Genomic DNA, 115,343 nt, shown 5'->3' on the forward strand with positions numbered 1-115,343 from the left:
GAGCAGGTCGGCGCTGCTGCGGCGGGACGACCCGGTTGTGTTGGTCGCCTTCGAAAATCTGACCGAACAACTCTGGACGGACGAGCGATAACTGTCCCCGACGCTCAACCCCGTTCGGCGCAGCCGGCCCGGGCGCCTCGTCGTCCGACCCTAGGCGGCCGCCCGGTCGCAGATCGGCTGGTTGGGCCCCCGACGCCCGGCTTGCAGCCGGTGCGTCCAAGCCCTGATTTCCTTGCAACGCGCCGAACGGCGGCCTGAACGCGGCAGGTGGTGCCCTCGCGTGAACCGCGCCGGGTGTCGAAAGGCTTGGCCGGCGTGCACCACCAATGGCCGGGCCGGACGCGGCGACACGGTACCGGGTCGTGCCCAGATCGCTGTTGCTTGCGGCCCCTTGCCCGTGTCGAGGCGCGGCCGCCGAGCGGCCCTTCGCCGCGGCGCCGTGTCGGCAGTCTGTTCTACGGGCCTCGTCCCGGACTTCCGCATGCCTTATGCCCTAAAAGAGACCACAAGTCACCAGATCGGTTTACGATATGACAAAGAGTATGTATTATTGCCCTCAAGGTGCATAGTCAGTATACGCACCGGAGTGGCGCCCTGGACCGCGGTAGTCGCGGCCGCCTCTTAGGGGCCTGCTTCCGTTAGGAGGAGGAGAACATGTCGTTCGTGACCACCCTGCCGGCGATGCTGGCGTCGGCGGCCGGAGAGCTGCAAAGCATCGGCGCTGCAGTGGCCGCCGGGAATACGGCGGCAGCAGCCCCCACGACCGGTGTAGTCCCGGCTGCCGCCGACGAAGTGTCGGCACTGACGGCGGCGCAGTTCGCCGCGCACGGTGTCATGTACCAAGAAGTGAGCGCCCAGGCCACCGCGATTCACGAATTGTTCGTCAGCACCCTGGCGACCAGCGCGGGTTCCTACGCGGCCACCGAGGCTGCCAACGCAGCCGCGGTCCTCTGAGGTCGCAGGGGTTTCAGCATGGATTACGGGGCGTTACCGCCGGAGATCAACTCCGGTCGGATGTATGCCGGTCCAGGCGCGGGGTCGATGCTGGCCGCCGCAGGCGCCTGGAACGGGTTGGCCGCCGAATTGGAGTCCGCCGCATCGTCTTTCGGGTCGGTGGTCTTGGCGCTCACCAGTGGCCCCTGGGTGGGTCCGTCGGCGACGGCGATGGCGGCTGCAGCCGCACCCTACGTGGCGTGGATGGGCGCGACCGCCCAGCAGGCTGAGCTGGCGGCCAGCCAGGCACTCGCCGCGGCGGCCGCCTACGCGGCAGCGTTTGCGATGACGGTGCCGCCGCCGGAGATCGCGGCCAACCGCGCACTGCTGATGATGTTGGTCGCGACGAACTTTTTCGGTCAGAACACGCCGGCGATCGCGGCCACGGAGGCCCAATATGCCGAAATGTGGGCCCAGGACGCCGTGGCGATGTACGGCTACGCCGCGAATTCGGCGGCAGCCACCGCACAAGTGGTGCCCTTCACCGCGGCGCCGGACACCACCAACCTCGGTGGGTTGGCCGCCCAGGGGGCCGCGAGCGCCCAGGCCGTCGGTTCTTCGACGGGCACCGGGGTGCAGTCCGTCCTGTCCCAGCTGATTTCCAGCCTCTCCGGGGCGCTACAGAGCCTCACCTCGCCCCTCGCGTCGACATCGGGAGTTTCGGGCATCCTGGGTGATCTCTTGGGCGGGTCATCCGCGTCGTCCTCGACCGGGGGGTTCCTGGGCGGGCTTTCGTCGTCCGGTTTCTCGCTCGGAGGCATCGCGTCAAGCTACGCCACCGTCCCGGCGTGGTTTGGCATGTTCGTGGCGGAAGGCGCACTCGGACCCCTCATGGGTACGCCGATAAGTAATGCACTGTCCGGCGCCGCCGGCCCCGCCGGCGCGGGCGCAGCCGACGCTGCGGCGGCGGCCGCCGACAGCGCGGCCGCGGCAGCACAGGGTGCGTTGGGCTCCGGTGTCGGCGACATTGCAGGCCTGGGCGGCCTGGCCGGCCTGGGGCAAGCGGCTGAGGTCGGGGGGCTGTCGGTGCCGGCGAGCTGGGGCTGGGCCACGGCGGGTCTGCCGGCGGCGTTGGGATCGGTTCCGCTGGGGATGCCGGCCGCCGCGGCTGTGCCGTTGGATGTCGGCGCCGGGCTGGGTTTCCCATTCATGTTCCCAGGGCTACCGCGGGAGGCCGTAGCGGCCGGCGCCGGCGCGGTCGCGGGCGCTGCTGCGGCGAAATACGGGTCGCGCCTCAGGGTGGTGGCGCGCCCGCCGGCCGCCGGATACCCCGCCGCCGACCCGGCAGTTGCCGCGTCAAAACCGAAATATCCGCCGATACCCGCCGGATTTCCGACAAACGGAAGCACGCCGCCCGGATACCAGGCGGCCGTCATCTACGTGCCGACCAACGGGCACGCGCCGGCCGACGCGTGACACGCAGGGGACGCGTCAATGTACCGGATGTCTATCGGCCTTGCGCGACAAGCGGATTGAAAACTCTCGAGATGTGTAGCTACGAGTGCGATCGCGTTCCTGGTGTGAGCGATCTCGCCGCCGAGCAACAAGTGACGGCTTGATGGCGAGCATCGAGCTGGCCGGGCCTCCCCCTGGTGCCGGTGATGTTGATGCCCTTCGGCCCGGCGGAAGCCCATTGGACCCGGGCCGCAAAGAGGCCCGCAACGGCATCCCCGACGCCCTGCTTGTCGTTTCGATCGGCGTCTTCCTCGTAGCTCTGGCCTATGCCCGCTCGAGGACGAGTTCCAGTTTTGGCACCCCCTTGTTCTGGACCGGCCAGGTGCTCATATTCGCTTTCGTCGTCTATCGCGTACTGAAAGCGTCTACGTCGGCTCGCGAGCGCGAAGTCTTGGTGCTCCTGTACGCCGGTGCCCAGTCCGCGATCAGGTGGGCATACAGCCCAGTGATGTTCCAGTGGTGCGATGAGCTGCAGCATTTGGGATCGCTTCTCAACGCCCTGCGGACGCATCATCTCTTCCACACGAATCATGACCTGCCGATCAGCCCTTGGTACCCGGGCATGGAGAATGTCACTGCCGAGCTGGTCCAGGTGTCGTCGGCAAGCACATTCGTCGCCGGTGTCGTCATCGCCAGTGCTTCGCACGTATTGCTCGCAGCGGCTGTCCTACTTCTCTTTCGCGAGGTTTCTCGGTCGTCGCGCGTGGCGTGCATCGGCGTAATACTGTATTTGCTCAGCCCGCAGATCCACTATTTCGACACATCATTCATCTACGAAAATGTGGCGTTGCCGTTCCTGGCCCTGTCGATTTTCTTTGCAATCCGTTTCGCGGCGCATGAGCGCCGACGCCATCAGAGCCTCGCCGGCATGTTGGCTTGCGTCGCGATCGCCGTGATGACGCATCACGCGACGGCGCTGGCAACGGTCGCCATTCTGGCCGGCATTGCACTGGCGACATCGCTGTTCGCCAGTACCCGCGACCTGGCACGGCGTCTTGCGGTCTCTGCCGGGGCGGGGGCGCTCGTCGTTGGATGCTGGATGTTCTTCGTCGCACCCGCCACCGCCGACTACCTCGGGGATGCGGGGCCGCAAATCCTCAATGGCCTGGCGCAGCTCGGGAAGGCCGACGGAAAGAGCAAGCTGCCGACAAGCCTCGCGATCCCGCTCGTCGACCGCCTGTGCAACCCGGGCGGCGTCGCGCTGATGCTGGTACTGCTCGCGGTGAGCGTTCGTCTTGCGCGCCCCCTGCCGCCGTTGCAGCGGCTATTCATCTGCTTGGCGCCCGGTTTGTATGCGCTGATGATTGTGATACGCCTCTTTGTCGGTTCCCCGCCCAACGGAGAGCACCCGGACGGCGCCGAGCTGGCGATCCGTTCGCTCACGTACTTTTCGATCTTCACCGCCCTGGCGGTGGCCGTGGTTTTGGACCGTCTCGTCACAACTGCGGCCACCCGCCGCGGTAGGTCAGTGCCGATGCCGAGCGGCCAGGTAACCGCAACGGCGATTGCCATCGTGCTGCTGCTGCACTCGATCACCACCGGCCTGCCGCAGTGGTGGCAGCGGCTTCCGGGTCCGTTCCTGGTCGACGGTTACGTAAGTGGAATAGACAGCGTCGGCACGGCCAGGGGCGAATGGGCGGCAAAGAATCTGCCGGCAGGTGCCCGTTACTTCGGCGACGTCACGTCGCTTGTTCTGGTGTCCTCATTGTCCGAGCTGGATCCCATCGCCGGCCCGGGCTCGCTTTATGACACCACCCGCCTCACCCCGGAGGACTCTGCGCTTATCGGTGGCCTGCTGGCCACGTACCTGGACGTGGACACGCGAATGGCCCAACAGGCTCCTGTTACTCGATACCTGTTCAAATCGGATGTCATGGCCGGAACGAGGGAATCGCCCCTATACGCGGGCAATCTGGCCAAGTTCGACAATCTTGCCGGAATATCTCGAATCTATGATTCGGGCTACGACCATTTCTACGACCTACGAGCGATGCAGAATATTTATGGACACTAAATTGCGTAAGATCGACTGCGTCCTGTTGGGGGCGCTGGTGTGCTACGGCGTGTCCGTGTTGCCATTCATTCCTCGTGAATTTTCGAATGCGGCGGGCACAGTTCTGTGTTTCATTCTGACCGGGGTCGCCGGCGCGAGCGCGATCTTGCCTAGCCGGGTGAACGGCGTCGCGCGATTGACCGCCATCGTCGCCTGCTCGTTGGGGACGGGGATCGTCGGTGGCCTGATCATCAATATCCTTCCCTCAGGGCTGGTGCGGTTCAATTGGCTCACGTACGCATTCGCAACGACGCTCATCGCCTATGCGGTGGCGCGTGTGCGTGGCGCAGGCGGTCCGCTGGAGTGGAAGCCCGGCGATTTTCCGAGCCTGAGCCTGAGCCGGGCCTCGGCCGTCAAAGTTTGCGCTTCGGTGGTCGCGCTGGGCGCGGCTGTCGTCGTGTCGATCAGCAGTTCGCATCACGGGCAAACGCCTTTCACCGAGGTGTGGTTCCTCCCCGACGGCCCCGAACATTCTCCGGTTGGTGCGACCGGTGCTGTGCTTGGTATGAAAAGTCATGAGACCTCGAGTGAGGAATTCGTCGTCGTCGTCAACACCGGTTTGCAGGTGACGACGCATCACGTCACGCTCGCTCCGAACCAGACGTGGACCCGGGACTTCTCCGTGGGCGGCGAGAAACCACTGGCCACCGTGTATCGAGGCCGCGTGGCCGACCCTCCGTACAGGACGGTGTGGTTTGTCCGGCGGTGACGGCGTGGGCGCGCTCCGTCGCGCGGCGCAGATCCCACACAAGCGGTGGCTTGGTCCTCTGCTCGAGCGTGGCAACGCTTCGAAGTCCGGTGGACATCGCGTCATCTCGATTGCGCTGGCGCTCTTCAGCACGACCGTCTTGACCGCGGGACTGGGCTTCGCGTTCTGGGCCCTCGCAGCCCACATCACCACCACCGAGGTCGTCGGCCGCGCGTCCGCAGTGCTCTCTGCGATGCAGCTCATCGGAACCTTCTGCACGCTGGGCTTTCACATCCTGCTGATCGCCGAACTTCCGAGGCGCGACGGTGCCGAGGTGAAGCGTCTGGTCGTCACCAGCCTGGGAATCGCCGGCGCTTTGGCGTTCGCGATCGCGGCGGCATACGCCGTCGTCAATCACGTCGCGACCAAGACCGGTGAATGGCTCTACGCCACGCCGGGCGGCATAGCGCTCTTCGGTGTCGGCACAGCCCTGACGACGGTGACGATCATCCTGGATGGCGCGCTGGTCGGAGTCCAACGAGCCGGGCGGCAGACGTCACGCAATCTGGTGTTCTCACTCGTCAAACTCGTCGCGCTGCCCATCGCGGCTTTTGCCGTCGGCCTGTCGCCGCAAATCGTGTTCTCGGTCTGGCTGCTGGGAAACCTCGTCTCGTTGCTGGCCCTCGGGCTGCGAACCAAGGCTCCGCAAGAATGGCTGAAGACGGCGCCGTCCCTGCGGGGATTCTTCCCGCTGTGGCGTTCGGGGGCGGGTTATCACTGGATCAACGTCGCCACCCACACCCCGGCGCTCGTTCTGCCGATCATGGTCACCGCCCAGCTGGGCGCCGACGTCAACGCGGGTTTTTATGCGGCTCTTCTCTTGGTGAGCGTCGTCTGGATCGTTCCGTGCCATCTGTCCACCGCCATGTTGACCCTCGACCATGGCAACAGCGACCACTTCGGGCGTGGGCTCGGCACCGCGCTGCGGCTGTCAGGGGTGGTATCCGTTCTCGCTGCCGCGGGAGCTGCCGCCTTGGCAGGTCCGCTCCTGGCAATCTTCGGTCCCGGGTACGCACAGGCCCGCGATTGCTTTATCGCCCTCGCGGCTTGCACGTTCCCCCTCGCAATCAAGTTCATCTACATCCCCGTACGCCGGGCGCAGGGTGCCCTGGGCAAGGCCGCCCTGGCGGTGACCCTCGGCGCGGTCCTGGAACTCGGCGGTGCCGAGCTCGGACTCAAGCTTGGTGCCGTGACCGGCCTCGGCATCGCGTTCGGCGTGGCGACGCTGCTGGAGGCGGCATGCTTCTGGCCGACCATCCAGAAGGCGCGGAAGTCGTCGGATCGGCAGGCCGCGGACGCGGAGCAAAGTCGCCGCGGCCAACAACCAGAGATCCCTGAGATAGTCTGTGCCCTTGGGAATTACGGTGCCTAAGGGAAAGCATCGCGCTCGCTCTCCACGCCGCCGATGGAACGTGCCGCACCTGCGCCCGATCATCGCCGGTTTCGTCATCGCTGCGCTTGCGCTGCCGTTTGCCGATGCGGTTATGGTGACAGTCGGCGAGCGGAGCGGGGCGTTCGAACAGCGCGGGGTGGTGTTGCCGACATGGAAAGTTCAAGGCTATGAGGGGCCGGCCGCGACGCAAGCGACCGGCGACATCGCCGGCCTCGGCGCCACCTGGATTCAGTTCACCCCGACATGGCGGATGGCCACAGCGACGTCGAGCAATGTCGACGTTGCGTACAGCGTCACCGACGCCGCTTTGCTGACAGAGATCGACCTCGCCCGCAGCAAAGGCCTGAAGATCTTGTTGAAGCCGCATGTCGACCCCCAGGACGGCACAAACCGCTGGGCGATCAAACCGTCTGACCGCGCGGCCTGGTTCAGCTCCTACCAATCGATGATCACCCACTACGCCGCTATCGCCCAGCAGAAAGGCATCGACGAGTTCTCGGTGGGCTGCGAGCTGGCCACCATGACGGGTTCCGCGGATCAGAGCGCGTGGCTGACGGTCATCAAGGCCGTGAAAGCCTTGTACAGCGGTCCGCTCGTCTATGCGGCCACCGTCGACGAATACCGCAACGTGTCATTTTGGGATCAGCTCAATCTCGTTGGGGTCGACGCCTATTTCCCGTTGAGCACCAGGCCGACGACGGATGTCTCGGCGCTGGAGGCGGCGTGGATTCCGATTCGGGACCAAATGTCGGCGTTCGCCGTCCAAGTCGGGCGCCCGATCCTGTTCACCGAGGCGGGCTATCCCAGCCTGGTGGGTGCGGCGGTGGAGCCCTGGAACAACGAATACAGCACAACACCCTCCCAGCCGGAGCAGGCCGCCGCTTATGAGGCGTTGCTCTCGACGTTCAGCGGCCAGCCCTGGTGGGCCGGGGCATTCTGGTGGTCGTGGTGGACAGACAATGGGATTTACGGCCCGCTTGATCACGCGTTACGGGGAAAGCTCGCCGAATCGGTTCTGCGGAATTGGTGGGCTTCGGTCCCGTATCGGGGAACCGCCAAGACGTGTGAGGCGGACGCATCCGGGGACGGGGGTGCCCCCCACATCTGCGGCTCATCGGCCAAGAACACACCGCGGCCCTCTGCCGGGATGCGCAATTGGGCAGGACCAGAACAATGACCGATTCTCCCTCGACCGAACCGTCGACCGCGTCGCGGGGCCATGCGGTCGGATTCGGCTGCGCAAGCCTGTACGGCCTGCCCGGAAGGCGGGAGCGCCGTGCGGTCTTGGAATCTGCCTACGACCTCGGGATCAGACATTTCGACGTGGCGCCCATCTACGGCCTCGGCCTGGCGGAAACCGAGTTGGCGGATTTTGCCCAAACACATCCCGATATCCGGATCGCGACGAAGTTCGGCATGAGGCCGACGGTGATCGGCCACCTCGCCGGTTTGGTCCAGCCCCCGATCCGCCGAATACTGCAGACGTCCTCCGCGGTGAAATCCAAAGTCAAGCAATCCGGTGCCGCGCCCGAAGCCGGCGCTGTCGGCCGCGTTCTCTACACCCGCCGGAATTACTCGGTGACGACCGCCCGGCGCGCGCTCGTGTCGAGCCTGCGGGCCCTGCGCGTCGAGCGAATCGACTACTTCCTGCTGCACGAACCGGCCGGCGTGCTGGGCCATGACTACAACGAGGTCGTCGACTACTTGGAGACTGAACGCAGCCGGGGCGTGATCGGATACTGGGGACCGGCCGGTGACCTGTCACGCGGGGACGACGCGTTGTTGGCCGACCTCAGCGCGCGGGCGTCCGCGCTTCAGTTTCCTTACGATCTGATCGCCGGATATTGGGGACCGCCGCCGGAGCAGACTCGGCCACTGATAACTTTCGGCTTCCTTTCCGGAACGCTACCGCGCGTACAGGGTGTTCTGCGTCGCGAGCCGGAGTTCCGGCAGCAGTGCAGCGAGCTGCTCGATGCGGACCTTGCGGATCCGCAAAGCGTGCTCAGGCTGCTCGTGCGTGACGCGGTGAGGCACAACCGGGGCGGAACGGTGCTGCTCTCGTCGACCAAGATCAAACACCTCGAAATGGCTTACGCGAGCGCGCATGTCCCCCTCCGCAACGAGGCCCAGGTGGCGTGCATGATCCGCAATGAATGCCTCGGTACCCGGGCGGCGCGATGATCGTCTCCGCGAGAGAGATTCCGGACGGCGGGTGCCTGGAAGCGGGCCTGGTCGTGATCGGGGCAGGGCCGGCGGGCATCGTCTGTGCGCTCGAGGCGGCGAGGAGGGGTGTCGACGTTGTCCTCCTCGAGACCGGGAACAGCAAACCAAGCCCCGAGTATCAGAAGCTGTCGGTTGCTCATCGACGGCACCCCGACGTGCATGCACCGGTCGAGCTGGCGATCAGCCGCCAGCTCGGCGGTACGTCTTCGATCTGGGGTGGGCGGTGCGTTCCCTATGACCGCATCGACTTCGCCGAGCGCGACATCGTGCCGGGCTCTACCTGGCCCGTCACCTACGAGGATCTGCAGTGCTATTTCGAACCGGCCTGCCAATGGATGCTCTGCGGTCGCTCGATCTTCAACGTCAGCGAGCTCGACCACCTGCCCCGGCACATGATCGCGGGTCTCGAGGACGGCGCAGTTTGCACGTCGTCGCTCGAACGCTGGTCGCTTCCAACCAATTTCGGCAAGGTGTACTTCGACGATCTCCGCGATGCGGCCGGCCTCAAGGTCATTACCGACGCGACCTGTGTGCGGATCAACCTCGATGACGACGAAGATCGTGCCAAAGACATTGAATGCAAGACGCTTTGGGGGCACTCGTTCACCGTCGCCGCCGAGAACGTGATCGTGGCGGCGGGCGGATTGGAAAGTGCTCGATTGCTGATGTGCTCGCCGGGCCGGGGAGGCCGAAGCATCGGTGACCATTCCGGTCAGCTGGGTCACTGGTACATGGCCCATCTCGAGGGTGTGATCGCAGATCTGGTGTTGACGACGCCCGTCGACGACACGATCTATTGGTACGAGCGCGATGTCGACGGTTCTTACGTCCGGCGCAGATTCAGTTTCACCGAAAGCTATCTGCTCGAACACGGCTTACCGAATATCTCGGGATGGATCGCCAATCCGGAGCTGGCCGACGCGTCGCACCGCAATGCGCACCTGTCGTTGACGTATCTGGCGCTGATCTCGCCCCTGGGATTCTTGTTCGCACCTACCGCGCAACGGCTTTCACTGACCGGTTCCAACATCCCGGGGACGCCGTACGGGATGGCAACGCGATCGTCGGTGTGGGCGCATCTTGGTAATGTGCTGCGGCAACCGATCCAAACGATAAAGTTCTTCGTCGACTTCGGCATCAAGCGGGTGTTCGCCAGGGGCCGCAAGCCGCCGGGCTTCTTCGTCGGCAACGCCGCGAACCGCTACCCCTTTCAGTACCACGCCGAACATCTGCCGCACTACGAGAGTTGCGTAACGCTCGCCGATGACGTTGATGACCTCGGCATGCCGAAACTCGACATCGATATCCGATTCACGGACGAAGACATCCAAGGCGTACTGGCGGCGCACAGGCACTGGGACGATTACCTGCGCGCCAGCGGCGTCGGGCGGCTCGAGTATCTGGCGGACGACCTCGCCGCGGCGGTGCGCGCGCGTACCGGCGGCGGTTTCCACCAGGTCGGAACCACCCGCATGTCAAAGGATCCGGAGAAGGGCGTGGTCGACGAAAATCTCGCCGTCCACGGTGTCCCGAATGTCCACGTTGTGAGCAGCTCGGTGTTCGTGACATCCGGCCAGGCCAACTCCACCTTCATGATTGTCGTACTCGCCCTTCGCCTCATCGAACGGCTGTACGGAGCCCGCTAGATCGTCGGCCCGGGCCCACCCCATTCCCCATTTTGCGGGGTGAGTGGTTGGTGGGGTGGGGTTAGTTCCAGATTTTCCAGGGTGGGTTGCCGGTGTTCCAGAGGTTGTTGAGGGCTTGGGATTCGCGGTAGGTGTCCATGGGTTGCCAGAATCCGTGGTGGGCGTAGGCGGCGATTTGGCCGTCTTTGGCGAGTCGGAGGAGTGGTTGGTCTTCGAGGACGGTGTCGTCGCCGTCGAGGTAGTCGAAGATTTCGGGTTCGAAGATGAAGTAGCCGATGTTGATCCAGTCTTCGGTTTTGGGTTTTTCGCGGAAGGTGGCGACGACGCCGTCTTGGTGGAGGTCGATGACGCCGAATCGGCTCATGGGTTGGGTGGCGGTGACGGTGGCGAGTTTGCCGTGGTTGCGGTGGAATTCGAGGAGGGCGTTGATGTTGACGTCGGCGATGCCGTCGCCGTAGGTGCATAGGAAGGTTTCGTTGCCGACGTATTTGTGGATGCGTTTGATGCGGCCGCCGGTCATGGTGGTCAGGCCGGTGTCGGCGACGGTGACTTGCCAGTTGAATTCGTCGTGTGAGCCGTGGTGGCGGATGCTGGATTGGTCGCCGAGGGTGATGGTGAAGTCGAGGTTGGCTACGCCGTAGTTGGCGAAGTAGCTTTTGATGTGTTCGCTTTTGTAGCCGGTGCACACGATGAAGTCGTTGATGCCGTGGTGGCCAAGGATTTTCATGATGTGCCAGAGCACGGGTCGGCCGCCGACTTCGACCATGGGTTTGGGGCGGAATTCGGTTTCTTCGCGCATGCGGGTGCCCAGGCCGCCGGCCAGCAGTACGGCTTTCATGACTGGTGGTTCCGTGGTGTCGGTGTCGGTGTCGGTGTCGGTGGGGTGGTCATGGTGGGCTGCCTATCTGTGGGTGGGCCGGCGGTGCGCGCGGCGGCGGAGACCGGGTGGTGGTTGTAGGGCGCAGTATCCTGCTGCTCTGCGGTAATGCCCGGGATTGTCATATCGTGTACCCTCCTGGACTAGGTTATCACGTACTTTATGGATGTATAGGGCTCATTTGAGCAACTTCTGGTTTACTATGTGAAAGTCAGCCACACACGTGAGGAGATCCCTGTGCACTACCTGGTCACCGGACACACCGGGTTCAAAGGGTCCTGGCTTACGCTGCTCCTGCTCAGCCGCGGGCACCGGGTATCCGGTGTGGCCGCTGTGGAGCCGCCCGAGGGCGGCCTGTTCAAGCGGGCGGCGCTCGCGGACCAGCTTGCCTGCGACTTCCGGCTGGACATCCGTGACGCGGAGGAGACCGCGGCGGCGTTGTCGGCGGCGGCTCCGGATGTCGTGGTGCACATGGCCGCCCAGCCGTTGGTCCGGGAGTCGTACCGCAAGCCGCGGGACACCTACGAGATCAACGCCATGGGCACGCTCAGCGTGCTGGAGGCCGTCGCGGCCACGCCGTCGGTGCGTGCGCACGTCGTGGTGACCACCGACAAGGTCTACCGCAACAACAACCAGAAGGCCGGTTACGTCGAAACCGACCCTCTCGGTGGCGACGATCCTTACAGCGCGTCGAAGGCGATGGCCGATCTGCTGGTCCAGTCCTGGACCCGCAGCTTCCCCGGCGTTCCCACCGCTATTGCCCGCGCCGGCAACGTCATCGGCGGCGGCGACTCCAGTCGAGACCGGCTCCTGCCAGACCTGACGGCCGCCTTCGCGCGCGGCGAGGCGCCTCGGTTACGGTTTCCGCACGCGGTGCGGCCGTGGCAGCACGTGCTGGATTGCCTCAACGGCTACCTCACCGTCGCCGATGCGCTGCTGGCCGGTTCCGGCCTGGGACAGTGGAACATCGGGCCGGGCCCCGACAGCTTCGTCGAGGTCGGCGAAGTGGCCACGCTGGCGGCCGAGCTTTGGGGCGGCGGCGCGCACTGGGACCTCGACGGTGACAATCACCCGCACGAGGCGAACCTGCTCGCTCTCGATACCTCCAAGACACAGCGCGAACTGGGCTGGCACGGCCGGCTCAGCTTCCGCGATGCCGTGGCATGGACGATCGACTGGGAGCGGCGCGTGCACGCGGGGGCCGACGTGCTCACGGTGACCCGCGAGCAGATCGACGCGTTCGAAAGCCTGCAGTGAGCGACTTCGACCCGCCCCCCGAATCGGTGCCGCCGGGGCTGCCGATCCGGCCCGTTCACGACGGGCCCGTTGCGTTCCCGGTGGCCCGAGCATTCAACGCGGTCATCGCGTAGAGGGATCATGGTGGGCATCGCGTTTTTGCCGAGTCGATGGTTGCGCTGTGCGTGAGGTCGGGCGGGGTGGGTTGCGGGCGCCGGCGTGGGTGGTCGACGTTGAGTTGGGGCGTGGGTATGGGGATGAGGTCGTCGATGTGGGGCGGTTTGCGGCGGCGTGGTGTTTGGTGCGCAGGGACGGTGTTCCGGTGGCGACGCGGTTTTTGGACTTGGCGGGCGAGTCGTCGATCGTGTTGGCCGAGTTGCGGGATCGTTTTGGCGCGCTGAGGCTGCCGCGGCCGGTGGAGGTGTTCGACGGTGGTGCGGTGTCGCTGACGGTGGTGATCTGCACGCGTGATCGGCGTGCGGGTTTGGTGCAGACGTTGGCCAGCTTGGCCCGGCAGTCCGATCCGGGTTTTGAGGTGTTGGTGGTCGACAATTCGGGTGAGGGTGCGGTGGCGCGCACGTTGGGTGAGTTCGAGGGTCTGCGGCTGCGGTGTTGTCATGAGCCGGCGCCGGGTTTGTCGCGGGCCCGCAACCGCGCGCTGGCCGAGGTGGGCAGTGAGTTCGTCGCCTGGATCGACGATGACGAGGTGGCCGATCCGGACTGGGTGGCCTGGATCAAGCGGGGGTTTGGGTGTCCCGAGCGCCCCGATGCGGTGGTGGGGTTGATGCTGCCGGCGGAGTTGGAGACCGACGCCCAGGTCAATTTCGAACGCTACGGGGGGTTCAACAAGGGCCGTGGCGTGGAGCCGGTGGTGCTGCGTGCGGGCACCGCGTCGGTCTGGGATCCGCTTTATCCGCTGCCCAATTTCGGCGCCGGGGGCAATATGGCCTTTCGGACCGACACGCTGCGCGCCATCGGCGGCTTCGACAATCGACTCGGCGCCGGGACCCTCACCCATGGTGGGGAGGAGACGCGGGCGTTGTCGCTGCTGCTCGAGAACGGCTCGACGATCCTGCACTGGCCGCCGGCCATCACCTGGCACTACCACCGCCGCACCGACGAAGCCCTGGAAAAGCAGTTCTTCGGGTACTCGGCGGGCCTGACCGCGTTCTACATGAGCATGATCTTGACCTCCCCGCACTATCTGTGGCGGATCCTGCGGTTCGTCCCGCGCGGCCTCAAACGCATGCTGGCCAACCGCGGCTCCGGACAGCCCGAGCTGACCGGGGGCGTCCCGGAAAACCTCCTGCGGGCCGGCAGAAAGGGCCTCCTGCAAGGCGCCTGGCTCTACCTCCAAGAAACCCGCCATCAACACCGCACCGAATCCGGTGTCCGGTGAAGATCTCGGTGATCGGCTCCGGCTACGTCGGCCTCGTCACGGGCGCCTGCCTCGCCGACAGCGGCAATGACGTCGTCTGCGTCGACATCGACCACGCCAAGATCGACCAGCTCCGTTCGGGAAGGGTGCCCATCTACGAGCCCGGCCTGGCCGAGCTGATCGACAGGAACCGCGAGAACGGATCCATCGACTTCACCACCGACACGCGGCGCGGGGTCGAACACGGGGACGTGATATTCATCGCCGTCGCGACGCCCATGGGTCGCAGCGGCGCGGCCGACCTCTCCCACGTCTATTCCGTGGCCGATGACATCGGCTCGCACATGGATCGCTACAAGGTCGTGGTCGACAAGTCGACCGTCCCGGTCGGCACGGCCGACGAGGTTCGGGCGATCATCGACAAGAACGCGAAGCACGAGTTCGACGTCGTGTCGAATCCCGAATTCCTGAAGGAAGGCACGGCTATTGCCGACTTCATGAAGCCCGACCGCGTGGTGATCGGCTGCGACTCCAAGCGCGCCCTCGACATCATGCGCGAGCTCTACGAGCCGTACCTGCGCACTTTCAATCCGCTGATCACGATGGACGTCCGGAGCGCCGAGATGGCCAAATACGCGGCCAACTGCTTTCTGGCGACCAAGATCTCCTTCATCAACGAGATTTCGAACCTGTGTGAGCGGGCCGGCGCTGATATCTCGGCCGTGCGCGAGGCCATCGGGGCGGACAAGCGCATCCGCTATGAGTTCCTGTTCCCCGGCGTGGGCTACGGCGGCTCCTGCTTGCCGAAAGACGTTCAGGCCCTGATACATACCGGCGTCGGCCTGGGCGCGGACATGCGTTTGCTGCGTGCGGTCGACCACGTCAACAGCGGGCAGAAGATCGCCCTGGTATCAAAGATCCTTTCCCACTTCGGGGACCGCCACGGTCCCGCGACGAATCTGGACGGCCTGCGCTTCGGGCTCTGGGGCCTCAGTTTCAAGCCCCAGACCGACGATATGCGCGAAGCGCCGTCCGTCGTCACCGCGCGCAGGCTGGTCGAGCTCGGTGCCACCGTGCGGGCCTACGATCCCGAAGCGGCCGTGCAGGCGAAGAGGGCGCTGGGGGATTCGATCGAGTATGCCGGGAGCATGTACGAGGCCGTCGACGGCGCCGATGCGCTGCTCCTGGTCACCGAGTGGAAGCAGTTCCAGCGGCCATCCTGGCAGCGCCTCAAGTCGGTGATGCGCGGTTTCGTCGTGTTCGACGGCCGGAACATCTACGAGCCAAAGCGCGTGCGGGCCGAGGGATTTGACTACTACGGCATGGGCCGGAACTAGGACTGAGGAGAAGCACATGAGAGCCCTCGTCGCGGGCGCCGCCGGTTTCCTGGGATCCCACCTCTGCGACCGTCTGCGCCGCGACGGTGTCGAGGTTCTCGGGCTCGACAACTTCTACAGCGGCAGCCGGGAAAACCTCAGTCACCTCGAGAACGACCCGGGCTTCGGCTTCCTCGAGCACGACATCACACGACCGTTGGACGCGGCGGCGGCCGGCCCGCTGGACGTCATCTTCAACATGGCCTGCCCGGCGGCGCCGCTCACATACCAGCGCGATCCCCTGTTCACCCTCGAGACGAACTATGCCGGGGTCAAGAACCTCCTCGAACTGGCCCGCGACAAGGACGCGATCATGCTCCAATCCTCGACCAGCGAGGTCTATGGGGATCCCACGGTTCATCCCCAGGTCGAGAGCTACTGGGGCAACGTCAACTGTTTCGGTGTGCGGAGTTGTTATGACGAGGGCAAGCGGATCGCCGAGACGCTGATGCTGGAATACGCCCACCGCTACCGGGTCCGAATCAAAGTCGTCCGCATCTTCAACACCTACGGCCCGAGGATGGATCCGGAGGACGGCCGCATCATCGGCACCTTCATCGCCCAGGCGCTGCGGGATGAACCGATCACGGTGTTCGGGGACGGCAACCAGACCCGCTCCTTCTGCTACGTCGACGACCTGGTCGACGGACTGGTCAGGATGGCCGCGAGCGCACCGTCGTTCATCGGACCCGTCAACCTTGGCGGCACGGCGGAATTCACCGCCCTGGCGGCCGCGAACATCATCAAGGAGATGACCGGATCCCGCTCGGCGATCGTCTTCACGGCCCTGCGGCAGGACGACCCCAAGCAACGGAAGCCCGACATCAGCCTCGCCGAATCCAGGCTCGGTTGGCGTCCCCAAGTCCCTTTCGAGCAAGGGGTCGCGCGAACTATCGAATACTTCAGTGGCACCAGCGGGATGGAGCGCTGCGTACTGCCCACAGTGACCGCAGGCACGGGACTGTGACGACGACGCCCGGATCGTGTTCGTCATCGTCGCCCGGCCGGGGCCAGGCTTCGGGCCATCCTGCGCTGAGGAGTTCGGTTCTGGCTGACGGCGACCTGAGTCCGCGCGAGGCCGAGCGCATCGAGTGGGACGTTATCGTCGTGGGTACCGGCATGGGGGGCGGGATGCTGGGCCATTGGCTGGCCCGCGCGGGCCGCAAGGTGCTGTTCGTCGAGAAAGGACGCTCGACGCTGCCCGGAACACCGGGAACGATTCGCTCCGCGATTCCCGAACTTGCCGAGCCGCGCGCCTACCGTTCCGCCGCAACCTATTTCGACGCCCTGGCCCGGTCCGGGCGCTCCACCGACGAGGTCGAAGACATCAGCGGGCGGCGCCCGAAGCGGTTCGTGCCGTTCATCGGCAGCGGCACCGGCGGGTCCTCGGCCCTCTACGGTATGGTCTGCGAACGCTTTTTCGTCCGCGATTTCACGCCCCGGCAAGACTTCACCGACCCCGGCGATTCCACCGTGCCCGAGGCCTGGCCGATCAGCTACGACGAGCTGCGGCCCTGGTACGCCGAGGCCGAAAAGCTGCTGGGGGTGCGCGGCCAGCCCGATCCACTGCGCCCGGAAGCCGCCGAGATCGGATTGCCTGCGGCGCCGCCGTTTTCACCCGACAACGAGCCGCTGGTCAACCATTTGGCAGGCCGCGGCCTGCATCCCTACCGCCTGCCGATGGCCTGCGACTACACCGACGGGTGTGCCACCTGTCAGGACCATCTGTGCGAGAAGTTGTGCAAAAACGACGCCGGCCGCAACGGGGTGCTGCCCGCCGTCGCCGAGTACGGCGCCCAGCTGCTGACCGAATGCCGGGTGGTGCGTCTGGAGGCGGACTCCGCCCGGGTGCGGCGGGTGATCTGCCGGCATCGCTCCGATCTGCTGGCCCTGAAGGCGAAGGTTGTGGTGCTGGCCGCCGGCGCGCTGGCCAGCCCGGTGCTGTTGCTCAATTCCCGGTCGGGTGATTGGCCGCGTGGACTGGCCAATGGGTCGGACTGGGTGGGGCGCAATTTGATGCGCCATCTGTTGGACCCGATCGAGATCTGGCCACACCGCGACTACAAGACCACAGCGGCAAACAAAGAGATCGGGCTCAACGACTTCTATTTCTGGGAGGGGCAGAAATACGGCACCGTGCAATCCTTCGGGCCGCTGCCGCCGATGGAATGGCTGACCAATCGGCCAGACTGGCGAAGCAGGGCGCTGCGCCTCGCGAGCCCTGCGGTGCGCCAGGTCTACCAGAGAATCTTGACCGGCGGACTGGTGCTGGTCGCGATGACCGAAGACCTGCCCTATCTGGACAACCGAGTCCTGCCGTGCGACCGGCCCAGCCCGGACGGGCGCCAACGACTGCGCTTTCAGTACCGCTTACACCCCAGTGAGATCCGGCGCCGCGCGGCGTTTTTGCGCCAACTCAAAGAGGTGCTGCAACCGTTTCGGACGATGTCGCTGGTGAGCGGCGAGGGCAACTCGAACCTGGGCCACGTCTGCGGGACGTGCCGCTTCGGCACCGATCCGAAAACCAGCGTGCTGGACCCCCACAACCGGGCGCACGAAGTCGACAACCTCTACGTGGTGGACAGCTCGTTCTTCCCCTCCAGCGCAGGTTTGAACCCCAGTCTGACGGTCGCTGCCAACGCGTTGCGGGTGGCCGCATACGTCGACCAAGTGCATTTTGCGGGGTGATTGGGTTGGTGGGGTGGGGTTAGTTCCAGATTTTCCAGGGTGGGTTGCCGGTGTTCCAGAGGTTGTTGAGGGCTTGGGATTCGCGGTAGGTGTCCATGGGTTGCCAGAATCCGTGGTGGGCGTAGGCGGCGATTTGGCCGTCTTTGGCGAGTCGGAGGAGTGGTTGGTCTTCGAGGACGGTGTCGTCGCCGTCGAGGTAGTCGAAGATTTCGGGTTCGAAGATGAAGTAGCCGATGTTGATCCAGTCTTCGGTTTTGGGTTTTTCGCGGAAGGTGGCGACGACGCCGTCTTGGTGGAGGTCGATGACGCCGAATCGGCTCATGGGTTGGGTGGCGGTGACGGTGGCGAGTTTGCCGTGGTTGCGGTGGAATTCGAGGAGGGCGTTGATGTTGACGTCGGCGATGCCGTCGCCGTAGGTGCATAGGAAGGTTTCGTTGCCGACGTATTTGTGGATGCGTTTGATGCGGCCGCCGGTCATGGTGGTCAGGCCGGTGTCGGCGACGGTGACTTGCCAGTTGAATTCGTCGTGTGAGCCGTGGTGGCGGATGCTGGATTGGTCGCCGAGGGTGATGGTGAAGTCGAGGTTGGCTACGCCGTAGTTGGCGAAGTAGCTTTTGATGTGTTCGCTTTTGTAGCCGGTGCACACGATGAAGTCGTTGATGCCGTGGTGGCCAAGGATTTTCATGATGTGCCAGAGCACGGGTCGGCCGCCGACTTCGACCATGGGTTTGGGGCGGAATTCGGTTTCTTCGCGCATGCGGGTGCCCAGGCCGCCGGCCAGCAGTACGGCTTTCATGACTGGTGGTTCCGTGGTGTCGGTGTCGGTGTCGGTGTCGGTGGGGTGGTCATGGTGGGCTGCCTATCTGTGGGTGGGCCGGCGGTGCGCGCGGCGGCGGAGACCGGGTGGTGGTTGTAGGGCGCAGTATCCTGCTGCTCTGCGGTAATGCCCGGGATTGTCATATCGTGTACCCTCCTGGACTAGGTTATCACGTACTTTATGGATGTATAGGGCTCATTTGAGCAACTTCTGGTTTACTATGTGAAAGTCAGCCACACACGTGAGGAGATCCCTGTGCACTACCTGGTCACCGGACACACCGGGTTCAAAGGGTCCTGGCTTACGCTGCTCCTGCTCAGCCGCGGGCACCGGGTATCCGGTGTGGCCGCTGTGGAGCCGCCCGAGGGCGGCCTGTTCAAGCGGGCGGCGCTCGCGGACCAGCTTGCCTGCGACTTCCGGCTGGACATCCGTGACGCGGAGGAGACCGCGGCGGCGTTGTCGGCGGCGGCTCCGGATGTCGTGGTGCACATGGCCGCCCAGCCGTTGGTCCGGGAGTCGTACCGCAAGCCGCGGGACACCTACGAGATCAACGCCATGGGCACGCTCAGCGTGCTGGAGGCCGTCGCGGCCACGCCGTCGGTGCGTGCGCACGTCGTGGTGACCACCGACAAGGTCTACCGCAACAACAACCAGAAGGCCGGTTACGTCGAAACCGACCCTCTCGGTGGCGACGATCCTTACAGCGCGTCGAAGGCGATGGCCGATCTGCTGGTCCAGTCCTGGACCCGCAGCTTCCCCGGCGTTCCCACCGCTATTGCCCGCGCCGGCAACGTCATCGGCGGCGGCGACTCCAGTCGAGACCGGCTCCTGCCAGACCTGACGGCCGCCTTCGCGCGCGGCGAGGCGCCTCGGTTACGGTTTCCGCACGCGGTGCGGCCGTGGCAGCACGTGCTGGATTGCCTCAACGGCTACCTCACCGTCGCCGATGCGCTGCTGGCCGGTTCCGGCCTGGGACAGTGGAACATCGGGCCGGGCCCCGACAGCTTCGTCGAGGTCGGCGAAGTGGCCACGCTGGCGGCCGAGCTTTGGGGCGGCGGCGCGCACTGGGACCTCGACGGTGACAATCACCCGCACGAGGCGAACCTGCTCGCTCTCGATACCTCCAAGACACAGCGCGAACTGGGCTGGCACGGCCGGCTCAGCTTCCGCGATGCCGTGGCATGGACGATCGACTGGGAGCGGCGCGTGCACGCGGGGGCCGACGTGCTCACGGTGACCCGCGAGCAGATCGACGCGTTCGAAAGCCTGCAGTGAGCGACTTCGACCCGCCCCCCGAATCGGTGCCGCCGGGGCTGCCGATCCGGCCCGTTCACGACGGGCCCGTTGCGTTCCCGGTGGCCCGAGCATTCAACGCGGTCATCGCGTAGAGGGATCATGGTGGGCATCGCGTTTTTGCCGAGTCGATGGTTGCGCTGTGCGTGAGGTCGGGCGGGGTGGGTTGCGGGCGCCGGCGTGGGTGGTCGACGTTGAGTTGGGGCGTGGGTATGGGGATGAGGTCGTCGATGTGGGGCGGTTTGCGGCGGCGTGGTGTTTGGTGCGCAGGGACGGTGTTCCGGTGGCGACGCGGTTTTTGGACTTGGCGGGCGAGTCGTCGATCGTGTTGGCCGAGTTGCGGGATCGTTTTGGCGCGCTGAGGCTGCCGCGGCCGGTGGAGGTGTTCGACGGTGGTGCGGTGTCGCTGACGGTGGTGATCTGCACGCGTGATCGGCGTGCGGGTTTGGTGCAGACGTTGGCCAGCTTGGCCCGGCAGTCCGATCCGGGTTTTGAGGTGTTGGTGGTCGACAATTCGGGTGAGGGTGCGGTGGCGCGCACGTTGGGTGAGTTCGAGGGTCTGCGGCTGCGGTGTTGTCATGAGCCGGCGCCGGGTTTGTCGCGGGCCCGCAACCGCGCGCTGGCCGAGGTGGGCAGTGAGTTCGTCGCCTGGATCGACGATGACGAGGTGGCCGATCCGGACTGGGTGGCCTGGATCAAGCGGGGGTTTGGGTGTCCCGAGCGTCCCGATGCGGTGGTGGGGTTGATGCTGCCGGCGGAGTTGGAGACCGACGCCCAGGTCAATTTCGAACGCTACGGGGGGTTCAACAAGGGCCGTGGCGTGGAGCCGGTGGTGCTGCGTGCGGGCACCGCGTCGGTCTGGGATCCGCTTTATCCGCTGCCCAATTTCGGCGCCGGGGGCAATATGGCCTTTCGGACCGACACGCTGCGCGCCATCGGCGGCTTCGACAATCGACTCGGCGCCGGGACCCTCACCCATGGTGGGGAGGAGACGCGGGCGTTGTCGCTGCTGCTCGAGAACGGCTCGACGATCCTGCACTGGCCGCCGGCCATCACCTGGCACTACCACCGCCGCACCGACGAAGCCCTGGAAAAGCAGTTCTTCGGGTACTCGGCGGGCCTGACCGCGTTCTACATGAGCATGATCTTGACCTCCCCGCACTATCTGTGGCGGATCCTGCGGTTCGTCCCGCGCGGCCTCAAACGCATGCTGGCCAACCGCGGCTCCGGACAGCCCGAGCTGACCGGGGGCGTCCCGGAAAACCTCCTGCGGGCCGGCAGAAAGGGCCTCCTGCAAGGCGCCTGGCTCTACCTCCAAGAAACCCGCCATCAACGCCGCACCGAACCGGCCCGTGGAGTTCGGTGGCCGGCGCAATCACGTGACAGTCGGCTGGCCGGATAGCAGGAATGATCGCAGGCAACGTAGTGGCACAGGACGCGGACCGGGCGCGAATATCTCCGTCGTTCCACGATGGCGTGCTGACCTGGACCGAACACAGGACTCGCCCGCCGGCCAGTCCGACCCGATACGAACCCCGCCCGCCGGCCGGTCCGCGCGCGCCCAAACCGTCGCGGCAACGGCAAAAAGCCGCCGAGAAGCCGAAGCGGACCCCGAAACCCCCGCGCGCGCGACTGGCCGCCATGCATCCTGCCCAACTCGAGGCGATGATGGGGCTCGTACTCGCGGTCTTCGTCGCCGGCCTGTTCGGCATGATCAATTTGGTCAACCGGCCTGTGCACACGAACGCCGTGTTCGTCGGCACGGCCCCGAACGCGGTGGCGGTGGACCCGGTCACCAATACCGTCTATGTCACCAACAACCTCACCGAGACGATGTCGGTGATCGACGGGTCGAAACGCGCGGTCATCGCCACCGTGCCGGTCGGCCACCACCCGGACGGCGTGGCGGTGGATCCGGGCACCCACACGGTCTACGTGGCCAACTCCGACTCCCACACCGTGTCGGTGATCGACGGGTTGACCCGCAAGGTCACAGCCACCGTGCCCGTCGGCAACACCCCGTTCGGGGTGGCGGTGGATCCGGGCACCCACACCGTCTTCGTCGCCAACTACGGCCACCCCACGGTGTCGGTGATCGACGGGTCGACGCACACGGTCATCGCCACCGTGCCCGTGGGCAACGGCCCGTTCGGGATAGCGGTGGATCCGGCCACCCACGTTGTCTACGCCACCAATTCCGGTGACCACACGGTCTCCGTGATCGACGGGTTGACGTACGCCGTCACCGACACCGTGCCCCTTGGCAACACCGCCGGCGGGGTGGCGGTGGACCCCGACACCCACACCGTGTACGTCGCCAACTACGGCCACCCCACCGTGTCGGTGATCGACGCCTCCAGGCGCATCGTCATCGACAGCATCCGCGTCGGCAACAACCCGTTCGGGGTGGCGGTGGATCGAGACACCCACACCGTCTACGTCACCAACTTCGCTGACAGCACGCTGTCGGTGATTGACGGCTCGACGCACGCCGTCACCGAAACCGTGCCCGTCGGCAACAACCCGGACGCGGTGGCGCTGGATCCGGACAGCCGCACCGTCTACGTCACCAACTACGCCGACCACATGCTGTCAGTGCTCGCGGCGCGATAGTCAGCCACAATCCGCAAGAAAACCGAAGGGTTAGATATTGTCGTCATTCTATGCTAAAAGTATGTATAGAGCTGGTTTAGGTCGATTATCGGTATCTCAAGGGCGTACCGAGCGGCGCGGTTACCGCGGCCGCCTCCGGGACGGCCTCCGTTAGGAGGAGCACACAGCCGTGGCAGCAGCGCCCGACCTACCGATGGCTCAACATGACCTCGTGAGAAGGCCGGCCCGTCGTCGTCAGCTGGGCTGGAATCCGCCAGTGCCGCCGAATGTTTCGTCACTCTGTGTCCACGAGCTAATCCGGGCGCAGACCGAACGAACGCCCGACTCGGTAGCCGTCGAGCTCGGCCACGAGGCACTGACCTATCGCCAACTCGACGACCGCGCCGAACACATCGCCGCGCGACTGCGGGCCGCGGGCGCCGGGCGTGGCACGGTGGTGGCCGTGCTGCTTGACCGCAAGCTCGATCTGGTGGCGGCGCTTCTCGGAATCCTCAAGTCCGGCGCGGCATTCCTGGCGCTGGATCCCCGCCAACCGGGTCACCGCAACGCCTTCAGCGTCAATGACGCCGGTGCGGCCGTCATTCTCACCGATCGTCAGCAGCCGACCGGCGGAGCATCGTCGACGGCCAAGGTGATCAATCTCGACGATCCGTGGCCGCTGCGCCCGGCACTGAACTCCGATCCGTTTGTCGAGGTGTCCCCCGGCGACCTCGCCTACGTGACCTACACGTCTGGGTCCACCGGCCGCCCCAAGGGGGTGCTCGTCGAACATCGCGGCCTGGCCAACGTGATGCTGACGATGTTTGCCGAGTTCGGTGTCACCGCTTGCGACACCGTATTGTCGTCGTCGTCCTTCAGCTTCGACGCCGGGCTCGCCGACGTTTTCTGTGCGCTGGCGTGCGGGGCGCGACTAGTGCTGGCCACCGTTGAGCAGGCGACGAATCCGGATGCGCTGAGCCGGCTTATCGCGGGCACCGGCGCGACGTACATGATGGCCACACCAACTCTTTGGGAAGCGCTCATCGCCGGCGGCTGGAACGGAAAGGCTGACTTAACGGTGGTGTCCGTCGGCGAAACGCTGACCGAGGCGCTCGCCGAAGCGCTGTTGCACCGCTGCCGGGCGGTCTGGAACGGCTACGGCCCCACGGAGGCCACGATAGGCTCGAACTTCTCCCGGGTCGCCCGGGGGGACATGGTGACGGTTGGCAGACCACTTCCGAATGTTCTTGTCTACGTTATGGATTCACGCGGACGGATGCAACCGGTCGGCGTTCCCGGGGAGATCGTGATCGGCGGCGTCGGTGTGGCTCGTGGATATCTCAACCGTCCTGACGAGCAGGCGCGCCGATTCGGAGACGATCCATTCCACGCCGGCGGGCGGATCTATCGGACGGGCGATCGTGGCCGGCTGCTGCCCGACGGCCGAATTCAATTCCTGGGTCGCTACGACGACCAGGTGAAGATCCGCGGGATTCGCGTCGAGCCGGACGAGATCGCGTCAACGCTGGCCGAGCACCCGGACGTGGGCCCCTGCGCCGTCGTCGCTCGCGAGGCGCCCAGCGGGGGCCGGCAGTTGGTTGCCTACATCGTCGGCAAGCCGGGGGTGCCGAGCGATGCCGAAGCCCGTCGATGGCTACGCGACCGGCTGCCCGATTACATGGTCCCGAGCGCGTTCGTGCATCTGAGCGCGTTCCCGATGACCCCGAGCGGGAAACTCGACAAGGCCGCGCTACCCGCGCCGCCGCCGCCGGGAGCCGGGCAGCCCGAGGCTGTGCGGCCCCGTAACGAACTGGAAAGAAGCGTCGCCAAGTTGTGGGCCGACGTGCTCGGCGTGCCGGTGGCTGACGTCAACTCCGACTTTTTTGATGTGGGGGGCCACTCGTTGCTGGCGCACCGGCTGATCGCGAAGATTCGTCGGACATGGGGAGTGCCACTGCCGCTCGAGGCGTTCCTCGACAGCGGCAGGACCATTGCGGGACTCGCCGAGTTACTGAGCGCCGAAACCCCGGGCCGCACCGGCCAAGTGACCTCCCGCCCACCGCTGCACTTCATCTTCGCGGACGATCCGTCAGCCATGAGCCTGAGACATTTCACGGCGATTTGGGGAGCCGCCCAGCCGGTGCACGCGGTGATACCCGAACAGCCAGGTGGGCGTTTTGACCGATCCCTGAGCATCGAAGAGCATGCCAGCCAGGCCCTTTCGGCGATCCGCGAGCGGCAGCCGGATGGCCCGCTTGCGCTGGTCGGCTACTCGATCGGGGGGCTCGTCGCATACGAAGTTGCCCGCCAGGCCGTCGATTCCGGCCAGCAGGTCGAGTGGCTGGCCATCCTCGACACCGAGGCGCCATCGATGGCGCAGCTGCTGCGGGCGCAGCTGACGCTGCGCTGGCAGCTCCGTCAGTTACGCGAACAGCCGGCGCGTCAGCGGTGGGCCAAATGCGCCGAGGTCGCGCTTCGGGTGCTTCGGGGCGGCCCCCGCGCGCTGTGGCCACAAATCGACTTCGACTATCGCGGAGCCACCGAGATCGTATGCCGCTATCAGCAGCCCGGTCACGAGGTGCCGATGCACCTGTTCGTCAGCGAGGCCTCCGCGGCGGTTGCGGACGCAGACCTGTTGGGCTGGGACGAATTCCACAACGGAACCTTGACGGTGCATCGTGTTGCCGGTGACCACGGCACCCTGCTCGACCTGCCCGACGTGGAGCGGCTCGCGCGGATGATGCTCGAGTCGCTCGGCACAGCGAAGGCATCGCCGACAACCGCCGCGTTGCCCGCAACGACCCCGGAGAACCCCACCCGACGGGAGCGCTCACGAACATGTGGCACCGCTTGACGACGACCGCGGGAGCGCGACCGATCCGGCCGCGCGACGCCCGCCACCCGAGAGCACGCCTATCCGCCGGCGGCGGAAGCCGGCCGTGGGACCGGCGCACCATGCCGTCGGCGACGACGGAGGTGCCGACCTTTTTCGGACCGTCGGATTCGCCATTGTTCGGCGTGCTCCACCTGCCGGTCGACAACCAGATCAGGGGTGGGGTGGTGATCTGCGGCTCGCTCGGCAAGGAGGGGATGGACAGCGTTCGACTGCATCGGATCCTGGGCGACAGCCTGGCGCGCCGCGGTTTCGGCGTGTTGCGTTTCGACTACCTGGGCACGGGTGATTCCGCCTACGCTCAGGGCCGCGATGACGCGCTGGCCGACTGGGTGGCAAGCGTGGGCCACGCGCTCGACTACCTCAACCTGATCGGCGCCGAGTCGGCGACCGCCATCGGCGTCCGTGCCGGATGCCTGATCCTCGACGAGTACCTGTCGCAATCCCGCAGAGTCAACCGCGCGGTCTACCTCGATCCCCCCGGAACGGGCAGGCGCTACCTTCGGGAACACGTTGCGCTGTACCGGTTGTCGGTGGGCGAGGACGCCGTTACGGCCGGCGAGGTGTCAATCATGGGCGCGCGGTTCAGCGACCGCACCGCCGCGGAATTCTCGGCGCTGAGGCTGGGCGCCGATCCGGTCGGCGCCTATGGCGTCGACAACCTACTGCTGGTGGGACGCCCAGCCGAGACCGACAAGCGCATCACTGCCCTCGCGGCGGCAGAGGGGGTCGACGCGGTCGTCGCCGGCGGACTGCCTGAATGCGCCCATCCGTTGCCGGTGCCGTTGCCGATCCCTTTCGCCGCGGTCGATTCGATCGTCGACTGGATTGACGGAAACGTCCCCGCCCGCACCCATCGTGCCGCGCCCCGATACCTGACAACGGTGACGATGCCGGCCGAAGGGCCGGACGGGGCAGACGTTTTCGAGAAAATCGAACGGATCGGGCCGAGCGGGCTGTTCGCCATCCGCACGCTGCCTCGACGCCGTAGTTCCGCACCCACGAAGACCGTACTGTTCTTCACGACGTCTCACGACCTGCATGTGGGACCCGTCCGCGAGTGGGTCGAATTGTCACGTCGCATCGCAGCGGGCGGGTCACAGGCGGTGCGCTGGGACAAGCTGGGGGAGGGCTTGTCCGGCCGAATTCGTTGGGCACCTTGGCAAAGGGTTTATACCCGGGCGGACGTCACCGACTCGGTTGCGGTGGCCAGACACGCGCGCCGAGACGCCGGGGAACTCGAGCTCGTCGGTATCTGCTCAGGGTCTTGGTACGCCGCTCAGGCCGCCCGCAGCATCGGTGCTCAGTCGGTGATCCTGGTCAACCTGGTGGTGTGGAATTGGCGAGTCACCCCGACCCTGGCGGAGCAGTTGTACTTCCGGAACCAGGCGCACAACGCCAACGCGGCCCGAGAAGCGGCTGGCGGGTCCTTTGGTTCCGGCTGGACAGCGCGGCTGGGGGCACTTGTCCGCTCGGGTAGAAAGCGGTCGAAAAGCTTTGTGCACAACCATTTCCCGAGATATCTCTTGCGGGTGTTGAGCTGGGTCGGCTTGGTGTTCCTGCCGGAGAACGTACTGGCAACGCTTGCCCGCCGTGGAACCGGCGTGACACTGATCGCCTCGCCCGAGGATGCGGAGCAGTTCAGTGCCAGAGGCGGCCGGGCGGCCCTTGACCGGCTGCAAGGGACGTTGCGGCCGCCCCGCCTGATCGCGGTACCCACCGGCGATCATTCCGCCCATCACCCGGCGATATTGGCGGCGATCCGCACCACGGTCTTGCCGGTCGCCGCCGTTCGCCCGTCGGGGCGCCCGCCCGTGTCGGCCGTACTCTCGACCGGCCACGCCGTCTAGTCCTGAGCGCGATCATCACCAGAGAGGAGGTGGGGCATGGCCGAAGACGCGATCAGCATCGGTGGTGTCGACCTCGCCGATCCGAACACATACGTGTCGGGAATCCCCTTCGATGCCTTCCGGAAGCTCCGTGAGTGCGCGCCCGTGGCATGGCACCCGTACAAGGATGGGCCCGGGTTCCTCGCGCTCACCGGCTACGACGAGGTCTACGCCGTGTCGCGCGACAGCGCCACGTGGTCGTCGGAGGCGACGGGGGTGTACTTCGACGTGCCCCGCCCCGACGACATCGCCGACCAGCGGGGCGTGCTGATGTTGACGATGGACCCGCCGCGACACACCGCGCTGCGCGCTCTGGTCAGCAAGGGTTTCACGCCGCGGCAGGTCGCGAAGCTCAACGCACGCATCGCGGAGATGGCGCGCGATGTGGTCGACAGCGTCATCGAGCGGGGCGAGTGCGACTTCGTCACCGACGTCGCCGGGGCGCTGCCCTCATACGTCATCGCCGAACTGCTCGGCATTCCACTGGAAGACGGCTACCGGCTTTACGAGCTGACCGAAATCATGAACACCGGTCAGATAGGCGACAAGCGCGCCATGAAAGCCGGCGCCGAGATGTTCAAATACTCAACGGAACTCGTGGCCAGCAAGCGTGCGGATCCTCGCGATGACATCGCGACATCGCTGCTGCATGCCGAGGTCGACGGACAGCGCCTCACCGAAAGCGAGTTCAACTTCTTTTTCATGCTGCTGATCAATGCCGGCGGCGACACCACCCGCAACCTCGTCGCCGGAGGCACGGGCGTGCTGATGGACCATCCGGAGGAGCGGGCCAAGCTGGAGGCGGACCCGTCGCTGCTGCCGACTGCGGTTGAAGAAATGCTTCGCTACGTCGCCACGTTCATCGCGTTCTTCCGCACGGCCACGAAGGACACCGAACTACGCGGGGTGCCCGTGCGGGAGGGCGACCGCGTGGCGATGTTCTACCCGTCGGCCAATCGGGACGAGGGCCACTTCGTCGATCCCGACCGATTCGACGTGGCTCGAAAGCCCAACCCGCACCTGGCATTCGGCGGCGGAGGCACCCATTTCTGCCTCGGTGCGAACCTGGCCCGAGTGGAGGCGGCCGCCCTCGTCTCCGAGGTGCTGTCCCGGATGAAGAATCTGGAGTTGGCGGGTCCGGTCGAGCGCATGCCGTCCACATTGATCAACAACATCCACTCGATGCCGGTCCGCTTCACGCCGGCTCGACGTATGGGGGCGTGACGGACGACGCGACAGTTCCTTGCGTTCGGCGGCTATAGCGAGGTCTTTGCCGGGTCCTGCGAGAGCGAGAGGTGGTCGGCGTGGGCGACGGAGCTGTGCTTCGACCCGTCCGCCCCCGGTGACGTCGCCGACCGGTCGAAGCGCCGGCAAACAAACGCGGCAACGCGCAGCGGGACTGCGACGAGGCTCAACAGGGCGAACGGCACGTATTCGGCGGCGTAGAGCCAGTGCCGGGTCTTCGGGTCGACCGCGCCCAGCACAAAGTCGCGGCCGAAGGCGACCAGAATGTACGTCGTGCCCACCAGGAGCAGTGGCCGCCACAGACGCCCCAGGTTGCGCGTCCCGATTCCGAAGGACAGCAGCACCAGCGCGTAGGTGAAGAACAGCGCGACCACGAAGAACCACAACAACCCGCCGTGCAGCGGAATCTGGCCGATGGCGACGCCCAGCCAGACGACCAATCCGACGTGAACCTGGAGCGCGGCGGCGAAGGCCAGTCCGAAAGCTCGTGCTCTGCGTGTCAGGCCGGCCAGGGCCGGGCCGAGCAGGATGGCCATCGCGCCACCGGCATACGAAAGCCAGAAGAAAAGAAACGACCAGCGCGCCGTCGAGCGCACCGCCAGCCTGAGGCCATCGGGACCGGTGCCGTAACCGGCCAGAATTGCCGCCGCAAGCGTGAGCGCGCCGCCGAACGCCCCGACCATCCAGACCCATGCCGGATCATGTCTGCGAGACATCGCGCGCCTACTCGAATTCGTGCGGAGCACAGACCACGAGAACGACAGCCATCGCGTGGCAGTCGGTATGCGACAGGGACAACGACGAGCTGAGCCAACCTTGGCGCCGTGCCCGCTCGGCGAGCGTTCCGCGTAGCCGAAGCACGGGCAGCGGACCGTCTCGTGTCACCTCGATCTCGCGCCAGGGATATGGGACGTCGGGGTCGGGTTCCGCGAACGCCTTGATCACCGCCTCCTTGGCCGCGAACCGGGCCGCCAAGCGCTGCACCTGGTTGCGGCCTCGGCAGTCGTCGATTTCGCCCGCCGTAAAAACCTTGTCCAGGTAGGCGTCCCCGAACGCCGCCAACGAGCCCTCGACATCCTCGATGGCCACGACATCGCAACCGATGCGCACGCGGTGGCCGACAACTCCACCCGGCACCGTGATCCACGGGGCCGAGTGCGGATCGACTGCTACCGCGCCTGGCATCACGCAGCCGACGTGACCAGGCTTTCGACCACCTGCTCGATATTGCGTACCGACGCGAAGGTGGACTTCTTGAGCACTTCCTCGGGGAACTCGATGTCGAAAGCGTCCTCGAGCGCAAGCATGACGTCGACCGACGCGTGCGACGTCATGCCCAGGTCGTAGAGGTCGGCCTGATCGTCCACCTCCCGTGGATCGACCGCCATGCGGCCATGGGCAGCTAAAACCTCACGAATTCGATTCTGCATTGCGCCTTCCCTCATATCTGTGTCGTAGCTCGACTCAATTAGCCGGTATTTCCGGGCTAAGCATTTCTGGCGGAACGTAGCTCCCGGTGGCCCTGAGCCGCTTACGAGCGGCGCGGCGGTAACCGTAGAAGTCCGAGATATACGCCCGGCTGCCGTACAGCCAGTCCAGGGGTTCTCGCATGTCGTCCACGTAGCCGATCGAGTAGGCGCCGCGCTGGTAGCCCATCAGCCTGAGCAGCCCCTCGGGGAGGGTGCGGGCGATCTCGGGCGGGCAGGCGAGGTATTGGTTCTCCTCCTGGCGCAGCCACCCGACGGAGTAGCCCACGTTCATCCCGATCCGGCTGGTCTGGGTGGTGTTGGCGCCTCCGCCGTGGAACACCGAGCCCGTGTACATGAGGACCGAACCCTTGCTCATGACCGCCGGGGAGGACAGGGCGGGGTCCACCTCGTCGGGATCGTCCTCCCATCGGTGGCTGCCCACTACCATTCGTGTCGCGCCCATCTCTTCGGTGAAGTCGGTCACGGCCCACATGGTGCCGACTTCGGCTTCGAAGCCCGTCGGAAAGCGGTAGCGATCGAACGACCACTGGTCCCGGTGGATCATCTGCGCCGGCTCACCGGGTCCGATGGTGACGAGCTGGGTCAGATCGATCTGGAAGGTGCTCGCGTGGTCGCCCAACACGAGGTCGAGCGTTTCGATGATCGTCGGGTGGGTCATGAGTGTGCGGGCGGTCGGCGAACGCGCGATCAGGGCGCCGGTGCGCCGGGTGGTTGCGCCCAGGAAGTCGGTGTTGCCACCGCTGGTGGCGGCGAGGTACGGCTCGAGCTCGCCCCGTATCTGATCCATCGTTTCCCCTGATGCGAGGTTGGCGATGACCACGCACCCGTCCTCATTGAGGACCTTCGCGATGTCCGTCGGCGAGGAATCGGCACAAACTGACCGTACAGCTATTGGCATGTCCAGTACTATACGGGATGATATAAGGATGATTCAATGACTATCGGTTTGTTAGACCCCGACTTTCATGATGGAGGTGGCACGACAGATGCTCCCGTTCCGATTTGGCGTGCAGGCCGCGGTCGCACCGACCATGGCGGCGTGGCGTGACCAGGCCCGGATGGCCGAGGATCTCGGGTACTCCACCCTGTACGTCCCTGACCACCTTGACGCCCAGTTCGAGCCTCTGGTCGCCATGACCGTGGCCGCCGAAGCGACCTCCACCCTGAATGTGGGGTCCGGCGTGTTGAACAACGACTTCCGCAACCCCGTGGTCCTGGCCAAGCAGATCGCGACGCTCGGTTTGGCGGCCGAGGGGCGGGTCGAGGTCGGCCTCGGAGCGGGCTGGCTCCGCAGCGATTACGAGCAAGCGGGGATCGAACTCGACGAACCGGCCGTCCGCGTCGACCGGCTGGCCGAGAGCCTGGCGATCATGAAGAGGCTGTGGAGCGACGGGGAGGCGACGGTCGCGGGGCGGTATTACACGGTGCGCGACGCCCGCTGCGATCCTCGCCCGGCTTCGCCGCCTCGCGTCATGGTCGGGGGTGGGAGTAGGCGGATACTCATGGTTGCCGCCGAACACGCCGATACCGTCGGGGTGAATACCAGCCTGGCCTCGGGCGTGAAAGGTGGCGACCTGGCGGGCCAAGCCACCTTCGACCACTTCGATCGCTGCTTGGCGTGGGTGCGCGCGGGGGCCGGTGACCGCTTCGGTTCGATCGAGCTCCAGGTCGTCTCCTTCGCCACCAAAGTCGTCGCCAGCCGCCGCCTGGCGGCGCGCACCGCAACCATGCTCGGACTTCCGGGCGAGGACGCGCTCGAGCTTCCGATCGTCCTGCTCGGCACGACGGACGAATTGTGTGAACAACTTCTCAAGCGCCGTGAGAGATGGGGCTTCAACAACATCGTGGTGCAGAGCGATGCGATGGAGTCCTTCGCACCTGTGGTCGCCGAACTCTCGGGCACCTAGCGTGCGGCGCGTTTCGACGCCGGTCTCGATCGGTCCCACGGCATGATCGGGCGCACCCCGATGGAGTTGCGTCGGGACCTCGGTGCGGGCGCCCGCCTGTGGTCCGCACCGGGTCATCACGCCGTGGAACCGGAGTGGTGGACCGCCTTCAGCTGCGCGCCGCGAGTCGATTACAACGTGGCGTGCTGCCTGTCGTCCGACAACGACGTGCTTGTCGAGCACTGCATCCAGCCGCTGCTGGACCTCGAGAAGCCCGGCATCATCATGCTGGCCGGACCCGGCCTGGCCACCGGCCAGAAGCTGGCCGACTCCGGTTGGGTTGTCGTCGGCGCCGTGCCCCTCATGGCGCTCGACAGTTCGGACCTGCCCGCCGCGGACGGGGCCGGTGTGCGGGCCCTCACCGAAGAGGACCTGCCTGAGGCCCGCGCCCTGCTCGCAGACACCTACAACATGTCCGACGAGGCCGCCGCGGCGGCCGTCCCCCTGGCGGCCGTCGAGACCCCCGATCTCGGTGTGTGGGGTCTGTTCGACGACAACCGCATGGTGGCCTCGTTCACCGCGGCCACCGTGGACGGGCTGGTGGTCGTGTGGTCCATGGTCACCGGGCGGCACGACCAGAAGAAGGGCTACGGGCGGCGGCTGCTGGCTACCGCCCTGCGGTCCCGGTTCGAAGCGGGGGCCGAGGGCTCACTGCTCCAGTCGTCGGCGAGGGCCGAGCACCTCTACCTCGGGCTGGGCTATGAGGTCGTCGAGTACTGGCAGCTGTGGTCCCGGCCCCGCTGGGCCATGGGGCGCGCCTGATCCGCGAGCGAGAAGAGTGAGCGTGCAGCACCTGCGAGAAGTCGTGACGGACCACGGTGTCCTCGGCGCGGTACTGGAGCATGCCGACCGGGCGCCGGATCGGCCCGCCGTCAAGGACCTGGATCGCGCGTTGACCCGGGGCGAGTTGCGCGCCGCGGCCGGCCGAGTCGCCGCCGGCTTGCTGCAGAACGGCGTCGAGCCGGGGGATCGGGTGGCGCTGCTGATCGGCAACTCCGTCGACTTCGTGGTGGCGGCACTGGGCTGTCTGTGGGCGGGGGCCACGTTCGTTCCGTTGGCGATCACCGACCCGGATCTCCGCCGCGCGCAGATCGTGAATGACTGCCGGCCCGCGCTGGTGGTCACCGCGGGCTCCGATCAAACGGCGCCGTCGGGACTTCCGGCCGGCACCGCCTGGACCTGCCTTTCGGCGTTGAGCGCCGCAGACGGGCGCACACCACCACCCGCACCGGGCCCCATCTCGTACATCGTCTACACGTCCGGGACGACGGGCATCCCCAAGGGGGTCCAGATTTCCCCGGCGGCCTTCTTCGCGGCGGTCCAGGCATGCGCGGACGCCGTGGGTCTCACCGCGGACGACCGGGCCCTGTGCGTGTCGCCGGTGCATTTCGACGGGTCCTTCTCCGCCATCTTTCCTCCCCTCGTGCGCGGCGTTCCCCTGGTCATCCCCGACCGGGAAGCCCTCCTGTTCCCACGCAGGTTCTTCTCGATCGTCGCCGGCGAGGGGATCACGGCGACCAGCTTCTCTCCCAGCTATCTCCGGTTGCTCCGGTCCAGCGGCCGTCTGGCGCGGTTGGCTGACACCCCGTTGAGAGTGCTGGCCCTGGGCGGCGAAGCGCCGTCCACGGCCGATATCAGGGCGGTGTGGGCCGCCAGTCCGGGACTGCGGGTGGTGAACCGATACGGCCCGACCGAGACCACCATCGCCGTCGCCCACCTGGCACTGACGCCCGACTTGCTCGACGCGGGGCCGGTACCGATCGGTCATCCTCATCCCGGGAGCTCGTTCCACCTCGTCGACGAGCACGGGGGGCTGGTGGAACGCCCGGGCGTGGTCGGCGAGTTGCACATCGGCGGACGGCAGCTCATGGCCGGATACCTGAACGACCCGGCGCTGAGCGCAGCCGTGCTGCGGACGGACATCGTCGAAGGAGCCACCGTCTACCGCACCGGTGACCTCGTCTTTCGCGACGACCGAGGCAACTATGTGTACATCGGGCGGTCGGACCGGGTCATCAAGCGACACGGTGTGAGGATGTCGCTGGTCGAGGTGACCGAGGCGCTGGGCGGGCTCGAGGGGGTCGCGTCGGCGGCGTGCACGACCTTCGACCGGGAGGGCGACCTGGGAGTCGTCGCGTTCGTGGTGCCCGACGGCGAGGCCACCCCTGTCGCGATCCGCCGGGCCGCCGGCGAACGGCTCCCCGAAACCATGCTGCCCGATCAATTCGTCCTGGTGGCCGACCTGCCCTTGACGTCTTCCAGCAAGGTCGACGAGCGACGGCTGCTGCAGGAGGCCGGCTTGTCTCCGCCGAACGAAGGGGCCTGAGCGTTGGAGCGGCAAATGTCGACTGTGCCTTCCGGAAGGGCATCGCGGATGCGAAGCCCGGCTTCATCCGCCTTCCCCGATGCGAGCAAAGACAACTTGTGGATCAAGCTGCAGCCGAGCGTTGCGCGCCTGTTCGGCGCCTTCTCGATGCTTCGCACCAAGACGATCAACGCCGGCCAGCTCGCCGACTTCGTCGATTGGCAACAGCGTGTGTTCGGTGCTCGGCCAACGATTCTCGGGCGGCGCGAACGGCTGTGGGAACGGCTGGTGCAGCGGCTCGATCCGGATCGCCCCCTCGTGGTGCTGGAGTTCGGCGTCGCCTGGGGCTATGCGACCAACTGGTGGCTGCGTCGACTGGGCGGGCGTGACGTGGTCTGGCACGGGTTCGACCGTTTCACGGGACTGCCCCGCGCCTGGCGCGAATACGAGCAAGGCGCGTTCGATGCCGGCGGCAAGCCGCCGGCGATCGACGATGCCCGCGTACGTTGGCACGTCGGCGACGTCGAGGACACCCTCGGGGCCGTGGACCTGGCCGCCGCGCGCGACGCGCAGTGGCTGGTGCTCTTCGACCTGGACCTCTACGAACCGACGGTCTTCGCCTGGGAAGCGGTCAGTGCCCACCTCCGACCCGGGGACGTCATCTACCTCGACGAAGCGGTGGACCGCGACGAACGACGCGTCCTGGACGAGATGATCCTGCCGTCGATCGGTTGCGAGTCCGTCGCCGCCACGCCGTTCGCGCTGGGTCTGGTGGTCACCCACCGAGTCGACTCGGTATGTGAATAGCCGATGAGCCGTAGTGCCGATCTACCGGGCCGACATACTGGACACCGTGTACATCCCCGCCCATTTCGCCGCCGACGAGCGGGCCGTCGATGACCTGCTCACTCACCACGGCGCCGCCGAATTGATCACGGCGACAGCCGAAGGCGTGGTCGCCACCATGCTGCCGTTCGTCTATGACCCGGGCGCGAGGACCCTGCGCGGGCATCTCGCCCGCAGCAATGACCAGTGGCGGCGCCCGGCGGTCGGCGAGGCCCTGGTCATCGTGCGCGGACCGGATGCGTATGTTTCCCCGGCCTGGTATCCGAGCAAGGCCGAACACGGACGGGTGGTGCCCACGTGGAACTACGTCACCGCCCACGTTTACGGGCGGCTCGCGGTGCACGATGACCGGGCCTGGGTCGAACAGAACGTGCGTGACCTGACCGGACGCCATGAGGCCGGGCGACCGCGGCCGTGGTCCGTCGACGACGCGCCGCGAGAATTCATCGAGGGTCAACTGCGCGCCATCGTCGGGGTGGAACTGCTGATCACCCGCATCGAGGCCAAGTTCAAGCTCAGCCAGAATCGACCGGCCGCCGACATCGATGGCGTGATTTCGGGATTGATCACCGACGGACACGAAGACGTTGCCCAAGCGGTGCAACGAGCCCGAACGGCATGACATCGGCATCGCTTGGCGTTTGACACGCAATTTGCGGCGGACACTGTCGCGGCGCGGTGCCTGGGCTACGATCGCCGGGTGCAAGAGAGGGCAACCGCCCCTGCGTCGGGGGGACATTACGAGCAGTTAGTCCGGCGCCAGCGTGCTCAATTGCAAGACACCTACATGCAGGGCGTGCGCCGGCTGCGATGGGACGCAGAGCGCCTCGCCGCGGAACGCCAACGGCGTCTGCGGGAGTTGCTGGTGCACGCAGCCGACCGCTCCCCGTTCTGGCGCGAAAGGCTGGCGGGCCACGATCTGGCGAATTTCACCGAAGCGGACCTGCCGTCCCTGCCGGTCCTGACCAAGCCCGAGATGATGGAGGAGTTCGACCGGCTGGTCACCGTTCCCGGGTTGACACGTTCCCGGGTCGAACAGCACCTCGATCAGTTGAGCGGCGACGGCTACCTCGACGACGAGTACCGCGCCATCATCACGTCCGGATACGTCGGACGCCCGTCATTGCATGTCTACGGCTGGGACGCGTTCGTCACCTTCGTGATGCAGGGCTCGCGCTGGACCGGACGACGCGGCGAGGACCCGGACGCGGTGCTGGCGCAGTGCTTCAGCTGCAGTCCCAAGCACGAATCGGGAATCTTCTACGCCTTCAGCACCTTCGAGAGCGGAGGCCCCACCTCGCACTGTGTCGATGCCACGCTCCCGTTGGACACGGTTGTCGAACGTCTCAACAACGCCCGCCCCGCGGTGCAGGCGCTGCAGGGATGGCCGAGCCTGATCTGGGAGCTTGCTCAGGAGGCGATGCGGGGACGACTCACCATCAAACCGACCTGGGTGAGCGTCGCGGGAGAGCTCTGCAGACCGCCCGTGCGAGAAGCGGTTCGGGCCGCGTGGGGGATCGAGGCGTCGGAGTTCTGGGGCTGCTCGGAGGGCACTTACGCCTTTCCGTGCGGCGTCGGGGAAGGCATGCACGTCGCCGACGATCTCGTCATTCTCGAGCCGGCCGACGCCGACGGCAACCTGGTGCCGTATGGGCAACCCGCGGATCGGATGCTGCTCACCAACCTGTTCAACCTGGACCAGCCGCTGATCCGCTATGACCTCGTCGACGCGGTGACGATGTCGGACGAGCCCTGTCCGTGCGGCTGCGCTCATCGCCGCATCCTCTCGGTCAACGGTCGGATCAACGGCGCCTTCGAGTACGACGGCGGTGCCCGCGTGCCGCGCGCCGCCGTCGAGCAGGCTGTCGTCGCCACCCCCGGCCTCGTCAACTTCTCGGTCGGCAAGACGCAAGGTGGTCTCGACGTGTCCGTCGTGACCGACGGCTCATCCGATCTGCCGCGCCTGCAGGCCGAGCTGGTCGACGTGCTGCGCCGGCACGGGGGTCCGGTGTCGGACGTCAGCGTGCACGAGGTCGCCTCCATAGAGCGCCTGTCGCGGGGCAAGTGCAGGCAGTTCGACGCGAGCTGAGCCGGACCGTCCTAGACGGTCGTGGCCTTGTCCAGGGCCTGGTCGATGTCGTCGATGATGTCGTCGATGTGCTCGATCCCGATGGACAGCCGGATCGTCTCCGGCCGGATGCCGGCCTTCACCAGCTCCTCGTCGGACAGCTGGCGGTGGGTGGTGGAGGCGGGGTGGATCGCCAGGGTCTTGGCGTCCCCTAGATTGAGCAGCCGCTTGACGAGCTGGAGCGCATCGAAGAAGGCCAGTCCGGCGTCGTAGCCGCCCGCGACACCGAAGGTGACGATCGACGGCACGCGCCCGTGCAGGTAACGGTCGACCAGGCGGTGGTAGGGATGGTCGGGAAAACCGGCGAAGCTCACCCAGGCCACCCGCGGGTCGGCGGCCAGGTAGGCGGCCACGGCCCGCGCGTTGGCCTCGTGGCGCTCGAGCCGCAGGGCCATCGTCTCGAGGCCCTGCAGCAGCAGGAAGGCGTTGAAGGGGGAGAGGGTGGCGCCGCTGTTGCGCAGCTGGGTGGACCGGGCCCGCACGGTGAAGGGCCGCTCGGGGAAGTCGCGGGCGAAGACGACGCCGTGGAAGGCGGGTTCGGGCTCGTTGAACATGGGGAAGCGGTCGGGATGGTCGGCCCACGGGAACCGGCCGCCGTCCACGATGGCCCCACCCAGGGTGGTGCCGTGGCCGCCCACGAATTTGGTCAGCGAGTGCACGACAACATCGGCCCCGTGCTCGAACGGCTTGAGCACCAGCGGTGTGGCCACCGTGTTGTCGACGATGAGGGGCACGCCGGCCGCGTGGGCCACGGCGGCCACGGCCTCGAGGTCCACGATGTTGCCGGCCGGGTTGCCGATGGTCTCGCAGAACACGGCGCGGGTGTTCTCGTCGATGAGGGGGGCGATGGACTCGGCCCGGTCGTCGGCGGCGAAGCGGGCCTCGATGCCCAGCGTGGGCAGCACGTGGGCGAAGTATGTGAAGGTGGCCCCGTAGAGCTGGGGGGCCACCACGAAGTTGGTGCCCGCGCTGGCCACCGTCAGGATCGCATAGCTGACGGCGGCCATGCCGGAGGCCACGACCAACGCCGCCGTTCCCCCTTCGAGGGCGCAGATGCGCTGCTCGAGGACGTCCAACGTCGGGTTGTTGAGCCGGTTGTAGTGGAAGCCGGGCGTCTCCAGGTCGAGCACGGCGCCGGCGTGGGCGGCGTTGATGAAGTCGTGGGCGACCGTCTGGTAGATGGGCACGGCGACAGCCCGCGTTCCGTCGGGTGTGTAGCCACCGTGAATGGCGATGGTCTCGTCGTGCATGGCCTCAGGCGCTCCTCTTCGGGATCGTGCTCAGCAGGTTGGCGTACAGACGCTGGGCCGCGTCCCGCCACGGCCAGGGTGCGCGGGCCCCTACCTCGTCGAAGGGGAAGGCGGTCACCAGGGCCGGGTCCCGCTCGCCGCCCAGCACCCGCTCGTGCAGCACGCGCAGCCCGTCCCAGTCCGGGCCTGCCACGCAGTCCCGGGGGAGGCAGGGCGGAACGTCGCTCTCGTGGCTGGCATAGCGCCGCACGTCCCGGTGGTACTCGCGCACCAGGCTCGAGGGGTCGTACTCGGGATGACCCTGGACCAACACGACCTCGGACCGGCCCAGCTTCTTCGTGACCACGCTCCATCCGACCTCGTCGGACTGCAGGGCGACCGCGTAGCCGGCGGCGGCCACCGCTGCCACGGGCACGGTGTTGAGCCGCGAGTGCGGCAGGACGACGGGACCGCGGAATTCGGCGAAACCAGCGGTCAGGGGGTGGGTCGGGTCGGCCTCCTGGGCGAAGACGCCGGTGCACTTGACCGGCAGGGTGGTCCGTCCGACGCCGTCGAAGACGGCGAGGGCCGCGTGGGCCGCCAGGCAGGACAGCACCATGACCGGCACGTTCGCGGTACCCCACCGCAGCAGGCCGCACAGATCGGACCAGTAGGGCTCGTCCTCGAGGCGGGACTCGACCGGGTTGCAGCCGGTCACCACCAGCAGGTCGGGCGGGTCCGAGATGAGGTCGTCGAGCGGACGGTACTCGTCGGCGATCCGGGCCCGGATCCGCTCGCCCCGCGGCACTCCGGTCATGGTGTGACGGGTGACGGCGACCGCCTCGCTGCCGGCCTCCAGCAGGCCCACGAACTGCCGCTCGGTGGCGCCGAAGGCGGCGTCGGGCATGTTGTTGACCAGGGCGCACCGCACCGGCGTCGATTCGTCGGCCCGGTCCGGCGCCGCCAGGTCGAGGTCGAAGGACAGTTGGACGCTCACCGCTCAATGCCTCACGTCGGTGTAGGTGACCGTGACCTCCTGGTGGAGGAGCCGGTAGGCCGCCTGCAACTGCTGCTCGTCCTCGGTCGAGCCGACCACGGCCACGATGTGGTTGCCGGAGCCGTCCCGCCAGTCGAGGGCCGCCCCCGGGCCCTGGTGGACGCTGACCGTGTCCACCTCGGCGCGGTCGGTGAAGTCGTTGATGCCCTCGATCGCCGTCACCGTGGCCGACACGGTCGGCGGCTGGAGGAAGAAGCGATAGCCGATGCGTTGTGTCGCCAGCGGCCCGTCGAGGGACACCGGCTCGCCCAAGGCCACCCGCAAGGTGAGATCGAGCAGGCTGACGCCGGCGGCTCGCTCCAGCATCTCGGGCACGCCGCCGCCCACGCGTCCGTTGACCTCGATGATGCGGGGCCCGTCGGGGGTGAACTTGACCTCGGTGTGCAGGCACCCGGTGCGCACCCCCAGGGCGTCGATGGCCCGGGTGGCCAGGTCCAGGACCGCCGAGCGGCTCTCGACATCGAGGGCGGCGGGGATGAAGAACCCGGTCTCACGGAAGTTTTCGGCCGGCGGGAAGCGGCCGGTCAGGGCCAGGTGGCTGATGTTGCCCTCGGCCACCACGCTCTCGACCGACACGTAGCCGGCGTAGGGGCCACCGGCGCGGGCCGGGTCGTCGGCCAGGTAACCCTCGAGGACCATGTCGGGCCGGCCCGGGCCGAGGGCGCCGAGCAGCTTCTCGAGCTCGGCACGGTCGCGGACCAGGAAGGTGCAGCGGCTGCCCTGCGCCGAGCGGGGCTTGAGGATGGCGGGCCATCCGACCTGGGCCTCGACGGCCGACAGCTCGGGCTCGGACTGGTGGGGGCGGATGAGGTGGCACGGGGGGATGTCGACGCCGCCGTCGGCCAGGGCCCGGCGCTGGCGGGCCTTGTCGGTGAGGGCGGCGGCGGTGGCCGGGCTGTGGAAGGGCAGGCCCAGTTTCTCGGCCATCCGGGCCAGCTCGACCATCCCGGCGTCGAGGTAGGTGGTCATGCCGTCGGGCTCCCAGTCGGCCAGGGTCCTGACCGCCTGCTCGGCGCTCATGTCCGCGAGGTCGACGACGGGGCCGAAGCGGTTGAGAAGATCGGCCATCTCGCCCATCCCCGGCACGCCCGTGTCGATCAGCCACAGCAGGTCGCAGAGGCCGGCGGCCGCCTCGGCCAGCTGCATCACCGGAACGCAGCGCGGCCCGTAGCCGACCGCCACCAGCGGCCGCGCCCGTCCGGTCGCTGAAGAATCCGTATCCGTCATGGGCTCAGCCGATCACGGCCTCGACGCAGTCCTGGGCGTCGTAGACGGCCCGCAGGCGGCTGCGGGGCGAGGGCAGGTAGTGGGTGAAGTAGCGCACTCCCTCGGTGAGGACGCCCAGCAGGGAGATGTTGGGCTGGAGCCGGCCCTCGGTGTCGTAGGGGTGGAAGTCCTCGTTGATGGCCACGCTGCCCACGGGCGTGTCACCGTAGCTGAGCTGGGTCAGCCTTCCCTTGGCATAGAGACGGTTGAGTAGGGGGGAGCCCGACCGGGCCAGCGACGGCATGTCGAGATAGCCCCGCAGCACCCCGTCGGCGGTGACGGTCGCCGGCTCGTCGAGCGCCGTGGAGCGCAGGCGGACGCCGTCGGGACCGGCCGCCAACTCCGGGTCAGGTCCGAGCGGGATGCGCACCACCCCGGCGTCGAGCAGCCCCAGCAGCTGCTGGGACCGCATGGGTGGCACGCCCGCTTCCAGGCGATTGATGCGGCCGCGGACGTTCGACTGGAACTCGACGTAGGAGTCGAGCGACAGACCGCCGAACTCGATGACCGAGCGCAGCTGGTCGCGAAGGATGCGCAGCACCTCCTGCGCCGCCTTGACCGGGCTCCCCCCGGGCCGCAGGGCCTCGGTGAGGTCGTCCTCGATCATGTCGTAGACCTGGCCCTGGTAGTCGGCGGCCGACGTGTAGTGGCGGTCCGACCCGGCGAAGAGGTGGGTGGCCGGGTCGAAGCGCCCGTACCGCGGCTCGAGACCGTCGACGACCTTCTCGTAGTGCCCGTCGACCCAGCCTTGGCGGAGGACGGTGCGGACCTCCTTCGACTCCACGTCGCCCCCGCCGAGCAGGGCGGCTTGGATGTAGTAGCGCGCCTGCATCTCGGCGAAGATGAGCGGCAGCAGCTCGGCCCGGAAGTCCACGTGTCGCCGCACCGGCGACCCGCCCGGGTTGGTCAGCGCCGCGAACTCCTCGGGGGTGCACACCACCGGCTCGTACTGGCCGTAGGGGTCGACGCCGGTGGCCGACTTGGCACAGTACGGCGCTCCCGAGCGCGAATAGAGGGTGATGGTCGGCTCCCGGCCCGAGGGCACGTACCGCAACCGGTCGGCCCGATCGCACCGGTCGACGAAGGTCCCGCCGCGTCCGATGGTGAGGGCGGTCAGGACGTCGAAGCAGACCAGGCCCATGCCGGCCACGGCCAGCGACGATCCGGCCGGGGCGCTCTGGTCGAGGCACTCGACGGGGTAGGGCGGCAGGTAGCGCACGCCCCCGTCGGCCCCGCGCTCGTGATTCCAGGTGTGCCCCGAGGTCAGCACCACGTGGTCGACCGTCAGGGTGGTGCCGTTGTCGAGCAGCACCGCCTCGCGCCCCTGCAGGGCCTGCGAGATGTCGACGGCCGCCGCGTAGTGCCGGACGATCTCGAGGTTGGGCGGGGCATAGGACACCAGGGTGTCGTAGAACCAGACCAGGTACTCGCCCATCAACCGCCGGGGCAGGTAGTCGGTGGGCAGGATGGGGTCACCCCCGGCGCCGATGCGGCACTCATGACCCACCCAGCGGTAGCCGCGGACCACCGCCCACGGATGCAGTCCCACGGCGTAGGGCGGCAGGGTGTCCCCGTCGGGGGCGACGTAGAGGGAGAGCTGACCGCAGGCGTTGTTGAGTACGAGGAAGTCGGGCTGCTCGGCGGAGTAAACCCCACCGCCGAGCTGAGACGGCTCGATCAGGTGTACCCGCACCGGCGTCCCCAGCTGCCGGGCCCGGTTCACCGTCCGCTCCAGGACGCACAGGCCCCACGAGCCGAGCCCCACGATGGCCATCTCGATCATCGGACGCCTCCCATGCACGCCCCGTCGGATCGGCGGGGGCGGACTGATCTGTGCCTTCGAGCCCGTTTGGGCCGGCTTTCCTCGATCGCACCCGCGCTGAGGCGGCGGACCGCGCACACCAGGTCGTCGACTTCGTGGGTCGTGGTGGCGAAGGAGGTGACGAAACGGACGACACCCGGCTCCCAGCGGCGGTGGTAAAAGCCGTAGCCCCGGTCCAGAAGCCCGTAGACGACGTGCTGGGGCAGGTGGCAGAAGACGATGTTGGCCTCCGGGCTGCCGACGATGCGAACGCCGGGAACGGACTTCAGCCCCTTTTCGAGCCGGGCGGTCATGGCGTTGGCGTGCCGGGCGTTGCGCAGCCACAGATCGTCGGCGAGGTAGGCGTCGAGTTGGGCGGCGGCGAAACGCATCTTGGCGGCGAGTTGCCCGGCGCGCTTGGCCCGGAAGCTCAGCTCGGTGGTCACGGAACGGTCGAAGACGACGATCGCGTCGGCGGTGATGCTCCCGTTCTTGATCGCGCCGAACGACAGCACGTCCACGCCGGCGCGCCAGGTCAGCTCGGCGGGGTGGCAGCCCAGCGCGGCGACGGCGTTGGCGAGGCGGGCGCCGTCCAGGTGAACGCGCAGGCCGGCGTGCTTCGCGATGGAGGCCAGGTATCCGATCTCGGCGGGGGTGTACACCGCACCGGCCTCGGTTGCCTGGGTCAGGCTCAACACGGAGGGTTGCACGCTGTGCACGTCTCCGACCTTGCGGCCCACCGCCGCCCGCAGCTCGTCGGCGTCGATCTTGGCGTTTTCCCCTTCGAGAGCAACGAGTTTGGCGCCCCCGGTGAAGAACTCCGGCGCGCCGCACTCGTCGTTGTTGACGTGGCTGTCGCGGTGGCATAACACGCTGCCCCACGGTGGGGTCAGCGCGGCGAGGCTCAAGGCGTTGGCGGCCGAGCCGGTCGACACGGGAAGCAGATCGACGTCGCAATCAAAGATCTCGCTCAAGCGCCGTCGTGCGCTCGAAGTCCAACTGTCGGCGCCGTAGGGCGGTGCCTGCCCCGAGGCTGCCGCTGCGACGGCGGCGACGATCTCGGGCGCGCCGCCGGCCGTGTTGTCGCTGGTGAAATCACCGGCCGTCGACACGAGCGTTTCTGGCTGCGTGGTCACCAACGACATGTGCTCTCCTAACGGAAGCGGCCCGACGCGGGCTGCTACGCCGACACTTGAGTGCGAGGTATGCCTATACCGATGGTGCACCTGAATGCCATCTTACATACCATTAGACGACAATGGAAGGTTATAACCGACAAACAGTTTCGCATAGACGGTTGAAAGCGTCGGCGAAAACGGTAGGCGGGCTATCAACAGACCGGACGGTCTCGTCAGCCGGCCCCTCGCTCGACATGCCGGAGATCCGCGGCGTCGTTCGAGAAGTCCCGCAACTTGACGCTCCGCTCCGCCCAGTAGCCGACGTGCGGGACGTCCGGCGCGGGATGCATGAGCCCGAGCAGCGAGTCGGCGCGAAAACCGATTCGCAGGCCAACCGCCTCGCCCGCGCGCAATGTCCGGTAAAGCAGCGCGGAGGACACCGGGACAGGACGGAGGGGCTTCGACGTGGCCGCCGCCCGCAGGGTGCGAATGATCTCGCTGAACGGCACCCGTCGCGGCGCGGCCACACCGAGGACGCGGTGCGGCGGAGGCTGCTTGACGGTCGCGAGCACGCAGTTCGCCATGTCTTCGGCGTGGATGGCGTACTGGTAGGAGTCGGGGCGCAAGATCGGCACGACGGGGAGCGCGGCCACTTTGCGTAACGCGCCGATCATGCCGCCGTCGCCGCAGCCGTGGACGAGCCCGAGGCGAAGTGACGTCCCGCCGTGCGCGGCGACGAGGTCCTCGCAGGCCAGCTTGGTCATGCCGTAGATCTGCCGCGTGCCCGAGTATGCCGACATCGACGAGATGAAGACGATCGGGACGTCACCGACGGCGGTTATCAGCTTTTCAGTCCCGCGCAGGTTGATGCGTTCGATCTCGGCGCGGTCGCGCGCGCGCAGGTCGTAGGCGCAATGGACGACCGCTTCCAGGCCCTCGGGCAGCGCCGCCGCGGGTCCGTTCTCGAGGGTGTAGGGCACGTGCTCCCATGCCTTGTCCACGGGAGCCGACCGCTGCAGCGCGATCACGTGGTAGCCCGCTGCGGCGAAGGCGGCGCACAGTGTGCTGCCGACATACCCGTTCGCGCCGGTGATCGCGACGGCCCGGGAGCCCGCGTCAGACATGCCGGCTCGCCGACACGATTCGGTGGGCGTTGGCCATCACCGTGAGCGTGAACGTGGTCGACGGCACCGAAGGCAGGACCGAGCCGTCGATGAGATGCACGTTGCGGAAATCACCGATGCGACCGAGCGCATCCGAGCCATTGGGGCCGCCGCCGTGCGGGAACGTGGAGCCGAAGTGGTAGCTCTTGCCCGGGCCGGAGAGCCGCACCATCGGCAGTACCGGGAAGAGGTCGAGCTTGGGCCCCAGCGCGCTCAGCCGGCGCAGCACCGAGGCGAGCATCGCCGGGCGCCGGTCGGACACCACCCGCACCTCGATGTCGGGCAGAGCGCCCTCGTGCCGGGCGCGCAAGGCGACTCGGAGCTGCGGCGATCGCCAGGAGGGCAGGTATCCGAGCCCGGCGGTGACGCGGCCGAGCACGGCGCCGCTCAACGACGGAGGCAGCCAGCCCGGGAGCGCCTCGGCAATCGCCGGGTTGTACGGATAGCAGTGCACCTGGGACGTCGTGTACGCCTCGTCGTCGTACTTGAGCAGCAGGTTGAACTGGTTGAGCGTGAAGTCGTGCTGTCCGCGGGGATCGCCGGTGGAGCGGCGGGATACGAAAGGCACCAGGAACTGTACGGACTCCTGCAGCGCCACCTGGCTCGGCGGCAGGGGCAGCGAGTTGAGCGCGATCCGCGTGCTGCCCAGCCCACCGGCGCCCACGAAGACGCGGTCGGCCTCGAGGCGCACCTCGCGCCCGCTGGCGAGGTCGGTCCCCCGGATGGATGGCGCGCAGCCGACCGGCTGATCGACCGCGGTGACCAGCACGCCCGATATGTGCCGCACCCGACCGCGTGCGACGAACCGGTCGACCGTCTGTCGCGCGGAGTAGATCAGCGAGTAGGGGCAACCCGTCATGCAGAGCCCGCAGTTCACGCACGAGTTCGCCGCCAGTGCGAGGCGTGCCTTACCGACGACGATGCCCGCCGCCCGGATGGCGTCGCGATGGCGCTGGTACCGGTCGAGCACGTCGGCGGTGCGTGCGGACACCGGTGGTAGCTGCGCACGCGCCGAGAGCAAGGGGAAGTCCTCGGCGTAGTCGTCGTCCTCGCCCGCCAGCGGCACCTCGTTCAGCACGGCGCGGTAGTGCGGTTCGATCTCATCCCACCCGAACGGCCACCGGTGGAACGTGGCCCGGGAGAACGGCATGATCTGCGCGCCCCAGACCGTCGAGAAGCCGCCCACCGCCCCGGAGACCGCCGCGTGATTGCCGCGGTCGGGCATCGTGAGCCCGCGCTGCTGGCCGCGGTCGACGAACATGTGATTCGAGCCGTACGCGCGCTTCTCCGGGAGCGCCGATCCGGCGAGCCCCGCCGGCTGCACGGTGACCAGCTCGCGGTCGGCGCGGGCCCACTGCGCCGGCGCCAGCACGCTCATCCGGTCGAGCGCCGCGGCCGTGTCGCCGGCCAGCCGTTCGCCGATGTCGACGACGGTGATCTGCTCGGACGGGTCGTCGGCGAGGGCGAGGACGGCCGCTGCCGCGGCCGGGCCCGTCCCGACGATGAGGTTATGCATCGCTGATCGCGAAGACGCCCGCGGTCGCGGGGACGGCGGCGCGGGCTTCGCGCACGTCAGCCGCGCTGAGGCCGTTTGTCAGGACCTCCGACCGGTGACCCCGCGCGAGCTGGACCCTGCCGGCGACGTATCCGCACCCGGCCAGCGCGACTCCCAACACTGCCACCAGTGCCTGGAGCAGTCGCTCGGGCCGACCGGCCACGACCGCGACCAGCGCCGGCCCGATCCCCAGCAGCGTGTTCACCGCGAACCGCAGTTCGGCGCCGATGTTGCCGGCCTCGCCCATGTCGGCGAACGCGCTCACCTTGCTGCGGTTGACGTAGAAGCAGCGCCGCCAGAAGTAGGACCACGTCAATCTGTCCGCCGGTACGTGGTGACGCACCTCGGCCAACGGTTCGTAGCAGACGGCCGCGGGGCCGTAGGCGTGGCCGATCCGGTGCGAGAGGTCCATGTCGTCGTGCCAGTCGGCATGGAAACCGCCGACAGCGAGGATGGCGTCGCGACGTGCGCTCATGCTCGTGCCGATCAGGTGGGGTATGGGGGCGAGCCGGTCCGGCAGGGAGCGGTAGTGGCAGCCGAACACCCAGTCGAAATCGGGCGGGAACCAGGACGGCCGGGGCGCCGCGTAGTCCGGCCGTGGCGCACCGCCGACGGCAGCAACTTTCGGGTGGGCCGCGTACACGGCAAGCTTCCGCTCCAGCCAGTCCGGCGCCGCTTCGGCGTCGTCGTCGAGGAAGGCGACGATCTCGGAGCGGGTGAGCAGCAGCGCGGTGTTGAGCGACGAGCCCTTCGTGCCTCCGAACCGCCTTGGGACGATGAGGATCTCGGTGGGCGAGCCGGGGCGATCAGCGCCCCATTCCTGCCGGCAGCGGGCGAGCAACTCATGATTGATGTTTTCCGCGCCGGGTGCGCTGTGACCGACGACGATGATCAGCCGCTGTGGCGCCGCGCTCTGGGCGAGCGCTGACTCGACCGCCCGCACCAGCAGCTCCCACCGATCCAGGGTGTAGGTGCAGATGACAACGTCCGCGCGCAGCGCGGTCGCGCCGGCGGGCCCGGCCGGGGTCATCGGGGTCATCACGGCGTCGGGTTGGCTGCTTATGAACGACACGGGGCTTCTTCTCCCTAAAAAGAACCGGACCGGCGACGAGGCCGAACCGATACTACACTGCAGACCCGATTATACATACTCAAAGGATGATGATAAGCCTTTGAGTATGCTTGTGGTATCCGATCGAGGGTTGAGTCCAGACGCCGAACGGCACCGGTGAAGATTCACAGGATGCCCCAGACAGCTATCGGCCTCGTCGCGCTCGTCGTTGCCGGCTGCGCCTTCGCCTCACGCTATTTGTCGATCACCTGCCATGCCACCTTGATCACGGCGGCGCTGTCGCCATACCTGATGCTCTGCGCGCCGGTGTCGGCGGCATTGCTTCTCTGGGGGCGACGCTGGACTCTCGCGATCGTCGCCGTGGGTTTGGCCATGGCGATGCTGGCGGTCCAGCTGCCCTTGTACCGCGGCTCGAACGCCGCTGGACCTGCGAGTCTGGGGCTTCGAGTCATCTCGGCGAACCTCCGCCTGGGCCAGGCCGATCCCGGCGATGTCGTGAGGCTGGCTCGCGAGCAGGCGGACGTCATCGCATTCCAGGAACTCACCCAGGACGAAGCCGATCGGCTTGCCGGCGCCGGGCTGGACGCAACGTTTCCCTATCGGTGGCTTGAACCGCGCGACGGCCCCGGGGGAGCCGGCGTGTGGAGTCGGTTTGCGATAGACGCACCCGAGCGCATCGGCGGTTACACCTTCGCGTTCCTCACCGCGCGGATACGGGTGGCGGGTGTCTCGGTAGCCCCCACCGTCGTCGTGGCGCACATGGCCGGTCCCTGGCCGGTGCCCATCGACGACTGGCGCCGCGACATGAGTCGGTTGCCGAGCACCTTGTCGGAAGTCGGCGAGCATGCCGGCGCGGGTTCGGTGATCGTCGCCGCCGACATGAACAGCACAACCGACATGCGACCCTTCCGCGCTCTGCTGGGCCACGGCTACTCCGACGCCGCCGAGCAATCCGGAACGGGCTTCAAGCCCACCTTCCCGGCCGATTCGTGGCTGCCGCCGTTCATCGCCATCGACCACATACTCACCCGCAATTGCGCGGCAACCTCGCTGCGCACGCTCACGATTCCGGGGTCGGACCACCGCGGCCTTCTCGTGACGATAGCCATTCCGAAGTCGTCGGCGCGGCCCTGACCCCACCCCGCACGAGGCGAAAACGGTCCACCGCGCGCAGTGGGAAGGCCGGCGGTGAAATTCGGTGGCGATGGCACGCTTCTGCCCGCGGGCCTCGCAACAGGCTGACCGGGCCCGGCATCGGCCGAGCCGTGGGTGGACGCTTTGCCCGCATCCTTGCCGCGTCCGGAACACACCCCATAACCTGGGCAACATCCGACCGCGGGGTGTCCGACCTGACGCGGTAGACGGCTGAACGATCGGCGGGGCATCGCGGTGGCCGAACTGACCGGGGCGCGAGCTGAAGAGCTCGCGACGATGGACGTCTTCGAGGGCTGCCGTATCGAGGACCTGGTGCCCCTGGCGGCCCGCCTTCAACCGCTACGCGCCGCTGCGGGCCAAGTGCTGATGCAGCAGGGCGAGCGGGCCGTGTCGTTCCTGCTCATTTCGTCGGGGAAAGCCGAGATCCGCCGCATCGATCGCGACGGCACGATCATCTCCGGGCAGGTGTCGCCGGGCATGATCGTGGGCGAGATCGCGCTGTTGCGGGACATCCCGCGCATCGCCACGGTCACCACGGCCGAACCGCTGACCGGCTGGATCGGCGACAACGAGGCCTTCACCCGGATGCTGCATCTGCCCGGCGTGATGCCGCGACTGCTGCGCACGGTGCGCCAGCGTCTGGCCGCATACATCACGCCGATCCCGATACGCGTCCGCGACGGGACCCACCTGATGCTGCGCCCGGTCCTGCCCGGCGACGACGAGCGGACCGTTCACGGCCATATCCAATTCTCCAGCGAGACGCTGTATCGGCGGTTCATGACGGCCCGCATCCCGACCCCGGCGTTGTTGCACTACCTCTCCGAGGTCGACTACGTCGACCACTTCGTGTGGGTGGTGACCGACGGGGACTACCCGGTCGCCGATGGCCGCTTTGTTCGGGACGAGAACGACCCGACGGTCGCCGAGATCGCCTTCACCGTCGCCGACGCCTATCAGGGCCGGGGGATCGGCAGCTTTCTGATCGACGCGTTGTCGATCGCGGCCAGGGTCGACGGTGTCGAAAGATTCTCCGCGCGAATGCTTTCCGACAACATGCCGATGCGCGCGATCATGGACCACCACGGCGCGGTCTGGCAGCGCGAGGACGTCGGCGTCATCACGACCGTCATCGATGTGCCGCGCCGGCCGGCCTTCAGCCGTCACATGGCCGATCAGATCAAACGCGTCGCCCGTCAGGTGATCGAAGCGGTCGGCTGAACGGGCATGCGTCCGTTGGCAATTGGCGTCGTCGCGGTGCTGCTGGCCGCATGCGCGCAGTCGCCCGTGTCCACGCCGCCGAAGCCTGCAACGACGACCACCCGCGACACCGCGGTCAATCCCGCCAACATCAAGCGGGTCGTGCGCGAGCTGCCGCCCGGCTACGAGGTGGCCACCGGCGTCCCCGGCGCGGCCTCCCCGCGGGTGATCTGGAGCCTGGGGGCCGACGCGCGGACCCGTCCGCCGCAATGCGTTGCGCTCGCCGACCCCGGCGGCGGGCGCGACCAAAGCGCACAGGGCTTCTCCGCCTCGGGCGCCGGCGGCATCGTCGACACGGTCGTGGTGACTTTGCCCGGCCCGGTTGACCTCGACCCGGGCATCGTGGCGGCGTGCGCGCGGTGGACCATGAGCGACGGGCACACCACGGCCGACGTCGGCCTCGTCGACGCCCCGCACATCGACCACGCCGAAACCCTCGGCATGGTGGCCGACACCAGGTCATCCGTCGAGTCGGGCACCGAAATCGATTCGCGCACATACACCTTCATCGCCTACCTGGGCAACTATTACGCCTTCACCACACTGACCACGGACCCGGGTTCGGCGCTGCCCGCGTTGCCGCCCCAATTCGCCGCCGATCTGCTCGTCAAAACGGTGTCCACATTGCGCGGCTGAGCGCCGGCGTTGGGTAGATTGGCCACGGTGTCCAAGGTGTTGCTCGCGGCCGCATCCGTCTGCGTGCTCGCCGGCTGCTCATCGGGTGGTGATCCGGCTGTCAAGGCCGACATCGGCAAGGTGGCCGAAGTCAAGTCGAGCTTCGGGCCCGAGTACAAGGTCACCGACATCTCCGAACGGGCGATCGACCCCAAGCTGCTTTCGGCCCGCAAGCTGCCCGAAGGCCTGACCTTCGATCCGGCGAGCTGCGCGAAAGTTGCGGTGGGGCCGGACATGCCGCCGGACCTGCAGGGCAACATGGCCGCCGTGTCCGCGGAGGGTAACGGGAACAGGTTCGTCGTCATCGCCATCGAGACCTCAAAGGCCCTGCCGTTCAACGATCCCGGGAAAGACTGCGCAAAGGTCGCGTTCGCCGGCACCGGGGTGCGGGGCGGCCTCGAGGTGATCGACGCGCCGCACATCGATGGGGCCCACACCACGGGCGTGCACCGGGTGCTGCAGGCGGTGGTGTCCGGGGCGGCCCGCACCGGGGAGCTGTATGACTACTCGGCTCAATTCGGCGATTACCAGGTGATCGTCATCGCCAACCCGCTGGTCATACCGGACCAGCCGGTGGCCAAGATCGACACCCAGCGCGCCCGCGACCTTCTCGTCAAGGCCGTGGCCGCGGTCCGCGGCTAGCTAGCGCACGTCGCGGGGACGGAACTGGATGCTCACCCTGGGCCCCGTCGGAGCCGACGTCTTGGGCACCGCATGCTCCCAGGTGCGCTGGCACGAACCGCCCATCACCAGCAGGTCGCCGTGCGCCTGCGGCAGCCGCAGCGACGGGCCCCCGAGATTCCGGTCGCGCCGGCGCATCGCGAAGGTGCGCGTCGCGCCGAGGCTGACGATGGCCACCATGGTGTCTTGCGAGCTGCTGCGACCGATGGTGTCGCCATGCCAGGCGACGCTGTCGGAGCCGTCGCGGTAGCAACACAATCCGACGGTGGTGAAGGGCTCGCCCAGCTCGCCCGCGTAGATGTCGTTGAGCCGGCGCCGCAGCCGTCCCAGCAGCGGGTGCGGAGGGTCCTCGACGGTCAGGTCGTGAAAGCTGACCAGCCGCGGCACGTCGACCACCCGGTCGTACATCTGGCGGCGCTCGGCGCGCCACGGCACCGTCGACAGCAGTTCGACGAGCAGGCCGTCGGCATCGGTCAACCAGCCGGCGCGGATCTCGATGAAGGCGCCGTCACCGAGCTCCCTGCGCTCGGTGTGCTCGAACAGCGAGCCCTGTACCGCGATGCCCACGGCCCCCAGTTTATCGCACACCCGTTCGATCGAGCGGGGACCGGCTACCGTTTCCTGCGTGGCCGTTGTCGAGCTGGGCACCAATTCCGAGGTGGGCGCGCTGCGGGTCGTCATCCTGCACCGCCCCGGCGGCGAGCTGCTGCGCCTCAACCCGCGCAACAACGACCAGCTGCTGTTCGACGGGCTGCCGTGGGTGGCGCGGGCACAGGAGGAGCACGATCAGTTCGCGGACCTGCTGCGTTCGCGCGGCGTCGAGGTGCTGCTGCTGTCCGACCTGCTCACCGAGGCCCTCAGCCACAGCGGGGCCGCCCGGATGCAGGGCGTTGCCGCCGCGGTGGACGCGCGTCGGCTCGGAGTACCCCTGGCCCAACGGCTTTCGGCCTACCTGCGGGGCCTGGATCCGGTGCGGTTGGCCACCGTGCTGATGGGCGGGATGACGTTCAACGAGTTGCCGGCGGATACCCGCGCCGACGTCTCGCTGGTCCTTCGGATGCACCACGGGGCGGACTTCGTCATCGACCCGCTGCCCAACCTGGTGTTCACCCGCGACTCGGCGATCTGGATCGGCCCGCGCGTGGTGATCCCGACCCTGGCGCTGCCGGCCCGCGTTCGCGAGGCCTCGCTGAGCGATCTGATCTACGCGCATCACCCGCGGTTCACCGGGGTGCGGCGCGCCTACGAGTCGCGCACCGCGCCCGTCGAGGGCGGCGACGTGCTGCTGCTCGCCCCCGGTGTGGTCGCCGTCGGGGTGGGCGAGCGGACCACGCCGGCCGGGGCGGAAGCGTTGGCGCGCAGCCTGTTTGACGACGACCTCGCGAACACGGTGCTGGCGGTGCCGATCGCGCAGCGGCGCGCGCAGATGCACCTGGACACGGTGTGCACGATGGTCGACACCGACACGGTGCTGATGTACGCCAACATCATCGACGCGCTGTCGGCGTTCACGATCCAGCCGACGCCCGGCGGCATCACCATCAGCGACGAGACGCCGTTCTTGGAGGCCGCCGCCAGGGCGATGGGGATCGACAAGCTGCGGGTGATCGACACCGGGCTGGATCCGCTTGTCGCCGAACGCGAGCAGTGGGACGACGGCAACAACACGTTGGCCCTGGCGCCCGGCGTGGTGGTCGCCTACGAACGCAACGCGCAGACCAACGCCCGGCTGCGGGACGCGGGCATCGAGGTGCTCACCATCGCGGGGTCGGAATTGGGCACCGGCCGCGGCGGGCCGCGGTGCATGTCCTGCCCCGTCGCGCGGGATCCGTTGTAGCGCAGTACCGCGACCAGACGCAAAAGCCCCCTAAACCGCGGCGTTTTGGGGGCTTTTGCGTCTGCTCGGCGTGATGGTCAGCGCCAGCTGGGCAGCCAGATCTCCATGTTCCAGGTCTGCTGGGAGAGGGGCAGGCCGGTGAGTACCGGGAACAGCCAGGCGAAGTTGGTGACGACCAACGCCACGTAGCACGAGACCGCGATGAGCCCGAGCGTGCGCCTCTCGGGATTCTGCCGGCGCGCGTAGAGAATGTCGCCGCAGATCAGCGCGAGGCCCATGGCCAGAAACGGCGCCATCGTCGACGCGTAGAAGAAGTACATCTGCCGGTCGATGTCGGCGAACCAGGGCAGCCACCCCGCGCAATAACCGGTCAGCACGGCCGCATAGCGCCAGTCGCGGCGAATCATCATGCGCCACAGGGCGTACAGCAGCACCGGAACGGAGAGCCACCACATCGCGGGGGTGCCCACGAGCATCTCCGCCTTGACGCACGACTGCGGCCCGCAGCCGGGCACGTTCTGCTGGTCGATCGCATACAGCACCGGCCGCAACGACATCGGCCAGCTCCACGGTTTGGATTCCCAGGGGTGGTAGTTGCCGGCGGAGTTCGTCAGGCCCGCGTGAAACTGGAAGGCCTTGGCGGTGTAGTGCCACAGGGACCGGATCGCGTCGGGCATGGGAACGACGGAGTGCGGGCCGATCGACAGGCCCACCTCGTGGCGGTCGATCGCGGTCTCGGAAGCGAACCACGGCGCGTAGCTGGCCAGGTAGACCCCGAACGGGATGAGCGCCAACGCATACGCCGTGGGGATCAGGTCGCGTCGAAGCGTACCCAGCCACGGCCTGGTCACCTGGTACTGGCGGCGCGCCGCCACGTCGAACGCCAGCGACATCGCGCCGAAGAACACCACGAAGTACAGGCCGGACCACTTTGTCCCGCAAGCCAATCCGAGCATGAGGCCGGCCAGGAAACGCCACCAGCGCACACCCAGCCGCGGGCCCCACAGGGTCTCGGCGCTGCGGCCCTCCGACAGGGCGACGTGCAGCCGCAGGCGCACCTGATCGCGGTCGACGATGAGCGCGCCGAACGCCGCGACCACGAAGAACGTCAGGATGCCGTCGAGCAGGGCGGTGCGCGCGGTCACGAAGCTGACGCCGTCGCAGATGACCAGCACGCCGGCGATCGCGCCGACCAGCGTCGAGCGGCTGATCCGGCGCACGATCCGCGTCACCAGCACCACCATGACCACGCCCAGCAGCGCGCCGGCGAACCGCCAGCCGACGCCGTTGTAACCGAAGAGCGCCTCGCCGATCGCGATGAGCTGCTTGCCCACCGGGGGGTGGACCACCAGCCCGAACCCGGGGTTGTCCTCCACCCCGTGGTTGTGCAGCACCTGCCAGGCCTGCGGCGCGTAGTGCTTCTCGTCGAAGACGGGGGTGCCGGCGTCGGTCGGCGAGCCCAGGTTGAGGAACCGGGTGACCGTCGCCAGCAGGGTGACCACGCCGGTCACGACCCAGCCGCGGATGGTGTCGGCCGGCCCGAAGTCCGCGACCGGGGCCAGCGGCCCCGGGCTGACCACGGGGACGACGCGCTCGTCCCGGTTTTCGAAGACGACGGGGCTTTCGCGGGGCGGGGCGGACATCGGTGTCGATCGTAGGCTGTCGGTCATGACTCCTGGCCGCCTATTGCTGGCCGCGACGCCCCTGGGCCGGCCGGCGGACGCCTCGCCGCGCCTGATCGACGCCCTGGCCCGCGCCGACGTGGTGGCCGCCGAGGACACCCGGCGGGTGCGGGTCTTGGCCAAGGCGCTCGACGTCGCCATCACCGGCCGCCTGGTCAGCCTCTACGACCGGGTGGAGGCCGCGCGGGTACCCGGCCTCGTCGACGCGATGAAGTCCGGCGCGACCGTGCTCCTGGTCAGCGACGCCGGAATGCCGTTGATCAGCGACCCCGGCTACCGGCTGGTCGCGGCCTGCGTCGACGCCGGGGTCCCGCTGACCTGCCTCCCCGGGCCGTCGGCCGTGACGACCGCGCTCGCCGTCTCCGGCCTGCCGTCGGAACGGTTCTGCTTCGAGGGATTCGCTCCGCGCAAGAAGGCGGCACGCCGAAGCTGGTTCGCCTCGCTGGCCGACGAGCGGCGCACCTGCGTGTTCTTCGAATCCCCGCGCCGGCTGGCCGCCTGCCTGCGCGACGCCGCGGACGAGCTCGGCGGCGAGCGCCGCGCGGTGGTGTGCCGGGAACTGACCAAGGTGCACGAGGAAGTGGTGCGCGGGTCGCTCGGCGAGCTGGCGGCGTGGGCCGACGACGGGGTGCTCGGTGAGATCACCGTCGTGCTCGCCGGCGCGACGCCGCGCGCCGACCTGCAATCCCTGGTGGACGAGGTGGAGCGGCTCGTCGCCGGAGGGGTGCGCGTCAAGGACGCCTGCAGCGAGGTGGCCGTCGGGCACCCGGACGTGCGTACGCGACTGCTCTACGACGCGGTCCTGCAATCACGCCGCGAGTGAGCGGTCGGCCGGCTCAGGGCGTGCAGGCCTTCAGGACGCCGATCCCCGGCGTGCACACCTGAGGGTGCGGCAGCGGCGGGAGTGGGGGCAGCGGCGGAGGCGGCGGCAGGGCCGGCAGCGGGGGCGGCCCCGCGGGGAGCGGCGGCAACGCCGGAAGTGGCGGTGGAGCGGCCGGCAGGGCGGGCAGGGCCGCGGGGACCGCGGGCAATGCCGGCAGCGGGGGCGCCGCGGGGAGCGGCGGTGCCGCCGGGAGGGCCACGGCCGGGAGGCCGGCCGGAATGGCCGCCGCCGCTGCCGGGAGGGCAGCCGCGACGGGCAGCACCCCCGGGATGGCCGGGAGACCCACCCCCGGAACGCCCAAACTGAAGTTGGCCGGCAGCAGGCCGGCGTTCTTGAGGTAGACCAGCGCGATGGCGGCGGTGCTCAGGCTGGCCACGGCGCTGCTTCCGATGCCGACGACGCTGCCGCCCACGCCCACGACACCCTGGACCACCGACAGGGCCACAGCCGCGTCGTTGGGTATCGCGGCGGCGGCGGGCAGCCCGGCCAGGGCGGGCAGCACGAGGTTGGCGTCGGGCAGGCCGGACAGGTCGGGCGCCCCGGGCACGGCCAGGCCGGCCCCCGGAACGCCCACGCCGGCGCTCGGTGCGCCGCCGATGCCGGCTCCCGGCGAGCTCACCCCCGGCACCGCGGCCGCGGCCGCGGGCCCGCCGGGCTGGGGTGGACCACCGGGCGCGATCACGTTGCTGGCCTCGGAGAACGGTGTTGTCGGGCCGCCGGCCGACGCGGCGGGACCCGGTCCCGACGGCTTCGGCGTCTCGGGCATGAGAACCGACGCCACCTTCTCGCATACGGCCCCGCCCGGGCCGCACGTCCCCGAGGCGGGCAGCGGCGCGCTGACCGAGGTCAGGGGCGTAACCGCCAGGGTCCCGCCCATCAGGGCGGACGCTGCGGCGCCCAGAACGGCAATTCTCATGACGGCCCCCTCAAGCTGTCTACGCGCGATCGGCGCGCGTCAATCCCTGAAGCTTAGGCAAACGTGACGCGTGGCGTGGGGCATTATCCGAAATTCACGGCGGCGGCGCTGATGTTTCACCTAACCGATCTCTGCTGGCCCACCTGCTAACCAACGGACGCCGCGGCCGCCACGCGGGGCGGCCCGACGATCGGCGCGGCTTTGTGCAGGCACTCCTGCCATTCGGCGTCGGGATCGGAGTCGGCGGTGATCCCGCCGCCGACTCCCAGTACAGCGCTGCCGCGGGCGTCGAACTCGACGGTCCGGATCGCGACGTTCAGCTCACAGCCGGCGACCGGCGAAGCCAAACCGATTGTGCCGCAATATATTCCGCGGCGACTGTGTTCCCATTGTGAAATCAGTTGCCGGGCACGGTGTTTCGGGGTTCCGGTGACCGAGGCAGGCGGGAAGGCGGCGTCCAGCAGCGCCGACGTCGGGAGTTCGACGGGGACCTGCGCGGCCACCGTGGAAACCAGGTGCCACACGCCGGGGGCGCGCCGGACGACCAGCAGCTCGGGCACGGTGACGGTGCCGACGAGCGCGACCCGGCCGAGGTCGTTGCGGACCAGGTCGACGATCATGATGTTTTCCGCGACCTCTTTGGCCGAGGCCCGCAACGCCGACGGCCAGGCGTCCAGCGGCAGCGTGCCCTTGATCGGGCTCGACGTCACGGCCGATCCGCGGCGCCGCAGGAAAAGCTCCGGGGACAGCGACGCCACCGCGCCCCACGCGCCCGCGACGTAGGCCGCCCGGGCCGGGGCGGTTCGCGCGACGCCGTCGGTGAAGAAGTCCAGCGGGGCGCCGGTGACCGTGCCGGTGAAATGCGTGCACACGCAGGCCTGATACACCTCGCCCGCGCGGATGGCCGCCAGGCAGGACAGGACGCCGCCGCGATGCGTTTCCCGGTCGGCGGCGCCCCAGTGGATCCGGCAGGCGCGCGCCGGCGCCGGCGCGGCCGTCAGCGCGGCGGTCAGCCAGTCGGGCATGGGCGCACCGGACAGGCTTTCGTACCACCACATCCCGTCGCGATCGCGGCGCAGGACGCAGTCGGTCCAGCCGCCCGCGGCCTCGGGGATCCGGTTCCCCTTCCCGTCGGCGCCGGGATCGGGGTAGGACAGGTAACCGACCCAGCCGCCGCCCACCGCCGCCGAGTCGCGCGCCGACGGGCACTGCGGGACGGCGAAGGCGTCGCCCGCGGGCACCGGCCGCGCCGACAGGCTGGGTGCGATCAGCGCCAGCGACCCGAACCACTCGCCGGTCAGCGCGGCCGGCGGCGGCAAGCCGAGCCGCGCGGTGGCGGCACCCACGGCGCGCAGCACGCGGGGCGCGGCGCCCAGGTCGCCAAGCCGGTCGATTCGCACCGCCCTAGCTTGACAGAGTTAACCGCGGCTGATGTCGCGGGCGCTGGCGAGGGCGGCCAGCTTGTGCGGGTTGCGCATCACGTAGAAGTTGGTGATCTTGCCGTCGGCGATCTCGAGCGTGATCAGCCCTTCCAGCTGTTCGCCGAGGTAGAGCAGCACCGCCGGGGCGCTGTTGCAGGTGACCATGGCGACGCGCGCCCCCGCCATGGCCGCGGCCCGGCGCATCAACCCGGCGATGGCCCGGGCCACCCGGTCGGCGCCGACGACCGGCCTGCGCGCGGCGCTGACGATGCCCCCGCTGTCGGCCGTCCAGGTGGCGTCGGGCGCGAGCATCGCCATCAGCGCCTCCACGTCGCCGGTGGCCGCCGCGGACAGGAACTGGGCGGTGATCTCGGCGTTGCGCTCGGGATCCGCCGCGTCGAACCGCTTGCGTCGCGCCCGCACGTGTTCGCGGGCGCGGTGGGCGACCTGGCGGACGGTCGGCGCCGGTTTGCCGACCGCCTCGGCGATCTCGCCGTAGTCGAAACCGAACACCTCGCGCAGCACGAACACCGCGCGTTCGTCGGGGCTCAGGGTTTCCAGCAGAACCAGCATCGCCATCGAAACCGATTCCGCCAGAACGACATCCGCCGAGGGATCCTGGTCGTCGAGCAGCAGCGGCTCGGGCAGCCAGGGCCCCACGTACTCCTCGCGGCGGCGGGCGTCGGCGCGCAGCGCGTTGAGCGCCTGCCGGGTGACCAGCTGGGCCAGGTAGGACTTGGTGTCGCGCACGGCCGACAGGTCCACGGCCGCCCAGCGCAGGTAGCTGTCCTGCAGCACGTCGTCGGCCTCGGTCGCCGAGCCGAGGATCTCGTAGGCGATGGTGAACAGCAGCGGCCGCAGCAACGTGAACCGGTCGGCGTGCTCGGACGAGCGGGTCACCGCGGTCCCCGCAGCCCGACCCGCTCGTCGGCCGGGGATTGCGCTGGCCGCGCGCCCCCCTTGAGCCAGAAGTACGAGCCCGGCTTGGCGGCCTCGCGCCGGATCGCCCACAGCGTGGCCTTGCACACGGTCTCCTTGACCGACGCCGCGATGCGCCCGCCGACGTACAGGTCCACCGGGGTGTCGTCCTTGCGGGCGAGCTGAATGGTGGCGTGCGAGCGCCCCACGCTGATGCACTGGCCCGTGAACGCCTGGTTCAGCAACGCCGGGGTCTCTCCGGCGATGCGGCTGAGCACGGTGTTGGCGGCCTGGACGCCCAACGGTCCGGCGGCCTGGCAGCTCATCCGCAGCGGCCGGCCCGACGGGGCGGCCGCGTCCCCGGCGGCGACGATGCGGCCGTCGTCGATGCTGGTCAGCGTCTCATCGGTGAGCAGCCGGCCCACCGCGTCGGTGCTCAGCCCGCTGCGCGCCGCCAGGTCCGGCACGGTGAACCCGGCCGTCCACACCGTCGCGGCGCTGGGCAGCGCGGCGCCGTTGGTGAGCACCACCGCGTCCGGGCGCACCTCGGCGGCCGCGGCGGATTCGAGCACGTCGACCTCGAGGCCGCGCAGTTGCCTGGCCACCGAACGCCGACCCCGCCCGCTCAGCGACGGGCCCAGGACACCGCCGCAGACCAGGGTCACCGGGCGGCCCAGCTCGGCCAGCTCGGAGGCCGTCTCGATTCCGGTCAGCCCGCCGCCTACGACCGTGATCGGCGCGCTCAGCGGCAGGTCGGCGAGCGTGTGGTGCAGCCGCTGCGCGCTCTCCAGGTCGGCGACCGAGTGCGCGAACTCGGCCGCGCCGGGCACGGTCGGCGGCATCGCGCCGGTGCTCCCGACGGCGTAGACGAGGTAGTCATAGTCCAGTTCGGCGCCCGAGCCCAGCACCACGCGCCGGTCGGCGGGCTCGATGCGATCGACGGCGTCGACGATCAGCCCGATGCCCTCGCCCAGCAGGCTGTCGTAGTCGGCGATCGCGACGCCGGTGTCGGCGATCAGCTGGTGCAGGCGGATCCGCTCCACGAAGACCGGACGCGGGTTGATCAGGGTCACGTCGACGTCGGTGCGCTGCCGCAGACGATTGGCGGCCAGGGTTCCGGAGTATCCGCCGCCGACGACGACGACGTGGGTCTTCTGGGTGGCCTGTTCGGTCATGTCTGTCTCCTACCTCTCACGGGATTGTTGCCCTTGAGACACCGGAGCCCGGCCGGGCGTGACAGCCGCGGTGCGACTGTGAGCTGTCTCACTTGTCGGGCCCGAAGACGACCCCGAAGACGACCCCGAAGAGGACGTTGTCGGCGCGGGCGTGAGCGAGCCACCGCTGCCGGGCGCGACAGGCATCCGCGGTGTCCACCGTTCCCGTCGGGACCAGGCGTTACCGGGTCCGGGCCGGGTCGCACATGGTACGCTTCGCACCACTTCGTGACCCCGGACCGAACACTGACACCGCGAAATTTCCCGTGATTAGGCCCCGGATTGGCCAAGCCCAGCCGGGGCCCGTGCCCATCGGAGGAGTCCTTGCCGCGCAGCCTGGATCTCGTCGTGACTTCGGTGGCGACGCAGCTGATGGAGGCCACGGGATCGACCGCGACCCGGGTGAGTGAAAGGGTGCTTGCGCAGCTCGTCGAGCAGTTCGATCTGGACGCCAGCTTCCTGCGCCACCACGACCACGACATCCGTGCCTCGGTGTTGGTGGCGGAGTGGCCGCCGCGCACCGACATTCCGGACCCCGACCCGATGGCCGTCGTCCACTTCACCAGCGCCGACCCGGTGCTCGCCCAGTGCGAGCACGGGCGGAAGCCGGTCGTGATCCGCCCGGAGCAGAACAACCGCGCGTTGGGCCGCCGGGCGGGCGGGGCCAAGCAGGCGGCCTCGCCGTCGGTGGCCGCCGCCCCGCTGGTGTCGGGTGAGACCACCACCGGGGTGCTCGGGTTCGTCAAGAACGGCGCCCGGAAGTGGAAGCAAGAAGAGATCAACACGCTGGAGGCGGTCGCCGCGCTGTTCGCGCAGCTGCAGGCCCGCATCGCCGCCGAAGAGAAGCTGCGCTACCTGGCCGAGCACGACGATCTGACCGGCCTGTACAACCGGCGCGCGCTGGTCGCGCACCTGACCGAACGGCTCGCGCCGGGAAGCCCGGGCCCCGTCGCGGTTTTGTACCTCGACCTGGACCGGCTCAAGCCGATCAACGACTACCTCGGTCACACCGCGGGCGACTGGTTCATCCGTGTTTTCGCGCAACGCATTCGGGTGTGCGCGGGAAGCGAGGCCATGATCGCCCGGCTGGGCGGTGACGAGTTCGTCGTCATCCCCGACCAGCCGACGTCGACGGGGACCGCGGAGGCGTTCGCCCGCCGGCTCGCTTCCATGCTGTGCGAGCGCCTGGCTTTCGGCGGGCACATGATCACCCGCACGGTGAGCATCGGCCTGGCCGTCGGCATGCCGGGGCGGGACAACTGCAGCGATCTGTTGCGGCGGGCCGACGAGGCCGTGTTGACCGCCAAGCGCGCGGGCGGCAACCAGGTCGCGCTGTCCACCGACGACATGTCGCTGAAAAGCGCCTTCCGCAATGACATCGAGCTGCACCTGCAGGGCGACATCGACAGCGAAGCGCTGCTGCTCCACTATCTGCCCGAGGTCGACCTGTGGACCGGCGCGATAGTGGCCGCCGAGGCGCTGGTCCGCTGGCGACACCCGATCTGGGGCCTGCTGTTGCCGGATTCGTTCATCGGGGTGGCCGAATCGACCAATCTGGCAGGGGAATTGGGCCGGTGGGTGATGCGCAGCGCCTGCGCCGAATTCGCCCGGTGGCGGGCCAATGGCGTTGGCCAGAGCGCGGTCCTGCGCATCAACGTGTCGCCCGTCCAGCTCATCACGCGCGGCTTCGTGCGCAGCGTCGCCGACACCATCGAGGAGTTCGGTATCGACGCGGGATCGGTCTGTCTGGAGATCACCGAGCGGGCCGTGGTCCACGACATCGAAACCACCCGCAAGACCCTGCACGAGCTCAAGGATGTGGGGGTCCAGATCGCCATCGACGACTTCGGCACCGGCTATGCGGTTCTGTCGCACCTGAAGTCACTCCCGGTCGACATGCTCAAGATCGACACCGGGTTCGTCCGCGACTTGGGCACCAACGCCGGCGACCTGGCGATCGTTCGGGCGATCATCGGATTGGCCGAGGCGTTCGGCCTGCAACTGGTCGCCGAGGGGGTCGAGACACCCGCCGCCGCACTGACTTTGATGCAGCACGGATGCCACCGCGCGCAGGGCTTCCTGCTCTCGCGGCCCGTCCCGGGCAACGCGATGGAGGCACTGCTGTCCGCGCGCTGGATGCCGATGCCGTTTCTTGCCGACCGCGAGGCGCTGTCGTTAGGCGCGATTTAGCGCCGATGTTTCGTTCGTCGAACAAGAGGGGTCGAAGGGCCCTCGTCGCAGTCATCGCGTGCGCGGCGCAGGTGCTGAGCGGATGCGGCGGCCACCCCAACCCGGGGCCGCTGTCCGCGATGGTCTTTCCGGCCATCCCGCCCACCGTTCAGGAGATCGCCAACCCGTTGCGCGGCCAGTACGAGGATCTGCTGAGTCCGCTGTTCCCCCAAGGCAATCCGGCGCAGCAGCGGTACCCGGCGTGGCCGGCCTCCTATGACGCCAGCCTGCGCATCTCGTGGCGGCAGCTGCAGCCCATCGATCCGCGAACCCTGCCGCCCGACGCCCCCGACGATCGCAAGTTCGACTTCAGCGCGATCGACGACGCGCTGACGAAGCTGCAGGACCGCAACATGCGGCTGACCCTGGGCGTGTATGCCTACAACTCGTGTTGCAACGATTCCTACCCCGACAACACCAACATCGCGATTCCCGACTGGATGAGGGCGGCGGCCACCCCCTATCCCGCGCCGCCGAACGGCCCGGCGCCCGGGGTGACGCAGGTGGTGCCGCGCTGGAACGACCCCAATTACCTGAGCGCGTTTGCCCAGCTGCTCGCCGCGCTGGGTCGCCGCTACGACGGCGACGAACGCCTGTCCGTGTTCGAGTTCTCCGGTTACGGGGACTTCGGCGAGAACCACATCGCCTATCTGCGTGACGTTTTGGGTGCGCCCGGTCCCGCGCCCGATGAGAGCAAGGCGATGCTGGGCTATTACAGTCAGTTCCGCGATCAGAGCATCACGACCGACTCGATTCGCCAACTGGTCGCGGCGAACGTCAACGCGTTCCCGCACACGCAATTGGTGGTCACCCCGCAGAATCCCGAGATCGTGCGCGAGCTGCTGGCCGACGACGTGACCAAGAAACTGTCGGCGCCGGTGGGCATCCGCTCGGATTGCCTTGGCGTGCAAGGGCCGTTGCCCGGGTGGGCCGAATCGAGCGACTCGCAATACGTACGGGACAACGACGCCGTCGTCAACGCCGTCAAGCAGCGGATGGCGTCGGCGCCGGTGATCAGCGAGTGGTGCCGGTTGCCCAACGGAACCGACCCGCGGTCTTACTACGAGAAGGGCCTGCGCGACGTCGTCAGGTACCACGTGTCGATGACGTCGAGCGTCAACTTCCCGGACCGTGAGTCCAGGGCGGCGATGGACCCCAACCTGTTGTTGCTGTGGGCCCAGGCCAATACCTCGGCGGGCTACCGGTATTCGGTCGAGGGGCGGCCGGGCTCCCAATCGATACAGGGCAAGGTGGCGACCATCTCGGTCGCCTGGACCAACTACGGCTCGGCGGTCGCCACCGAGCAGTGGGCGCCCGGCTACCGGCTGGTGGACTTCTCCGGGGCGGTGGTTCGCAGCCTGCGGGCGACAGTCAACCTCAAGACGCTGGTGAGCGACGACACCAGCTCCGCACGCGAGGAGGCCGTTCCGGCTTCGTCGACCGAGACGGTGCGCGTCGATCTGACGGGCCTGGCGCCGGGCCACTACACCCTGCGCGCGTCCGTGGACTGGCAGCAGCACAAGCCGGGCGCGTCGCACGTGGTGAACTACGCCCCCATGGCGTTGGCCCGCGACGGCCGCGACGGCGCCGGGCTGTATCCGATTGCCACGCTGGACATCCCGAGGGACTCGGCGGTGTCAGCGAACGGTCAGTGACTTCGGTGACCTGTCAGCCGGGGGCCGGACCGCGCTACACGCGCGGCCCTCAGGGCTGCACGCCGCCGCTTAGCGCGTCGTGCAGCGCCGGAAGCGGAAAGACGAGTCGGCCGCCCCATTCGGCGAGGTAACCGAGCTGATCGGTCAGTTCGGTCTCGAGGTTCCACGGCAACGCCAGCACCACGTCTGGGCGGTCCTGGGCGATGCGCTCCACCGGGTATATCGGGATTCGGGTTCCCGGCGTGAAGCGACCGTGCTTGTAGGGGTTGCGGTCGACGGTGTATTCGAGGAGGTCGGTGCGGATCCCGCAGTAGTTGAGGAGGGTGTTGCCCTTGCTCGGCGCACCATAGCCGACAACGCGCTTGCCCTCGGCGCGGCACTGCAACAAGAAGCGCAGCAGCTCGTGCCGGATGGCTTCGGTCCGGGGACGCAGTCGCAGATAGCCGTCGACCTGGTGTAGTCCGGCCGCCTCCTCGGCGCGCATCACCTGATCCACCCGGTCGGTCGGCCGTCCGGCAATGTCCGCCGAGCGTGCCCAGATGCGTATGGACCCACCGTGGGTGGGCAGGAGCTCTACGTCGACCACGGCCAACCCGACGGTGGCCAATACGCAGATCGCCGAAAACAACGTGTAGTACTGGAAGTGCTCGTGGTAAATCGTGTCGAACTGCCCCAGCCGCACCAGGTTCAGCGCGTGGTGCACCTCGATGCTCAGCCAGCCGTCGTCATCCATCAATCTCCGCAGGGAACGGGTGAAGCCACGTACATCGGGTGTGTGCGCGTAAACATTGTTCGCGACAACCAAATCGGCCGGTCCGTATTCGTTGCGAATCTCGGCCGCGAGCTCCTCATTCAGGAAAGCCGATAACGTCGGGACATTCCGCTCGCGAGCGGCGGCCCCGACGTTGTCCGACGGTTCGATGCCCAGGCATGGCACGCCCGCCGCGACGACGTGTCGAAGCAGGTAGCCGTCATTGCTGCCGACCTCGATGACGCGCGAGTGCGGTCCGAGCCCGAGTCGTCCGATGGCCTCGTCGACGAAGTGCTTGGCGTGCTGCACCCGACTGTCCGAATAGGAAGCGAAGTAGGCGTATTCGGTGAACGTGTCCTCGGGCGTGATCGCTGCCGGTATCTGCAGCAGCAGGCAGTCCTCACACAACCGCAGGTGTAGCGGAAACGTCAGCTCCGGGCGATCGAGGTCGCGGGCGGCCAGGAACGTCTCACAACGTGGAGTGGCGCCGAGGTCCAGGACGCTGACCAGGCTGTCCGAGTCACATAACCGACAGAGCATCTGACTCCCCATTCTCTGCGCGGCGGTGTGGTCCCTCCGCGCGGTCCGCGTCTGCGATGCGGGTCGGCTGCTGCGGCCGTCGCGCACTGTCGTGAAGCAAATCGCCGAGCCGCCCGCACCCGCGGCGCTCGTCGGGGGAGGGGTCACCAGGTGCCGCCGGGCCGCAGGGGTGGCGAACAGACCTCGGACCAGGACAAACTATTAGCCACAGGACCCCTCCCAATCCATACTATTGGTCTCGGACATTCGCTAATTATGCACCGAAAGTATTTGCAAGTCCATCATCTCAATCCGGAGCGTTGAACCCCGCAGGGGGACGACCGGCTGCTAGCCTCAGAGGCGGTTGAGTGCTCGCTCGAGAACCGAGTTTGTGCCCTGCTCAGGAAGGCATCGCCAACATGAACACGATCGATCCGGCCCGTGACACAGGTCCCTGAACGATACTTCGCGTTTCTTTTCGGGAAGCGCGATCAAGCCGCGCTTCAGGGCTGAGTTCGCGGTTCCGATGACCACCCACTCGACCGACGGACGCGCCGACGCGACGCGGCGACAGATTTTGCGCGCCGCCTCGCACCAGTTTGCTCGACGGGCCTACCACGATGTCGGCCTCGACGACATCCTCGCCGATGCGGAACTGACCAAAGGCGCAATGTACTTCCATTTCCGGTCCAAGCACGCGTTGGCCGTGGCCATTATCGAACGGCAGACCGCCGTCGGCACGGTCGCGGTGGACGATCTGCTCAGTCGCGGACTGTCGGGCTTGGAGACCCTCATCGACTTCTCCTATCTGATCGCCGTCGCGGATATCCAAACCGACGGCGTGCGGGCCGGGCTCAACCTGCTCGAGTCGGTCGGTCGGTCGGAAGGGCTGCAGAAGCGACTTCTGGAGGAATGGGCCAAGGCCCTGTCCGGAGTCGTCGAGCAGGCCATCGCGGAGGGCGACATCGACCAGCACTGTGATCCCCAGGATCTGGGGCGCCTGATGGTCTCCCTGCACATGGGGCTGCGGCAGACGAGCAGTCTCGAAGAGCCGGAACGTTTCCTGCAGGACTTGGAGAAGTGCTGGCTTCTGTTGCTGACCGGCATCTTGCAGGCGGGTCGGATCGACTACTTCCGCCAGTTCCTGAGGCGACGCGCGGCGCTGGCGATCACGGCCAGCTCGACGGGACCGGATTCCGACTAGTGCGCGAATCGCGCGGCGGGACCGCGTGGCGGCGGCTGTTACGCTTACCTGCCTGGCCGGAAGATTTGTGAACACATCGAGATCCGGGACCCCAAGCACAATCGATGGAACTCCGGAGGTGTAGACGCAATGGCGCGCCAGGTTCGGTCGGAAGCCACCCGCCGAAGAATCCTCGACGCCGCGATCGACGTATTCGGCGAGGTCGGCTACGCGGCGGCCGGCTGGAACACGATCATCGAGCGGACGGGGATGACCAAGGGGGCCCTCTACCACCACTTCGACTCGAAGGAATCGCTGGCATCCGCCATCATCGAGGAGGGCTCGGAGACAATACTCGCCGCGTTCCGCAACGTCTGCGGCTCGTCATCGCCGGCGCTCGAAAACATGATTCACGGCACGTTCACGATCGCGAACGCGCTCACCTCTGACAAAACGGCCGGCTCGGCTGAGCAATTGACGGCTGCCTTGAGCGGTTTCAACGAAGCGGCCACGCACTTCTGCACGAACCTGATTGAGCTGATGGCCGCCCAGGCTCGCAGGGCGAGCGCCGAAGGCGACCTGCGACCGGATCTCGATGCCGAAGCGGTCAGCGAGTCGATCATCGGCGCCATGTTCGGAACGCGCCTGCTGTTCCACGCGATCGCGGCCAAGGGTGTCGCGGCGCGCGGTGAAGACCGGGCCGTCGCCGATCGCCTGGCCGGCCCCCCGACCCGATTCTGGGAACTCATCCTCGCCGGCATCGTCACGGAGGCGTCGCTTCCTTACTTCCGTGAATTTCTTGCGCGCGAGGCCCTCCGCCACGGCCGCCCGTCCGAACCGCCATCCGCCGGCGCCGCTTCGGTGCCGGAGGTCGGCTAGGCGAGACGGGCCGATATCGCGATCGGGTAGGTTCGCCCGAGACGCCCTCACGCCAGGTATCCAATTGCGCCGCAGCGCCGCCTGACCGGCGGCCAACTCTAATGCTCGTGCACCCACAATTGCTCGGTCAGATCCTGGAAGGCCGCAAGGGCGAACTGATCGTCCGCCCGCATGAGTGCCGACCTGCTCATCAAAGCTCGCACGACCGAACCGTCTTTGTGCGCCAATTTGACGACCATGTTCGCGAGGGCATGAACGACCGGAAGCAGCGATTCCGACCCCGAGGCTTCATAGAAAATCTCCTGAAACCGCAGGGACAGAACCTCTTCCGGCGTGCGGCCCACCATCTCGGCGAACGCGCTATTGGTGAACAGGATGCTGCCGTCATGCGCGACGGCGAGCACCGGAATAGGCACTCTCTCCAGGACGACCAACGCGGGCAACTCCTGCAACGCAGTCATCGGCGATTGACCGTGTTGCGGGTTTCGTCGTCGCTCCACACGCCGATTATGGACTACGAAATGGGGCCATTCAGGTGCCCCTTTCCCACACCCTCACGATTCCCGCTCAACGGGTTTGCTGGACGACTCCGCTACCGGTCACTCGCTGTCGGAAGAGGGCGGCGGCTGGTACCGCGGGAACACGCCGGCCGGCGCCGGTAACGCGGTGCCCGGAACCAGTCGCGCGCCGATCGCCGCGAAAGCGCGTCGGTCGTGGTCCTGCCCGAGCAGATCCAGCAGCCTTCCGGCCGAGTCCGGCATGACGGGCTGCACCAGCAGCGCCGCGATGCGCACGGCCTCGCAGGTGGTGTAGAGCACGGCGCGAAACCTGGCCTGATCGGCCTCGGATTCGCTCTTGCGCAGGACCCACGGCTGCTGGGCGGAGAAGTACCTGTTCGCCTCCCCGAGCATCAGCCAGATCGCCTCGAGCGCCAGGTGCATCGCTTGGGCGTCGAAGTTGGCGCGCACGCGCTCGAGCAGGCCGTCGGCGGCCGCCAGCAGCTCACGGTCCGCGGCGCTCAATTCGCCCGGGTCGGGCACCACGCCGCCCAGATTCTTGGCCACCATCGACAGCGACCGCTGCGCCAGGTTGCCCAGCTCGTTGGCCAGGTCGGTGTTGATGCGGGTGATGATCGCCTCTTCGCTGTAGCTGCCGTCCTGGCCGAACGGCACCTCGCGCAACAGGAAGTAGCGCACCTGATCCAGCCCGAAGGTCTCGACCAGGGCGTCCGGGGCGACGCTGTTGCCCACCGACTTGCTCATCTTCTCGCCGCGGTTGAGCAAAAACCCGTGCGCAAAAACCCGGCGCGGCAGCTCGATTCCCGCCGACATCAAAAACGCGGGCCAGTAGACGGTGTGGAACCGGATGATGTCCTTGCCGATCATGTGCAGGTCCGCGGGCCAGTAGCGGCGGAACAGCTCGGAGTCGGTGTCGGGGTAGCCCACGCCGGTCAGGTAGTTGGTCAGCGCGTCGACCCAGACGTACATGACGTGGTCGGGGTGCTCGGGCACCTGCACCCCCCAGTCGAACGACGTCCGCGAGATCGACAGGTCGCGCAGGCCGCCGGAGACGAAGCTGACCACCTCGTTGCGCCGCACCTCGGGGGCGATGAAGTCGGGGTTCGCCTCGTAATGGGCCAGCAGCTTGTCCGCGTACGCCGAGAGCCGGAAGAAATAGGTCTGCTCCTCGGTCCAGGTCACCGGCGTGCCGGTCTCGACGGCGATCCGGGTCCCGCCCACCACTTCGGTTTCCGATTCGACGAAGAAGCGCTCGTCGCGCACCGAGTACCACCCCTTGTAGGCGTCGAGGTAGATGTCGCCCGCGGCGACCATCCGTCGCCAGATCTCCTTGGACGCCTCGTGGTGGTCGGGGTCGGTGGTGCGGATGAACCGGTCGAAGGAGATGTTGAGCCGCTCCTGCAGGCGCTCGAAGACGTCGGAGTTGCGGCGGGCCAGGTCGGCGGTGGGCAGCCCCTCGGCCGCCGCGGCCTGGGCGACCTTGAGGCCGTGCTCGTCGGTGCCGGTCAGGAACCGCACGTCGAAACCGTCGAGCCGCTTGAACCGCGCGATCGCGTCGGTGGCGATGTACTCGTACGCGTGCCCCAGGTGCGGCGCGGCGTTGGGGTACGTGATCGCGGTGGTGACGTAGTAGGGCCTCATCGAGACTCACCCTATTGGGTGGCCCCTATTGTGTGGCGGTGAGCTCCAACCGCTCTGGTGCACGAGAAGCGCCGCCGGCGCCCGAGCCGCTGGCGCCCTTGGTCGACGCGCACACCCATCTCGACGCGTGCGGGGCGCGGGACGCCGACGGCGTGCGGGCCATCGTCGACCGCGCGGCGGCCGTCGGGGTGGGCGCGGTGGTCACCATCGCCGACGACCTGGACTCGGCGCGCTGGGTGGCGCGGGCCGCCGAGTGGGATCCCCGCGTCTACGCCGCCGTGGGGTTGCACCCGACCCGCGCGAACGCGCTGGACGACGCCGCCCGAGCCGAGATCGAGCGACTGGCCGCCCTGCCCAGGGTGGTGGCCGTCGGCGAAACCGGAATGGACCTGTACTGGCCCGGCCGCCTGGACGGCTGCGCGGAGCCCGCCGCGCAGCGGGAGGCGTTCGCCTGGCACATCGAGCTGGCCAAGCGGTGCGGGAAACCGCTGATGATCCACAACCGGGACGCCGACGCCGCGGTCCTCGACGTGCTGGCCGCCGAGGGCGCCCCGGACGCCGTGATCTTCCACTGCTTTTCGTCGGACGCGGCGATGGCCCGCCGCTGCGTGGACGCCGGATGGTTGCTCAGCCTGTCGGGGACCGTGAGCTTCCGCAACGCCCGCGCGCTGCGCGACGGCGTGCCGCTGATACCGCTGGAACAGCTTTTGGTGGAAACCGACGCGCCATTTCTGACCCCGCATCCCTATCGCGGGTCAGCGAACGAGCCGTACTGCCTTCCTTATACTGTGCGGGCGATCGCTGAACTGCTGGATCGTCGCCCCGAAGACGTGGCGCGAATGACGACCAGCAATGCTCGCCGGGTGTATGGGCTGGCCTCGTGACCTGCGTGCCCGACGGGTGATTTGGCTGACAATGCTGCGCCGGAGTTGCCCAACATTGGCCGGTTCGTTACCGTCTTGTGATCGTACGGTGGGGGCCTGATGGCCCCGCTGTCGTTTTTGTGATTTTCCTGCTGAGTGGTTCGTGACTTGTTGCTGAGGTCGGGGTAGCACGCGTTGACTGTATTGACAAAACTTCATCAAAATTCATCACCCACATTGCGCCTCCTGGTCGGGGCGCTGCTGTTGACCTTGGGATGCGCCGGTGGGCTCGCGGTGTCCGCGTCCAAGACGGTGACGCTGACGGTCGACGGCGTCGCGATGCGGGTGACGACAATGAAGTCGCGGGTGATCGACATCGTCCGGGAGAACGGCTACAACGTCGACGAGCGCGACGACCTGTACCCGGCCGCCGATGTGCAGGTCCACGACGCCGCCGACATCGTCCTGCGGCGCAGTCGGCCCCTGCAGATTTCGCTGGACGGCCGCGACGCCAGGCAGGTGTGGACGACGGCGTCGACCGTCGACGAGGCGCTGGCGCAGCTCGCCATGACCGACACCGCCCCGGCGGCCGCCTCGCGCGGCAGCCGGGTGCCGCTGGCGGGGATGACGCTGCCGGTCGTCAGCGCCAAGACGGTGCAGATCAACGACGGGGGCGCGGTCCGCACCGTGCACCTGCCGGCGCCCAACGTGGCGGGGCTGTTGAACGCCGCCGGCGCGCCGCTGCTGGAGAGCGACCAGGTGACACCCGGCGCCGCCTCGCCGATCGTCGACGGGATGCAGATCCAGGTGACCCGCAACCGGATTCAGCGGATCACCGAGCGGATTCCGCTGCAGCCGCCGGCGCGCCGGATCGAGGACCCTGGGATGAACGTCAGCCGCCAGGTCGTCGAGGACCCGGGCAGCCCGGGTATGCAGGACGTGACGTTCGCGGTGGCCACGGTCAACGGCGTCGAGACGGGGAGGCTGCCGGTCGCCAACACGGTGATCACCCCGGCCCGTGAGGCGGTGGTGCGCGTGGGCACCAAGCCCGGCACCGATGTGCCCCCGGTGAGCAACGGGTCGGTCTGGGACGCCATCGCGGGCTGCGAGGCCGGCGGCAACTGGGCGATCAACACCGGCAACGGGTATTACGGGGGTGTGCAGTTCGACCAGGGCACGTGGGAGCGCAACGGCGGGCTTCGGTTCGCCCCGCGCGCCGACCTCGCCACCCGCGAAGAGCAGATCGCCATCGCCGAGGTGACCCGGCAACGCCAGGGCTGGGGCGCCTGGCCGGTGTGCAGCGGAAGAGCTGGTGCAAGCTGACCATCCGGCTCCTCGGGCGTACCGAGATCAGGCGGCTGGCCAAAGAACTGGAATTTCGGCCACGGAAGTCACTGGGGCAGAACTTCGTCCACGACGCCAACACGGTGCGCCGGGTGGTTGCGGCGTCCGGCATCGGCCGGTCCGACCACGTCCTCGAGGTCGGTCCCGGCCTCGGTTCGCTGACGCTGGCGCTGCTGGACCGGGGCGCCACCGTCACCGCCGTGGAGATCGACCCGGTGCTGGCCGGCCGGCTGCCGCAGACGGTCGCCGAGCATTCGCACAGTGAGGCCCAGCGGCTGACGGTCCTCAACCGCGACGTGTTGACCCTGCGCCGCGCCGAGGTGTCCGGCGAACCCACCGCCCTGGTCGCCAACCTGCCCTACAACGTGGCGGTTCCGGCGTTGCTGCATCTGCTCGCCGAATTCCCGTCCATTCGTGTCCTCACGGTGATGGTGCAGGCCGAGGTGGCAGAGCGGCTCGCCGCCGAGCCGGGCGGCAAGGACTACGGCGTGCCCAGCGTGAAGATCCGGTTCTTCGGGCGGGTGCGTCGGTGCGGCATGGTGTCGCCGACCGTCTTCTGGCCGATTCCGCGCGTCTATTCCGGTTTGGTTCGCATCGACCGGTATCCGACCTCGCCGTGGCCGACCGACGAGGCGTTCCGGCGGCGGGTGTTCGAGCTGGTGGACATCGCGTTCGCCCAGCGGCGCAAGACGTCGCGCAACGCGTTCGCCGAGTGGGCGGGCTCGGGCAACGAATCGGCGAATCGGTTGCTGGCCGCCAGCATCGACCCGGCCCGTCGCGGCGAGACCCTGTCGATCGACGACTTCGTGCGATTGTTGCGGCGGTCCGGCGACGCACACGGCCCCGATGACACACTGCCGCACGTCCCGGGCCATGCTTCGGCGAGCTGACCGGGCGCAGTTGCGTGTGGTTCGCCTGCCGCAGCGATAGTCTGCTGCCGTGGCTGACGGGGCTTATCGTGTCTGACGGCAACACCGCCGCGCAGTGGGTGCCTACAGGGTCCGTCACGGTGCGCGTGCCCGGGAAGGTCAACCTGTACCTGGCGGTGGACGATCGCCGCGAGGACGGCTACCACGAGCTGACGACGGTGTTCCAGGCCGTTTCGCTGCTCGACGAGGTGACCGTTCGCAACGCCGACGTGCTGACGCTCGAGCTCGTCGGGGAGGGCGCCGGGACGCTGCCCACCGACGAGCGGAACCTCGCCTGGCGGGCGGCCGAGCTCATGGCCGACCACGTCGGCCGGGCGCCCGACGTCTCGATCATGATCGACAAGTCCATTCCGGTGGCCGGCGGCATGGCGGGCGGCAGCGCCGACGCGGCGGCGGTGCTGGTCGCGATGAACTCGCTGTGGGAGCTCAACGTGCCGCGCCGCGACCTGCACATGCTCGCGGCACGGCTGGGCAGTGACGTGCCGTTCGCGCTGCACGGCGGCACCGCGCTGGGAACCGGGCGCGGCGAGGAGCTGGCCACCGTGCTGTCGCGCAACAGCTTCCACTGGGTGCTGGCGTTCGCGCATGGCGAGCTGCTCACCCCGGACGTCTTCGCCGAGCTGGACCGGCTGCGGGAGGCCCCCCGAAAGGGCAAGGTTCCGCCGCGGCTCGACGAGCCCGGCCCGGTGCTGGCGGCCCTGGCGGCCGGGGACCCGGAGCAGCTGGCCCCCCTGCTGGGCAACGAGATGCAGGCGGCCGCGGTGAGCCTGAACCCCGCCCTGCGCAACGCCCTGCGCGCCGGCGTCGAGGCCGGCGCCCTGGCCGGCATCGTGTCCGGCTCGGGGCCGACGTGCGCGTTCCTGTGCACGTCGGCGGCCGAGGCGGTCGACGTCGGGACCCGGCTGTCGGGCGAAGGCGTCTGCCGCACCGTCCGCGTCGCCAGCGGGCCGGTGCCGGGCGCCCGCGTGGTTCCGGCGTCGACCGGGGTGTGAGATCCCACTCACAGCGCGCCACGGTTTGGCAGTTACTTAAGAGGAGTTTAAGATAACTCGCGGTGACGAGCAGCGGTGAGCACGACCAATCCATTCCGTTGTCCGCCGGGCATCCCGGCGGACTCCTCGGCTCATCACCGGTTCGAGACCTAACCGCTGCGCAACTGTGCTCGCGCGCCTGCTACACAGCGGCGCCCAGCGGGCGGAACATGAGAATCCGGACCTTGCGGAGATTGCCGGAACCGAGGAGGTTTTTGTGAGCAGGTTTACCGACAAGATGTTCCGCAATGCGCGCACCGCGACGACGGGCATGGTCACCGGTGAACCGCACGCACCCGTCCGGCACACCTGGGGCGAGGTGCACGAGCGCGCCCGCCGCATCGCCGGCGGCCTGGCCGCCGCGGGCATCGGCCTCGGCGACGCCGTCGGCGTGCTCGCCGGCTTCCCGGTGGAGATCGCCCCGACGGCGCAGGGGCTGTGGATGCGCGGCGCCAGCCTGACCATGCTGCACCAGCCGACGCTGCGCACCGATCTCGCGGTGTGGGCCGAGGACACCATGACCGTCATCGGCATGATCGAGGCCAAGGCCGTCATCGTCTCCGAGCCCTTCCTGGTCGCCATCCCGGTGCTCGAGGAGAAGGGCATCAAGGTCCTGACGGTCGCCGAGCTGCTGGCGTCGGAGCCGATCGACCCGGTCGAGGTGGGCGAGGACGACCTTGCGCTGATGCAGCTGACGTCCGGTTCGACCGGTTCGCCCAAGGCCGTCCAGATCACCCACCGCAACATCTACTCCAACGCCGAGGCGATGTTCATCGGCGCGCAGTACGACGTCGACAAGGACGTCATGGTGAGCTGGCTGCCCTGCTTCCACGACATGGGCATGGTCGGCTTCCTGACCATCCCGATGTACTTCGGCGCGGAGCTGGTCAAGGTCACCCCGATGGACTTCCTGCGAGACACGCTGCTGTGGGCCAAGCTCATCGACAAGTACAAGGGCACCATGACCGCGGCGCCCAACTTCGCCTACGCGCTGCTGGCCAAGCGGCTGCGCCGCAACGCCAAGCCGGGCGACTTCGACCTGTCGACCCTGCGGTTCGCGCTGTCCGGCGCGGAGCCCGTCGAACCCGCCGACGTCGAGGACCTGCTCGACGCGGGCAAGCCGTTCGGCCTGCGGCCCTCGGCGATCCTGCCGGCCTACGGCATGGCCGAGACGACGCTGGCCGTGTCGTTCTCGGAGTGCAACGCCGGCCTGGTCGTCGACGAGGTCGACGCCGACCTGTTGGCGGCCCTGCGCCGGGCCGTGCCCGCCACCAAGGGCAACACGCGGCGGCTGGCCACGCTGGGTCCGCTGCTGAAGGACCTCGAGGCGCGCATCATCGACGAGAACGGCAACGTGATGCCCGCGCGCGGCGTCGGCGTCATCGAGCTGCGCGGCGAGTCGCTGACGCCCGGCTACCTCACCATGGGCGGCTTCATCCCGGCCCAGGACGAGCACGGCTGGTACGACACCGGCGACCTCGGCTACCTCACCGAACAGGGCCACGTCGTGGTCTGCGGCCGCGTCAAGGACGTCATCATCATGGCCGGCCGCAACATCTACCCGACCGACATCGAGCGGGCCGCCGGGCGCGTCGAGGGGGTCCGGCCGGGCTGCGCGGTCGCGGTGCGCCTGGATGCCGGCCACTCCCGCGAGACGTTCGCCGTCGCGGTCGAGTCCAACGCCTGGCAGGACCCGGCCGAGGTGCGCCGCATCGAGCACCAGGTCGCCCACGAGGTGGTGGCCGAGGTCGACGTGCGGCCGCGCAACGTCGTGGTGCTCGGTCCCGGCACCATCCCGAAGACGCCGTCGGGCAAGCTGCGCCGCTCCACGTCGGTCAGCCTGGTCAGCTAGCTTTCGTCGGCCGCGCCGCCCTTGCGGCGAGCGTGCGCACATTGCCATGGTTTGCGGCGTGTCGTCGTACCGACACGCACGCTCGCCATAGCGGAGGACTCCGCGTCACGCCAGCGGGGCCAGCCCCGACCGCACGAGGTCCAGGCACTCGGCGGTGATCGCCGCCAAACTTCCGGTGCAGCCGTCTCGCCCCCAACTCTCCACCGCGACGACCAGCGCCGCGGCCAGCGTGGCGCCCGCGACTTTGGCGATCAGATCGATGTTCGCCATGTCGGGGTGGCGCTGGGTGACGAAGTCGGTGAACACCGCGGCGAACGACGACTGAACCACGCGCAGATGCCCGGCGATCTGCTCGCCGGTGATCAGTTCGGCACGGGCCAGCGCGGCCTGCCGGACCACTTCGACGTCGTGGGGGAAGCTTTCGACGCTGGCAAACACCGCCTCGAACAGCGACTCGGAGCGCGGACGCCGCGCGAGCGCGTCGGCCAGCCATTCCACCTGGGTGTCGTAGTCCTGGAACAGCACGGCTTCCTTGGAGGGAAAGTGCCGGAAGAAGGTGCGCTCGGTGACTCCGGCTTCCCGCGCGAGCTCCTGCACCGTGACGTTGCCGAACCCCTCGCTGGCGAACCTCTTCAAGGCCACCTGCCGCAGCGCCTCGTGGGTCCTGCTGTGGCGCAGCTTGTGCAGATTCGTCCGCTCGCTCATACCTCGCATCCCATCACACGGGACGAACTGTCAGTCCCGACGCCTTTTCAATTGAGTCAGTACTGACATATATTGAGGACCGCCGGTGACGGGTGCCTCGTAGAAGGAGCATCAGCGATGACGGATTATGACGCGATCGTGGTCGGGGCCGGCCACAACGGGTTGACCGCGGCGGCGGTTCTGCAGCGCGCCGGCATGCGCACGCTGTGCCTGGAGGCCAACACCTACAGCGGCGGAATGGCGGCCACGGTCGAGTTGATCGACGGATTCCGTTACGAGATAGCCGGCTCGGTGCAATTCCCCACCGCCCCCGCGATCACCAAAGAGCTCGGGCTGGACACGCTGCCCACCGTCGACGCCGAAGTCCAGTCGGTCAATCTCGGCGACAACGGCGAAGAACCCATGATCTTTTACCGCGATCCGATGAAGCTGATGACCCACCTCGCCGAGAAACTCGGGACCGACGCCGTCACGGGCATGGCCGAGATGATCGGCTGGAGCCAGGGGCCGGCGAAAGCGCTGGGCCGCTTCGAGGTGCGCACGCCGCCCAAGACGATCGACGAGATGTACGCCTGCGCCGCAAACGAATTCGAGCGCAGGGCCATCCACGAGGTGCTGTTCGGGACGGCGATGGACGCCATCGACCGCTTCCTGCCCGACAAGGACAAGCATGCGGTGCTGCGCGGGATGCTCGCCTTCCTCGCCATCAACTCCACGTACCGCGGGCCCTACACCCCCGGCAGCGCAACATGTTTGGCGTTCGCGCTCGCCGTCCCGAACGAGGGCGCGGCCATGATGACGAAGCTCGAGGGCGGGATCGGCGCACTGGGCCAGCACCTGCACGACCTGTTCGTCGCACACGGGGGCGAGATCAGGTATCGCGCCAAGGTCGAGAAGATACTCGTCGACGACTTTTCCGTGACCGGCGTGCGACTGAAGGACGGCTCCCAGATCAGCGCGCCCATCGTCGTGTCGAACCTGTCGCCCGACTTGACCCTGATCGACCTGGTCGGCGCCGAGCATCTGCCCGCCGACCTGGTCACCCGGCTCAGCGGGCGCGACCACCGGGCGTCGTTCGTTCAAATCCACTTCGCGCTCGACGGCTTGCCGGAATTCGCCCCGCCCTACGACTTTCTCAACGAACCCGGGATGCAGTCGTCCATCGGCATCTTCGGCTCGCCGGAAGAACAGCAGCGCCAATGGGAGGAGTGCAGGAGGGGGATCATCCCCGACAACCCGTCGATGGGCATGCAGATACCGTCCGTCCACGATCCCGGCATGGCGCCCCCGGGCAAGCACGCGGCGAGCGCGTTCGCCTACGCGTTCCCGGTGGAAACGAGCCGCGACCTGCACGGTCAACTCAAGAACGTGATGGCGGAGAAGGTCATCGACAAGATCACCCGCTACGCACCCAACTTCCGCGACATCCAGATCCGGCACATCACGTTCGCGCCCTATCACATGCAGACGATGTTCGCCGCGCCCTCCGGCGACTTCTGCCACGGCCTCCTGCATCCGGACCTGATGGGGCCCAACCGGCCCGGGCCCAAGGGCTTCCTCGACATGCCCATCGGCATCGACGGGCTGTACCTGGGTGGCGCGGGATGCCATGGGGGCCCGGGGATCACGTTCACCCCCGGCTACAACGCGGCCCACCAGGCGCTGGAGGACATCTCGCGGTGACCGCGCAGAAACCGGCGGTCGCCTACCAGGCGTGGACGCGGTTCTGCGCCGGCTCCAGGCCCAGTTCGATGAGCAACTCGGTGGCGTCGGCGGCCTGTTCGCAGATCGTCGGGACCTCGGCGCGCTCGGCGGCGGTGAAGTTCTCCAGCACGAAGGCCGCCGGGTCCTTGCGACCGGGCGGCCGGCCTATCCCGATGCGCACACGCTGAAAGTCCTTGCTGCCCAACGCCGCCGCCACCGAACGCAGCCCGTTGTGGCCGCCTTCACCGCCGCCGATCTTGAGCCGGATGTTGCCGAACTCCAGGTCAAGGTCGTCGTGGATGACGATGATGTCAGCCGGGGCAACCGAGTAGAACTTCGCCAGCGGCCCCACCTGGCGGCCGGACTCGTTCATGAAACACCGCGGCTTCGCCAGCAACACCGCGCGCCCGGCCAGCCGGCCGCTGACAACCTCCGCGCCGGATTTCTTGTGCGGCTTGAACTTCGCGCCCAGCCGCGCCGCGAGCAGGTCGGCGACCATGAACCCGAGGTTGTGCCGGGTGCGGGCGTAGTTGTCTCCGGGATTGCCCAGGCCGACCACCAGAAGCGGTTCGGCCACGTCGCGAACCGCCTACTCGGACTCGTCGCCGGAGGCCTCGGCCTCGCCGCCCTCTTCGGCCGCGGGGGCCGCTGCTTCGCCCTCGGCGGCCTCGCCGGCACCCTCTTCCGCGAGGTCCGCGGCCGTCGGCGCGTTCACCACGTTGACCACCAACAGGTCGGGGTCGGACACCAGGCTGACGCCCTTCGGCAGCGTGATCTGCCCGGCGGTGAACTGGGTGCCCGGAGGCGCGTCTTCGACGGACACGGTCAGCTGCTCGGGAATCGACATGGCCTCGGCCTCGATCTCGATGGTGTTGGTCTCCTGGGTGACCAGGGTGTCGGGACCGGCCTCGCCCTCGACGACGACGTTGACCTCCACGTGGACCTTCTCACCGCGGCGCACGACCACCAGGTCGGCGTGCTGAATGGTGCGGCGGATCGGGTGGATGTCGAGCGCCTTGGTCAGCGCCAGCTGTTCCTTGCCGGCGATGTCGAGCGTCAGCACCGCGTTGGTGCCCGAGTGCCGCAGCACCGCCGCGTAGTCGTGGCCGGGCAGTTCCAGGTGCTGGGGCTCGGCGCCGTGACCGTACAGGACGGCGGGAATCTTGCCGTCGCGCCGGGCCCGGCGCGACGCGCCCTTGCCGGTCTCGGTACGCACCGTCACCGCGAGTTGGTTGACTGCTGACTTGGCCATCGTGTCGCTCCTGTGTGCTTCTCGTTCGGGGCACGGCCAGGTCGCGACTCAAGAGTCGGTCTCCGTCGATAACGGTGTGCTAGCACCCTCGCCGTGACGCCCGGCCAGGGTAGCGCATCGGTACGGCAGAGCGGAAATTGAACTCGGCTACAACGGAAATTTGGTGCCCGTGAGCTGCTCGGACAGCTCCCACAGCTTGGTCGCGGTGGCGGCGTCTCGCGCCCGACGGCTGCGCGCGACCGGTTGGGTCCGGCCGAGGTAGCCGAAGCGGGGTCCGACGAACGTGTCACCCGGCAGGTCCTGCGAGGCCGCGTACAGGGTCTGCCGGGCGCCGTAGTCGGCGTCGGTGGCCACCACCCGGGTGGCGGCCGACATCAGCGCGTCGCCCAACCTGCGGCCCGAGGCGCCCTGCAGGTTGGTGTGCGAGTAGCCGGGGTGGGCGGCCAGCGCCCGCAACGGCGACCCCGCCGCATCGAGTCGCCGCTGCAACTCGCTGGTGAACAGCAGGTTGGCCAGCTTCGACTGGCTGTAGGCCAGCCAGGGGGAGTAGCGCCGGTTCTTCCAGTTCAGGTCGTCGAAGTCGATGCGACCCGGCCAGTGCGCCATCGACGACACCGTGACGACGCGGTCGGTGAGCCTGGGCAGCAGCAGGTTGGTCAGCGCGAAGTGACCGAGATGGTTGGTGCCGATCTGGCTCTCGAAGCCGTCGGCGGTCAGCGCGTACGGCGCGGCCATGATGCCGGCATTGTTGATCAGCACGTCGACGTCGGAGTCCACCCCGTCGGCGAACTCGCGCACCGACGACAGGTCCTGCAGGTCGAGCCGGCGCACCTCGATGTCCCCGCTCATCTGCCGCGCGGCGGCGTCGCCCTTGCCCGTGTTGCGGATGGCCATGACGACCTTGGCGCCCCTGGCCGCCAGCTCGCGGGCCGTCACCGCGCCCAGCCCGCTGTTGGCGCCGGTGATGATCACGGTGCGCCCGGCGAAAGACGGCAAATCCGCGGCGGTCCAGTCGGTCATGCCTGCCAACAGTAGTGACGTCAAATCGCAGCGGCACGGTGGTGGGCCAGGTGATGACGTCATCCCCGGCCACGGGCCGGGGCCGGCCAGGCGCGCGTTGGGCATTCGGCGGGTGATCCCCGGGTTCGGGCTTCGCTTGCATCGATTGTGGTCATCAACCGACCATCTGGCGCCCTGCGGGCAAGACCATCCGCCGCAGCGCATAAATCCGCGCGCGGTGGACCGCGCAGACCACGCGCGCCCCGCCGGAGGGGATCTGCGCGTTATGGCCGATGTTTTGCCGCATGTCGGCGCCGATGCTGGCTACCATGAGCCAACATGCGGAGATGCCGCAGCTGACCTGGAGCGATTTGGGCGTGGGCGAGTTGCTGCCGACGGGCACGGTGACGTTGCTGCTGGGCGACGTCGAGGGCTCGACGCGGTTGTGGGAGACCGAGCCGGAGCAGATGGCGGCCGCGCTGACCCAGCTGAACCGGACGGTCGACGAGGCCGTCGCCGCTCACGACGGGGTCCGCCCCGTCGAGCAGGGCGAGGGCGACAGCTTCGTCGCCGCGTTCGCACGCGCCTCCGATGCGGTGGCCTGCGCGCTGGCGTTGCAACGGGCGCCGCTGGCCCCGATCCGGCTGCGCATCGGAATCCACACCGGCGAGATCCAACTGCGCGACGACGCTAACTACGCGGGCCCGACGATCAACCGCACGGCGCGGCTGCGTGATCTGGCGCATGGCGGTCAGACGGTACTGTCGGGGGCGACCGAACCGATGATCCTGGATCGCTTGCCCGACGGGGTGTGGCTGGCCGATCTGGGCAGCCACGCGTTGCGGGATCTGCCCCGGCCGGAGCGCGTCGTGCAGCTGTGCCACCCCGATCTGCGCAACGACTTCCCGCCACTTCGCGTCCGCCGGGCAGTCGTGTCGCACAACTTGCCGGCCCAGTTGACCAGCTTCGTCGGGCGCCGGGCTCAAATGGCCGAACTGCGAGATGCCGTCACTGCAAACCGGCTCCTCACGCTGACCGGCGCGGGAGGTGCCGGCAAAACTCGACTCGCCGTCGAAGTCGCCTCGCGGCTCGCGGACGAGTTCGCCGACGGAGTGTGGTACGTCGATCTGGCACCGGTCACCATCCCGGGGATGGCGCCGGTGACCGTGGCGCGCACGCTGGGTCTGCCGGATCAGCCGGGCCGCTCGACGATGGACCTGCTCAAGCGGTTCTTCGGCGACAAGGCGGTATTGCTGCTCCTGGACAATTGCGAGCATCTGCTCGACGCGTGCGGGAGCCTGGTTGTCGAATTGCTTGCGGCCTCACCGCACCTCACGATCCTGACCACCAGCCGCGAACCACTCGGCGTGCCGGGTGAGTTGAGCTGGCGGGTGCCGTCGCTGTCACTCGAGGACGAGGCGATCGAGTTGTTCACCGACCGCGCCCGACGTGTCCGCCCGGAATTCGTTGTGACCGAGTCGAACAGAGCGCTGGTCGAAGAGATCTGCCGACGGCTCGATGGCATGCCGTTGGCACTCGAGCTCGCCGCGGCACGGGTCCGGGCGCTGTCGTTGCGCCAGATCGTGGACAGCCTGCACGACCGGTTCCGGCTGCTCACCGGCGGCGCACGCACGGCCGTGCGGCGGCAGCAGACGCTGCGGGCGTCGGTGGATTGGTCGCACGCGCTGCTCACCGAGCCGGAGCGAATCCTGTTCCGCCGGTTGGCGGTTTTCGCCGGCGGATTTGACCTGGAGGCCGCCCAGCCCGTCGCCGCCGGCACTGCGGCCGAAAGCTATCAGTTGCTCGACCAACTGGGCCTGCTGGTCGACAAGTCGCTGGTGGTGGCCTTTGAGCCTGGCACCGGCACCGGGATGAGATACGGGTTGCTGGAGACCGTGCGCCAGTACGCTCAGGAAAAGCTCGGCGAGTCCGGCGAGGCTGACGAGGTGCGCACCCGCCACCGCGACCACTACTCGGCCACGGCCGCCGACCTGGAAGCGCGCGGCCACAGCCACGACGACGAGCTGCTGGAGTGGGCGCAAACCGAAATCGACAATCTGAGGGCCGCATTCGCGTGGAGCCGCGAACATTCGGAGTTCGCGACGGCCCTGCAGCTCGTCGAATCGCTGCGCCCGTTATGGTTGCGAGCCGGCCGTGTCAAAGAGGCGCTGATTGGTCTGGACGCCCTTTTGGCTGACGAGAGCCAGACACAGGTGTCGCCCGAAGTCTGGGTTGGCATGGTGACCCAGCGAGCGATTCTCGCGGCGTGGGCGGGCGTACCGACGGACTTGGATCAGGCACGGCAGGCGCTGGCGATGGCCCGTCGACTCGACGACCCCGCGCTCGTCACTCGGGCGCTCATCGCATGCGGCCGACACGCATACCAAGACGCCGAGGCCGCGCGAGCCTACTTCGGCGAGGCAAATGACCTGGCCCGGGCCAACTCCGATAGATGGAGCCAGTGCCAGATCTTCGGCTACGAGGCGGCCGCGGCGTCCGTCGCCGGTGAGCCCGTCGCGGCGTGTGCCGCCGCCGAACGGGGACGCGACCTTGCTGACGCTTTAGGTGATCGATTCTTCTCGCGGCACTGCCGAGCTTGGTTGTCGATGGGGTTGGGGATGCGCGGAGATATGGCGGGCGGCATGGAAGTCAGCACTGCGCTGGCCGACGAGGCCGAGGCGGCCGGCGACCTCACGATGAAGGTTTACGGTCATGTCTGTGTCGGCATAATCAATGCGTTTCGGGGTGATGCGGCCGCGGCCTATGAGGCGGCCCAATCGGCCCTGGACGCCGCGGAGGCGATCGGCGGATTGCTGGAAGACACGGTTTACGCCGTTTTCGCGGAAGCCGCTCTGACCGACGGCGACGCTGTTGCCGCAGCGCGGGCGGTCCAGAACGCGTGGAAGCACACCAATCCCCAGCGCGAGTCCTTCACCGCACTCGTCACCCCGATGGCCGAGGTCGCACTCGCGTGTGGTGATCTGGCGCCGGCGCGCCGTTGGGCCGACGACGGCGTCGCCGCTGCATCGGGCTGGTATCGGCTGAAGGCACTGACGCTGCGCGCTTATATCGCCATCGCGCAGGGCAATCCCGAACAGGCCGAGCGCGACGCCCACGACGCCCTCGCCTTGGTCCTCCGCACCGGCGCCTACCTTCGGGTGGCCGATACCCTGGAATGCCTCGCCCGCCTGGCTGCCGGCAGCGGCAACCACCCGTATGCGGCGCGCCTGTTCGGTGCCGCGGCGGCGATCCGGGAGCGCCTGGGGCAGGCCCGCCGGCCGATGTATCAAGCCGGCTACGATTCCGCGGTCAATGCCGTTCGGGACTCGTTGGGGCAGAAAGACTTCGACGCTATCCGGGCCGAAGGTGCCGCACTGTCCACCGAGGAGGCGATCGCCTACGCCCAGCGCGGCCGCGGCGAACGCAAGCGTCCCCCCAGCGGCTGGGGATCGCTGACTCCCATGGAAAACGATGTGGTGGCTCTGGTGCGGGAAGGGCTGGGCAACAAGGAGATCGGCGCACGGCTGTTTGTCTCCCCGCGCACGGTGCAGAGCCACCTCACCCACGTCTACGCCAAGCTCGGCTTGACCTCGCGTGTTCAGCTCGTCCAGTTGTCGCTCGAAGGCGGACAAAAGACATAGTGCCCTCCGCCCAGTGACTTCTGTGACGAAGGTGACTGCGCTAGCCCGCCGCGCGCGAATCACTTTGCCGCGACGACGAATCCGTGGATGATCGACTCGATGTCGGGCGCCTGCGCGGCCGCCTGGTCGGCGCGGCCGGTGATGGTCAGCTGGACCAGGTAGCGCTGGTTCGCGGGCGGCGATCCGGTGGGCAGGACGATCCGGTTCCAGCTGTGCAGCCGCGTGCCGTCGAGGTCGTAGCTGCCCTGGATCATCGACGAGGGAAAGCCGTTGTAGTTCGCAGTCGAGGCGTCCAGCTGCTTGAAGTCCTCGAACAGCTGGGCGTCGTCGTTGCCGTGCTTGATCACCTGGGCCGGGTCGAAATCCCCTCCCGTCAATTTGAAGACCACCAGCCGGGCTGTCGGATACTTGCCGCCCTTGGAGATGATCACCGTCTCCTTGGCGATGTTCGGGCTGGTAAACGGCGACCAGCCCGGTGGTGTCGGTATCGACACGGTCAGATCCGGCAGCGAGCCCGGCGCGACCTGTTGGCCGTTGACGCCGATGTTCTGCAGGTACTGCGACAGCGGAACGGGCTTGCCCGTCGTCGTGGTGGTAGTGCCGGCGGTCGAACTCGTGGTCCAAACCGACTGGTAGTCAGGCGCTTTCGGTGGTGAACAGGCGCACAGCAGCACAGCCGCCACCGCCAGGGCGCCGGGCAGCGCCTTCACAGAATCTCGCGCACCGCGTCGATCGGCCGCGCCAGCCGGGTGCCCTTCGGTGTGACGACAAACGGCCGCTCGATCAGGATCGGATGCTCGGCCATCGCGTCGAGCAGTTGATCGTCGGTCGCATCGGCGAGACCGAGCTCGGCGTAGAGCGGTTCGCGCTTGCGCACGGCGGTGCGTACGTCGATGCCGGCGTCGCGGATCATGCGAAGGAGGTCGGCCCGCGACGGCGGTGTCTTCAGGTACTGGACGACGGTCGGCTCAACGCCGTTGTCCCGCAACAAATCCAGCGTCTTGCGTGAGGTGCTGCATTTGGGGTTGTGGTAGATGACGGTGTCGCGCGAACCCATCTACGCGTCCCCGTCGAAAAGCCCTGTCACGGAGCCGTTTTCGAACACGGCGCGGATGGTGCTGGCCAGCAGCGGCGCAATGGACAAGACGGTGAGCTGCGGGAAACGCTTCTCCTCGCCGATCGGGAGCGTGTTGGTGACGATGACCTCACGCGCGCCGCACGCCGCCAGCCGCTCGGCGGCCGGGTCGGAGAGCACGCCGTGGGTGGCCGCGATCACCACGTCGCTGGCGCCGTCTTCGCGCAACAGGTTGACCGCGCCGGCGATGGTGCCGCCGGTGTCGATCATGTCGTCGATCAGGACGCAGGTGCGGCCTTCGACTTCGCCGACGACGCGGTTGGAGACCACCTGGTTGGGCACCCGCGGGTCGCGGGTCTTGTGGATGAAGGCCAGCGGAACCCCGCCCAGCGCGTCGGCCCATTTCTCGGCGATGCGCACCCGGCCGGAGTCGGGGGAGACCACCACCATGTTGCCGTCGGGGTAGTTGTCCTTGATGTAGCCGGTCAGCAGGTTCTGACCGCGCATGTGGTCGACGGGCCCGTCGAAGAAACCCTGGATCTGGTCGGTGTGTAGGTCGACCGTCACGATCCGGTCGGCGCCGGCGGTCTTCAGCAGGTCGGCGACCAGCCGCGCCGAGATGGGCTCGCGGCCGCGGTGCTTCTTGTCCTGGCGCGCGTAGGGGTAGAACGGCATGACCGCCGTGATCCTCTTCGCACTGCCCCGCTTGAGCGCGTCGATCATGATCAGCTGTTCCATCAGCCAGTTGTTGACCGGCGCGGGATTGGATTGCAGGACAAAGGCGTCGCAGCCGCGCACCGATTCGTGGAACCGAACGAAGATCTCGCCGTTGGCGAATTCCCGGGCCGTCTGGGCGGTGACGTGGACGTCGAGTTCCTTGGCGACCTGTTCGGCCAGCTCGGGATGCGCGCGGCCGGAAAAAAGCATCAGATTTTTTCGATTATCGGTCCAGTCGTGGCTCAACGCACTGCCCTGCCTCGGGATCGAAATGGAAGCCCCATCGTACGTAGCGAATCGTACGGAACTGTGGCCGGGTTGCCAGGGACCAAACTCACGGTGTCTATTCGGGCTCTGAATTCTCGGAATCTTCCTCGGCGGCCTCGGCGGCCTCGGCGGCCGCTTTCTCCGCCGCTTGGGCCGCCGCGCTGCCCGGCCGCTTGCGCTGCACCCAGCCCTCGATGTTGCGTTGCGGCCCCGCCGACACCGCCAGCGCCCCGGGCGGGACGTCCTCGCGCACGACGGTGCCGGCGCCCGTGTAGGCCCCGTCGCCGACGGTCACCGGCGCGACGAACATGGTGTCCGACCCGGTGCGCACGTGTGAGCCGATCGTGGTGCGCCGCTTGGTTTCGCCGTCGTAGTTGACGAACACGCTGGACGCGCCGATGTTGCTGTGCTCGCCGATGTCGGCGTCGCCGACGTAGGTCAGGTGCGGCACCTTGGTGCCCGTCCCGATGTTGGAGTTCTTGGCCTCGACGAACGCGCCGAGCTTGCCGTCGGAGCCCAGCGCCGTCCCTGGCCGCAGGTAGGTATACGGGCCGACGGCGGCGCCGTCCCCGATCGACGAGGACGTGCCGTGCGTGCGCACCACCGACGCGCCGTCGCCGACGGTGACGTCGGTCAGCGTGGTGTCGGGGCCGACGACGCAGCGGCCCCCGACACGCGTGCGCCCGAGCAGCTGGGTGCCGGGATGGATCACGGTGTCGCGGCCGATCGTGACGTCGACATCGATCCAGGTGGTGGCCGGATCGACGATGGTCACGCCGGACAGCTGGTGGGCGGCGACGATGCGACGGTTCAGCTCGGCGCCCAACTCGGCCAGCTGCACCCGGTTGTTGACGCCGGCCACCAGCGCGCTGTCGGCGACGTGCAGGGCGTGCACGATCCGGCCGTCGCCGCGGAGGATGGCTACGACGTCGGTCAGGTAGAGCTCCTGCTGGGCGTTGTTGGCGCTCAGCCGGCTCAGCGCCGAGCGCAGCGGCTCGATGTCGAAGGCGTAGACGCCCGCGTTGACCTCGTGGATCTCGCGTTGCGAGGGCGTCGCGTCGGCGTGCTCGACGATCGCCGTGACCTCGTCGTCCTGGGTGCGCAGGATGCGGCCGTAGCCGGACGGATCGCTCAGCGTCGTGGTGAGCACCGTCGCGGCGGCCGCGCCCGCGCCGTGGGTGGCGATCAGGCCGGCCAGCGTGTCGGCGTCGAGCAGCGGCGTGTCGCCCGAGGTGACGACCACGACTCCGGCGTAATCGTCGGGCAGGGCGGACAGGCCGCACAGCACCGCGTGGCCGGTGCCCAGCGGCCGGTCCTGCAGCGCCACGTCGATCGTGCGTCCCAGGTGGTCGGCCAGCCCGGTGACGAGCGGCTCGATGCGTTGGTGCTCGTGTCCGAGGACCACCACCAGATGCCGGGGGGCCACCTTGGCGACGGCGTGCAGCGAATGCGACAGCATGCTGCGGCCGGCGATCGTGTGCAGCACCTTCGGGGTGTCCGACCGCATTCGGGTGCCGGGTCCGGCCGCGAGAACCAGGACCGCGGTATCACCACGAAGCGACATGCAACTCTCCTCAACCGTCGGCGCGAGTGCGCGTGTTCGTACGCCGACACGCCGTCAAGCGTGGCATTTCAGGCACGCTCGAGGCAAAGAACCTGGCCTTCTTGGGGCTCCGTCGCCAGGACTCGAACCTGAACTCTCAGAACCAAAATCTGATGTGCTGCCGATTACACCACGACGGATTGCTCACTCACAGGGCGCAGGCGCCACCATGAGACTCTAGACGGGGCGGTTCCGGTGCGCCGAACCGATACGCTGATTGACGTGGCCGTTCTCGACGCCTCCACGCAAAAGGAGCCCGACAAAGAAGCCCGGGCCCCGCGCGCCCGGATGACCGGAAGCGAGCGGCGCCAGCAGCTCATCGGCATCGCCCGCTCGCTGTTCGCCGAGCGTGGCTACGAGGGCACCTCGATCGAAGAGATCGCGCTGCGGGCCAACGTGTCCAAACCCGTCGTGTACGAACACTTCGGCGGCAAGGAGGGCCTGTACGCCGTCGTCGTCGACCGGGAGATGTCGGCGTTGCTGGACGGCATCACGTCGTCGCTGACCAACAACCGGTCCCGGGTGCGGGTCGAGCGCGTCGCGCTGGCCCTGCTCACCTATGTCGAGGAGCGCACCGACGGGTTCCGGATCATGATTCGCGACTCGCCGGCGGCGATCAGCTCGGGCACCTACTCCAGCCTGCTCAACGACGCGGTGAGCCAGGTCAGCTCCATCCTGGCCGGCGACTTCGCCCGCCGGGGCCTGGATCCGGACCTGGCGCCGCTCTACGCGCAGGCGCTGGTGGGCTCGGTGTCGATGACGGCGCAGTGGTGGCTCGACACGCGTGAGCCCAAGAAGGAAGTGGTCGCCGCGCACCTGGTCAACCTGATGTGGAACGGCCTGACCCACCTGGAGGCCGACCCCCGGCTGCAGGACGAGTAGCTAACCGCAGTCGCGCGACAACATATCGGCGATCGTTTCGCGGCGGATCAGGGCGCGGGCCCGGCCGTCCTTCACCGCCACCACGGCCGGCCGCCCGACCATGTTGTAGTTCGACGCCATGCTGTGGTGATAGGCGCCGGTGCAGGCGACGGCCAACACGTCACCGGGGCGAAGGTCGGCGGGCAGCTCGATGTCGCGGGCGATCTCGTCGCCCGCCTCGCAGTGCCGGCCGACCACCGAGACGCGCTGCTTGATTCCCGTCGGGTGCCGGTTCGCCAGCGTGACGGTGTATTGCGCGCCGTATAAGGACACGCGCGGGTTGTCGCTCATTCCCCCGTCGACGGCGACGAAGGTGCGGCCGCCGGGCCGCGTCTTCACCGAGCACACCCGATACAGCGTCACACCCGCCCGGCCGCTGATGGCGCGTCCGGGTTCCACGACGATGGTCGGCCGCGGGAAATGCTCTGCGGCGCACGCCTCGTCCAGGGCGTCCTCGATGACGCGGGCCAGCTCGTCGACGTCGAGCTCCCGATCGCCGGGGAGATAGGGGATCGCGTGGCCGCCGCCGATGTTGAGTTCGGTCAGGATGACGCCGTGGCGGGCCCGGATGTCGGCCATGGCGGCGATCATCCGGCGGATCGCCACGCCGTAGAGGGCCGGGTCGGCGACCTGCGAGCCGATATGGCAGTGCAATCCCACCAGGTCGAGAATCGGGTGCGCCAGCACCCGGCGCACCGCGTCGGCCGCGTGGCCACCGGCGAGGCTGAAGCCGAATTTCTGGTCGCTGATGCCGGTGGTGACCGCGCGGTGCCCGTGAATGTCGATATCGGGGGTAACCCGGATCAGCACCGGCTGGCGGCGGGCCGCCACGCCCGCGAGGTAGGCGATCTCGATGAACGAATCGAGCACGATGCGCCCGATGCCCGCGACCGCCGCGTCGCGCAGCTCGTCGGGCGATTTCGCGTTGCCGTGCATGACAATCCGCGTCGGGGCCACCCCGCCGGCCAGGGCGATGGCCAGTTCGCCGCTCGAGCAGACGTCGATGCCGAGGCCCTCCTCACGCGCCCACCGCGCCACCGCGGTGGTCAGCAGCGACTTCCCGGCGTACACCACCCCGACACCGCGCAGCGCCTTGCGGTAGCGACGGGCGCGACCGCGGAAGTCGGCCTCGTCGACCACGTAGGCCGGGGTGCCGAACTCGTCGGCGACATCGACCAGCGGCACGCCACCCACGCAGAGGCGCCCCGCCTCGTCGGCGCGGGTGGTGACCGGCCAGATCGTGGAATCCAGCCGGCGGGATGCCACCCGACCGAGGGACGGCACGATGTCAAGCAGCGTCATGACTTCACAGTGCGTCCCGCCTGTGCTGAGAGCCGCTTTTCTTACGGTCCCTTGACGGCGCCGGGGCCGATCTTGACGGAGTTTGGCGCCCCTAGAATGGATTCATCATGACCGCACCGGGGGCTGCCCGCCCAGAAACCCCGATCGCGGGGCTCGTGGATCTGGCGCTGACCGCGCCGACCTTCCGGCAATTGATCGACACCGCGGGCACCCGACCCGCCGAATTGAGCCTGGTCGGACCGGCCAGCGCCCGGGTGCTCGTCGCCGGCGCGCTGGCGCGGGTCGGACCGTTGCTGGTGGTCACCGCGACCGGGCGCGAGGCCGACGACCTGACCGCCGAACTGCGCGGAGCGTTCGGGGGCGCGGTGGCGGCCTTCCCGTCCTGGGAAACCCTGCCGCACGAACGGCTTTCACCCGGCGTCGACACCGTCGGCAACCGCATGCTGGTGCTGCGCCGGCTGGCCCATCCCGACGACGCGCTGCTGGGCACGCCGCTGCAAGTCGTGGTCACGGCGGTGCGTTCGCTGTTGCAACCGATGACGCCGCGGCTGGGCGACGTGGAGCCGGTCACCCTGAGCGTCGGCCGGGAGATCGCCTTCGAGGACGTCATCGCCCGGCTGGTCGAGCTGGCCTACACCCGGGTGGACATGGTCGGCCGGCGCGGTGAGTTCGCCGTGCGCGGCGGGATCCTCGACGTCTTCCCGCCGACCGCCGAACACCCGGTGCGCGTCGAGTTCTGGGGCGACGAGGTCAGCGAGATGCGGATGTTCGCCGTCGCCGACCAGCGCTCCATTCCGGAGCTCGAGGTCGACACGGTGATCGCGGTGGCCTGCCGCGAACTGCTGCTCACCGACGACGTGCGCGAGCGGGCCGCCGCGCTGGGCGCCCGGCACTCCGGACCCGAGCCCGCCATCACCGGCAGCGTGTCCGACATGCTGGCCAAGCTGGGCGAGGGCATCGCGGTCGACGGCATGGAGGCGCTGCTGCCCGTGCTGCGGCCCGGCGAACACGTCCTGCTCACCGACCAGCTGGCCGCCGGCACGCCCGTGTTGCTGTGTGACCCGGAGAAGGTGCGCACCCGGGCCGCCGACCTGATCAAGACGGGCAGCGAGTTCCTCGAGGCGTCGTGGTCCGTCGCGGCGCTCGGCACGGATGCGCCCGTCGACGTCGCGCAGTTCGGCGGGTCGGGGTTCGCCGAACTCGACGACGTGCGCGCCGCCGCCGCCAGGTCCGGTCACCCGTGGTGGACCCTGAGCCAGCTCTCCGACGAGTCCGCGACCGAGCTCGATGTGCGGCCGTCGCCGTCGGCCCGCGGGCATCAGCACGACATCGACGGGATCTTCGCGATGCTGCGCGCGCACGTCAGCACCGGCGGGTACGCCGCCGTCGTCGCGCCGGGCACCGGGACCGCCCACCGCGTGGTCGAGCGGCTCGCCGAGTCCGACACCCCCGCCGGCATGCTGGACTGCGGCGCGGCACCGAAGGCTGGCGTCGTCGGTGTCCTCAAGGGCCCGCTGCACGACGGGGTCATCGTCGAGGGCGCCAACCTCGTCGTCATCACCGAGGCCGACCTCACCGGCAGCCGGGTCACCGCCGTCGAGGGCAAGCGGCTGGCGGCCAAGCGGCGCAACACCGTCGACCCGTTGGCGTTGACGGCGGGCGACCTCGTCGTCCACGACCAGCACGGCATCGGCCGATTCGTCGAGATGGTCGAGCGCACCGTCGGCGGGGCGCGGCGCGAATACCTGGTGCTGGAGTACGCCTCGTCAAAAGGCAGGGGTGGCGGCGCTAAAAACACAGACAAGCTCTACGTCCCGATGGACTCGCTGGACCAGCTGTCCCGCTACGTCGGCGGTCAGGCGCCGGCGCTGAGCCGGCTCGGTGGCAGCGACTGGGCCAACACCAAGACCAAGGCCCGCCGCGCGGTGCGCGAGATCGCCGGCGAGCTGGTGTCGCTGTACGCCAAACGGCAGGCCAGCCCCGGGCACGCGTTCGGGCCGGACACCCCGTGGCAGGCCGAGATGGAGGACGCGTTCGGGTTCACCGAGACCGTCGACCAGCTCACCGCGATCCAAGAGGTCAAGGCCGACATGGAAAAGCCGATCCCGATGGACCGGGTGATCTGCGGCGACGTCGGCTACGGCAAGACCGAGATCGCGGTGCGGGCGGCGTTCAAGGCGGTCCAGGACGGCAAGCAGGTCGCCGTGCTGGTGCCCACCACGCTGCTGGCCGACCAGCACCTGCAGACGTTCAGCGAGCGGATGGCCGACTTCCCGATCACCGTCAAGGGACTGTCCCGGTTCACCGACTCCGCGGAGTCGCGAGCCGTGATCGACGGCATGGCCGACGGGTCGGTCGACATCGTGATCGGCACCCATCGGCTGCTGCAGACCGGGGTGCGCTGGAAGGATCTGGGCCTGGTCGTCGTCGACGAGGAGCAGCGGTTCGGCGTCGAGCACAAGGAGCACATCAAGTCGCTGCGCACCCACGTCGACGTGCTGACCATGAGCGCCACCCCGATCCCGCGCACCTTGGAGATGAGCCTGGCGGGGATCCGCGAGATGTCGACCATCCTGACGCCGCCCGAGGAACGGTACCCGGTGCTGACCTACGTCGGCCCGCACGACGACAAGCAGGTCGCGGCCGCCCTTCGGCGCGAGCTGCTGCGCGACGGCCAGGCGTTCTACGTGCACAACCGGGTCAGCTCCATCGACCGGGCCGCGGCCCGGGTCCGCGAGCTGGTGCCCGAGGCGCGGGTGGTCGTCGCGCACGGGCAGATGCCCGAGGAGCGCCTGGAGCGCACCGTGCAGGGGTTCTGGAACCGCGAATACGACATCCTGGTGTGCACCACGATCGTGGAGACCGGGCTGGACATCTCCAACGCCAACACCCTGATCGTCGAGCGCGCCGACACCTTCGGCCTGTCCCAGCTGCACCAGCTGCGCGGCCGGGTCGGCCGCAGCCGCGAGCGCGGCTACGCCTACTTCCTCTACCCGCCGCACGCGCCGCTGACCGAGACGGCCTACGACCGGCTGGCGACCATCGCCCAGAACAACGAGCTGGGCGCGGGCATGGCGGTCGCGCTCAAGGACCTCGAGATCCGCGGCGCGGGCAACGTCTTGGGCGTCGAGCAGTCCGGGCACGTCGCCGGGGTCGGCTTCGACCTGTACGTGCGGCTGGTGGGCGAGGCCGTCGAGGCCTATCGCGCCGCCGCCGACGGCCAGACGGTCACCACGCCCGAGGAGCCCAAGGACGTGCGGATCGACCTGCCGGTCGACGCGCACCTGCCGCCGGACTACATCGCCAGCGACCGGCTGCGGCTGGAGGCCTACCGGCGCCTGGCCGCCGCCGGTGACGACGCTGCCGTCGGCGCCGTCGTTGAAGAGCTCGTCGACCGCTACGGCGCACTGCCCGAGCCCGCCGAGCGGCTGTTGGCCGTGGCCAGGTTGCGGCTGCTGTGCCGGGCCGCCGGCATCACCGAGGTGTCGGCCCCGTCGGCGACGACCGTGCGGCTGTCGCCGGTCACGCTGCCGGATTCGGCCCAGGTGCGGCTCAAGCGGATGTACCCCGCGGCGCACTATCGCGCCACGACGTCCACGGTCCAGGTGCCCATTCCGCGGGCCGGCGGGGTCGGCGCGCCGCGCCTGCGCGACGTCGAGCTGCTGCAGATGGTGGCCGACCTTGTCACGGCACTGCAGGGAAAACCACAGATAGAGGTTGGTATAACGGGGTCACAGCCGGCACCGATGTCCGGGGAGGAGCGGCGCGCATGATCGTCGTCTTGTTCGACCCCCGCCGCCCGTCGCTGGTGCCCGTCGAGGCCATCGAGCACCTCGCCGGCGAGGTGCAGTACACCGAGGAGATGCCGGTCGCGGTGCCCTGGTCGCTGCCCGCCGCGCGGCCGGTGCACTCCGGCGACCCCGACGCCCCGGCGCCGGTGCTGTTGTCCTCCGATCCGGACCACCCCGCAGTCGCCGCCCGGCTGGCGGCCGGGGCCCGGTTGATCTCGGCGCCCGACCGGCCGCGCGGCGAGCGACTGGTCGACGCCGTGGCGCTGATGGACAAGCTGCGCACCGCGGGGCCGTGGGAAAGCGAACAGACCCACGACTCGTTGCGCAGGTTCCTGCTCGAGGAGACCTACGAGCTGCTGGACGCCGTGCGCAGCGGCGACGCCGACCAGCTGCGCGAGGAACTGGGCGACGTGCTGCTGCAGGTCCTCTTCCACGCCCGCATCGCCGAGGACGCGCCGCAGTCCGCGTTCACCATCGACGACGTCGCGGCCACGTTGATGCGCAAGCTGGGCAATCGCGTACCCGGAGTCCTTGCCGGCCAATCGATTTCGCTTGAAGAGCAGCTGGCGCAGTGGGAGGAGGCCAAGGCCTCAGAAAGGGCGGCAAAGGCGCGAAACTCGGTGATGGACGACGTGCACACCGGCCAACCGGCACTGGCTTTGGCGCAGAAGGTGATTCAGCGCGCCGAGAAGGCGGGGCTGCCCGCCGACCTCATCCCCGTCGAGATGACCGCTATATCCGTATCCGCCGACGTCGACGCGGAAAGCGCGCTTCGCGCGGCGGTTTTGGAGTTCGTGGACACCGTCCGCGCCGTGGAGACGGCGATCGCGGCGACGCGCCGCGGCGACGACGTTCCCGTGGAGCTCGATGTGGCCCAGCTGGGCGAAATCGCCGAGGAGGAGTGGCGCGCGCACTGGCCTTCCGGCGAATCGACCGCCGAAGACGCGGCCGGGGAGCCGATGCCCGCGGAACAGCCGGGCGATGCCGGCGCCAAAGCGCCCGGCGGGGGCTCCAAGAAGCGCCGGGGCCGCAAATGACAGTTGCGCTACGGGGTCGGGCCGAGGCACCGGACAGCGATGCGCGCGTAATTTGCCGCTCTTCTCGTCGCTTACGGGTAATGTCGCGCATGAGGTGCGAATCCGGTCCGCGGCCATTGTTCGGAGTTTGCTAGCCACAGTTGCCGGCAGCTAACCGCCGAGAAGGTGCAATCGGGCGCGGTGACGGCGCGCTCGGAGCCGGAATCGACCGGGTAGCCCCGAATCCCGTGGGACGATGGTTCTGGCCGGAGTTCGTGTCGGGGAGTAGCAGGGGAGCGTAGCAGGGCATGGTGTCGCCGAGGCGATGGTTGCGGGCGGCCGCCGTGATCGGCGCGACCGCCATGCTTCTCGCGTCCAGCTGCACCTGGCAGCTCAGCCTGTTCATCCCCGAAGGCGTGCCACCGCCGGTCGGGGATCCGGTGCCGCCGGTGGACACGCACGTCAGCGGTCGGCCCGCGGATCAATTGCGCCAATGGGCCGAGCAGCGGTCGGCGGCATTGGAGATTCCGGTGATCGCGCTGGAGGCCTACGCGTACGCCGCCCGGGTCGCCGAGGTGGAAAACCCGAAGTGCCACATCGCGTGGACCACGCTGGCGGGCATCGGGCAGGTCGAAAGCCACCACGGCACGTACCGGGGCGCCACCCTGTCTCCTAACGGGGATGTGAGCCCGCCCATCCGCGGTGTGCGGCTGGACGGCAGCGGGGGCACCCTGCGCATCGTCGACACCGAGGAAGCCGACGGCGAGGCCGGCGTGGTGCGCGCGATGGGGCCGATGCAGTTCATTCCGGAGACCTGGCGGCTCTACGGGGTCGACGCTCACAACGACGGCCGCGTCAGCCCGGACAACATCGACGATGCGGCGCTGGCGGCGGCGGGCTACCTGTGTTGGCGCGGCAAGGACCTCGGGACCCCACGCGGGTGGATCACCGCGCTGCGGGCCTACAACAACTCCGGCGTCTACGCGCGGGCGGTGCGGGACTGGGCGACCGCCTACGCGGCGGGTCACCCGCTGTAGCAGGATGTATCGCTGACCCACGCTTACGACGCAAGGAGAACCCAGTGCCGATTATCGAGCAGGTCGGGGCCCGCGAGATCCTTGATTCCCGCGGTAACCCGACGGTCGAGGTCGAGATAGCCCTGATGGACGGGACGTTCGCCCGCGCCGCGGTGCCGTCCGGTGCGTCGACGGGCGAGCATGAGGCGGTCGAGTTGCGTGACGGCGGTGAGCGTTACGGCGGCAAGGGCGTGCAGAAGGCGGTGCAGGCCGTGCTCGACGAGATCGGTCCGGCGGTCATCGGGCTCAACGCCGACGACCAGCGGCTCGTGGACCAGGCGCTGGTGGACCTCGACGGCACCCCGGACAAGTCCCGGCTGGGCGGCAACGCGATCCTGGGTGTCTCACTCGCGGTGGCCAAGGCGGCCGCCGATTCCGCCGAGTTGCCGCTGTTCCGCTACATCGGCGGACCCAACGCGCACATCCTGCCCGTGCCGATGATGAACATCCTCAACGGCGGTGCCCACGCCGACACCGCCGTCGACATCCAGGAGTTCATGGTGGCGCCGATCGGCGCGCCCAGCTTCGCCGAGGCGTTGCGGTGGGGCGCCGAGGTGTACCACTCGCTCAAGTCGGTGCTGAAAAAGGAGGGCCTGTCCACCGGCCTGGGCGACGAGGGCGGGTTCGCCCCCGACGTGGCCGGCACCACCGCGGCGCTCGACCTGATCGGCCGGGCCGTCGAATCTGCGGGTTTCAAACTCGGCACCGACGTCGCGCTGGCCCTCGACGCGGCGGCCACCGAGTTCTACGCCGACGGCACCGGATACACCTTCGAGGGCTCGACCCGCACCGCCGAGCAGATGGCGGAGTTCTACGCCGGGCTGCTCGGCTCCTATCCGCTGGTATCGCTGGAAGACCCGCTGGCCGAGGATGATTGGGACGGCTGGGCCGCGCTGACGGCGTCGATCGGCGACCGCGTGCAGATCGTCGGCGACGACATCTTCGTCACCAATCCCGAGCGGCTGGAAGAAGGTGTCGAGAAGGGCGTCGCAAACGCGTTGCTGGTCAAGGTGAATCAGATCGGCACGCTGACCGAGACGCTCGACGCCGTCGCGCTGGCCCACCACAGCGGGTACCGCACGATGATGAGCCACCGCAGCGGCGAGACGGAGGACACCACGATCGCCGACCTGGCGGTGGCCGTCGGTTCCGGTCAGATCAAGACCGGCGCGCCCGCCCGCAGCGAGCGCGTGGCCAAATACAATCAGCTGTTGCGGATCGAGGAGGCCCTCGGCGACGCCGCGCGCTACGCCGGCGATCTGGCTTTCCCGCGGTTCGCGCTGGAGCAGAAATAGGTTGAAATAGGTTGACGCCCAAGCCCGATCCGAAGCGGCGCTCCCCGGCCTCGCGCCCGGGGAAGGCCGGTGACTCGGTTCGGCGCCGTCGCCCCGTCAAACCCTCGGCGCCACCGCAAAGCGCCAACCACGCCGGCCGCAACACCACGCGGTCGCTGCAGGAACGTGTCGTCGAGCCCATCAAGCGGCAGGTCGCCGAGTCCGTCGAACAGCGGTCCGATCAGCGGCTGGGATTCACCGCACGCCGGGCCGCGGTGCTGGCCGCGGTGATCTGCGTGCTGACCCTGACCATCGCCGGCCCGGTGCGGACCTACTTCGCGCAACGCACCGAGATGAATCAGCTGGCCGCGAGCGAGGCCGCGCTGCGCCGCCAGATCGCCGATTTGGAACAGAAGAAAGTGAAACTCGGTGACCCGGCCTACATCGCGGCGCAGGCCCGCGAGCGCCTGGGCTTCGTGATGCCCGGGGACATCCCGTTCCAGGTTCAGCTTCCGCCGACGGCGGCGGTACCCGCGCAGCCCGGAGCGGACACGGCGAAGCCGGCCAGCCACGACCCGTGGTACACCTCGCTGTGGCACACCATCGCCGACGCTCCGCACCTGCCGCCGACGCTTCCGCCGCCCCCGCCCAATCCCCCCACGCCCGGTGGTTGACCCTGCCGACCTGGATGCGGTGGCGCGTCAGCTCGGGCGCGAGCCGCGCGGGGTCCTTCAGGTCGCCTACCGGTGTCCCAACGGCGAACCGGGCGTGGTGAAGACGGCCCCGAAACTGCCTGACGGCACGCCCTTTCCGACGCTGTACTACCTGACGCATCCGGCGCTGACCGCGGCCGCGAGCAGGCTCGAGACGACGGGATTGATGCGCGAGATGACCGAGCGGTTGCGGGGGGATCCCGAACTGGCGGCGGCATACCGGCGAGCCCACGAGTCGTATCTGGCCGAACGCGACGCCATCGAATCGCTGGGCACCACGTTTTCCGCCGGGGGAATGCCGGATCGGGTCAAGTGCCTGCACGTGCTGATCGCGCACTCGCTGGCTAAGGGGCCCGGCGTGAATCCGCTCGGCGACGAGGCTTTGGCGATGCTGGCCGTCGAACCCGCGCTGGCCGGCGTGTTGGTGGCGGGGCAGTGGTGAGCCGGCTCGCCGCGATCGACTGCGGTACCAACTCGATCCGGTTGTTGATCGCCGATGTCGCTGATGGCCGGCTGCGCGACGTGCATCGCGAGACGCGGATCGTGCGGTTGGGGCAGGGCGTCGACGCGACGGGGGAATTCGCGCCGGACGCGATCGCCCGCACCCGGGCGGCGCTGGCCGATTACGCGTCGCTGCTGAAAACGCATGGCGCCGAACGGGTGCGGATGGTGGCGACCTCGGCGGCTCGCGACGTCGCGAATCGGGACGTGTTCTTCGCGATGACGGCCGAGGTGCTGGGCGCGGTGCTGCCCGGCGCGGTCGCCGAGGTGATCACCGGCGCCGAGGAGGCCGAGCTGTCCTTCCGCGGCGCCGTCGGCGAATTAAACAGCGCCGCAGCGCCATTCGTCGTCGTCGACCTCGGCGGCGGCTCCACCGAGATCGTGGTCGGGGCGGATGCGGCGGTGGCCGGCTACTCCGCCGACATCGGGTGTGTCCGGCTGACCGAGCGCTGCCTGCACTCGGATCCCCCGACGCGGGCGGAGGTGGCGGCGGCCCGTGCGGTGGTTCGCGAGCGGCTCGACGTCGCTTTCGGCGTGGTGCCCGTCGAGGGCGCGCGGACCTGGGTCGGGTTGGCCGGAACGATGACGACGCTGTCGGCGCTGGCCCAGAACATGACGACGTATGACTCCGCGGCCATTCACCTTTCGCGTGTCCCCGGCAGCGCTCTGCTGGCGGTGTGCGAGCGGCTGATCGGCATGAAGCGGGCGGAGCGCGCCGCGCTGGGACCGATGCACGAGGGCCGGGCCGATGTGATCGGGGGTGGGGCGATCGTCGTGGAGGAGTTGGCGCGCGAGCTGCGCGCCCGCGCCGGCGTCGCCGAGCTGATCGTCAGCGAACACGACATCCTGGACGGCATCGTGCTGTCGATCCCCGGCTGAGCGCGAACGTCGACTTGTTGCGCTGATTAGGCCAAAATGGGCGCAACAAGTCGACGCTCGGCGACTCACGCCTCGAACCGGTAGCCCATGCCCGATTCGGTGAGCAGGTGTTTGGGATGCGACGGGTCGTCCTCGAGCTTGCGCCGCAGCTGCGCCAGATACACACGCAGGTAATGGGTTTCGGTGGCGTACGCGGGGCCCCACACCTCCTTCAGCAACTCCTCGCGGCCCACCAGCTTGCCCCGGTTGCGCACCAGCACCTCGAGCATGCCCCACTCGGTCGGCGTGAGATGCACCTCCACGCCGTCCTTGGTGACCTTCTTCGCGGCGAGATCCACCGTGAACGCCTCGGTCTCGATCACCGGTTCATCGACTTCGGACGCCGCGGCGTTGCGGCGCACCGCGGCGCGCAGGCGGGCCAGGAACTCGTCCATCCCAAAGGGTTTCGTCACGTAGTCGTCGGCCCCGGCGTCCAGGGCCCCGACCTTGTCCGACGAGTCCGTGCGCGCCGAGAGCACGATCACCGGCGCCGAGAGCCAGCCGCGCAGGCCTTCCAGCACCTCGATGCCGGATATGTCCGGCAGGCCGAGGTCGAGGATCACCACGTCGGGCTTGTGCTCGGCGGCCGCACGCAGCGCTCCGGCGCCGGTCGACGCGGTGATGACCTCGTAGCCACGCACCGACAGGTTGATGCGCAGCGCGCGCAGGATCTGCGGCTCGTCGTCGATCACCAACACGCGGGTCACAGCGCACCAAACTCCTGCGGCGCGGCCAGATCCACCACGACGGTCAGCCCGCCGCCCGGGGTGTCGCCGGCCGCAATCGTGCCGCCCATCGCCTCGACGAAGCCCCGCGCCACCGACATGCCCAGGCCCACACCCGTGGTGTTGTCGTGATCACCGAGCCGCTGGAAGGCTTCGAAGATCGTGTCCTCGGTGCCCTTGGGTATTCCGGGGCCTTCGTCGATGACGTTGATCAGGACGCGATCGCCCACTCGCCCGGCGTTGACCCGCACCACGCAGTTGGGGGCGTAGCGCAGCGCGTTGTCGATCAGGTTGGCAAGGACGCGTTCCAGCAACCCCGCGTCGGCCATCACCACCGCGTCGCCGACGTCGACTTTGACGCGATCGATGGCCGATCGGTAGAAACCGGTGGCGCCCTTGCCGATACTGACCAGCGCGCGCTGCACCGTTTCCTCCAGATAGACGCGCCGCAGCTCCGGGTGGATCACCCCGGCGGCCAGGCGCGAGGAATCGAGCAGGTTGCCGACCAGCGCGGTCAGCTGGTCGATCGACTCCTCGATGGTGGCCAGCAGTTCGGCGGTGTCCTGGGGGGAGAAGGCCACGTCCTCGGCGCGCAAGCTGGACACCGCCACCTTGGCGGCCGCGAGCGGCGTCCGGAGGTCGTGGCTGACCGCCGAAAGCAGCGAGCGCCGCAGCTCGTCGGCCCGCACGATCGCCTCGGTACGGCTGGCCTCCTCGGCCAGCTCCCGCTGCCTGATCAGGCCCGCCGCCTGCTTGGCCACGGCGCTGAGCACGCGGCGGTCACGGGTGGAGAGCTTCTTGCCGGCCATCAACATCCAGAACTCTTCGTCGCCGACCTCGATCGCGGTGTCCGCCGAATCAACGGTCACACAAGGGTCTTTGCCCACGCAGGCCACGATGTAGCTCTTCTTGCCGGCTGCGCGCTCTTCCTCGCTGGGCTCGCGCAGCATGCTGACGGCGCGCTGCGAGTAGGTCTCCCGCACGCGTTCCAGCAGCGTCTCGAGGTCGGCGCCGCGCAGCACCGACCCCGCGAACAGCGTGAGCAGCTCGGCTTCCTGGGACGCGCGCCGGGCTTCGCGGGTGCGTTTACTGGCGCCGTCGACGAGGACCGCGACCGCGACCGCGATCATCATCAGCACCAATTCGGTGATGGCGGCGTTTGGTTCGGCAATGGTGAAGCTGTGCCGCGGGGGGATCAGGTAGTAGTTCAGCAGCAGCCCGGACAGCACCGCCGAAAGGATCGCCGGGGCAACGCCGCCGAGTAGGCCGACACACAGCACCCCGACGAAGAACAACGCGCTCTCACCGGCGTTGTTCAGGTACGGGTCCAGCAGCGTGACCGTCACGGCGCAAATGACCGACGGCACGATGACGGCCGCCAGCCACGATGCGACGCGGCGCTCGCGGGGCACCAGCGGCCCCAGGTGAAGGCCGCGCTTGGATTCCTCGTGCGTGACGATGTGCACGTCGATCTTCCCGGACCGCTCGACGATCGTCGGGCCGATGCCCTCCTCGAAGATGCGCGCCCACCGGGGCCGGCGGGATGTGCCGATAACCAGCTGGGTGGCGTTGTTCTCGCGGGCGAAATCGAGCAGCGCCGTCGGGACGTCGTCACCGACCACGGTGTGCAGGGACGCGTCGAGGCTGTTGGCCAACTCGCGAACCTTCGTCATCCTGCGTTCCGAGACGCCGGCCAGCCCGTCACCGCGGATGACGTGCACCACCATCAGCTCGGCGCTGGACTTCGACGCGATCCGGGATGCCCGCCGTACCAATGTCTCCGACTCCGGTCCACCGGTGACCGCCACAACGACGCGTTCCCGCGCCTCCCACATGTCGGTGATCTTGTTCTCGGCCCGGTATTTGGCCAGCGCGGTATCCACCTGGTCCGCCAGCCAAAGCAGCGCCAATTCCCTGAGTGCCGTGAGGTTTCCGCGGCGGAAGTAGTTCGACAGTGCCGCGTCGATCCGTTCCGGCGTGTAGACGTTGCCGTGGGACAGCCTGCGGCGCAGGGCCTCCGGGGTGATGTCGATGAGTTCGACCTGCGAAGCCTGGCGCACTATCGAATCCGGGATGGTCTCCTGCTGCTCGATGCCGGTGATCTGGGCGACGACATCGTTGAGGCTTTCCAGGTGCTGGATGTTGACGGTCGAGATCACCGTGATCCCGGCGTCCAGCAGCTCTTCGACGTCCTGCCACCGTTTCTCGTTCTTGCTGCCCGGTGTGTTGGTGTGGGCGAGTTCGTCGACCAGGACCACCTGCGGGTGCCGCGCCAGGACGGCCGGCACGTCGAGCTCGGGGAAGCGACCGCCGCGATAGTCGATGTAGCGGGGTGGAATGACCTCGATGCCCTCAATCAGCTCAGCGGTTTTCGCCCGGCCGTGGGTCTCGACGACGGCCGCCACCACGTCGGTGCCGCGCTCCAGCCGCCGGTGCGCCTCGCCGAGCATCGCGTACGTCTTGCCGACACCGGGTGCGGCGCCGAGGTAGATGCGTAATTCCCCGCGCTTGGGACGGTGGTCGGTCGCGCTCACGTCAACCATCATCCCCCTCGGCGCTAGCTGGTAACCGGATATTGGTGATCGAGTTGCAGGTTGAGCTCCAGCACATTCACCGTCGGCTCACCGACAAAGCCAAGGGTGCGCGCGCTGCGGTACTGCGCGACGACCGCGCGGATCTGATCGGGGCTGACGTGGCGGGCCTTGGCCACCCGGGCGACCTGGATGTCGGCGTAGGCGGGGGAGATATGTGGGTCCAGGCCGCTGCCGCTGGCGGTGACAGCGTCGGCGGGCACGGCCGGTTGGTCGGGGGCGGCCCCGCGGACGGGCACTATCTGGCCGATCGTGTAATCCTCGCCGTATTTGGCGCACTCGACGCGCACCCCCTCGTAGATCACCAGGAACGGCGCCGACGTCGACTGACACGGCTCGTTGACGCTCACCACCCGGGTGGGGTGGACGACGTTGCCGCGGGTATCCCGGGGGCCGATCACCGAGAGCACCGCGCCCACGCCGCCGCCCGTGCAGAACGGGCGCGACCCGTCCACGCCTTCCAGCTGCCCCACCGCGGAACTACGGGTGCACACCTGCGTCAGCAGGCTCGGCTTGAACCCGGCATCCGATGCCGACTTCCCGGCCGCCAGTTGCGCGGGGTCCGCGGGGGTGTCGACGATGCTCTCCGGCCCGAGGTTGCTCGCGCTCGAGTTCAGCGGGTCGTAGCCGGTGCCGGCCGCCGAGGGGCGGCTCTGGAAGTACTGCGGCAGCGCGTTGCCGTCCTTGTCGGTGAACTGCTGGCCGATCAGCCGGCTGCCGACGGGCTTGCCGTGGGCGCTGAGCATCGACCCGTCGGCCTTGTCGTGCAATCCAGGAATCTGCGCGACGAGCCAGATGAACAGCGGATAGGCGAGACCGGTGAGCACGGTCAGGACCAGCAGCGCGCGAAACGCCGCCCAGTGCATGCGGACGAAAGCGGAGAACTTCATGTCAGGACATCCCCGGGACGAATTGGACGATGAGGTCGATCAGCTTGATCCCGATGAACGGGGCGACGATGCCGCCGAGCCCGTACACATACAGGTTGCGGCTCAACAGCTTTGATGCGCTGCTCGGTGTGTAGCGCACGCCGCGTAGCGACAACGGGATCAGCATGACGATGATGATGGCGTTGAAGATCACCGCCGACAGGATCGCCGACTGCGGGCTGTGCAGCCGCATGATGTTGATCATGTCCAGGCCGGGGAACAGCGCGACGAACATCGCCGGGATGATCGCGAAGTATTTGGCGATGTCGTTGGCGATGGAAAACGTCGTGAGCGCGCCGCGGGTGATCAGCAGCTGCTTGCCGATCTCGACGATCTCGATGAGCTTGGTGGGGTCGGAGTCGAGGTCGACCATGTTGCCGGCCTCTTTGGCCGCCGAGGTCCCGGTGTTCATCGCCACGCCCACGTCGGCCTGAGCCAGCGCCGGCGCGTCGTTGGTGCCGTCGCCGGTCATCGCGACCAGCTTGCCGCCTTCTTGCTCACGCTTGATCAGGGCGAGCTTGTCCTCCGGCGTGGCCTCGGCAAGGAAGTCGTCGACACCGGCCTCGTCGGCAATCGCCTTGGCGGTCAACGGGTTATCGCCGGTGATCATCACCGTGCGGATGCCCATCTTCCGCATCTCGTCGAAGCGCTCGCGCATGCCCTGCTTGACGACGTCCTTGAGGTGGATGACACCCAGGACCGCCGCCTCGCCGTTCAGGCACTCACCGACGACCAGCGGGGTGCCGCCGCCGGCGGAGATGCCGTCGACGATCTCACCGAGCTGCGTCGGCACCTTACCGCCTTGCCCGCGAACCCATTCCGCGACCGAACTCGCCGCGCCCTTGCGCAGCTGATGCCCGTCCAGGTCGACCCCGGACATCCGCGTCGAGGCGGAGAACTCAACCCATTGGGCGTGCGCGAGTTCGCCCGGAGCGCGCTCGCGCAGCCCGAAGTGCTGCTTGGCGAACACGACAATCGAGCGTCCCTCCGGCGTTTCGTCGGCCAGGCTGGACAATTGCGCGGCGTCGGCCAGTTGCTCACTGGTGACACCGGCAAGGGGGACGAAGTCGCCGGCCTGCCGGTTGCCCAGGGTGATGGTGCCCGTCTTGTCGAGCAGCAGCGTGTTCACGTCACCGGCGGCTTCCACGGCGCGCCCGGACATGGCCAGCACGTTGCGCTGCACCAAGCGGTCCATTCCCGCGATGCCGATGGCCGACAGCAGCGCGCCGATCGTTGTCGGGATCAGGCACACCAGCAGCGACACCATCACGATCCCGGTGACGCCACTTGCGTTGAGCGCCTGGGTGTCCGGAACGCCCGGGTTGTTCGCTTTGGAGTAGATCGCCAACGGCTGCAGGGTCGCGACGGCGAAGACGAAAATGATCGTCAACGCGGCCAGCAGGATGTTCAGCGCGATCTCGTTGGGGGTCTTCTGCCGGTTGGCGCCCTCGACGAGCGCGATCATCCGGTCGATGAAGCTCTCACCCGGCTTCTGGGTGATCTTCACGACGATCCGGTCGCTCAGCACGGTGGTGCCGCCGGTGACCGCCGAACGGTCGCCGCCGGATTCACGGATCACCGGCGCCGACTCGCCGGTGATCGCCGATTCGTCCACCGACGCAATGCCTTCCACCACGTCGCCGTCGCCCGGTATCACCTGCCCGGCCTCGACCACGACGATGTCACCTTGTTGCAGCAGCGGCGCCGCGACTTCTTCCTCCACGCCGGCGCCGCCGGGTTGCCAGTTCCTGAGCCGCCGGGCCATGGTCTGGGTCTTGGCTCGGCGCAGCGTTTCCGCCTGCGCCTTGCCGCGGCCTTCGGCCACCGCCTCCGCCAGGTTGGCGAACAGCACGGTCAGCCACAGCCAGACCACGATCAGCCACGCGAACCAGGTTTCGTTGACGATCGCCAACCAGGTGCTCCAGGCGGCGCCGATCTCGACGATGAACATCACCGGGTTGCGCCACAGGGTGCGCGGGTCGAGCTTGCGCAGCGCGTCCGGCGTCGAGCGCCACAGCATCTTCGGGTCGAGCAACCCGCCGTGCACCCGTTTCGGGCCGGCGTGGGCCGCGGACTGGGTCTGTTCGGCCGGATCGATGGCGGTTGCGGTCATCAGTGGATTCCTTCGGCGAGAGGCCCGAGCGCGAGCATGGGCAGGAATGTGAGGGCGACGAGGATCACCGTGACGCCGGCGACCATTCCCACGAACTGCGGCCGATGGGTGGGCAGGGTGCCCACCGATTCGGGTGTGTGACCCTGCCTGGCGAGCGAACCGGCCAGCGCCAGGACGAGCACCATGGGCAGGAATCGGCCGAAGACCATGGCCAGCCCCAAAGCGGTGTTGTACCAGTTGGTGTTGACGCTGATGCCGGCGAACGCGGACCCGTTGTTGTTGGCCGCGGAGGTGAACGCGTACAACACCTCCGACAGCCCGTGCGGGCCGGTGTTGAGCATGCCGGCGCGTTCACCGGGCAGCGCCATCGCGATCGCGGTCCCGGTCAGCACGATCAGCGGTGTCACGAGGAAATAGCTTGCGGCAAGCTTGATTTCGCGGGGATTGATCTTCTTGCCGAGGTATTCGGGCGTGCGCCCGACCATCAGACCGGCGACGAAAACCGTGATCACCGCCAAAATCAGCATGCCGTAGAGGCCCGAGCCGGTGCCGCCGGGCGCGACCTCGCCGAGCTGCATGTTGAACATGGTGATCATCCCGCCGAGGCTGGTGTACGAGTCGTGGAACGAGTCGACGGCACCGGTGGAGGTGAGCGTCGTCGAGTCGGCGAACACCGCCGAGTCGGCGACGCCGAACCGCTGCTCGACGCCTTCCATGGCGGCCCCGACGGCGGTCGGGACGGTGCCGTGGTGCTGCAGCTGGAACCACATCATGAAGGACACGCTGATCGCGTAGAGGGTCGCCATGACCGATGCGATCGCGTACCCCTGCTTGGTGCTGCCCACCATGCGCCCGAAGGTGCGGGGCAGCGAGAAGCTGATCACCAGCAGCAGGAAGATCTCCAGCCAGTTGGCCCAGGTCGTGGGGTTCTCGAACGGGTGCGCCGAGTTCGCGTTGTAGAAGCCGCCGCCGTTGGTGCCCAGCTCCTTGATCGCCTCCTGGCTCGCCACCGGGCCGCCGGTGATCGTCTGCTGGGCGCCGCCGAGCGTGGTGACCGCCTGGTCGTGCAGGTGGAAGTTTTGTATCGCCCCTCCGGCGATCAGCAGGATCGCGGCGACGATCGAAATGGGCAGCAGGATGCGCAGCACCGTGCGCACCAGGTCCACCCAGAAGTTGCCCAGGTCACCGGTGCGCTTACGGGCGAAGCCGCGTACCAGTGCGATCGCCACCGCCATGCCGACGGCCGCGGAGACGAAGTTCTGCACCGCCAGTCCGGCCATCTGGACGAGATGGCCCTGCGTCGATTCACCGGAGTAGGCCTGCCAGTTGGTGTTGGTGACGAAGCTGACGGCGGTGTTCCACGCCAGCCCCGGGGTCATCTGGGTCGCCGGATCGTGCAGGTGTAATGGCAATTTGCCCTGCACGAGCTGGAATGCGAACAGGAAGAGGATGCTGATCGACGAGAAGGCCAGGACGCTGCGGGCATACGCCCCCCAGGTCTGCTCCGAGCGCGAGTCGACACCGATCGCCCGGTAGATGACCCGCTCGACGTAGGAGTCCTTGTCCGACGTGTACACCCGGTACATGTAGTCGCCGAACGGCACATGCACCACCACCAGCGCCGCGACGAGGACGGCGAGGAAGATGATCCCCGCTGTAGTTGTGCTCACTAGAACCTCTCCGGGAACAGCAGGGCGGCTGCGAGATATACCGCAAGGATGACGGAAAGCGCCAAACCGACGACGTTTTCGTAGCTCACAGCCGCTCGACCAACTTCTGGGTCAGCCCGAGCACGGCGAACACCGCGATCGTCAGTAAGACGTAGATCAACACGCCCATACTTGTCTCCGTTCCGTGCGACTGGCGCATACGAAAGGGCCTCTTCGAGCAGGCCGCAGTGCCGTACTCGGAGGCAAGGTCAGCTTGAAACTAGACAGCGGTTGCCGGGTAGGGCCTTTGGTTGACAGTTTCCTAACGGCGTTGCGGTGCGCCTTTACGGTTTCTTTACGCCTGGTCGCTCATCCCGTGGGCCGGGCCGCCGAGTCGTTCGTGCAGGGCGAGCAACGCGACGTATCGACGATCCACGTCGGCGCGATCCGAGTGCTCGGGAACCGATTCAGCATTCGCCCGGTGGATCATGGCCGCTTGATCCATCAGGACCTGCGCGCGTTGCGGATCCGTCGTTTGTTCCATGATCGTCGCCAGGGTGTCGAGCTGGCGGATCATTACCGCGGGCATCGCCCGGCTGGCTTGGCGAATCTTCTCGAAGGCTCGCTGCACGAGCCGTTCATAGCTGACCTGGTCCGAGATGACGCGGATGACGCCGCGATTGTCGCGATGGATTTGGGTGGGCGTCCAGACCGGCGCGATCTTGCACAGGGAGTCGCCGAGCCAGTCGATGCACGTGAGCGCGGTGAAGGTGTCGTTGACGGCCGGCGACAGCGCCCGGATGGCGATCTCGACGAGTTGATCCACGCCGAAGGCGACGTCCTGCGTCAGGGTGCGGTGCGGCCCGGTCGCCTGGGCTCGGGCCAGGTAGTCGGCCACCTGTTCGGCGGCGGTGGCGGGCCACACGCTCGCCAGTTCACGGCCTTCGACGAGGAAGTGGCCCGGGCGGTAGGGCAGCCGGATCACCGCGTCGGCCTGCGCCGCGACGCGGACCAGCGTCTGATGTCGAATGAATTGCAGGTAGCCGCTTTTGGGGGTTCGAATGACGCTGCCGGAGGTTTCGATGGTGGCGAGCAGTTCGTCGAGCGACGGACCGTGCGCGGCCTTTCGTGTCGACATGGGCCGGTCGGCGCTCTGCACAGCGACCGCGTGGGCCAGGTCTTTGGCGATGCCGGCGATCACTTGTGGCAGCTGGATCTGGGTGGCGATGTGGTGGATGAAGTAGATCAGCACCGCGAGGTCGATGAGCACCAGACCGAAAGCCGTCGTGATCGAGATGTGCGGGACGAATTCGCCGCGATCGCCGGGCCCGATCGACACCAGCGCGACGACGCAATACACGAAGGTCGCCACGAACGTTCCTAGTGTGAGCTGGGTGCCGCGGTCGCGGATGAAGTTGCGTAGCATCCGCGGACCGAACTGCGTCGACGCCAGCGTCAGCGTCACGATCGTGATGGAGAAGACGATGCCGACGACGGTGATCACCGACGCCGCGATCGATGTCAGGACTTGACGCGCCGCGTCGGCGGAGCCGCTGACCACCCAGGATGGGGGCCGCAGCCGACCCTGGTAAGCCGCTCCGTCGAGCCGCGCGGTCAGCGCGAAAAGTCCGAGCGCGCCGATTACCAGGATGGTGGGAACCAACCACAGATTGGTGCTCAGCTCTTCCCGCTGCCACTCTGGCCACAGCGCACGGAGTCGTGCCTTCACATCAGTGCAATCTCAGGTTCCCGGCGTTCACTGCCACGGCGGATATCTAACTGACCGGCACCGATGAGCACAAGCTCTTTCTGCTGATCGTGTGGCGACTCCGCTCGCCGCGGTCGATGAGCCGGCGTAAAAGTTGTGCCGTCGAGCGTATAGATGTCGTTTGGATTACTAGAGGGCGACGTGAATCGGGCGTAGACCCGAGTCCATGCGAAAAGCCGCGCAGCGACACGCCGAGCCGGGCGTCCTCCAGCCGAGTGAAAGCACACCGGAACGACCGCAGTGGTGGTCGCGCCTGCTCGACGGCCCCCATCAGTGGGGATCGTTCGATGCCACGGTTGGCAGATACGGCGTTCAGCGCGACCGATTGATCGTCTATCCGCCCGGAAGCACCACCGCCGATCGCCGGATGGCGCGGCTGTGGCGCGGGTGGCCGATAACGGGCGCGGCGCTCGGGCTGCTCGCGATGATGCTGCTGGGCGACGCCGCGGCCTCACCCGACAAAGTGCTCGCGATCTCCATCGCCGCCTACGTGGGTATCGGCGCGCTGCTGTTCCTGCGAGCCGGACCCATCCGCGTGCAGGTCAGGTCGATGTCGGTGATCGTTTTGCCCAACAGCGCCGACGTGCAAGCGCGACACAGCCACACCGAGTGCCAAGTTTTGGCCGACATGCTGATCCGGGCCGACCAGATGTTGGCGACCGGTGTGATCTCACCCGTCGAGCATGAGGCCGTCTGGTGGGAGGCTTACGACCGTCTCGAGGCCCTCAGGTATGTCTGACGTGGTGTCGCAGATTCCCGAGGCCGTTGCCGCGGCTTCGGTGTTGCTCACCGTCTACTACTTCGCTAGGCGCCAACACGGCCGATCCCCGTCCGGAGCCCGGCCCGCTCCGCGACCGCCGCACCGCGCGAGGCCGAAACGACTGTAGGACAGCACAATCCACGTCGCCGCCGGCCGCGCCGGTGTCAAAGGCCGATACGGCAATGGCAAGATCATGCCGCTTATCTCGGCAGTGCGTCTGCCGCGGGGCCGAGCGCCAGCGCGGGCAGATACTCCAGCCCGACGACGATCAACGTCGCACCGACGATGAGGAAAACGAACGTCGGACTATGCGTCCGGAGGGTTCCTGCGGTGATGACGCCGGCCCGCTGCGTCGCGAAGGTCCCGGCGAGCGCGAGCACGGCAATGATCGGCAGGAACCGTCCTACCACCATCGCGAGGGCAAGAGCGATGTTGTACCACGTGGTGTTGCCGGAAAATCCGGCGAAGGCGCTGCCATTGTTGGCCGCGGCACTCGTGAAGGCGTACAGCACCTCGGAAAGCCCGTGGGGACCAGTGTTGAGCGTTGAGGCGCGTTCACCGGGAAGTGCCATGGCCGCCGCTGTTCCAATGAGAACCGCCGCGGGGAGGGTCAACAGGTAGAGGCTGATGAGCTTCATGTGGCGGGCATGCAGCCGCTGTTTGAGGTATTCGGGTGTCCGTCCGATCATCAGGCCGCCGAGGAAGACCGCGAGCAGGGTCATCATCACCAGGCCGTAGAGTCCGCTGCCCGCACCGCCGGGTGCGACTTCGCCAAGCATCATGTTCAGCATCAGCATTGCTCCGCCGGCGCTCGCATAGCTGTCATACGAAGAGTTTGCAGCACCGTCGGCGCTTGCCGTCGCGGCCTGACCGAAGATGGCGCTACCGGGCACACCAAACCGGGTCTCGGTGCCTTCGGTCGCGGCACCGACGGCGTGGATCACGGTGCCGTTCGCCACGAACTCCGACGCGATGATCGCCGCGGTGCCGGCCACGAACAGGATTGCGGCTGCGGCAAATAGCGCCCAACCCTGCTTCTTTTCGCCGACCATCACCCCGAACGTTCTGATGAACGCCACCGGAATCAGGAGCATCGCAACAATCTCGACGATGTTGGTGAGCGGCGTTGGGTTCTCGAAGGGATGGGCGCTGTTCACGTTGAATGCGCCACCGCCGTCACCGGACATCAGCTTGATCGATTCCCACGTGGCTACGGGACCACCGAGAATAGTTTGACGTCCGCCCGCTACCGTCGTGATGTCTTGCGCCGCATGCACGTTGTTAACCACCCCAAGAGCGAGCAAGGTCAGCGTAACGACGACCGACAGCGGGATAAGGATGCGCACCACCGTTCGCACCAGGTCGACCCAGAAATTGCCGATAAGCTCGTCCCGGTACTGCGAGAGTCCGCGGATCAGTGCCACAGCGACACACATTCCGACCGCGCAGCTGGCGAATGCCTGAACGCCCAATCCGACCAGCAATCCGACGTGTCCGAGTGTGGTTTCGCCCGGGTAGTTCTGCCAACTGGTGTTGGTAACGAACGAGATTGAGGTGTTGAAAGCCAGCGCAGGCGTCATGCCCTTGTGCCCCCACGGCTCGGGCAGTCGCGTCTGCACCAGTAGGAGCCCGTACAGGAAGAGCACACTGACGGCGGAGAACGCCAGCACCGATGTGCCGTATTTCATCCACCGCTGCTGGTCTTCGGGTTGAGCCCCCATCAGGCGGTAGAAGACTTTCTCGACGCGCCAGTGTTGCGTATCGGAGTACATACGGGCCATGTAGTTGCCGAGAGGCACGTGGAGAGTGCCCACCAAGACCGCGACGGTGGCGATTTGAAGCCAGGCCGCCATTCCCCACTGAGATGAATTGCCGATGGGAGTCCTCCTTGATTCAGTCCCGGGCTGTCCGAGGACAAACTACGCGCATCTGAACGAAATAATTTCCGCGGTTACGCAATCCCTACGTTCTATCTGCCTGCATTGATGCAATTTTGATCGACAGTCTCGGCGCCGTCTGCGCAACCGCCGCGCCACTTTCCGATGCCAAGTTCCTCGCGAGTCGTCACACCAAACGTTGGCCGGCCGCACATGCCGGCGTAAAAATACCATTAAGGAAAGTCCGTACCAGCTCAGGAAATCGTAAGTGGCATTGCCGACGCGGGTCACGTTCTGCTGCAATCCGTCTCATGATCCATACCGCCGTTGTTGCCCTCGCCGTGCCCTCGGCGCTCGAGCGATACGGTGTGGGCTGGGACGACGAGCCACCGTCGCCCGGGCGAATCATCATCTGAACCTGGCTCTTAACGCTCGAGGTTCAGGCCGTTCTCAATCGTTCCCATCTCTATTCATTTCGGCTGCGTTCGTTGTCGCGTGGTATCGCGCGACGTCTGCAGTCATACGTCTCGATCGCGAAAGTTGCCATGTCCGAACTTGTCTCCACCTCTCCCACCATTCTCGTCACCGGCGCTACCGATGGCATCGGTTATGCAACGGCCCGGCGGTTCGTCGATGAAGGAGCGACCGTATATCTGCACGCTCCCGACCAGGACAGCGGCGAGGAGGCGATGACCCGTCTGGTGAAGGACGGAGCGGAGCCGCTGCGCCTGAACCTCGTTGTGGCCGACTTCACCCGCCTGGATGAGGTCGCCGCCCTGGCCGACGCTCTCGCCGCCACCTTGCCGACGCTGGATGTCCTGGTCAACAACGCCGCGGTCGCCGCCCCCGAGGGGCGGACGTACACGCGGGACGGGCACGAGTTGACGTTCCAGGTCAACTACCTCGCGCCCTACCTGCTCACCACGAAACTGGTTCCGCGGCTTGCCAACGCCGGTGGACGAGTCGTCAACGTGTCCTCGCTCAGGCACACCGGGGGAAACATCAACTGGAAGGACCCGGCCGGCGACCAATACTGGCCGCTGGCGGCTTACGCCCAATCCAAGCTCGCCCTGACGATGTACACGAGGTCTCTGGCCGAGGCCGGCGGTGATTCGTTCGTCGCGCTCAGCGTTCATCCCGGCTTGTTCCAGACCCGGCTGCTGCGCATGTACGGCCGCGTCGGCCGGCCGGCCGAGGAGGCTGCACCGATCATGACCACGCTGGGGTCACGCACGTGTCCCGTGGTCGACGGTGGCTACTACGACGGCCTGAACCTCACGAAGGCCGCCGCGCTCGTGGAGAATCCGCGCGCTCGAAGCCGGCTGGAAAAACTAAGCGCCCACCTCGTCGCATCGGCGCTGAGCTGACAAGAGAAAGTGACGCAAAAGCGATGTCCAAACGAGCCGACAAGAAGCGCGCCCGTCGGAACAACAACGCTAACCACGGAAAGCGGCCCAACTCCGGAAAGCGTTTGCGCGCAACCAAGCTCGCGATAACCCGCCGCTGAAGGCCTGGCGGCTACCCGGTATCCCTACTTGCGTCGGCACCCTCAATTAAGGGAAGCCGCACCCGGAAAACCGTTCGGCCATCGGCGGATTCGGCGCTCACCGACCCGTGATGGGCCTTGACGATCGAACTCACGATGGCCAAGCCCAGGCCGATCCCCGAGCCGTCGGACCTCGACGTGTCCGCGCGGGCGAACCGCTCGAACAACCGGGGCAGGAGGTCCGCGTCGATGCCGGGTCCGTCGTCGGCCACGGTGAGTTCCGCGTAGGGGGCTCCGGGGCCGCGGTGGCAGGTGATTCCGGTCGTCACCGTGACGCCCGGCGGCGTGTGCAGCCGGGCGTTGCTGAGCAGGTTGCTGATCAGTTGGTGTAGCCGGGCATGGTCGCCGCGGACCCACACCGGTTCGTCGGGCAGGTCCTTGACCCAATGGTGGGTCGGTGCCGCGACCGCGGCATCGTTCACGGCGGTGACGACGAGGTCGGCCAGGTCGACGTCCTGGGTCTGCAGGTCTTCGCCCTCGCCAAGGCGCGAGAGCAGCAGCAGCTCGTCGACGAGCACCGCCATGCGCCGCGCTTCCGATTCGATGCGCGCCAGCGCGTATTCGGTGGTCGGGGGCAGCGCCGAGCTGTCCTGGCGCGTCAATTCGGCGTATCCCTGGATCGCGGCCAGCGGAGTCCGCAATTCGTGGCTGGCGTCGGTGATGAATTGCCGCATCCGCAAATCGGACTCGGCGCGATGCGCCAGCGCGCTATCGACGTTGTCCAGCAACCGGTTCAGCGTGTGTCCGACGATCCCGACTTCGTTGTCGGGGTCGGTGTCTCCCGGTCGCACCCGGGCGCTGATTCGATGATCGCCGTCGGTCAACGGCATGGCGGCGACTTCGGCGGCGGTCGCGGCGAGCCGGCGCAGCGGGCGAAGCGTGTACCCGACCACCCAGACGGTCAGCCCGGCGGTAACCGCCAGGGCCGCCGCGACGAGCGCGGTGGTGGTGAGCTGCTTGCGCACGATGATCTGGTCGGCCCGGGCCAGCGATACCCCGACGACCAACAGGTCAGGCCCGTCGACGCGGCTGTCGACCCGATACGAACCGAGGCTGCCCAGCTTTTCGGTTCGTGGCGGCGCGTCGGGCCAGGACTGCGCTTCCAGGGCACGGACGACGTCGGGCGGCGCGGGCCGGGCCTCGGCTTCGGAAAAGACCGCCGAGCCGATCACCCTACCGTCGCGCAGCACGGCGATGAGGTTGCCCGGCGTCTGATCGGTGAACTCCAGCATGGCCTGCGCGATCGGCTGGGGGGCCCGTTGCGCCGAGGGCGGTTCGCGGTATCTGGTGTACGAATTACTCAGTGCGTCAAGAGATTGTGCGACGTCGGCGTCGCTCATCGCGGCGACGTAGCCGCGCAGGCTCAGCACCGAGACGACCCCGACCGTCACCAGCACCACGCTGACGACGGCCAACACGCCCAGCAGCAACTGGCGGCGCAACGAGCGGGGAAGCCATCGCGGACGCTCCCTGGATGCCCCGTTCGGCTCGCGGGTCATTCCGGCGGGCGCAGCATGTATCCCACACCGCGGACGGTGTGGATCATCGGCTCGCGGCCGGAGTCGATCTTCTTTCTCAGGTACGAGATGTAGAGGTCGACGATGCTGGTGCGGCCGGCGAAGTCGTAATTCCACACCCGGTCCAGGATTTCGGTGCGGCTCAGCGCGCGGCGCGGATTGCGCATGAGGAAGCGAAGCAGTTCGAACTCGGTCGACGACAGCGATATCGGCGTGCCGGCGCGGGTGACCTCGCGGCTGGCGGTGTCGACACGCAGGTCACCGACTTTCAGTGATTCGGCCGCCGGCGGGGTCTGCTGGCTGGAGCGGCGCAACAAGCCGCGGAGCCGCGCGACGAGTTCCTCGAGGCTGAACGGCTTGGTCATGTAATCGTCGGCGCCCGCGGTGAGCCCGGTGACGCGGTCCATGACGGAGTCGCGCGCGGTGAGGAACAGCGTGGGGGTGTAGGCGTCGGATTCGCGGATTCGCTGCAAGATGCGTAGCCCGTCCACGTCGGGAAGCATGATGTCGAGGACGAGCACGTCGGGGCTGACACTCTCGAACTTCGCGACGGCCTCGCGCCCGTTGTGGGCGATGTCGACGACCC

96 protein-coding genes, 1 tRNA gene and 1 pseudogene (1 of these 98 running past the window's edge) are annotated in these 115,343 nt (G+C 68.0%); 53 read left to right on the forward strand and 45 right to left on the reverse strand.

Translation table 11 applies throughout. The annotated features are described in order from the left end of the window. Positions 1-654: 654 nt before the first annotated feature. The 8 genes from A5705_RS24290 to A5705_RS24325 all read left to right on the forward strand — a co-directional run bounded on the left by A5705_RS24290 (position 655) and on the right by A5705_RS24325 (position 10,511). Positions 655-954 (forward strand): PE family protein, encoded by a 300-nt coding sequence (locus A5705_RS24290; protein ID WP_067877658.1) that lies wholly within the window; start codon positions 655-657, stop codon positions 952-954. A gap of 18 nt (positions 955-972) precedes the next feature. Then, on the forward strand, positions 973-2,409 hold the full coding sequence (locus tag A5705_RS24295) for a PPE family protein (RefSeq protein ID WP_068280478.1): 1,437 nt from the start codon (positions 973-975) through the stop codon (positions 2,407-2,409). A 142-nt stretch (positions 2,410-2,551) separates the two neighbouring features. Next, positions 2,552-4,462: a glycosyltransferase family 39 protein gene (locus tag A5705_RS24300; RefSeq protein WP_156763214.1), complete on the forward strand. Its 1,911-nt coding sequence runs from the start codon at positions 2,552-2,554 to the stop codon at positions 4,460-4,462. After that, the gene (locus tag A5705_RS24305) at positions 4,452-5,210 is read left to right on the forward strand and encodes a hypothetical protein (protein WP_156738334.1); all 759 of its coding nucleotides are present in this window, start codon (positions 4,452-4,454) and stop codon (positions 5,208-5,210) included. Before A5705_RS24300 ends, A5705_RS24305 begins: the two co-directional genes overlap by 11 nt. Next, positions 5,197-6,621, forward strand: a complete 1,425-nt coding sequence (locus A5705_RS24310; RefSeq protein ID WP_068280481.1) for a lipopolysaccharide biosynthesis protein — start codon at positions 5,197-5,199, stop codon at positions 6,619-6,621. Before A5705_RS24305 ends, A5705_RS24310 begins: the two co-directional genes overlap by 14 nt. 40 nt (positions 6,622-6,661) lie before the next feature. After that, entirely contained in the window at positions 6,662-7,819 is a 1,158-nt protein-coding gene (locus A5705_RS24315; protein ID WP_068280484.1) for a hypothetical protein, read from the forward strand. Next, entirely contained in the window at positions 7,816-8,823 is a 1,008-nt protein-coding gene (locus A5705_RS24320; protein WP_068280487.1) for an aldo/keto reductase, read from the forward strand. Before A5705_RS24315 ends, A5705_RS24320 begins: the two co-directional genes overlap by 4 nt. Next, entirely contained in the window at positions 8,820-10,511 is a 1,692-nt protein-coding gene (locus A5705_RS24325; RefSeq protein ID WP_068280590.1) for a GMC oxidoreductase, read from the forward strand. Before A5705_RS24320 ends, A5705_RS24325 begins: the two co-directional genes overlap by 4 nt. 61 nt (positions 10,512-10,572) lie before the next feature. Here A5705_RS24325 and rfbF (A5705_RS24330) read toward each other — a convergent pair whose 3' ends face one another. Further along, a complete protein-coding gene (gene rfbF / locus A5705_RS24330; protein WP_067877628.1) occupies positions 10,573-11,349 on the reverse strand; it encodes a glucose-1-phosphate cytidylyltransferase in 777 nt (258 codons plus the stop codon). A gap of 276 nt (positions 11,350-11,625) precedes the next feature. On the opposite strand from rfbF (A5705_RS24330), the gene rfbG (A5705_RS24335) reads away from it, so the two are divergent. From rfbG (A5705_RS24335) to A5705_RS24355, 5 genes are all read left to right on the forward strand, one after another. Then, positions 11,626-12,645, forward strand: coding sequence for a CDP-glucose 4,6-dehydratase (rfbG, locus tag A5705_RS24335; protein ID WP_067877884.1), 1,020 nt, complete (start codon positions 11,626-11,628; stop codon positions 12,643-12,645). A 160-nt stretch (positions 12,646-12,805) separates the two neighbouring features. Then, positions 12,806-14,023: a glycosyltransferase family 2 protein gene (locus tag A5705_RS24340; protein ID WP_082956667.1), complete on the forward strand. Its 1,218-nt coding sequence runs from the start codon at positions 12,806-12,808 to the stop codon at positions 14,021-14,023. Further along, a complete protein-coding gene (locus A5705_RS24345; RefSeq protein ID WP_068280493.1) occupies positions 14,020-15,339 on the forward strand; it encodes a UDP-glucose/GDP-mannose dehydrogenase family protein in 1,320 nt (439 codons plus the stop codon). The genes A5705_RS24340 and A5705_RS24345 overlap by 4 nt, the downstream gene beginning before the upstream one ends. Before the next feature lie 16 nt (positions 15,340-15,355). Continuing rightward, entirely contained in the window at positions 15,356-16,345 is a 990-nt protein-coding gene (locus A5705_RS24350) for a UDP-glucuronic acid decarboxylase family protein (RefSeq protein ID WP_068280496.1), read from the forward strand. A gap of 140 nt (positions 16,346-16,485) precedes the next feature. Then, positions 16,486-18,066, forward strand: coding sequence for a GMC oxidoreductase (locus A5705_RS24355; RefSeq protein ID WP_231982559.1), 1,581 nt, complete (start codon positions 16,486-16,488; stop codon positions 18,064-18,066). A gap of 19 nt (positions 18,067-18,085) precedes the next feature. Here A5705_RS24355 and rfbF (A5705_RS24360) read toward each other — a convergent pair whose 3' ends face one another. Next, on the reverse strand, positions 18,086-18,862 hold the full coding sequence (gene rfbF, locus A5705_RS24360) for a glucose-1-phosphate cytidylyltransferase (RefSeq protein WP_067877628.1): 777 nt from the start codon (positions 18,860-18,862) through the stop codon (positions 18,086-18,088). Between the two features lie 276 nt (positions 18,863-19,138). Between rfbF (A5705_RS24360) and rfbG (A5705_RS24365) the strand changes: the two genes are divergently transcribed. From rfbG (A5705_RS24365) to A5705_RS24390, 6 genes are all read left to right on the forward strand, one after another. Next, entirely contained in the window at positions 19,139-20,158 is a 1,020-nt protein-coding gene (gene rfbG, locus A5705_RS24365) for a CDP-glucose 4,6-dehydratase (RefSeq protein WP_067877884.1), read from the forward strand. Positions 20,159-20,318: 160 nt separating this feature from the next. Continuing rightward, a complete protein-coding gene (locus tag A5705_RS24370; RefSeq protein ID WP_082956668.1) occupies positions 20,319-21,578 on the forward strand; it encodes a glycosyltransferase family 2 protein in 1,260 nt (419 codons plus the stop codon). Positions 21,579-21,817: 239 nt separating this feature from the next. Continuing rightward, the gene (locus A5705_RS24375) at positions 21,818-22,789 is read left to right on the forward strand and encodes a cytochrome D1 domain-containing protein (protein WP_197516945.1); all 972 of its coding nucleotides are present in this window, start codon (positions 21,818-21,820) and stop codon (positions 22,787-22,789) included. Between the two features lie 211 nt (positions 22,790-23,000). Further along, on the forward strand, positions 23,001-25,622 hold the full coding sequence (locus A5705_RS24380) for an amino acid adenylation domain-containing protein (RefSeq protein WP_197521326.1): 2,622 nt from the start codon (positions 23,001-23,003) through the stop codon (positions 25,620-25,622). A gap of 380 nt (positions 25,623-26,002) precedes the next feature. Then, on the forward strand, positions 26,003-27,511 hold the full coding sequence (locus A5705_RS24385) for a hypothetical protein (RefSeq protein WP_156763216.1): 1,509 nt from the start codon (positions 26,003-26,005) through the stop codon (positions 27,509-27,511). Between the two features lie 36 nt (positions 27,512-27,547). After that, positions 27,548-28,774 carry a cytochrome P450 gene (locus A5705_RS24390; RefSeq protein WP_067877614.1) on the forward strand — a complete coding sequence of 409 codons (1,227 nt, stop codon included), beginning with the start codon at positions 27,548-27,550 and terminating at the stop codon, positions 28,772-28,774. Positions 28,775-28,806: 32 nt separating this feature from the next. Here the strand turns inward: A5705_RS24390 and A5705_RS24395 are convergent, their stop codons facing one another. From A5705_RS24395 to A5705_RS24410, 4 genes are read right to left on the reverse strand one after another with little or no spacing between them, the layout of a single operon-like run. After that, positions 28,807-29,511, reverse strand: coding sequence for a hypothetical protein (locus tag A5705_RS24395; protein WP_156738332.1), 705 nt, complete (start codon positions 29,509-29,511; stop codon positions 28,807-28,809). 7 nt (positions 29,512-29,518) lie between these two features. Further along, positions 29,519-29,980, reverse strand: coding sequence for a holo-ACP synthase (locus tag A5705_RS24400; RefSeq protein WP_082956677.1), 462 nt, complete (start codon positions 29,978-29,980; stop codon positions 29,519-29,521). After that, a complete protein-coding gene (locus A5705_RS24405) occupies positions 29,980-30,225 on the reverse strand; it encodes an acyl carrier protein (protein ID WP_197516943.1) in 246 nt (81 codons plus the stop codon). Before A5705_RS24405 ends, A5705_RS24400 begins: the two co-directional genes overlap by 1 nt. Before the next feature lie 34 nt (positions 30,226-30,259). Continuing rightward, positions 30,260-31,183, reverse strand: coding sequence for a phytanoyl-CoA dioxygenase family protein (locus tag A5705_RS24410; protein ID WP_197521327.1), 924 nt, complete (start codon positions 31,181-31,183; stop codon positions 30,260-30,262). A gap of 76 nt (positions 31,184-31,259) precedes the next feature. On the opposite strand from A5705_RS24410, the gene A5705_RS24415 reads away from it, so the two are divergent. The 6 genes from A5705_RS24415 (at position 31,260) to A5705_RS24440 (ending at position 37,471) form a co-directional block, all read left to right on the forward strand. Continuing rightward, positions 31,260-32,192 carry a TIGR03621 family F420-dependent LLM class oxidoreductase gene (locus A5705_RS24415; RefSeq protein ID WP_197521328.1) on the forward strand — a complete coding sequence of 311 codons (933 nt, stop codon included), beginning with the start codon at positions 31,260-31,262 and terminating at the stop codon, positions 32,190-32,192. Positions 32,193-32,234: 42 nt separating this feature from the next. Further along, complete coding sequence (locus tag A5705_RS24420; RefSeq protein ID WP_067877600.1) at positions 32,235-32,993, forward strand: GNAT family N-acetyltransferase; 759 nt, start codon at positions 32,235-32,237, stop codon at positions 32,991-32,993. 22 nt (positions 32,994-33,015) lie between these two features. Continuing rightward, positions 33,016-34,557 carry an amino acid adenylation domain-containing protein gene (locus A5705_RS24425; RefSeq protein ID WP_231982560.1) on the forward strand — a complete coding sequence of 514 codons (1,542 nt, stop codon included), beginning with the start codon at positions 33,016-33,018 and terminating at the stop codon, positions 34,555-34,557. 48 nt (positions 34,558-34,605) lie between these two features. Beyond that, on the forward strand, positions 34,606-35,343 hold the full coding sequence (locus A5705_RS24430; protein ID WP_068280514.1) for a hypothetical protein: 738 nt from the start codon (positions 34,606-34,608) through the stop codon (positions 35,341-35,343). 13 nt (positions 35,344-35,356) lie between these two features. After that, positions 35,357-36,004 (forward strand): FMN-binding negative transcriptional regulator, encoded by a 648-nt coding sequence (locus A5705_RS24435; RefSeq protein ID WP_231964284.1) that lies wholly within the window; start codon positions 35,357-35,359, stop codon positions 36,002-36,004. 150 nt (positions 36,005-36,154) lie between these two features. After that, a complete protein-coding gene (locus A5705_RS24440) occupies positions 36,155-37,471 on the forward strand; it encodes a phenylacetate--CoA ligase family protein (RefSeq protein ID WP_156738331.1) in 1,317 nt (438 codons plus the stop codon). Positions 37,472-37,482: 11 nt separating this feature from the next. On the opposite strand, the gene A5705_RS24445 is transcribed toward A5705_RS24440, so the two are convergent. The 8 genes from A5705_RS24445 to A5705_RS24480 form a co-directional block, all read right to left on the reverse strand. Next, a complete protein-coding gene (locus A5705_RS24445; RefSeq protein ID WP_067877588.1) occupies positions 37,483-38,760 on the reverse strand; it encodes an O-acetylhomoserine aminocarboxypropyltransferase/cysteine synthase family protein in 1,278 nt (425 codons plus the stop codon). A 4-nt stretch (positions 38,761-38,764) separates the two neighbouring features. Further along, on the reverse strand, positions 38,765-39,736 hold the full coding sequence (locus A5705_RS24450) for a homoserine O-succinyltransferase (protein ID WP_067877585.1): 972 nt from the start codon (positions 39,734-39,736) through the stop codon (positions 38,765-38,767). Between the two features lie 3 nt (positions 39,737-39,739). Then, positions 39,740-41,023 (reverse strand): acetyl-CoA carboxylase biotin carboxylase subunit family protein, encoded by a 1,284-nt coding sequence (locus A5705_RS24455; protein ID WP_156763217.1) that lies wholly within the window; start codon positions 41,021-41,023, stop codon positions 39,740-39,742. Between the two features lie 4 nt (positions 41,024-41,027). Next, entirely contained in the window at positions 41,028-42,845 is a 1,818-nt protein-coding gene (locus tag A5705_RS24460; RefSeq protein WP_068280520.1) for an FAD/NAD(P)-binding protein, read from the reverse strand. Next, positions 42,842-44,008, reverse strand: a complete 1,167-nt coding sequence (locus A5705_RS24465) for a low specificity L-threonine aldolase (RefSeq protein WP_082956672.1) — start codon at positions 44,006-44,008, stop codon at positions 42,842-42,844. The genes A5705_RS24460 and A5705_RS24465 overlap by 4 nt, the downstream gene beginning before the upstream one ends. 206 nt (positions 44,009-44,214) lie before the next feature. Then, positions 44,215-45,105 (reverse strand): NAD(P)-dependent oxidoreductase, encoded by an 891-nt coding sequence (locus A5705_RS24470; RefSeq protein ID WP_068280524.1) that lies wholly within the window; start codon positions 45,103-45,105, stop codon positions 44,215-44,217. Then, a complete protein-coding gene (locus A5705_RS24475; RefSeq protein WP_068280527.1) occupies positions 45,098-46,660 on the reverse strand; it encodes a GMC family oxidoreductase in 1,563 nt (520 codons plus the stop codon). The genes A5705_RS24470 and A5705_RS24475 overlap by 8 nt, the downstream gene beginning before the upstream one ends. Further along, entirely contained in the window at positions 46,653-47,771 is a 1,119-nt protein-coding gene (locus A5705_RS24480; RefSeq protein WP_068280530.1) for a glycosyltransferase family 2 protein, read from the reverse strand. The genes A5705_RS24475 and A5705_RS24480 overlap by 8 nt, the downstream gene beginning before the upstream one ends. 171 nt (positions 47,772-47,942) lie before the next feature. Between A5705_RS24480 and A5705_RS24485 the strand changes: the two genes are divergently transcribed. The 4 genes from A5705_RS24485 (at position 47,943) to A5705_RS24500 (ending at position 51,503) form a co-directional block, all read left to right on the forward strand. Further along, positions 47,943-48,905 carry an endonuclease/exonuclease/phosphatase family protein gene (locus A5705_RS24485; protein ID WP_082956679.1) on the forward strand — a complete coding sequence of 321 codons (963 nt, stop codon included), beginning with the start codon at positions 47,943-47,945 and terminating at the stop codon, positions 48,903-48,905. A gap of 297 nt (positions 48,906-49,202) precedes the next feature. After that, positions 49,203-50,147: a GNAT family N-acetyltransferase gene (locus A5705_RS24490; protein WP_156738338.1), complete on the forward strand. Its 945-nt coding sequence runs from the start codon at positions 49,203-49,205 to the stop codon at positions 50,145-50,147. A gap of 6 nt (positions 50,148-50,153) precedes the next feature. Then, positions 50,154-50,822 (forward strand): DUF5642 family protein, encoded by a 669-nt coding sequence (locus tag A5705_RS24495; RefSeq protein ID WP_068280533.1) that lies wholly within the window; start codon positions 50,154-50,156, stop codon positions 50,820-50,822. Positions 50,823-50,849: 27 nt separating this feature from the next. Beyond that, positions 50,850-51,503: a DUF5642 family protein gene (locus A5705_RS24500; protein ID WP_068280536.1), complete on the forward strand. Its 654-nt coding sequence runs from the start codon at positions 50,850-50,852 to the stop codon at positions 51,501-51,503. Here the strand turns inward: A5705_RS24500 and A5705_RS24505 are convergent, their stop codons facing one another. Further along, entirely contained in the window at positions 51,504-52,109 is a 606-nt protein-coding gene (locus A5705_RS24505; protein WP_197516939.1) for an alpha-ketoglutarate-dependent dioxygenase AlkB, read from the reverse strand. Between the two features lie 58 nt (positions 52,110-52,167). On the opposite strand from A5705_RS24505, the gene arcA reads away from it, so the two are divergent. After that, positions 52,168-53,379, forward strand: coding sequence for an arginine deiminase (gene arcA, locus A5705_RS24510; protein ID WP_067877555.1), 1,212 nt, complete (start codon positions 52,168-52,170; stop codon positions 53,377-53,379). A gap of 77 nt (positions 53,380-53,456) precedes the next feature. Here the strand turns inward: arcA and A5705_RS24515 are convergent, their stop codons facing one another. Further along, a complete protein-coding gene (locus A5705_RS24515) occupies positions 53,457-55,022 on the reverse strand; it encodes a dolichyl-phosphate-mannose--protein mannosyltransferase (protein WP_068280539.1) in 1,566 nt (521 codons plus the stop codon). Positions 55,023-55,047: 25 nt separating this feature from the next. On the opposite strand from A5705_RS24515, the pseudogene rsmI reads away from it, so the two are divergent. Further along, positions 55,048-55,946, forward strand: a pseudogene (gene rsmI, locus A5705_RS24520) (16S rRNA (cytidine(1402)-2'-O)-methyltransferase). Here the strand turns inward: rsmI and A5705_RS24525 are convergent. The 4 genes from A5705_RS24525 to A5705_RS24540 form a co-directional block, all read right to left on the reverse strand. Then, complete coding sequence (locus A5705_RS24525) at positions 55,898-56,860, reverse strand: hypothetical protein (RefSeq protein ID WP_082956673.1); 963 nt, start codon at positions 56,858-56,860, stop codon at positions 55,898-55,900. The pseudogene rsmI and the gene A5705_RS24525 overlap by 49 nt on opposite strands. Before the next feature lie 146 nt (positions 56,861-57,006). Continuing rightward, positions 57,007-58,260, reverse strand: a complete 1,254-nt coding sequence (locus tag A5705_RS24530) for an aminodeoxychorismate synthase component I (RefSeq protein WP_067877543.1) — start codon at positions 58,258-58,260, stop codon at positions 57,007-57,009. Between the two features lie 18 nt (positions 58,261-58,278). Then, positions 58,279-59,181, reverse strand: coding sequence for an RNA polymerase sigma-70 factor (locus A5705_RS24535; RefSeq protein WP_067877540.1), 903 nt, complete (start codon positions 59,179-59,181; stop codon positions 58,279-58,281). Further along, positions 59,178-60,374: an NAD(P)/FAD-dependent oxidoreductase gene (locus A5705_RS24540; protein ID WP_067877537.1), complete on the reverse strand. Its 1,197-nt coding sequence runs from the start codon at positions 60,372-60,374 to the stop codon at positions 59,178-59,180. Before A5705_RS24540 ends, A5705_RS24535 begins: the two co-directional genes overlap by 4 nt. A 363-nt stretch (positions 60,375-60,737) precedes the next feature. On the opposite strand from A5705_RS24540, the gene A5705_RS24545 reads away from it, so the two are divergent. Beyond that, positions 60,738-62,603: a bifunctional diguanylate cyclase/phosphodiesterase gene (locus A5705_RS24545; RefSeq protein WP_067877534.1), complete on the forward strand. Its 1,866-nt coding sequence runs from the start codon at positions 60,738-60,740 to the stop codon at positions 62,601-62,603. Between the two features lie 5 nt (positions 62,604-62,608). After that, a complete protein-coding gene (locus tag A5705_RS24550; protein WP_068280543.1) occupies positions 62,609-64,297 on the forward strand; it encodes a hypothetical protein in 1,689 nt (562 codons plus the stop codon). A gap of 49 nt (positions 64,298-64,346) precedes the next feature. Here the strand turns inward: A5705_RS24550 and A5705_RS24555 are convergent, their stop codons facing one another. Beyond that, positions 64,347-65,588: a class I SAM-dependent methyltransferase gene (locus A5705_RS24555; protein ID WP_067877528.1), complete on the reverse strand. Its 1,242-nt coding sequence runs from the start codon at positions 65,586-65,588 to the stop codon at positions 64,347-64,349. A gap of 505 nt (positions 65,589-66,093) precedes the next feature. Between A5705_RS24555 and A5705_RS24560 the strand changes: the two genes are divergently transcribed. Together A5705_RS24560 and A5705_RS24565 are read left to right on the forward strand one after the other, a co-directional pair. Then, positions 66,094-66,771, forward strand: a complete 678-nt coding sequence (locus tag A5705_RS24560) for a TetR/AcrR family transcriptional regulator (protein WP_067877525.1) — start codon at positions 66,094-66,096, stop codon at positions 66,769-66,771. A gap of 129 nt (positions 66,772-66,900) precedes the next feature. Next, complete coding sequence (locus A5705_RS24565; RefSeq protein ID WP_067877522.1) at positions 66,901-67,629, forward strand: TetR/AcrR family transcriptional regulator; 729 nt, start codon at positions 66,901-66,903, stop codon at positions 67,627-67,629. Between the two features lie 98 nt (positions 67,630-67,727). Here the strand turns inward: A5705_RS24565 and A5705_RS24570 are convergent, their stop codons facing one another. Both A5705_RS24570 and metG read right to left on the reverse strand, forming a co-directional pair. Beyond that, positions 67,728-68,090, reverse strand: a complete 363-nt coding sequence (locus A5705_RS24570) for a PAS domain-containing protein (protein WP_067877519.1) — start codon at positions 68,088-68,090, stop codon at positions 67,728-67,730. 138 nt (positions 68,091-68,228) lie between these two features. After that, positions 68,229-69,788, reverse strand: a complete 1,560-nt coding sequence (metG, locus tag A5705_RS24575) for a methionine--tRNA ligase (RefSeq protein ID WP_068280546.1) — start codon at positions 69,786-69,788, stop codon at positions 68,229-68,231. 32 nt (positions 69,789-69,820) lie between these two features. Between metG and A5705_RS24580 the strand changes: the two genes are divergently transcribed. The 5 genes from A5705_RS24580 to A5705_RS24600 all read left to right on the forward strand — a co-directional run bounded on the left by A5705_RS24580 (position 69,821) and on the right by A5705_RS24600 (position 75,807). Then, positions 69,821-70,672 carry a TatD family hydrolase gene (locus tag A5705_RS24580; RefSeq protein WP_068280548.1) on the forward strand — a complete coding sequence of 284 codons (852 nt, stop codon included), beginning with the start codon at positions 69,821-69,823 and terminating at the stop codon, positions 70,670-70,672. A gap of 174 nt (positions 70,673-70,846) precedes the next feature. Further along, the gene (locus A5705_RS24585; RefSeq protein WP_067877510.1) at positions 70,847-71,974 is read left to right on the forward strand and encodes a resuscitation-promoting factor; all 1,128 of its coding nucleotides are present in this window, start codon (positions 70,847-70,849) and stop codon (positions 71,972-71,974) included. Further along, complete coding sequence (gene rsmA, locus A5705_RS24590; protein WP_067877872.1) at positions 71,938-72,885, forward strand: 16S rRNA (adenine(1518)-N(6)/adenine(1519)-N(6))-dimethyltransferase RsmA; 948 nt, start codon at positions 71,938-71,940, stop codon at positions 72,883-72,885. Before A5705_RS24585 ends, rsmA begins: the two co-directional genes overlap by 37 nt. 68 nt (positions 72,886-72,953) lie before the next feature. Then, positions 72,954-73,916: a 4-(cytidine 5'-diphospho)-2-C-methyl-D-erythritol kinase gene (locus A5705_RS24595; RefSeq protein ID WP_068280596.1), complete on the forward strand. Its 963-nt coding sequence runs from the start codon at positions 72,954-72,956 to the stop codon at positions 73,914-73,916. A gap of 256 nt (positions 73,917-74,172) precedes the next feature. Further along, positions 74,173-75,807 carry a fatty acyl-AMP ligase gene (locus tag A5705_RS24600; protein ID WP_067877866.1) on the forward strand — a complete coding sequence of 545 codons (1,635 nt, stop codon included), beginning with the start codon at positions 74,173-74,175 and terminating at the stop codon, positions 75,805-75,807. Positions 75,808-75,912: 105 nt separating this feature from the next. Here the strand turns inward: A5705_RS24600 and A5705_RS24605 are convergent, their stop codons facing one another. Beyond that, positions 75,913-76,512 carry a TetR/AcrR family transcriptional regulator gene (locus A5705_RS24605; protein ID WP_067877508.1) on the reverse strand — a complete coding sequence of 200 codons (600 nt, stop codon included), beginning with the start codon at positions 76,510-76,512 and terminating at the stop codon, positions 75,913-75,915. Positions 76,513-76,629: 117 nt separating this feature from the next. Between A5705_RS24605 and A5705_RS24610 the strand changes: the two genes are divergently transcribed. After that, positions 76,630-78,195: an NAD(P)/FAD-dependent oxidoreductase gene (locus A5705_RS24610; RefSeq protein WP_067877506.1), complete on the forward strand. Its 1,566-nt coding sequence runs from the start codon at positions 76,630-76,632 to the stop codon at positions 78,193-78,195. Between the two features lie 22 nt (positions 78,196-78,217). Here the strand turns inward: A5705_RS24610 and pth are convergent, their stop codons facing one another. The 4 genes from pth to A5705_RS27980 form a co-directional block, all read right to left on the reverse strand. Next, positions 78,218-78,793 (reverse strand): aminoacyl-tRNA hydrolase, encoded by a 576-nt coding sequence (gene pth / locus A5705_RS24615; RefSeq protein WP_067877504.1) that lies wholly within the window; start codon positions 78,791-78,793, stop codon positions 78,218-78,220. Positions 78,794-78,805: 12 nt separating this feature from the next. Then, positions 78,806-79,468, reverse strand: coding sequence for a 50S ribosomal protein L25/general stress protein Ctc (locus A5705_RS24620; protein WP_067877501.1), 663 nt, complete (start codon positions 79,466-79,468; stop codon positions 78,806-78,808). Between the two features lie 147 nt (positions 79,469-79,615). Further along, entirely contained in the window at positions 79,616-80,488 is an 873-nt protein-coding gene (locus A5705_RS24625; protein WP_068280552.1) for an oxidoreductase, read from the reverse strand. A 154-nt stretch (positions 80,489-80,642) separates the two neighbouring features. Next, a complete protein-coding gene (locus A5705_RS27980; RefSeq protein ID WP_156763218.1) occupies positions 80,643-80,798 on the reverse strand; it encodes a hypothetical protein in 156 nt (51 codons plus the stop codon). On the opposite strand from A5705_RS27980, the gene A5705_RS24630 reads away from it, so the two are divergent. Continuing rightward, positions 80,785-84,108 carry a LuxR family transcriptional regulator gene (locus A5705_RS24630; RefSeq protein ID WP_068280599.1) on the forward strand — a complete coding sequence of 1,108 codons (3,324 nt, stop codon included), beginning with the start codon at positions 80,785-80,787 and terminating at the stop codon, positions 84,106-84,108. The two genes, A5705_RS27980 and A5705_RS24630, sit on opposite strands and share 14 nt — an antisense overlap. Positions 84,109-84,167: 59 nt before the next feature. Here the strand turns inward: A5705_RS24630 and A5705_RS24635 are convergent, their stop codons facing one another. From A5705_RS24635 to A5705_RS24655, 5 genes are all read right to left on the reverse strand, one after another. Then, complete coding sequence (locus tag A5705_RS24635; RefSeq protein ID WP_067877495.1) at positions 84,168-84,818, reverse strand: LpqN/LpqT family lipoprotein; 651 nt, start codon at positions 84,816-84,818, stop codon at positions 84,168-84,170. Next, on the reverse strand, positions 84,815-85,165 hold the full coding sequence (gene arsC / locus A5705_RS24640; protein ID WP_068280555.1) for an arsenate reductase (glutaredoxin): 351 nt from the start codon (positions 85,163-85,165) through the stop codon (positions 84,815-84,817). Before arsC ends, A5705_RS24635 begins: the two co-directional genes overlap by 4 nt. Continuing rightward, the gene (locus tag A5705_RS24645) at positions 85,166-86,146 is read right to left on the reverse strand and encodes a ribose-phosphate diphosphokinase (RefSeq protein ID WP_067877489.1); all 981 of its coding nucleotides are present in this window, start codon (positions 86,144-86,146) and stop codon (positions 85,166-85,168) included. A gap of 97 nt (positions 86,147-86,243) precedes the next feature. Beyond that, positions 86,244-87,731: a bifunctional UDP-N-acetylglucosamine diphosphorylase/glucosamine-1-phosphate N-acetyltransferase GlmU gene (gene glmU / locus A5705_RS24650; RefSeq protein ID WP_068280558.1), complete on the reverse strand. Its 1,488-nt coding sequence runs from the start codon at positions 87,729-87,731 to the stop codon at positions 86,244-86,246. Between the two features lie 107 nt (positions 87,732-87,838). Continuing rightward, positions 87,839-87,910: transfer RNA gene (locus A5705_RS24655), tRNA-Gln, on the reverse strand. A 148-nt stretch (positions 87,911-88,058) separates the two neighbouring features. Here A5705_RS24655 and A5705_RS24660 point away from each other — a divergent pair. After that, on the forward strand, positions 88,059-88,652 hold the full coding sequence (locus tag A5705_RS24660; RefSeq protein ID WP_003877537.1) for a TetR/AcrR family transcriptional regulator: 594 nt from the start codon (positions 88,059-88,061) through the stop codon (positions 88,650-88,652). Here the strand turns inward: A5705_RS24660 and lysA are convergent, their stop codons facing one another. Beyond that, a complete protein-coding gene (gene lysA / locus A5705_RS24665) occupies positions 88,653-89,993 on the reverse strand; it encodes a diaminopimelate decarboxylase (protein WP_068280561.1) in 1,341 nt (446 codons plus the stop codon). Between the two features lie 107 nt (positions 89,994-90,100). On the opposite strand from lysA, the gene mfd reads away from it, so the two are divergent. From mfd to A5705_RS24700, 7 genes are all read left to right on the forward strand, one after another. Beyond that, positions 90,101-93,766 carry a transcription-repair coupling factor gene (mfd, locus tag A5705_RS24670; RefSeq protein WP_068280564.1) on the forward strand — a complete coding sequence of 1,222 codons (3,666 nt, stop codon included), beginning with the start codon at positions 90,101-90,103 and terminating at the stop codon, positions 93,764-93,766. Further along, on the forward strand, positions 93,763-94,821 hold the full coding sequence (locus A5705_RS24675) for a nucleoside triphosphate pyrophosphohydrolase (protein ID WP_067877475.1): 1,059 nt from the start codon (positions 93,763-93,765) through the stop codon (positions 94,819-94,821). The genes mfd and A5705_RS24675 overlap by 4 nt, the downstream gene beginning before the upstream one ends. Before the next feature lie 290 nt (positions 94,822-95,111). Continuing rightward, on the forward strand, positions 95,112-95,837 hold the full coding sequence (locus A5705_RS24680; protein ID WP_156738336.1) for a lytic transglycosylase domain-containing protein: 726 nt from the start codon (positions 95,112-95,114) through the stop codon (positions 95,835-95,837). A 44-nt stretch (positions 95,838-95,881) separates the two neighbouring features. After that, on the forward strand, positions 95,882-97,171 hold the full coding sequence (gene eno, locus A5705_RS24685) for a phosphopyruvate hydratase (RefSeq protein ID WP_067877469.1): 1,290 nt from the start codon (positions 95,882-95,884) through the stop codon (positions 97,169-97,171). 11 nt (positions 97,172-97,182) lie between these two features. Then, the gene (locus A5705_RS24690) at positions 97,183-97,824 is read left to right on the forward strand and encodes a septum formation initiator family protein (RefSeq protein ID WP_067877467.1); all 642 of its coding nucleotides are present in this window, start codon (positions 97,183-97,185) and stop codon (positions 97,822-97,824) included. Then, positions 97,817-98,305, forward strand: a complete 489-nt coding sequence (locus A5705_RS24695) for a DUF501 domain-containing protein (protein ID WP_068280567.1) — start codon at positions 97,817-97,819, stop codon at positions 98,303-98,305. The genes A5705_RS24690 and A5705_RS24695 overlap by 8 nt, the downstream gene beginning before the upstream one ends. Then, positions 98,299-99,243, forward strand: coding sequence for a Ppx/GppA phosphatase family protein (locus A5705_RS24700; protein ID WP_156763220.1), 945 nt, complete (start codon positions 98,299-98,301; stop codon positions 99,241-99,243). The genes A5705_RS24695 and A5705_RS24700 overlap by 7 nt, the downstream gene beginning before the upstream one ends. Positions 99,244-99,308: 65 nt before the next feature. Here the strand turns inward: A5705_RS24700 and A5705_RS24705 are convergent, their stop codons facing one another. The 8 genes from A5705_RS24705 to A5705_RS24740 form a co-directional block, all read right to left on the reverse strand. Beyond that, the gene (locus A5705_RS24705) at positions 99,309-99,989 is read right to left on the reverse strand and encodes a response regulator (protein WP_067877461.1); all 681 of its coding nucleotides are present in this window, start codon (positions 99,987-99,989) and stop codon (positions 99,309-99,311) included. Then, a complete protein-coding gene (locus A5705_RS24710) occupies positions 99,986-102,553 on the reverse strand; it encodes a sensor histidine kinase KdpD (protein ID WP_068280569.1) in 2,568 nt (855 codons plus the stop codon). The genes A5705_RS24705 and A5705_RS24710 overlap by 4 nt, the downstream gene beginning before the upstream one ends. Before the next feature lie 11 nt (positions 102,554-102,564). Further along, positions 102,565-103,488, reverse strand: a complete 924-nt coding sequence (locus A5705_RS24715) for a potassium-transporting ATPase subunit C (RefSeq protein ID WP_068280572.1) — start codon at positions 103,486-103,488, stop codon at positions 102,565-102,567. Between the two features lies 1 nt (position 103,489). Continuing rightward, a complete protein-coding gene (gene kdpB, locus A5705_RS24720) occupies positions 103,490-105,640 on the reverse strand; it encodes a potassium-transporting ATPase subunit KdpB (protein ID WP_067877452.1) in 2,151 nt (716 codons plus the stop codon). Further along, the gene (gene kdpA / locus A5705_RS24725) at positions 105,640-107,310 is read right to left on the reverse strand and encodes a potassium-transporting ATPase subunit KdpA (RefSeq protein WP_067877449.1); all 1,671 of its coding nucleotides are present in this window, start codon (positions 107,308-107,310) and stop codon (positions 105,640-105,642) included. Before kdpA (A5705_RS24725) ends, kdpB begins: the two co-directional genes overlap by 1 nt. Beyond that, the gene (gene kdpF / locus A5705_RS28790) at positions 107,310-107,399 is read right to left on the reverse strand and encodes a K(+)-transporting ATPase subunit F (RefSeq protein ID WP_067877446.1); all 90 of its coding nucleotides are present in this window, start codon (positions 107,397-107,399) and stop codon (positions 107,310-107,312) included. Before kdpF ends, kdpA (A5705_RS24725) begins: the two co-directional genes overlap by 1 nt. Beyond that, a complete protein-coding gene (locus A5705_RS28795) occupies positions 107,396-107,509 on the reverse strand; it encodes a potassium ABC transporter ATPase (RefSeq protein ID WP_231964283.1) in 114 nt (37 codons plus the stop codon). The genes kdpF and A5705_RS28795 overlap by 4 nt, the downstream gene beginning before the upstream one ends. Positions 107,510-107,644: 135 nt before the next feature. Next, on the reverse strand, positions 107,645-109,018 hold the full coding sequence (locus A5705_RS24740; protein ID WP_082956675.1) for a DUF2254 domain-containing protein: 1,374 nt from the start codon (positions 109,016-109,018) through the stop codon (positions 107,645-107,647). A 205-nt stretch (positions 109,019-109,223) separates the two neighbouring features. Between A5705_RS24740 and A5705_RS24745 the strand changes: the two genes are divergently transcribed. Beyond that, a complete protein-coding gene (locus tag A5705_RS24745; RefSeq protein ID WP_082956676.1) occupies positions 109,224-109,796 on the forward strand; it encodes a DUF6611 family protein in 573 nt (190 codons plus the stop codon). 221 nt (positions 109,797-110,017) lie between these two features. On the opposite strand, the gene kdpA (A5705_RS24750) is transcribed toward A5705_RS24745, so the two are convergent. Continuing rightward, the gene (kdpA, locus tag A5705_RS24750) at positions 110,018-111,670 is read right to left on the reverse strand and encodes a potassium-transporting ATPase subunit KdpA (protein WP_068280575.1); all 1,653 of its coding nucleotides are present in this window, start codon (positions 111,668-111,670) and stop codon (positions 110,018-110,020) included. 569 nt (positions 111,671-112,239) lie between these two features. Between kdpA (A5705_RS24750) and A5705_RS24755 the strand changes: the two genes are divergently transcribed. Together A5705_RS24755 and A5705_RS29250 are read left to right on the forward strand one after the other, a co-directional pair. Next, the gene (locus A5705_RS24755) at positions 112,240-113,061 is read left to right on the forward strand and encodes an SDR family NAD(P)-dependent oxidoreductase (RefSeq protein ID WP_068280578.1); all 822 of its coding nucleotides are present in this window, start codon (positions 112,240-112,242) and stop codon (positions 113,059-113,061) included. Positions 113,062-113,084: 23 nt separating this feature from the next. Beyond that, positions 113,085-113,201, forward strand: a complete 117-nt coding sequence (locus A5705_RS29250; protein WP_369803321.1) for a 50S ribosomal protein bL37 — start codon at positions 113,085-113,087, stop codon at positions 113,199-113,201. An 11-nt stretch (positions 113,202-113,212) separates the two neighbouring features. Here the strand turns inward: A5705_RS29250 and A5705_RS24760 are convergent, their stop codons facing one another. Both A5705_RS24760 and A5705_RS24765 read right to left on the reverse strand, forming a co-directional pair. Beyond that, complete coding sequence (locus A5705_RS24760) at positions 113,213-114,739, reverse strand: cell wall metabolism sensor histidine kinase WalK (RefSeq protein WP_068280581.1); 1,527 nt, start codon at positions 114,737-114,739, stop codon at positions 113,213-113,215. Further along, positions 114,736-115,343: the 3' portion of a response regulator transcription factor gene (locus tag A5705_RS24765; RefSeq protein WP_067877851.1), read on the reverse strand. It continues 166 nt past the right edge of the window; 608 of the gene's 774 nt are visible here — the last part of the coding sequence; its start codon lies off the right edge, out of view — the gene reads right to left on this strand; it ends in the stop codon at positions 114,736-114,738. Before A5705_RS24765 ends, A5705_RS24760 begins: the two co-directional genes overlap by 4 nt.

The organism is Mycobacterium sp. E787 (genome assembly GCF_001668725.1).
Taxonomy (GTDB): Bacteria; Actinomycetota; Actinomycetes; order Mycobacteriales; family Mycobacteriaceae; genus Mycobacterium.

Excerpts from the sequence above, each read along its gene's own strand:
- A5705_RS24290 (WP_067877658.1), top strand. The coding sequence starts at position 655 with ATGTCGTTCGTGACCACCCTGCCGGCGATGCTGGCGTCGGCGGCCGGA.
- A5705_RS24295 (WP_068280478.1), top strand. The coding sequence starts at position 973 with ATGGATTACGGGGCGTTACCGCCGGAGATCAACTCCGGTCGGATGTAT.
- A5705_RS24300 (WP_156763214.1), top strand. The coding sequence starts at position 2,552 with ATGGCGAGCATCGAGCTGGCCGGGCCTCCCCCTGGTGCCGGTGATGTT.
- A5705_RS24305 (WP_156738334.1), top strand. The coding sequence starts at position 4,452 with ATGGACACTAAATTGCGTAAGATCGACTGCGTCCTGTTGGGGGCGCTG.
- A5705_RS24320 (WP_068280487.1), top strand. The coding sequence starts at position 7,816 with ATGACCGATTCTCCCTCGACCGAACCGTCGACCGCGTCGCGGGGCCAT.
- A5705_RS24325 (WP_068280590.1), top strand. The coding sequence starts at position 8,820 with ATGATCGTCTCCGCGAGAGAGATTCCGGACGGCGGGTGCCTGGAAGCG.
- rfbF (WP_067877628.1), bottom strand. The coding sequence starts at position 11,349 with ATGAAAGCCGTACTGCTGGCCGGCGGCCTGGGCACCCGCATGCGCGAA.
- A5705_RS24350 (WP_068280496.1), top strand. The coding sequence starts at position 15,356 with ATGAGAGCCCTCGTCGCGGGCGCCGCCGGTTTCCTGGGATCCCACCTC.
- rfbF (WP_067877628.1), bottom strand. The coding sequence starts at position 18,862 with ATGAAAGCCGTACTGCTGGCCGGCGGCCTGGGCACCCGCATGCGCGAA.
- A5705_RS24375 (WP_197516945.1), top strand. The coding sequence starts at position 21,818 with ATGCATCCTGCCCAACTCGAGGCGATGATGGGGCTCGTACTCGCGGTC.
- A5705_RS24390 (WP_067877614.1), top strand. The coding sequence starts at position 27,548 with ATGGCCGAAGACGCGATCAGCATCGGTGGTGTCGACCTCGCCGATCCG.
- A5705_RS24395 (WP_156738332.1), bottom strand. The coding sequence starts at position 29,511 with ATGTCTCGCAGACATGATCCGGCATGGGTCTGGATGGTCGGGGCGTTC.
- A5705_RS24400 (WP_082956677.1), bottom strand. The coding sequence starts at position 29,980 with ATGCCAGGCGCGGTAGCAGTCGATCCGCACTCGGCCCCGTGGATCACG.
- A5705_RS24405 (WP_197516943.1), bottom strand. The coding sequence starts at position 30,225 with ATGCAGAATCGAATTCGTGAGGTTTTAGCTGCCCATGGCCGCATGGCG.
- A5705_RS24410 (WP_197521327.1), bottom strand. The coding sequence starts at position 31,183 with ATGCCAATAGCTGTACGGTCAGTTTGTGCCGATTCCTCGCCGACGGAC.
- A5705_RS24420 (WP_067877600.1), top strand. The coding sequence starts at position 32,235 with ATGATCGGGCGCACCCCGATGGAGTTGCGTCGGGACCTCGGTGCGGGC.
- A5705_RS24430 (WP_068280514.1), top strand. The coding sequence starts at position 34,606 with ATGCGAAGCCCGGCTTCATCCGCCTTCCCCGATGCGAGCAAAGACAAC.
- A5705_RS24445 (WP_067877588.1), bottom strand. The coding sequence starts at position 38,760 with ATGCACGACGAGACCATCGCCATTCACGGTGGCTACACACCCGACGGA.
- A5705_RS24455 (WP_156763217.1), bottom strand. The coding sequence starts at position 41,023 with ATGACGGATACGGATTCTTCAGCGACCGGACGGGCGCGGCCGCTGGTG.
- A5705_RS24460 (WP_068280520.1), bottom strand. The coding sequence starts at position 42,845 with ATGATCGAGATGGCCATCGTGGGGCTCGGCTCGTGGGGCCTGTGCGTC.
- A5705_RS24465 (WP_082956672.1), bottom strand. The coding sequence starts at position 44,008 with ATGTCGTTGGTGACCACGCAGCCAGAAACGCTCGTGTCGACGGCCGGT.
- A5705_RS24470 (WP_068280524.1), bottom strand. The coding sequence starts at position 45,105 with ATGTCTGACGCGGGCTCCCGGGCCGTCGCGATCACCGGCGCGAACGGG.
- A5705_RS24475 (WP_068280527.1), bottom strand. The coding sequence starts at position 46,660 with ATGCATAACCTCATCGTCGGGACGGGCCCGGCCGCGGCAGCGGCCGTC.
- A5705_RS24485 (WP_082956679.1), top strand. The coding sequence starts at position 47,943 with ATGCCCCAGACAGCTATCGGCCTCGTCGCGCTCGTCGTTGCCGGCTGC.
- A5705_RS24490 (WP_156738338.1), top strand. The coding sequence starts at position 49,203 with ATGGACGTCTTCGAGGGCTGCCGTATCGAGGACCTGGTGCCCCTGGCG.
- A5705_RS24495 (WP_068280533.1), top strand. The coding sequence starts at position 50,154 with ATGCGTCCGTTGGCAATTGGCGTCGTCGCGGTGCTGCTGGCCGCATGC.
- A5705_RS24515 (WP_068280539.1), bottom strand. The coding sequence starts at position 55,022 with ATGTCCGCCCCGCCCCGCGAAAGCCCCGTCGTCTTCGAAAACCGGGAC.
- A5705_RS24525 (WP_082956673.1), bottom strand. The coding sequence starts at position 56,860 with ATGAGAATTGCCGTTCTGGGCGCCGCAGCGTCCGCCCTGATGGGCGGG.
- A5705_RS24540 (WP_067877537.1), bottom strand. The coding sequence starts at position 60,374 with ATGACCGAACAGGCCACCCAGAAGACCCACGTCGTCGTCGTCGGCGGC.
- A5705_RS24550 (WP_068280543.1), top strand. The coding sequence starts at position 62,609 with ATGTTTCGTTCGTCGAACAAGAGGGGTCGAAGGGCCCTCGTCGCAGTC.
- A5705_RS24555 (WP_067877528.1), bottom strand. The coding sequence starts at position 65,588 with ATGCTCTGTCGGTTATGTGACTCGGACAGCCTGGTCAGCGTCCTGGAC.
- A5705_RS24560 (WP_067877525.1), top strand. The coding sequence starts at position 66,094 with ATGACCACCCACTCGACCGACGGACGCGCCGACGCGACGCGGCGACAG.
- A5705_RS24565 (WP_067877522.1), top strand. The coding sequence starts at position 66,901 with ATGGCGCGCCAGGTTCGGTCGGAAGCCACCCGCCGAAGAATCCTCGAC.
- A5705_RS24570 (WP_067877519.1), bottom strand. The coding sequence starts at position 68,090 with ATGACTGCGTTGCAGGAGTTGCCCGCGTTGGTCGTCCTGGAGAGAGTG.
- metG (WP_068280546.1), bottom strand. The coding sequence starts at position 69,788 with ATGAGGCCCTACTACGTCACCACCGCGATCACGTACCCCAACGCCGCG.
- A5705_RS24605 (WP_067877508.1), bottom strand. The coding sequence starts at position 76,512 with ATGAGCGAGCGGACGAATCTGCACAAGCTGCGCCACAGCAGGACCCAC.
- A5705_RS24610 (WP_067877506.1), top strand. The coding sequence starts at position 76,630 with ATGACGGATTATGACGCGATCGTGGTCGGGGCCGGCCACAACGGGTTG.
- A5705_RS24620 (WP_067877501.1), bottom strand. The coding sequence starts at position 79,468 with ATGGCCAAGTCAGCAGTCAACCAACTCGCGGTGACGGTGCGTACCGAG.
- A5705_RS24625 (WP_068280552.1), bottom strand. The coding sequence starts at position 80,488 with ATGACCGACTGGACCGCCGCGGATTTGCCGTCTTTCGCCGGGCGCACC.
- A5705_RS24630 (WP_068280599.1), top strand. The coding sequence starts at position 80,785 with ATGCTGGCTACCATGAGCCAACATGCGGAGATGCCGCAGCTGACCTGG.
- A5705_RS27980 (WP_156763218.1), bottom strand. The coding sequence starts at position 80,798 with ATGGTAGCCAGCATCGGCGCCGACATGCGGCAAAACATCGGCCATAAC.
- arsC (WP_068280555.1), bottom strand. The coding sequence starts at position 85,165 with ATGGGTTCGCGCGACACCGTCATCTACCACAACCCCAAATGCAGCACC.
- glmU (WP_068280558.1), bottom strand. The coding sequence starts at position 87,731 with ATGTCGCTTCGTGGTGATACCGCGGTCCTGGTTCTCGCGGCCGGACCC.
- A5705_RS24660 (WP_003877537.1), top strand. The coding sequence starts at position 88,059 with ATGACCGGAAGCGAGCGGCGCCAGCAGCTCATCGGCATCGCCCGCTCG.
- lysA (WP_068280561.1), bottom strand. The coding sequence starts at position 89,993 with ATGACGCTGCTTGACATCGTGCCGTCCCTCGGTCGGGTGGCATCCCGC.
- mfd (WP_068280564.1), top strand. The coding sequence starts at position 90,101 with ATGACCGCACCGGGGGCTGCCCGCCCAGAAACCCCGATCGCGGGGCTC.
- A5705_RS24675 (WP_067877475.1), top strand. The coding sequence starts at position 93,763 with ATGATCGTCGTCTTGTTCGACCCCCGCCGCCCGTCGCTGGTGCCCGTC.
- A5705_RS24710 (WP_068280569.1), bottom strand. The coding sequence starts at position 102,553 with ATGATGGTTGACGTGAGCGCGACCGACCACCGTCCCAAGCGCGGGGAA.
- A5705_RS24715 (WP_068280572.1), bottom strand. The coding sequence starts at position 103,488 with ATGAAGTTCTCCGCTTTCGTCCGCATGCACTGGGCGGCGTTTCGCGCG.
- kdpB (WP_067877452.1), bottom strand. The coding sequence starts at position 105,640 with ATGACCGCAACCGCCATCGATCCGGCCGAACAGACCCAGTCCGCGGCC.
- A5705_RS28795 (WP_231964283.1), bottom strand. The coding sequence starts at position 107,509 with ATGCGCCAGTCGCACGGAACGGAGACAAGTATGGGCGTGTTGATCTAC.
- A5705_RS24745 (WP_082956676.1), top strand. The coding sequence starts at position 109,224 with ATGCGAAAAGCCGCGCAGCGACACGCCGAGCCGGGCGTCCTCCAGCCG.
- kdpA (WP_068280575.1), bottom strand. The coding sequence starts at position 111,670 with ATGGCGGCCTGGCTTCAAATCGCCACCGTCGCGGTCTTGGTGGGCACT.
- A5705_RS24755 (WP_068280578.1), top strand. The coding sequence starts at position 112,240 with ATGTCCGAACTTGTCTCCACCTCTCCCACCATTCTCGTCACCGGCGCT.
- A5705_RS29250 (WP_369803321.1), top strand. The coding sequence starts at position 113,085 with ATGTCCAAACGAGCCGACAAGAAGCGCGCCCGTCGGAACAACAACGCT.
- A5705_RS24760 (WP_068280581.1), bottom strand. The coding sequence starts at position 114,739 with ATGACCCGCGAGCCGAACGGGGCATCCAGGGAGCGTCCGCGATGGCTT.